120 protein-coding genes, 1 tRNA gene and 2 pseudogenes (1 of these 123 only partly in view) are annotated in these 110,760 nt (G+C 64.0%); 75 read left to right on the top strand and 48 right to left on the bottom strand.

Features of this window, described 5'->3' with window-relative positions; translation table 11 throughout:
- Together LB572_RS23935 and LB572_RS23930 are read right to left on the bottom strand one after the other, a co-directional pair.
- A protein-coding gene (locus LB572_RS23935) for an RDD family protein (protein WP_224669452.1) crosses the window boundary here: on the bottom strand, positions 1-197 show its 5' end (the start). It extends 274 nt beyond the left edge of the window; only the first 197 of its 471 coding nucleotides appear in the window; it begins with the start codon at positions 195-197; its stop codon lies off the left edge, out of view.
- Positions 198-305: 108 nt separating this feature from the next.
- Positions 306-893 carry a methyltransferase family protein gene (locus LB572_RS23930; protein WP_224669451.1) on the bottom strand — a complete coding sequence of 196 codons (588 nt, stop codon included), beginning with the start codon at positions 891-893 and terminating at the stop codon, positions 306-308.
- Positions 894-1,166: 273 nt separating this feature from the next.
- Between LB572_RS23930 and sthA the strand changes: the two genes are divergently transcribed.
- A complete protein-coding gene (gene sthA, locus LB572_RS23925; protein ID WP_140804430.1) occupies positions 1,167-2,555 on the top strand; it encodes a Si-specific NAD(P)(+) transhydrogenase in 1,389 nt (462 codons plus the stop codon).
- Positions 2,556-2,578: 23 nt separating this feature from the next.
- Here sthA and LB572_RS23920 read toward each other — a convergent pair whose 3' ends face one another.
- The 5 genes from LB572_RS23920 to tet form a co-directional block, all read right to left on the bottom strand.
- Positions 2,579-3,685: a hypothetical protein gene (locus tag LB572_RS23920; protein WP_224669450.1), complete on the bottom strand. Its 1,107-nt coding sequence runs from the start codon at positions 3,683-3,685 to the stop codon at positions 2,579-2,581.
- The gene (locus tag LB572_RS23915; protein WP_140804434.1) at positions 3,685-4,302 is read right to left on the bottom strand and encodes a 5-bromo-4-chloroindolyl phosphate hydrolysis family protein; all 618 of its coding nucleotides are present in this window, start codon (positions 4,300-4,302) and stop codon (positions 3,685-3,687) included. The genes LB572_RS23920 and LB572_RS23915 overlap by 1 nt, the downstream gene beginning before the upstream one ends.
- A gap of 8 nt (positions 4,303-4,310) precedes the next feature.
- Positions 4,311-5,882, bottom strand: coding sequence for a VWA domain-containing protein (locus LB572_RS23910; protein WP_224669449.1), 1,572 nt, complete (start codon positions 5,880-5,882; stop codon positions 4,311-4,313).
- Between the two features lie 120 nt (positions 5,883-6,002).
- Positions 6,003-7,082, bottom strand: a complete 1,080-nt coding sequence (locus tag LB572_RS23905) for a toxic anion resistance protein (protein WP_224669448.1) — start codon at positions 7,080-7,082, stop codon at positions 6,003-6,005.
- Positions 7,083-7,183: 101 nt separating this feature from the next.
- Positions 7,184-8,383 carry a Tet(A)/Tet(B)/Tet(C) family tetracycline efflux MFS transporter gene (gene tet / locus LB572_RS23900; protein WP_224669447.1) on the bottom strand — a complete coding sequence of 400 codons (1,200 nt, stop codon included), beginning with the start codon at positions 8,381-8,383 and terminating at the stop codon, positions 7,184-7,186.
- 75 nt (positions 8,384-8,458) lie between these two features.
- Here tet and LB572_RS23895 point away from each other — a divergent pair, with 75 nt between their 5' ends.
- Positions 8,459-9,091 (top strand): TetR/AcrR family transcriptional regulator C-terminal domain-containing protein, encoded by a 633-nt coding sequence (locus tag LB572_RS23895; protein ID WP_224669446.1) that lies wholly within the window; start codon positions 8,459-8,461, stop codon positions 9,089-9,091.
- Here the strand turns inward: LB572_RS23895 and LB572_RS23890 are convergent.
- Positions 9,075-9,947: an alpha/beta hydrolase gene (locus LB572_RS23890; RefSeq protein ID WP_318014060.1), complete on the bottom strand. Its 873-nt coding sequence runs from the start codon at positions 9,945-9,947 to the stop codon at positions 9,075-9,077. The genes LB572_RS23895 and LB572_RS23890 overlap by 17 nt on opposite strands.
- Here LB572_RS23890 and LB572_RS23885 point away from each other — a divergent pair.
- A complete protein-coding gene (locus tag LB572_RS23885; protein WP_224669445.1) occupies positions 9,940-11,139 on the top strand; it encodes an OpgC family protein in 1,200 nt (399 codons plus the stop codon). The genes LB572_RS23890 and LB572_RS23885 overlap by 8 nt on opposite strands.
- 54 nt (positions 11,140-11,193) lie before the next feature.
- Here the strand turns inward: LB572_RS23885 and LB572_RS23880 are convergent, their stop codons facing one another.
- Positions 11,194-12,273, bottom strand: coding sequence for a LacI family DNA-binding transcriptional regulator (locus LB572_RS23880; protein WP_224669444.1), 1,080 nt, complete (start codon positions 12,271-12,273; stop codon positions 11,194-11,196).
- Between the two features lie 174 nt (positions 12,274-12,447).
- Between LB572_RS23880 and LB572_RS23875 the strand changes: the two genes are divergently transcribed.
- Together LB572_RS23875 and LB572_RS23870 are read left to right on the top strand one after the other, a co-directional pair.
- Positions 12,448-12,591, top strand: coding sequence for a hypothetical protein (locus LB572_RS23875; protein ID WP_181167102.1), 144 nt, complete (start codon positions 12,448-12,450; stop codon positions 12,589-12,591).
- Positions 12,592-12,650: 59 nt separating this feature from the next.
- Complete coding sequence (locus LB572_RS23870) at positions 12,651-12,788, top strand: hypothetical protein (protein WP_224669443.1); 138 nt, start codon at positions 12,651-12,653, stop codon at positions 12,786-12,788.
- A 16-nt stretch (positions 12,789-12,804) separates the two neighbouring features.
- Here LB572_RS23870 and LB572_RS23865 read toward each other — a convergent pair whose 3' ends face one another.
- Both LB572_RS23865 and LB572_RS23860 read right to left on the bottom strand, forming a co-directional pair.
- A complete protein-coding gene (locus LB572_RS23865) occupies positions 12,805-13,179 on the bottom strand; it encodes a DUF423 domain-containing protein (protein ID WP_224669442.1) in 375 nt (124 codons plus the stop codon).
- 38 nt (positions 13,180-13,217) lie between these two features.
- Positions 13,218-14,474 (bottom strand): MFS transporter, encoded by a 1,257-nt coding sequence (locus LB572_RS23860; RefSeq protein WP_412033586.1) that lies wholly within the window; start codon positions 14,472-14,474, stop codon positions 13,218-13,220.
- Positions 14,475-14,580: 106 nt separating this feature from the next.
- On the opposite strand from LB572_RS23860, the gene LB572_RS23855 reads away from it, so the two are divergent.
- Together LB572_RS23855 and LB572_RS23850 are read left to right on the top strand one after the other, a co-directional pair.
- Positions 14,581-15,246: a GntR family transcriptional regulator gene (locus LB572_RS23855; protein ID WP_224669441.1), complete on the top strand. Its 666-nt coding sequence runs from the start codon at positions 14,581-14,583 to the stop codon at positions 15,244-15,246.
- Positions 15,247-15,361: 115 nt separating this feature from the next.
- Entirely contained in the window at positions 15,362-16,333 is a 972-nt protein-coding gene (locus LB572_RS23850; protein ID WP_224669440.1) for a glycosyl transferase family 90, read from the top strand.
- Between the two features lie 37 nt (positions 16,334-16,370).
- On the opposite strand, the gene LB572_RS23845 is transcribed toward LB572_RS23850, so the two are convergent.
- Positions 16,371-17,414, bottom strand: a complete 1,044-nt coding sequence (locus tag LB572_RS23845; RefSeq protein WP_140804460.1) for an aldo/keto reductase — start codon at positions 17,412-17,414, stop codon at positions 16,371-16,373.
- A 259-nt stretch (positions 17,415-17,673) separates the two neighbouring features.
- On the opposite strand from LB572_RS23845, the gene ppk2 reads away from it, so the two are divergent.
- A complete protein-coding gene (gene ppk2 / locus LB572_RS23840) occupies positions 17,674-18,594 on the top strand; it encodes a polyphosphate kinase 2 (protein WP_140804462.1) in 921 nt (306 codons plus the stop codon).
- 177 nt (positions 18,595-18,771) lie between these two features.
- Here the strand turns inward: ppk2 and LB572_RS23835 are convergent, their stop codons facing one another.
- The 3 genes from LB572_RS23835 to LB572_RS23825 form a co-directional block, all read right to left on the bottom strand.
- Complete coding sequence (locus LB572_RS23835; RefSeq protein ID WP_224669439.1) at positions 18,772-19,419, bottom strand: dihydrofolate reductase family protein; 648 nt, start codon at positions 19,417-19,419, stop codon at positions 18,772-18,774.
- Between the two features lie 152 nt (positions 19,420-19,571).
- A complete protein-coding gene (gene hemB, locus LB572_RS23830; RefSeq protein ID WP_224669438.1) occupies positions 19,572-20,603 on the bottom strand; it encodes a porphobilinogen synthase in 1,032 nt (343 codons plus the stop codon).
- Between the two features lie 215 nt (positions 20,604-20,818).
- Complete coding sequence (locus LB572_RS23825) at positions 20,819-21,640, bottom strand: DUF2066 domain-containing protein (protein WP_224669437.1); 822 nt, start codon at positions 21,638-21,640, stop codon at positions 20,819-20,821.
- A 59-nt stretch (positions 21,641-21,699) separates the two neighbouring features.
- Here LB572_RS23825 and LB572_RS23820 point away from each other — a divergent pair, with 59 nt between their 5' ends.
- The 6 genes from LB572_RS23820 (at position 21,700) to LB572_RS23795 (ending at position 26,818) form a co-directional block, all read left to right on the top strand.
- The gene (locus tag LB572_RS23820; RefSeq protein ID WP_224669469.1) at positions 21,700-22,299 is read left to right on the top strand and encodes a methyltransferase family protein; all 600 of its coding nucleotides are present in this window, start codon (positions 21,700-21,702) and stop codon (positions 22,297-22,299) included.
- Positions 22,300-22,410: 111 nt separating this feature from the next.
- On the top strand, positions 22,411-23,454 hold the full coding sequence (locus tag LB572_RS23815) for an enoyl-CoA hydratase/isomerase family protein (RefSeq protein ID WP_224669436.1): 1,044 nt from the start codon (positions 22,411-22,413) through the stop codon (positions 23,452-23,454).
- Positions 23,451-23,873, top strand: coding sequence for a DUF6163 family protein (locus LB572_RS23810; protein WP_140811088.1), 423 nt, complete (start codon positions 23,451-23,453; stop codon positions 23,871-23,873). Before LB572_RS23815 ends, LB572_RS23810 begins: the two co-directional genes overlap by 4 nt.
- Positions 23,874-24,173: 300 nt before the next feature.
- Complete coding sequence (ldtR, locus tag LB572_RS23805) at positions 24,174-24,689, top strand: transcriptional regulator LdtR (protein WP_040983294.1); 516 nt, start codon at positions 24,174-24,176, stop codon at positions 24,687-24,689.
- A 225-nt stretch (positions 24,690-24,914) separates the two neighbouring features.
- A complete protein-coding gene (locus LB572_RS23800) occupies positions 24,915-25,253 on the top strand; it encodes a hypothetical protein (RefSeq protein WP_224669435.1) in 339 nt (112 codons plus the stop codon).
- 311 nt (positions 25,254-25,564) lie between these two features.
- Complete coding sequence (locus tag LB572_RS23795) at positions 25,565-26,818, top strand: L,D-transpeptidase family protein (protein ID WP_140811108.1); 1,254 nt, start codon at positions 25,565-25,567, stop codon at positions 26,816-26,818.
- Between the two features lie 62 nt (positions 26,819-26,880).
- On the opposite strand, the gene LB572_RS34620 is transcribed toward LB572_RS23795, so the two are convergent.
- Positions 26,881-27,354 carry a helix-turn-helix transcriptional regulator gene (locus LB572_RS34620; RefSeq protein ID WP_318014059.1) on the bottom strand — a complete coding sequence of 158 codons (474 nt, stop codon included), beginning with the start codon at positions 27,352-27,354 and terminating at the stop codon, positions 26,881-26,883.
- A 967-nt stretch (positions 27,355-28,321) separates the two neighbouring features.
- Here LB572_RS34620 and LB572_RS23785 point away from each other — a divergent pair.
- The 20 genes from LB572_RS23785 to LB572_RS23685 all read left to right on the top strand — a co-directional run bounded on the left by LB572_RS23785 (position 28,322) and on the right by LB572_RS23685 (position 46,886).
- Positions 28,322-29,323 carry a LacI family DNA-binding transcriptional regulator gene (locus tag LB572_RS23785; protein ID WP_224669434.1) on the top strand — a complete coding sequence of 334 codons (1,002 nt, stop codon included), beginning with the start codon at positions 28,322-28,324 and terminating at the stop codon, positions 29,321-29,323.
- A 53-nt stretch (positions 29,324-29,376) separates the two neighbouring features.
- The gene (locus LB572_RS23780) at positions 29,377-30,366 is read left to right on the top strand and encodes a BMP family ABC transporter substrate-binding protein (RefSeq protein ID WP_224669433.1); all 990 of its coding nucleotides are present in this window, start codon (positions 29,377-29,379) and stop codon (positions 30,364-30,366) included.
- 84 nt (positions 30,367-30,450) lie between these two features.
- Positions 30,451-31,986, top strand: a complete 1,536-nt coding sequence (locus LB572_RS23775; RefSeq protein ID WP_224669432.1) for an ABC transporter ATP-binding protein — start codon at positions 30,451-30,453, stop codon at positions 31,984-31,986.
- Positions 31,983-33,014: an ABC transporter permease gene (locus tag LB572_RS23770; RefSeq protein ID WP_140807918.1), complete on the top strand. Its 1,032-nt coding sequence runs from the start codon at positions 31,983-31,985 to the stop codon at positions 33,012-33,014. Before LB572_RS23775 ends, LB572_RS23770 begins: the two co-directional genes overlap by 4 nt.
- A gap of 10 nt (positions 33,015-33,024) precedes the next feature.
- A complete protein-coding gene (locus LB572_RS23765; protein ID WP_224669431.1) occupies positions 33,025-33,942 on the top strand; it encodes an ABC transporter permease in 918 nt (305 codons plus the stop codon).
- Positions 33,939-34,877, top strand: a complete 939-nt coding sequence (locus LB572_RS23760) for a nucleoside hydrolase (protein WP_224669430.1) — start codon at positions 33,939-33,941, stop codon at positions 34,875-34,877. Before LB572_RS23765 ends, LB572_RS23760 begins: the two co-directional genes overlap by 4 nt.
- A 17-nt stretch (positions 34,878-34,894) precedes the next feature.
- Positions 34,895-35,650 (top strand): glutamine amidotransferase, encoded by a 756-nt coding sequence (locus tag LB572_RS23755; protein ID WP_224669429.1) that lies wholly within the window; start codon positions 34,895-34,897, stop codon positions 35,648-35,650.
- A 1-nt stretch (position 35,651) separates the two neighbouring features.
- Complete coding sequence (locus tag LB572_RS23750; RefSeq protein ID WP_224669428.1) at positions 35,652-36,413, top strand: alpha/beta fold hydrolase; 762 nt, start codon at positions 35,652-35,654, stop codon at positions 36,411-36,413.
- Complete coding sequence (locus LB572_RS23745; RefSeq protein ID WP_224669427.1) at positions 36,398-37,336, top strand: acetamidase/formamidase family protein; 939 nt, start codon at positions 36,398-36,400, stop codon at positions 37,334-37,336. The genes LB572_RS23750 and LB572_RS23745 overlap by 16 nt, the downstream gene beginning before the upstream one ends.
- Positions 37,337-37,440: 104 nt before the next feature.
- Positions 37,441-39,081 (top strand): Na+/H+ antiporter, encoded by a 1,641-nt coding sequence (locus LB572_RS23740; protein WP_224669426.1) that lies wholly within the window; start codon positions 37,441-37,443, stop codon positions 39,079-39,081.
- Positions 39,082-39,206: 125 nt separating this feature from the next.
- A complete protein-coding gene (glyA, locus tag LB572_RS23735) occupies positions 39,207-40,520 on the top strand; it encodes a serine hydroxymethyltransferase (protein ID WP_224669425.1) in 1,314 nt (437 codons plus the stop codon).
- A gap of 111 nt (positions 40,521-40,631) precedes the next feature.
- The gene (locus LB572_RS23730; RefSeq protein WP_412033587.1) at positions 40,632-41,222 is read left to right on the top strand and encodes a hypothetical protein; all 591 of its coding nucleotides are present in this window, start codon (positions 40,632-40,634) and stop codon (positions 41,220-41,222) included.
- Positions 41,223-41,334: 112 nt separating this feature from the next.
- Positions 41,335-41,814, top strand: a complete 480-nt coding sequence (gene nrdR / locus LB572_RS23725) for a transcriptional regulator NrdR (RefSeq protein WP_126082941.1) — start codon at positions 41,335-41,337, stop codon at positions 41,812-41,814.
- Between the two features lie 2 nt (positions 41,815-41,816).
- Positions 41,817-42,947, top strand: coding sequence for a bifunctional diaminohydroxyphosphoribosylaminopyrimidine deaminase/5-amino-6-(5-phosphoribosylamino)uracil reductase RibD (gene ribD / locus LB572_RS23720; protein ID WP_224669423.1), 1,131 nt, complete (start codon positions 41,817-41,819; stop codon positions 42,945-42,947).
- A complete protein-coding gene (locus LB572_RS23715; RefSeq protein ID WP_224669422.1) occupies positions 42,947-43,564 on the top strand; it encodes a riboflavin synthase in 618 nt (205 codons plus the stop codon). The genes ribD and LB572_RS23715 overlap by 1 nt, the downstream gene beginning before the upstream one ends.
- A 56-nt stretch (positions 43,565-43,620) precedes the next feature.
- Positions 43,621-43,914, top strand: a complete 294-nt coding sequence (locus tag LB572_RS23710) for a DUF1778 domain-containing protein (RefSeq protein ID WP_140807935.1) — start codon at positions 43,621-43,623, stop codon at positions 43,912-43,914.
- A 37-nt stretch (positions 43,915-43,951) separates the two neighbouring features.
- Positions 43,952-44,428, top strand: coding sequence for a GNAT family N-acetyltransferase (locus tag LB572_RS23705; RefSeq protein WP_412033585.1), 477 nt, complete (start codon positions 43,952-43,954; stop codon positions 44,426-44,428).
- Between the two features lie 255 nt (positions 44,429-44,683).
- Positions 44,684-45,178, top strand: a complete 495-nt coding sequence (ribH, locus tag LB572_RS23695; protein WP_140807938.1) for a 6,7-dimethyl-8-ribityllumazine synthase — start codon at positions 44,684-44,686, stop codon at positions 45,176-45,178.
- Positions 45,175-45,669: a transcription antitermination factor NusB gene (gene nusB / locus LB572_RS23690; RefSeq protein ID WP_224669420.1), complete on the top strand. Its 495-nt coding sequence runs from the start codon at positions 45,175-45,177 to the stop codon at positions 45,667-45,669. Before ribH ends, nusB begins: the two co-directional genes overlap by 4 nt.
- Entirely contained in the window at positions 45,666-46,886 is a 1,221-nt protein-coding gene (locus LB572_RS23685) for an MFS transporter (protein WP_224669419.1), read from the top strand. The genes nusB and LB572_RS23685 overlap by 4 nt, the downstream gene beginning before the upstream one ends.
- 58 nt (positions 46,887-46,944) lie before the next feature.
- Here LB572_RS23685 and LB572_RS23680 read toward each other — a convergent pair whose 3' ends face one another.
- A complete protein-coding gene (locus LB572_RS23680; RefSeq protein ID WP_140807944.1) occupies positions 46,945-47,517 on the bottom strand; it encodes an NADPH-dependent FMN reductase in 573 nt (190 codons plus the stop codon).
- 299 nt (positions 47,518-47,816) lie between these two features.
- Here LB572_RS23680 and LB572_RS23675 point away from each other — a divergent pair.
- The 5 genes and pseudogenes from LB572_RS23675 to LB572_RS23655 form a co-directional block, all read left to right on the top strand.
- Positions 47,817-48,668: pseudogene (locus LB572_RS23675) on the top strand (ABC transporter substrate-binding protein); the annotation flags it as partial.
- Positions 48,669-48,880: 212 nt separating this feature from the next.
- Positions 48,881-50,047 (top strand): ABC transporter permease, encoded by a 1,167-nt coding sequence (locus LB572_RS23670; RefSeq protein WP_224669418.1) that lies wholly within the window; start codon positions 48,881-48,883, stop codon positions 50,045-50,047.
- On the top strand, positions 50,044-50,982 hold the full coding sequence (locus tag LB572_RS23665; protein ID WP_140807950.1) for an ABC transporter ATP-binding protein: 939 nt from the start codon (positions 50,044-50,046) through the stop codon (positions 50,980-50,982). The genes LB572_RS23670 and LB572_RS23665 overlap by 4 nt, the downstream gene beginning before the upstream one ends.
- On the top strand, positions 50,979-51,728 hold the full coding sequence (locus tag LB572_RS23660; RefSeq protein WP_224669417.1) for an ABC transporter permease: 750 nt from the start codon (positions 50,979-50,981) through the stop codon (positions 51,726-51,728). Before LB572_RS23665 ends, LB572_RS23660 begins: the two co-directional genes overlap by 4 nt.
- Before the next feature lie 255 nt (positions 51,729-51,983).
- Positions 51,984-54,125: a sodium-translocating pyrophosphatase gene (locus tag LB572_RS23655; RefSeq protein ID WP_224669416.1), complete on the top strand. Its 2,142-nt coding sequence runs from the start codon at positions 51,984-51,986 to the stop codon at positions 54,123-54,125.
- Positions 54,126-54,220: 95 nt separating this feature from the next.
- On the opposite strand, the gene LB572_RS23650 is transcribed toward LB572_RS23655, so the two are convergent.
- From LB572_RS23650 to LB572_RS23640, 3 genes are all read right to left on the bottom strand, one after another.
- The gene (locus LB572_RS23650) at positions 54,221-55,210 is read right to left on the bottom strand and encodes a glycosyltransferase family 2 protein (RefSeq protein ID WP_224669415.1); all 990 of its coding nucleotides are present in this window, start codon (positions 55,208-55,210) and stop codon (positions 54,221-54,223) included.
- Between the two features lies 1 nt (position 55,211).
- Positions 55,212-55,757 (bottom strand): dTDP-4-dehydrorhamnose 3,5-epimerase family protein, encoded by a 546-nt coding sequence (locus tag LB572_RS23645; RefSeq protein ID WP_224669414.1) that lies wholly within the window; start codon positions 55,755-55,757, stop codon positions 55,212-55,214.
- 155 nt (positions 55,758-55,912) lie between these two features.
- Complete coding sequence (locus LB572_RS23640) at positions 55,913-56,437, bottom strand: outer membrane protein assembly factor BamE (RefSeq protein ID WP_140809213.1); 525 nt, start codon at positions 56,435-56,437, stop codon at positions 55,913-55,915.
- Positions 56,438-56,554: 117 nt separating this feature from the next.
- On the opposite strand from LB572_RS23640, the gene LB572_RS23635 reads away from it, so the two are divergent.
- The 7 genes from LB572_RS23635 (at position 56,555) to LB572_RS23605 (ending at position 61,331) form a co-directional block, all read left to right on the top strand.
- Positions 56,555-57,097, top strand: coding sequence for a ubiquinol-cytochrome C chaperone family protein (locus LB572_RS23635; protein WP_140809215.1), 543 nt, complete (start codon positions 56,555-56,557; stop codon positions 57,095-57,097).
- Positions 57,098-57,108: 11 nt separating this feature from the next.
- Positions 57,109-57,657, top strand: a complete 549-nt coding sequence (locus LB572_RS23630) for a YceD family protein (RefSeq protein ID WP_224669413.1) — start codon at positions 57,109-57,111, stop codon at positions 57,655-57,657.
- 129 nt (positions 57,658-57,786) lie between these two features.
- Positions 57,787-58,854: a phosphate acyltransferase PlsX gene (plsX, locus tag LB572_RS23625; protein WP_224669412.1), complete on the top strand. Its 1,068-nt coding sequence runs from the start codon at positions 57,787-57,789 to the stop codon at positions 58,852-58,854.
- Positions 58,855-58,863: 9 nt separating this feature from the next.
- Positions 58,864-59,835 carry a beta-ketoacyl-ACP synthase III gene (locus LB572_RS23620; protein ID WP_224669411.1) on the top strand — a complete coding sequence of 324 codons (972 nt, stop codon included), beginning with the start codon at positions 58,864-58,866 and terminating at the stop codon, positions 59,833-59,835.
- A 104-nt stretch (positions 59,836-59,939) separates the two neighbouring features.
- On the top strand, positions 59,940-60,263 hold the full coding sequence (locus LB572_RS23615; protein WP_023815657.1) for an integration host factor subunit alpha: 324 nt from the start codon (positions 59,940-59,942) through the stop codon (positions 60,261-60,263).
- A gap of 132 nt (positions 60,264-60,395) precedes the next feature.
- Complete coding sequence (locus LB572_RS23610; RefSeq protein WP_224669410.1) at positions 60,396-60,935, top strand: MerR family transcriptional regulator; 540 nt, start codon at positions 60,396-60,398, stop codon at positions 60,933-60,935.
- Between the two features lie 93 nt (positions 60,936-61,028).
- Positions 61,029-61,331: a glycine zipper domain-containing protein gene (locus tag LB572_RS23605; protein WP_140809223.1), complete on the top strand. Its 303-nt coding sequence runs from the start codon at positions 61,029-61,031 to the stop codon at positions 61,329-61,331.
- Between the two features lie 72 nt (positions 61,332-61,403).
- On the opposite strand, the gene LB572_RS23600 is transcribed toward LB572_RS23605, so the two are convergent.
- The 4 genes from LB572_RS23600 to LB572_RS23585 form a co-directional block, all read right to left on the bottom strand.
- On the bottom strand, positions 61,404-61,664 hold the full coding sequence (locus LB572_RS23600; RefSeq protein WP_224669409.1) for a hypothetical protein: 261 nt from the start codon (positions 61,662-61,664) through the stop codon (positions 61,404-61,406).
- Positions 61,665-61,814: 150 nt separating this feature from the next.
- Positions 61,815-62,807, bottom strand: a complete 993-nt coding sequence (locus tag LB572_RS23595) for an ATP-grasp fold amidoligase family protein (protein ID WP_224669408.1) — start codon at positions 62,805-62,807, stop codon at positions 61,815-61,817.
- A gap of 117 nt (positions 62,808-62,924) precedes the next feature.
- Entirely contained in the window at positions 62,925-63,128 is a 204-nt protein-coding gene (locus LB572_RS23590) for a hypothetical protein (RefSeq protein WP_224669407.1), read from the bottom strand.
- Positions 63,129-63,345: 217 nt separating this feature from the next.
- The gene (locus tag LB572_RS23585) at positions 63,346-63,954 is read right to left on the bottom strand and encodes a hypothetical protein (protein ID WP_140809230.1); all 609 of its coding nucleotides are present in this window, start codon (positions 63,952-63,954) and stop codon (positions 63,346-63,348) included.
- Between the two features lie 297 nt (positions 63,955-64,251).
- On the opposite strand from LB572_RS23585, the gene LB572_RS23580 reads away from it, so the two are divergent.
- From LB572_RS23580 to LB572_RS23550, 7 genes are all read left to right on the top strand, one after another.
- Positions 64,252-64,518: a helix-turn-helix domain-containing protein gene (locus tag LB572_RS23580; RefSeq protein ID WP_224669406.1), complete on the top strand. Its 267-nt coding sequence runs from the start codon at positions 64,252-64,254 to the stop codon at positions 64,516-64,518.
- A 150-nt stretch (positions 64,519-64,668) separates the two neighbouring features.
- Positions 64,669-65,127 (top strand): YbaK/EbsC family protein, encoded by a 459-nt coding sequence (locus tag LB572_RS23575; RefSeq protein ID WP_140809234.1) that lies wholly within the window; start codon positions 64,669-64,671, stop codon positions 65,125-65,127.
- A 264-nt stretch (positions 65,128-65,391) separates the two neighbouring features.
- Positions 65,392-66,720, top strand: a complete 1,329-nt coding sequence (locus LB572_RS23570; RefSeq protein WP_140809235.1) for an NAD(P)H-dependent oxidoreductase — start codon at positions 65,392-65,394, stop codon at positions 66,718-66,720.
- A 2-nt stretch (positions 66,721-66,722) separates the two neighbouring features.
- Positions 66,723-67,751, top strand: a complete 1,029-nt coding sequence (locus LB572_RS23565; RefSeq protein WP_224669405.1) for a thiamine pyrophosphate-dependent dehydrogenase E1 component subunit alpha — start codon at positions 66,723-66,725, stop codon at positions 67,749-67,751.
- Positions 67,751-68,749: an alpha-ketoacid dehydrogenase subunit beta gene (locus LB572_RS23560; RefSeq protein WP_140811512.1), complete on the top strand. Its 999-nt coding sequence runs from the start codon at positions 67,751-67,753 to the stop codon at positions 68,747-68,749. Before LB572_RS23565 ends, LB572_RS23560 begins: the two co-directional genes overlap by 1 nt.
- A gap of 3 nt (positions 68,750-68,752) precedes the next feature.
- Positions 68,753-70,120, top strand: coding sequence for a pyruvate dehydrogenase complex dihydrolipoamide acetyltransferase (locus tag LB572_RS23555; protein ID WP_224669404.1), 1,368 nt, complete (start codon positions 68,753-68,755; stop codon positions 70,118-70,120).
- 126 nt (positions 70,121-70,246) lie between these two features.
- Positions 70,247-71,422 carry a DUF930 domain-containing protein gene (locus LB572_RS23550; RefSeq protein WP_224669403.1) on the top strand — a complete coding sequence of 392 codons (1,176 nt, stop codon included), beginning with the start codon at positions 70,247-70,249 and terminating at the stop codon, positions 71,420-71,422.
- A gap of 1 nt (position 71,423) precedes the next feature.
- Here LB572_RS23550 and LB572_RS23545 read toward each other — a convergent pair whose 3' ends face one another.
- Both LB572_RS23545 and LB572_RS23540 read right to left on the bottom strand, forming a co-directional pair.
- Entirely contained in the window at positions 71,424-72,080 is a 657-nt protein-coding gene (locus tag LB572_RS23545; RefSeq protein WP_263498286.1) for an HAD family hydrolase, read from the bottom strand.
- Between the two features lie 103 nt (positions 72,081-72,183).
- Complete coding sequence (locus LB572_RS23540; RefSeq protein WP_140809492.1) at positions 72,184-72,825, bottom strand: hypothetical protein; 642 nt, start codon at positions 72,823-72,825, stop codon at positions 72,184-72,186.
- A gap of 189 nt (positions 72,826-73,014) precedes the next feature.
- On the opposite strand from LB572_RS23540, the gene LB572_RS23535 reads away from it, so the two are divergent.
- The 5 genes from LB572_RS23535 to ptsP are packed head-to-tail and all read left to right on the top strand — an operon-like array spanning position 73,015 to position 77,719.
- On the top strand, positions 73,015-73,452 hold the full coding sequence (locus LB572_RS23535) for a transcriptional regulator GutM (RefSeq protein ID WP_140809494.1): 438 nt from the start codon (positions 73,015-73,017) through the stop codon (positions 73,450-73,452).
- 52 nt (positions 73,453-73,504) lie between these two features.
- Positions 73,505-74,272: a PTS glucitol/sorbitol transporter subunit IIC gene (locus LB572_RS23530; RefSeq protein WP_127867858.1), complete on the top strand. Its 768-nt coding sequence runs from the start codon at positions 73,505-73,507 to the stop codon at positions 74,270-74,272.
- Positions 74,273-74,287: 15 nt separating this feature from the next.
- Positions 74,288-75,292: a PTS glucitol/sorbitol transporter subunit IIB gene (locus LB572_RS23525; protein WP_140809496.1), complete on the top strand. Its 1,005-nt coding sequence runs from the start codon at positions 74,288-74,290 to the stop codon at positions 75,290-75,292.
- A 27-nt stretch (positions 75,293-75,319) separates the two neighbouring features.
- Positions 75,320-75,700, top strand: coding sequence for a PTS glucitol/sorbitol transporter subunit IIA (locus tag LB572_RS23520; protein WP_140809498.1), 381 nt, complete (start codon positions 75,320-75,322; stop codon positions 75,698-75,700).
- Between the two features lie 45 nt (positions 75,701-75,745).
- Entirely contained in the window at positions 75,746-77,719 is a 1,974-nt protein-coding gene (ptsP, locus tag LB572_RS23515; protein WP_224669401.1) for a phosphoenolpyruvate--protein phosphotransferase, read from the top strand.
- Positions 77,720-77,737: 18 nt separating this feature from the next.
- Here the strand turns inward: ptsP and LB572_RS23510 are convergent, their stop codons facing one another.
- Positions 77,738-78,523, bottom strand: coding sequence for a hypothetical protein (locus LB572_RS23510; protein WP_224669400.1), 786 nt, complete (start codon positions 78,521-78,523; stop codon positions 77,738-77,740).
- A gap of 152 nt (positions 78,524-78,675) precedes the next feature.
- On the opposite strand from LB572_RS23510, the gene LB572_RS23505 reads away from it, so the two are divergent.
- Positions 78,676-79,689 (top strand): sugar-binding transcriptional regulator, encoded by a 1,014-nt coding sequence (locus tag LB572_RS23505; protein WP_140809505.1) that lies wholly within the window; start codon positions 78,676-78,678, stop codon positions 79,687-79,689.
- A gap of 64 nt (positions 79,690-79,753) precedes the next feature.
- Here LB572_RS23505 and LB572_RS23500 read toward each other — a convergent pair.
- A tRNA-Pro gene (locus LB572_RS23500) sits at positions 79,754-79,830 on the bottom strand.
- Positions 79,831-79,944: 114 nt separating this feature from the next.
- Between LB572_RS23500 and LB572_RS23495 the strand changes: the two genes are divergently transcribed.
- Positions 79,945-80,133: a hypothetical protein gene (locus LB572_RS23495; RefSeq protein WP_224669399.1), complete on the top strand. Its 189-nt coding sequence runs from the start codon at positions 79,945-79,947 to the stop codon at positions 80,131-80,133.
- Positions 80,134-80,202: 69 nt separating this feature from the next.
- On the opposite strand, the pseudogene LB572_RS34755 reads toward LB572_RS23495, so the two are convergent.
- A pseudogene (locus LB572_RS34755) lies at positions 80,203-80,508 on the bottom strand (hypothetical protein); the annotation flags it as partial.
- Positions 80,509-80,881: 373 nt separating this feature from the next.
- Between LB572_RS34755 and LB572_RS23485 the strand changes: the two are divergent.
- Complete coding sequence (locus LB572_RS23485; RefSeq protein WP_224669398.1) at positions 80,882-81,019, top strand: hypothetical protein; 138 nt, start codon at positions 80,882-80,884, stop codon at positions 81,017-81,019.
- A 130-nt stretch (positions 81,020-81,149) separates the two neighbouring features.
- Here LB572_RS23485 and LB572_RS23480 read toward each other — a convergent pair whose 3' ends face one another.
- From LB572_RS23480 to LB572_RS23470, 3 genes are all read right to left on the bottom strand, one after another.
- Positions 81,150-82,685 (bottom strand): undecaprenyl-phosphate glucose phosphotransferase, encoded by a 1,536-nt coding sequence (locus LB572_RS23480; RefSeq protein WP_140809507.1) that lies wholly within the window; start codon positions 82,683-82,685, stop codon positions 81,150-81,152.
- A gap of 99 nt (positions 82,686-82,784) precedes the next feature.
- Positions 82,785-83,912: a glycosyltransferase gene (locus tag LB572_RS23475; protein ID WP_224669397.1), complete on the bottom strand. Its 1,128-nt coding sequence runs from the start codon at positions 83,910-83,912 to the stop codon at positions 82,785-82,787.
- 10 nt (positions 83,913-83,922) lie between these two features.
- Positions 83,923-84,486, bottom strand: coding sequence for a polysaccharide biosynthesis/export family protein (locus LB572_RS23470; RefSeq protein WP_224669396.1), 564 nt, complete (start codon positions 84,484-84,486; stop codon positions 83,923-83,925).
- A 261-nt stretch (positions 84,487-84,747) separates the two neighbouring features.
- Between LB572_RS23470 and LB572_RS23465 the strand changes: the two genes are divergently transcribed.
- Entirely contained in the window at positions 84,748-86,985 is a 2,238-nt protein-coding gene (locus tag LB572_RS23465; protein WP_224669395.1) for a GumC family protein, read from the top strand.
- A gap of 297 nt (positions 86,986-87,282) precedes the next feature.
- Positions 87,283-87,717: an FKBP-type peptidyl-prolyl cis-trans isomerase gene (locus LB572_RS23460; protein WP_140809645.1), complete on the top strand. Its 435-nt coding sequence runs from the start codon at positions 87,283-87,285 to the stop codon at positions 87,715-87,717.
- A gap of 17 nt (positions 87,718-87,734) precedes the next feature.
- Here LB572_RS23460 and LB572_RS23455 read toward each other — a convergent pair whose 3' ends face one another.
- Positions 87,735-88,964, bottom strand: coding sequence for a GNAT family N-acetyltransferase (locus LB572_RS23455; RefSeq protein WP_224669394.1), 1,230 nt, complete (start codon positions 88,962-88,964; stop codon positions 87,735-87,737).
- 91 nt (positions 88,965-89,055) lie between these two features.
- Here LB572_RS23455 and LB572_RS23450 point away from each other — a divergent pair, with 91 nt between their 5' ends.
- Positions 89,056-90,114 (top strand): polysaccharide deacetylase family protein, encoded by a 1,059-nt coding sequence (locus LB572_RS23450; RefSeq protein ID WP_318014061.1) that lies wholly within the window; start codon positions 89,056-89,058, stop codon positions 90,112-90,114.
- 22 nt (positions 90,115-90,136) lie between these two features.
- Here LB572_RS23450 and LB572_RS23445 read toward each other — a convergent pair whose 3' ends face one another.
- The gene (locus tag LB572_RS23445) at positions 90,137-90,541 is read right to left on the bottom strand and encodes a hypothetical protein (RefSeq protein ID WP_140809649.1); all 405 of its coding nucleotides are present in this window, start codon (positions 90,539-90,541) and stop codon (positions 90,137-90,139) included.
- Between the two features lie 101 nt (positions 90,542-90,642).
- Positions 90,643-90,858 carry a DUF2842 domain-containing protein gene (locus tag LB572_RS23440; protein ID WP_224669392.1) on the bottom strand — a complete coding sequence of 72 codons (216 nt, stop codon included), beginning with the start codon at positions 90,856-90,858 and terminating at the stop codon, positions 90,643-90,645.
- Positions 90,859-91,011: 153 nt separating this feature from the next.
- On the opposite strand from LB572_RS23440, the gene LB572_RS23435 reads away from it, so the two are divergent.
- Positions 91,012-92,118, top strand: coding sequence for a COX15/CtaA family protein (locus tag LB572_RS23435; RefSeq protein WP_224669391.1), 1,107 nt, complete (start codon positions 91,012-91,014; stop codon positions 92,116-92,118).
- A gap of 43 nt (positions 92,119-92,161) precedes the next feature.
- On the opposite strand, the gene LB572_RS23430 is transcribed toward LB572_RS23435, so the two are convergent.
- The 4 genes from LB572_RS23430 to speB all read right to left on the bottom strand — a co-directional run bounded on the left by LB572_RS23430 (position 92,162) and on the right by speB (position 95,365).
- Entirely contained in the window at positions 92,162-92,476 is a 315-nt protein-coding gene (locus tag LB572_RS23430) for a hypothetical protein (protein WP_140809655.1), read from the bottom strand.
- Between the two features lie 85 nt (positions 92,477-92,561).
- Positions 92,562-93,395, bottom strand: a complete 834-nt coding sequence (locus LB572_RS23425; RefSeq protein ID WP_224669390.1) for an aminoglycoside phosphotransferase family protein — start codon at positions 93,393-93,395, stop codon at positions 92,562-92,564.
- Positions 93,396-93,401: 6 nt separating this feature from the next.
- Entirely contained in the window at positions 93,402-94,334 is a 933-nt protein-coding gene (gene argC, locus LB572_RS23420) for an N-acetyl-gamma-glutamyl-phosphate reductase (RefSeq protein ID WP_224669389.1), read from the bottom strand.
- Positions 94,335-94,363: 29 nt separating this feature from the next.
- Entirely contained in the window at positions 94,364-95,365 is a 1,002-nt protein-coding gene (speB, locus tag LB572_RS23415; RefSeq protein ID WP_224669388.1) for an agmatinase, read from the bottom strand.
- A gap of 124 nt (positions 95,366-95,489) precedes the next feature.
- On the opposite strand from speB, the gene LB572_RS23410 reads away from it, so the two are divergent.
- Positions 95,490-96,704 (top strand): acyltransferase family protein, encoded by a 1,215-nt coding sequence (locus LB572_RS23410; RefSeq protein ID WP_224669387.1) that lies wholly within the window; start codon positions 95,490-95,492, stop codon positions 96,702-96,704.
- Between the two features lie 95 nt (positions 96,705-96,799).
- A complete protein-coding gene (locus tag LB572_RS23405) occupies positions 96,800-97,858 on the top strand; it encodes a glycerophosphodiester phosphodiesterase family protein (RefSeq protein WP_224669386.1) in 1,059 nt (352 codons plus the stop codon).
- Between the two features lie 32 nt (positions 97,859-97,890).
- Here the strand turns inward: LB572_RS23405 and LB572_RS23400 are convergent, their stop codons facing one another.
- Positions 97,891-98,763 (bottom strand): aldo/keto reductase family oxidoreductase, encoded by an 873-nt coding sequence (locus tag LB572_RS23400; protein ID WP_224669385.1) that lies wholly within the window; start codon positions 98,761-98,763, stop codon positions 97,891-97,893.
- Between the two features lie 95 nt (positions 98,764-98,858).
- On the opposite strand from LB572_RS23400, the gene LB572_RS23395 reads away from it, so the two are divergent.
- Complete coding sequence (locus LB572_RS23395) at positions 98,859-99,767, top strand: LysR family transcriptional regulator (RefSeq protein ID WP_224669384.1); 909 nt, start codon at positions 98,859-98,861, stop codon at positions 99,765-99,767.
- A gap of 58 nt (positions 99,768-99,825) precedes the next feature.
- Here LB572_RS23395 and rpsI read toward each other — a convergent pair whose 3' ends face one another.
- From rpsI to LB572_RS23375, 4 genes are all read right to left on the bottom strand, one after another.
- On the bottom strand, positions 99,826-100,296 hold the full coding sequence (gene rpsI / locus LB572_RS23390; protein WP_140809434.1) for a 30S ribosomal protein S9: 471 nt from the start codon (positions 100,294-100,296) through the stop codon (positions 99,826-99,828).
- Positions 100,296-100,760, bottom strand: a complete 465-nt coding sequence (rplM, locus tag LB572_RS23385) for a 50S ribosomal protein L13 (protein WP_040983169.1) — start codon at positions 100,758-100,760, stop codon at positions 100,296-100,298. Before rplM ends, rpsI begins: the two co-directional genes overlap by 1 nt.
- 246 nt (positions 100,761-101,006) lie before the next feature.
- A complete protein-coding gene (locus LB572_RS23380) occupies positions 101,007-101,273 on the bottom strand; it encodes a type II toxin-antitoxin system HicB family antitoxin (RefSeq protein ID WP_140809436.1) in 267 nt (88 codons plus the stop codon).
- Between the two features lies 1 nt (position 101,274).
- A complete protein-coding gene (locus LB572_RS23375) occupies positions 101,275-101,733 on the bottom strand; it encodes a PaaI family thioesterase (RefSeq protein WP_140809438.1) in 459 nt (152 codons plus the stop codon).
- 154 nt (positions 101,734-101,887) lie between these two features.
- Between LB572_RS23375 and LB572_RS23370 the strand changes: the two genes are divergently transcribed.
- The 5 genes from LB572_RS23370 to LB572_RS23350 all read left to right on the top strand — a co-directional run bounded on the left by LB572_RS23370 (position 101,888) and on the right by LB572_RS23350 (position 105,840).
- Complete coding sequence (locus LB572_RS23370) at positions 101,888-102,709, top strand: enoyl-CoA hydratase (protein WP_140809440.1); 822 nt, start codon at positions 101,888-101,890, stop codon at positions 102,707-102,709.
- A 44-nt stretch (positions 102,710-102,753) separates the two neighbouring features.
- Positions 102,754-103,536, top strand: coding sequence for an AAA family ATPase (locus tag LB572_RS23365; RefSeq protein WP_140809441.1), 783 nt, complete (start codon positions 102,754-102,756; stop codon positions 103,534-103,536).
- Positions 103,533-104,054 (top strand): CoA-binding protein, encoded by a 522-nt coding sequence (locus LB572_RS23360; protein WP_224669383.1) that lies wholly within the window; start codon positions 103,533-103,535, stop codon positions 104,052-104,054. The genes LB572_RS23365 and LB572_RS23360 overlap by 4 nt, the downstream gene beginning before the upstream one ends.
- 159 nt (positions 104,055-104,213) lie before the next feature.
- Positions 104,214-105,494, top strand: coding sequence for an O-acetylhomoserine aminocarboxypropyltransferase (locus LB572_RS23355; protein ID WP_140809445.1), 1,281 nt, complete (start codon positions 104,214-104,216; stop codon positions 105,492-105,494).
- 1 nt (position 105,495) lies between these two features.
- The gene (locus LB572_RS23350; protein ID WP_224669382.1) at positions 105,496-105,840 is read left to right on the top strand and encodes a cupin domain-containing protein; all 345 of its coding nucleotides are present in this window, start codon (positions 105,496-105,498) and stop codon (positions 105,838-105,840) included.
- A gap of 249 nt (positions 105,841-106,089) precedes the next feature.
- On the opposite strand, the gene LB572_RS23345 is transcribed toward LB572_RS23350, so the two are convergent.
- A complete protein-coding gene (locus tag LB572_RS23345) occupies positions 106,090-107,328 on the bottom strand; it encodes a cytochrome P450 (RefSeq protein WP_224669381.1) in 1,239 nt (412 codons plus the stop codon).
- 96 nt (positions 107,329-107,424) lie between these two features.
- Positions 107,425-108,153: a hypothetical protein gene (locus LB572_RS23340; RefSeq protein ID WP_224669380.1), complete on the bottom strand. Its 729-nt coding sequence runs from the start codon at positions 108,151-108,153 to the stop codon at positions 107,425-107,427.
- Positions 108,154-108,262: 109 nt separating this feature from the next.
- On the opposite strand from LB572_RS23340, the gene LB572_RS23335 reads away from it, so the two are divergent.
- Together LB572_RS23335 and LB572_RS23330 are read left to right on the top strand one after the other, a co-directional pair.
- Positions 108,263-108,607 carry a DUF6949 family protein gene (locus LB572_RS23335; protein WP_140809460.1) on the top strand — a complete coding sequence of 115 codons (345 nt, stop codon included), beginning with the start codon at positions 108,263-108,265 and terminating at the stop codon, positions 108,605-108,607.
- A 19-nt stretch (positions 108,608-108,626) separates the two neighbouring features.
- Complete coding sequence (locus tag LB572_RS23330; RefSeq protein ID WP_224669379.1) at positions 108,627-109,154, top strand: gamma carbonic anhydrase family protein; 528 nt, start codon at positions 108,627-108,629, stop codon at positions 109,152-109,154.
- Between the two features lie 32 nt (positions 109,155-109,186).
- On the opposite strand, the gene LB572_RS23325 is transcribed toward LB572_RS23330, so the two are convergent.
- Positions 109,187-109,735 carry an ankyrin repeat domain-containing protein gene (locus tag LB572_RS23325; RefSeq protein WP_224669378.1) on the bottom strand — a complete coding sequence of 183 codons (549 nt, stop codon included), beginning with the start codon at positions 109,733-109,735 and terminating at the stop codon, positions 109,187-109,189.
- Positions 109,736-109,808: 73 nt separating this feature from the next.
- On the bottom strand, positions 109,809-110,561 hold the full coding sequence (locus tag LB572_RS23320; RefSeq protein WP_224669377.1) for an NYN domain-containing protein: 753 nt from the start codon (positions 110,559-110,561) through the stop codon (positions 109,809-109,811).
- Between the last annotated feature and the right edge of the window lie 199 nt (positions 110,562-110,760).

The following is a 110,760-nucleotide window of genomic DNA, read 5'->3' as shown; positions in this document are numbered from 1 at the left end:
GAAAACAGCGCCCAGCCGAGGCCGAAGGTCAAAAGCCCGAGAATGGCGACCAGGATGGCGAAGGGAATGGTCAGCAGCGCGACGAAGAAATAGTCGAGCAGGAAGGCAAAGATGCGCCTTGTCCGCACCCCGCGATAGGCGCGGGTGTCCTCGAACCTGGTCATGATGATCTCGCCGTCCAATACGTGTGCGCTCATATCCGTTCCTCGATCGCGGCATCCGCTTGAGGATGCCTGTCGCCCTTGTCAGATGGTGAGGGCGGTCCGGAATTCAAGGAAAGTGCCCGCCGGCGGACGGGTGCGATATCAGAAGATGCCGGGACAGAGCCTGTAGCGAACTCGCGTGAGATAGTCGCGATATTCCTCCGTCAGCGCCAGGATGCGTTCCTCGCGCAGGATGCGATGGATCTGGAACACGGTGATGATCGCGTAGACGGTGAAATTGTAGATCGAGAAACTCGACAGCAGGAAAAGGATATGTCCCGCCAGATAGCCGGCATAGATCGGGTGCCGCACGAAGCGGTAGGCGCCGCCGGTGACGACGCCGCGATTGGCAGGCAGGATGGCGAAGGAGCGGCCGAGGGACATCTTGCCCCAGATCACCAGCCACAGCGCCAGGAATTGCAGCGGCGCCGCGATATAGAGCGGGATGATGGCGGCTCCGTCCTGGAGCGACACGAAACCCGAGCCGAAACCGGCCGTCAACGAGATGAATACCGTGAAAGGGCTCCAGTCGCGGACAATCGGTCGGCGTGCCAGGAGCAGCCAGGTGAAAGTCAGGACGTCGGATATCATCAGCAGCAGGATGTTCAGCCGGCCCGGATCGATGACCAGATGGCGCGCACCGCGATAGATGAAGACCGCGGCGACCAGCAGCGCGATGAAACGGAACAAGCCCTCGCGCAGGTCGGCGAGGGCCTCGCTGCTTCGCAGTCCGGACCAAAAACCAGTCTCTGCGCCAGGCAGCGCACCACTTTTGGAAATCGCCAACTCTGTTACCCCGGTCCCCTCGGCATGACCATTGCACGCAAGCCTTGCCGTCCGGTTAAGGTCTCGCATGCTTTTGGTTGCATTACGGATTCGTCTGCCCTGGGAATGGTGTGTTGCCTGTTGAACATGACATTCTTCCCGGTCTAGCTTGCTGCGGCGCACAAAGGGGACGGGGACATGGACTACGACATGCTGGTCATCGGCAGCGGCCCTTCGGGACGCCGCGCCGCGGTGCAATCGGCCAAACTCGGCAAGTCGGTGCTGGTGGCCGACAGGGGCCGGCGCCTGGGCGGTGTCTCGGTGCATACAGGCACCATCCCGTCGAAGACGCTGCGCGAAACGGTGCTCAACCTCTCGGGCTGGCGCGAACGCGGCTTCTACGGACGCGGCTACCGGGTCAAGCAGGACATCTCGATCAGCGACCTGGTCGACCGGCTGCACAAGACGCTGGACCATGAGGTGGAGGTGCTGCAGCACCAGTTCATGCGCAACACGGTGAGAAGCGCGCGCGCCGCGGTGAAGTTCCTCACGCCCAACAAGGTCAGCCTGACCGCCGACAATGGCGACTACAGCGAGATCGGCTTTGCCAACGCGCTGATCGCCGTCGGCACCCGGCCGCACCGGCCGGCCGACGTGCCCTTCGACAAGAAGCGCGTCTTCGACAGCGACGAGATGCTGGAGCTCCACCATCTGCCGCGCACGCTGACGGTGATCGGCGCCGGCGTCATCGGCGTCGAATACGCCACCATCTTTTCCGCGCTCGACGTGCCGGTGACACTGGTCGAGCCGCGCAACACCATTCTCGATTTCATCGATCGCGAGATCGTCGACGACTTCATCCACCAGATGCGCGACCGCGGCATGACCATCCGCCTCGGCAGCACCGTGAAGGAGATCGCCTCGAAGCCCGATCATGCCGAGGTGACGCTGGCCGATGGCCGCACCATCCGCTCCGAGATGGTCCTATACGCCGCCGGCCGCACCGGCAACGTCGCCAGCCTCGGCCTCGACCTGGTCGGCATCGAGGCCGACGCCCGCGGCCGCATCAAGGTCGATCCGCACACCTTCCAGACCAGCGTGCCGAACATCTACGCTTCCGGCGATGTCATCGGCTTCCCGAGCCTTGCCTCGACCTCGATGGAACAAGGCCGGGTGGCGGCCTGCCACGCCTTCGGCGTCAATCTGCCGCCGCCGCCCGAGAGCTTTCCCTACGGCATCTACGCCGTGCCGGAGATCTCGACCGTCGGCCTGTCGGAGGAACAGGTGCGCGACAGCGGCGCCCCCTACGAGGTCGGCCTGGCGCGGTTCCGCGAGACCTCGCGCGGCCATATCATGGGTGTCTCGAGCGGCTTCCTGAAACTGTTGTTTTCGGTCGAGACGCGCCGCCTGCTTGGCGCCCATATCGTCGGCGAGGGCGCCACCGAGCTCATCCATATCGGCCAGGCGGTGATCAACCTCGGCGGCACGGTCGACTTCTTCGTCAACAACACCTTCAACTATCCGACGCTGGCGGAAGCCTACAAGATCGCCGGCCTGGACGCCTGGAACCGGATGGGGCAGGGGTGAGGGGATCCGGCCGGGCCGGCCGGTCACACTTCCAGCCGCGACAGCAGCGAAAGCATCACGTCGGCCGATGGCATCGGCAGCACCGCCTCGATTTCCGCCGGCCGCACGCCGGCCACGGCGTCGGCATCGCCCGCCACGGTGCCGAGCGGCCCGCGGAACCCATGCTTCGACCAGGCGAGTTGCTGCAGCTTCGGGCTGGCCAGCGCTTCGAGCAGCGAGTCGACCGCCGGATCGATGACGATCAGCGGATGCGCCGAATAGACGGTGGGGCGCGGATAGAGGATCTCCGGCTTGGCGCCGGCGCCGGCCTGCACGCGCTGCCAGCGGACCGGATCGGCGAGCGCCCATTCCACGAGTTGGTTTTCGTAACCCACCACCATCGGCTCGGCACCCAGGCCTCCGGCGATATACTGATCGAACAGCTTGCCAGATGAGGACGATTTCAGGCCCATGCTGCGGAAGATCGACTTGGCCTCCTCGCCATGCTGGGCGAGCAGTTCCTGCGTGGCGACGTCGCCGCTCATCAGGCTGAGCACCAGACCGGAAAACATGAAGCCGGAATTGGACCGGTTGGGATCGGTGGAGACGATGCGGGCGCGGCCATAGAGCTCGGAAATGCCGAGATCCGACCAGTTCTTGCCGGCCAGGATCGCGTCGAGCAGCGCCTTGAGATCGAGCTGGTTGTAGCCGCCCTTGGCGGCGACGGTGACCAGCCCGCTCTTCTTCAGGCCTTCGACCACCGGCCCCCATGTGTAGACGACGATCGGCGAGTTGAGCACAACCTGGTCGTTGCGGATGGAAACGCCGCTCTTGCGCGCGAGGTCGACCATGATCGACGAGGACGGCCACAGGAATTGCGGCTTCTGCGTCAGGAGCGCAGGCTCGCGCACCATTTCGACCGAGCCGGCGACGCGGGCATCGAGCTCCAGCCCGTAGCCGCCCAGTGCGCTGATCACGTCGGGATCGGCGAGGAAGGCCTGCTTCTCGCCGCCGATGAAGCCGAACAGATGCGCGCGGTTGCCGAGATAGCCGCGGAACTCCGGCCGGTCCTTGAGCGTCAGGTAGCCGCCCGTACCGGCCGCGGCGGCGGCAAGCAGTCCCAGTCCGAATGCGCGGCGAGAAAGGGCCATCAGCGACCGATATCCTCTTTCAGCGACTCCTGGATGAGTCGAAGGTCAACATCGAGCGTACCAAGCTCGGAGTCCGCCTGGCTGTCGGCATAGTGGACGAAGGCGTCCTGCAACTTGGTGATCACCGCGCCGATCGTGGCGAGCCGCTGCTGGCTCGGCGCCCGGCGGTCGGCCAGCGTCGCATAGCCTTCCGCAACCTCCGCCGCCTGCGGCACGTAATAGGTCAGGAAGCGCCGGACGGAAGCCGCGCTTGCCGGCTTCGCTTCGACCTTGGAGATGACGTCGGCGGCGATGTCGGACAGGTTTTTCACCTTGGCCTTCATATCCTTGTCGGCGATCGAGCTGGCCGCCGCCGCCAGCCGGTCCGCGGCGGGCTGCGCCTGCGCCAGCAATTCGCGCGCGAACGCCACCTGGCCGCCGCCGATCGAGCGCAGGTCGAGCCCTTCGAAAAGCTGGCGCGGCGCCAGCACGAAGATCAGCCCGGCGAACACCAGCGCCGAGATCACCGCTGAGACCAGGAAGGGGAAATGGGTGAGGGTGCTGAGACCAATCAGCAGCGCGGCCGAAACCAGCCCCGCCACGATCCAGTTCCAGTCATTGCCGAACAAGCCGCGCATGATTGGCCTTAGTTGTAGCCGCGCGCGGCGCGGAAGGCGCCAGCAAGGTCGGCGCCGCCGTCGAAGACACGCGCCGAGGTCGCCTTGGCGAGACTGTCGAGCTGGCTCTTGTCGGCATCGCCGAAGGTGATGCCGAACACCGGCACCCGCACCAGCGCCTGGCGCCATTCAGCCAAGAACGGTTCGGCGCTGCCGTCGGTGCGGCCGTCCGTCATGATCACGATGGCCGGCAGGTATTTCGAAAGGTCGGGCGTGGCCAGGATCTTCTGCAGCGCCTGTGACGCGCAGGCATACATGTCGGTGCCGCCGCCGGCGCGTTGCTGCGCCACGTCGCCCAGCAGCTGGTTCTGGCCGGCCGGATCGCCGGTCGCGTCGAAGATGTCGCGCACCGTGCTGTCGAAAGGCAGCACGAAGATATGGTCGGAGGGCGTCCACTGCACCAGCACCTCGCTCGACTTTTCCGGCGTGAACAGGAATTGGGCGGCCTGCTGCAACTGTGTTTCGCCCTCATTCTCCATCGAGCCGGAGAAATCGAAGCAGAGCGCCGTCAGCGAAGGCTTGCGCAGCGCCTGCTGGTAGAGGTCGAGCGCCTTGCGGATCACCGCCGGCTCCGGCATGCGGATCGATGTCACCAGCCTGCCGGGGTCGAAATTCCAATCGGGCTCCGCCGTCGCCTGGACCGCAGCCCCGCCGAGCGGCAGCCGCCGGCCGGTGTCGGCGATGCGCTTGCGCACGGCGTCCGATTGCAGATAGGCAAGCAGGTCGGTGAAGAATTTCTCGACGTCGGTGCCGCGGCCGTGATCGATGAAGCCGAGCGGGGAATCGCCGACCGCCACGCCATCGGCCGGATAGACCGCATAGAGCGGCTCGTCGCCCATCTGCTTCAGCTTGTCGTTGGTCTCCTTCAGCGTCGCCTCGTAATTCCACATCGCGTCATAGAGCGTGCCCTTGCGCGCGGAATCGACATAGAGATCGGCCAGCCAGCCTGACGAACCGGAGGAGCGGGCGACGCCCTGCAACAGGGCGCCGACCGTGTCGTGCACGGAGGCGTTGTTGAGGTCGCCGGGCTCGATCACCTGCTTGCCGCCGAGCGCGCTGGACAGCATCGCCAGATAGGCGCTGGCGCCGGAATTCGACTGCGTTGCCGACGTCATCAGGAATTTGAGCTTGCCGTCTTTCACCGCGGCAAGGATGTCCTTCATGTACACGTCGTTGCCGACCCAGCCCAGTTCGGCGGCCTTGGATTTGCGCACGCCGAGGATGACCGGCATCTGCGCGATAGAGGTGAGGTTGCGTACCTTGCGGCCGGTATCGAACAGGTCGACCCAAACGCTCGATGCCGGCCACACCGCATCCTGGTCGAGGCCGGCGGGCTTCTGCAGGCCGAGGCCAATATCGAGCGAGCCCTGGTAAGAGATGGAGCAGGTCGCGCCCTGCTTGGCGCAGAACTCCTGCACGATCGGTTCCAGCACCGTGTTTTCGGAACCGGAGACGATCGAGAATTTGACATGGCTCGAATTGCAGGCGGCGAGCAGCAGCGCGGCCGCCAGCACCAGTACGGACGAAAGCTTCATTCGCATCGAGGCCCCGTCAGCCTTGGAGCCGGATGGTTTCAGGTCCACTTGACCTGAAACCATCCGGCTCCAAATCAAAGAGATAGAGCATGATGTCGTCCGAAAACCGCTTCACACTTTTCGGCATCATGCTCCGGTCAGCGCTTTCTTGAGGTCGGCGGTCATCTGGTCCATCTGCTTTTCGGCATCGGCCCGCTTCTGCCGGCCTTGCTCCTGGACCTTGAGCACACCCTGCACGGTATCGATCAGATCGCGGTTGGCCTGCGCCAGCGTCTCGACATCGACGATGCCGCGCTGCGCCTGCTCTTCGATCGAGATGGCCTGGTCCTTCATCATCTTCGATGTCTGGCGGATCATCTCGTTGGTGGCGTCGGTGACCGTCTTTTGCAGCTCCAGCGCCGACTTCTGGTTGGTCAGCCCAAGCAGGATGACCATCTTCTGCTTCCAGGCAGGCACCGTCAGCGCCGAGGTCGCCTGCAGGTTCTCGATCAGCGTCTCGTCGCCCGACTGCACGATGCGGATCTGCGGCAATTGCTGGATGCCGAGCTGGCGCGCCTGCACCAGATAGAAGATGCGCTTTTCCAGCCGGTCGAGCGCCTGCACCGCGTCCTGATAGGCCTGAGCCTCCAGCGCTCCGGCTGAATCGCTTGCCTTGGCGTCGGCCGCGGCCTTGAGCTTCGGCAATTCGTTGGCGCGGTAATCGTCCACGAATTTCTTGCCGGCCTGCGCATAGGCGTCGAGGTTGAGGATGGACTCCTTCGTTTGCTCGTGGAGGTCATCGAGCACGGCGATGTCTCGGCGCAGCGTGTCCTTGTGACGATCGAGCTCCAGGCCGATGCGGTCGATCTGCCCGGCCACATCCTCGTATTTATCCTTGAAGCGCTCGAGCCGCGCCTTGAACGAGGAGAACAGGTTGCTCAGGAACCCTTCCTCCTTCAGCGAGGCGGGGTCGAGATTCCGGGCTTTCATGATGATATCGGTCAGCAGCGTGCCGGTGTCGCCGAGATCGCGGTTGCGGATCTGCGACAGAATCTTGTCGGCATAGTCGCTGACCGCTTGCTGGGCGCGGTCGCCGAAGACCGAAATCGCCGCGCGGTCGCGGATATCGATGCCGCCTTCGATCCTGGCGACTTCACCAGGATTGGCCGCGATTACCGGCAATTTCGAAGTGTCGTCGAGCAGAGTGATGCTGTTCTCGTCGGCCATTCAGACCTCCCCGTGAGTGAACAGTATCTCGATAGACAGTGTGTGACAGACATATGACAGCAGGGCGGTACGCCGCTCTGGGTTGTGAAATGCCTGACCCTTCAACTCGTGCCTGGACGAGGCACCTCTACCCGCGTTGCGGCAGGCGACCGGGCGAGCAGCGGCAGGCAGATGAGATAGAGCGCGGCACCCGCGATCCACACCAGCCCGGGAAAGAAGCTGCGTGTGCGGAAATAGAGCGTTGCGATGGCAAGCGGCCCGACCACCGAGACCAGGCTGGTCATGCTGGTAAGCACGCCCTGCAGCCGGCCCTGGTGATCGGCGCCGACCCGTGACGTGAGCAGGGATTGCAGTGCGGGGGTGCCGATGCCGCCAAGGCAGAAGAGCGGCAGCAGCGCGAAGGCCATCCAGCCCCGCCAGGCAAGCGCGACCGAGACGTAGGCCGCGCTGTCGGCGAGGATGGCGACGAGCAGCGCGCGCCTTTCGCCCCAGCGCTCGGCGATCGGGCCGGCGACGAAGCCTTGCGCTCCGGCATGGAACAGGCCGAACAGCGCCAGCGAGATGCCGACGGTGAACAGGTCCCAGCTGAATTTGTCCTGGACATAGAGCACCCAGATCGTACCGCCGACCTCGCCGACGAGGCTGAGCACGGCGAAGGCGCCGAGCAGCGGCAGCAGGGTAGGGAAAGAAAAGGCCCAGCACAGCGGCGCCAGCGGGTTGAGCGACGGCATTTCCACCGGATTGCCGGCGCGTTTCGGTTCCGGCAACAGGAAGAAGGCGAGCGCCAGGTTCAGGCCGTTGAGGGCGGCGGCGGCCAGGAACGGCGCGCGCAGCCAGACGTCGCCCAGCACGCCGCCCAAAGCCGGGCCGGCAATGAAGCCGACACCGAAGGCAGCGCTCAAATGGCCGAAGCCGCGGGCGCGGCGGTCCTCTTCGGTGATATCAGCCATCAAGGCCGAGGCAACCGCCATGCTGGCGCCGGTGATGCCGGCGATGATGCGCCCGGCGAACAGCAGTGGCAGCGACGGCGCGAAAGCCATGAAGAGGTAGTCGGCCATCGCGCCCGCCAGCGACAGAAGCAGCACCGGCCGGCGGCCATACCGGTCCGAGAGCGCGCCAAGCAGGGGCGAGAACACCACCTGCATGGCGGCATAGACGGAGAGGAAGGCGCCAAAGATCCAGCCGATGTCATCGACATGGCCGACCGAACGCAGCAGGCCAGGCAGCACCGGCATGACCAGGCCGATGCCGACGGCGTCCATCGCCATGGCCATCAGCAAAACGAGATAGGCTCTTTTCACCGCCCGCTACTTTCCATTAATTTATCGTCGATAAGGGTAGACTCCTTATCATCGATAAAGAAACGGACGCAAGAGATGAAGCTGGACAAGCGACAGATTGTCGATGCGGCGCTCGACCTGTTGAACGAGGTCGGCATCGACCAGTTGTCGACGCGCCTGCTGGCGCAGCGGCTGAAGGTTCAGCAGCCGGCGCTCTACTGGCATTTCAAGAACAAGCGCGCCTTGCTTGATGCGATGAATGAGGAAATACTCAGGCGCGGTCACAACCACCCGATGCCCGCGCCCGGCGAGAGCTGGCAGGATTTCGTGCGCAGCAATGCGCGCAGTTTCCGCGGCGCGCTGGTTGCTTTCCGCGATGGCGCACGCGTTCACGCCGGCACCGAGGCCGAGCCCGGCGAAGTCGAGCGGTTCGAAAAATTGCTGCATTTCCTGGGCGATGCCGGTCTCAGCCCGGTCATGGCGCTCGAGCTTTTGATCTCGATCGGCCGCTACACGGTGGGCTGCGTCCTCGAGGAGCAGGCGGAATACCCGGCAGGTCCCGGCCGGGGCGCCGCGCTGGACGAGGCGGCAAGCGGCCTGCCTTTGTTCAGTGAGGCGCTCGCCCGTTACCGGGCCGGTGGCCACGCGGCGCTTTTCGAGAACGGCCTCGACCTGTTGATTGCCGGCGCCGAGGCCCGTTTGGCCGGCGCGGTCAGGCCGCCGGCATAGGACCCGCCAGCCACTGCCGTATGATCGCGGCGTCCGCATCGCCGAATTCATGACCCGAGGCAACGATGCGCGCGTCGACCTCGGCGTGGCGCTGGCTGAACAGTGTCACCAGGGCGGGCGCGAAAGGGCCATAAGTCTGGTCGGCTGCGCCGGCGACGATCAGCACGCGCGTTCCCGACAAGTCGGTCATCGGCGAAATGTCGAGCACCGGCATCGCCCGCAGTAGCGCCGCCCGCCTCACAAGACCGGGATGAAGCAGCAGAAGTGTCGAAACCAAATTGGCGCCGTTCGAGTAGCCGAGAAATGTCGCACGTTGCAGGTCGAGGCCATAGCACTCCGATACTTCCACCGCGAATTCGGCATAGGCGGCGGTCTCGTCGCGGATGCTGGCCTGTTCGAAACTTGTCGGCGTGATTCGCTCGAACCAGCGGAAGCCGTCGTCCTGGGGGATGCGCCCACGCGCCGCAACCAGCGTCACGTCAGGCGCGATCTTCCTTGCAAGCGGGATGAGTGTCGTTTCGTCCACACCCGATCCGTGCAACAGAAAAACGCATTTGCCGGTCGACTTTGCGGGCGTCACCACCCGGTAGCGAAAGCCGAGATCGCTGTGCAGGATGCTGTTTTCGTCGCTATATTCAGGAGCGCTCATATCCATTTGATTCCATAAGAGATTTGTTGATTTGCCGGCTTCAAAACGGAATATTTTCGCTCTCCGCGAAAGTTGATTGAACCATGCGCATTTCAGCCCGTTTCTGCGTCGATACACTCCCCTTGGGAGGAATCGAAGCGGTGCGCCCCGGGGGTCGCATTTGCTGGCTATGAACAACCAGCTTTGAGGCCTTTTGTCGATGATCACCCCTGTCCCTAACGATCGCGACAAGCGTATCGGAGAGCGCGATACGCGTATCGACGTGCTGCGCGCGCTCGCGCTGCTCACCATTTTCGTCGACCATGTGCCGGGCACGGTCTTCGAGAACTGGACCTACAAGAATTTCGGCTTCTCCGACGCGGCCGAAGCCTTCGTGCTGCTTTCCGGCATCTCGGTGGCGCTGGCCTACGGCACGAAGTTCAAGCCGGGCGGCAGATTGCTCGCGACCCTGAAGATGTGGCGGCGCGCAGGCGTGCTCTACATCTCCCACATCGTCATCACGATGGTGGTAATCGCGCTGTTTTGCGCTGCCGCGCTGTTCGTGCACCGGCCGGAAATGCTGACGATGATCAACATCGAGCCGTTGATGAAGAACACGCCGCAGGTGCTGCTCGGCATCGTCACGCTCGGCCATCAGCTCGGCTACAACAACATCCTGCCGGTCTATGCGGCGCTGCTTCTGGCGGCGCCTGCCTTCGTGCTGTTCGTCAGCTACCGGCCGGTGCCGGCGCTGATCGTGTCCGGCCTGCTCTGGCTCGTGGCCGGCATCTGGCAGATCGCGCCGCCGAACTATCCCGAGCCCGGCTTCTGGTTCCTCAACCCGCTGTCCTGGCAGTTCCTGTTCAATATCGGCCTTGCCGCCATGCTGCATGTGAAGCGGGGCGGGCGGATCCCGGTCAATCCCTGGCTGTTGGGCGCTGCCGGCATCTATGTCGTCGGCGCGGCGATCTGGGTGCACAGCCCGCTCTGGGGGCAGATCACGTGGTTCAACCTGCCGGTGGTGATCGGCGGCTTCGACAAGACCTTCCTGTCGCTGCCAAGGCTCCTGCACATCCTGTCGGTCAGCTATCTGATCGTGGTGCTGCCGGCGGTCTCCAACTTCTTCCGCGTCCGGCCCGACAATCCGCTGGCGATCCTGGGCAAGCGCTCCCTGCCGGTGTTCATCGCCGGCACGCTGCTTGCCATGGCGGCGCAGGTTCTGAAGCTGATCAATCCGGGCGGCCTCGCCTACGACACGCTGCTGATCGCGGCCGGCATCGCCATGCAGCTCGCGCTTGCGCTCTACCTCGAATGGCTTGCTGGCCTCGGCCCCTCGTCCCGCGCCAAGCCGGCGCGCGAGGAGCCTGCGCGTGCGCCCTTCGGCGCACAGCCGCTGCCGGCGAGGGCGGGTGGTTACTGACCGCATTGCAAGGAAAAGCGCCCGGCCTATCCGTGCGGAACCATCCGAACTTGCTCAGGCTTTCGGTGCCGGACCGGTCGAGCCTCTGACGACGAACTCGACCCCCATCGTCTCGCGCCGCACCGCGCCGTCATGGTCGAGGATCATGCGCGCGGCGCGGCGGCCGATCTCGGTGATCGGCTGCGCGATCGTGGTCAGCGGCGGCGTCGACAGCGCGCCGTCCGGCACGCCGTCGAAGCCGACAATGGAGACATCGCCGGGAACGTTGAGGCCTCGTCCTATCAGCCAGTCGATGGCGATCAGGGCCATGCGATCCGACATCGCCAGGATGGCGGTCGGCCGTTCGCCTGTGGCGAAGATCGCCTCGAGGCCAGCCCTGGTGCTCTTTTCCTCGTTCTCGGTCTCATAGACCGGGATTTTCGCCGTATCGATGCCGAAGCGGGAAAGCTCCTCGAAATAGCCGGCAAGGCGATCGCGCGTTCCGGTGTAGACGGCGCTGCGGACCGCTTCCGGCGTCGCGAAGCCGGTGCGGTTGTCGGCGAAGCCGAGCGACAGGACGGCAAAGCGGCGATGGCCAAGGTCGGCGAGATGGCGGGCGGCAAGCCTTGCGCCGGCGACATTGTCGACCCCGATCGCCGATACGGTCTCGTCCTGGAAGCCGAGCTCCAGCGCAACGAAGGGCAGCCTGCGCTCGCGCGTCAGGTCGACGAGGCGCGAGCCGCCTTCGATGCAGAACAGCACGAAACCGTCGACAAGCGCGCTCTGGATGTTCCAGGCGAGCTTTTCCTGGTTGGCGGCCGAGACCAGCGCGATGCCGGCGCCGGTGGCGTCGCAGGCTTCGGAAATGCCGGCCATCATCACGCGGGCGAAGGGATCGTCGAAGAAATAGGAGAGGGGCTCCGTGGTGGCGACGCCGATGGCGTTGACCTTGCCGGCGCGCAGCAGCCGGCCTTTCGGGTCCGGTCCGGCATAGCCCATCTGCTCCGCGACAGCCTTGACCCGCTCGCGCACTTCGGCGCGCACGATCTCGGGCCGGCTGAAGACATTCGAGGCCGTGCCATGCGAGACCCCGGCGGCCTTGGCGATGTCGGCCAGCCTGATCGGTCTTGCCTGGCCTTCGAGGAGTGATGCCATCTCGTTCCTCCGAATCCGGTCACGCCACGAACATGACCGCTGAATTGCTGCCGGTCATCTAACATTTTTGTTGGATCGATTCAAATTTCGGTTGACGTCGGGCAAATGAGGTCTATGATTTGAATCGATCCAAGTTCTGCTTCGTGACGGAGCGGATTTCGACAGGAGGGTGCCATGCATCCGGTGAGTTATTTGTTCGAGGACATATACCGCAACGACTGGGGCATCGCCTCGGTCATCGTCAGCGAGAAGCGGCGCGGCAGGTCGAGTCCATGGAGGCGCGCGCCGCGCTTTCTCGTGGAGCGCAAGCGCGGCTGATCTGCAGCCTTATTTCACGCCAGCGCATTGGATCGGTTCAATTCAAAGGAGGAGCAGCCATGCATCCGATTGGCCATCTGTTTCAGGACATCTATCGCAACTATTGGGGCATCACGCGCGGAACCGAGCAACCTGAGCGGCGCTGCGTGGATGGATTGCCTGTACGCCAGCGCAAGCGGCGTTTCGGCCGAAGATAGTTCAGGCAAAGATAGATCAGGGTCGCGGGCGCCACAGCGCCGAGACAGCGATCGCCAGCCAACCGGCGATCAGAAGGGTGCCGCCGATGGGCGCCGACATCGGGAACAGCCGCGCGCCGAGAAAATCGCGGGCAAGCAGATCGCCGCAGAACAGAAGCAGCCCCGCGAGCAGGACGATGCTGGCGATCCTGAGGCAGCGGTTGCCACCGGCAAGGCCGATGGCGAGGAACACCGGCGCATGCATCAGCAGGAAGTTGGCGGCGGTGCCGGTGAAGGCGCCGCCGCGATGCGCGGCGGCAGCCGACAGCGCCACGCCGGCGGCGCCGACAAGCCCGGCTGCCAGCACGAGGAGGCGGCTCCCGCCGTCTGATGCTTGCCCGGTAAGGCTCATCCTGGATGCTCCATGCTGCGGTTGGGCGGATGCGCCGGTCAAGACTCGCCGGCCTCCAGCAGCATATGCCGTGCGCGGCGCGACTGGACAATCCAGTTGTAGACCGCGCCGAGCGCCATCAGCACCGATGTGCCCAAAAACACCGCGCGCATGCCGAAATGCCCGCCGACGAAACCACCCGACAGCGGCCCGGCGACCTGGCCGACATATTGCGCCGAGATCGCCAATCCAAGCACATTGCCGCCGATCCCATCGGGGATGTTGTGGCGGATGACGCTGGTGATGCAGGGCAGCAGCCCGCCCAGCGCCAGGCCCATCAGGAAGCGCAGGCCGATCAACTGCCAGCCATTGGTGACGAAGGCTTGCGGAATGAGCAGCAATGCCGAGACGGCAAGGGCGCCGACCACGACGTTCCACTGGCCGACACGGTCGGCCAGCTTCCCCAGCCAGGATGAGGACAGGATGGTGCCGAGCGCCGCCGCCGACATGACGACGCCCGCGACCATGGTCACCTTGCTCTGGTCCTCGACGAGCTGCTGCACATAGACGGTGATGATCGGCTCGATCGACATGGTGGCGAAAGCGAGCAGCATGCCGGTGGTCAGCATGGCGACGATCGGCCGCTTGTCGGGAATCTGCGACCAGCCGCTTTTCGGCTTCGTCGCCGAGACAGGCTTGGGCGCCGGCGGATTCTCCTTGATCAGGAAAGTCGTCGCCAGGAAGGCCAGGAAGATCACGGCGCCGGAAAGCATGAAGGTCGCGCGGATGCCGATCAGCGGCGGCAGCAAGCCGCCGAGCAGCGGGCCGACCAGCGAACCGGCGGTGATGCCCGCCGCCAGCATGCCCAGCGCCCAGCCCGAGCGCTCCTTCGGCGTCTGCATGGCGACCAGGATCGTGGAGCCCGACGAATACCCCCCGGCGAAGCCGATCAGCAGCCGAAGCAGCACCAGTTGCCACACACTTTGAACCATGCCGGTCAGCGACATGCAGATCGCCATGCCGAACGAAGCGCGCACCAGCATCAGCTTGCGGCCATAGCGGTCGCCCAGCCGTCCCCATATGGGCGCGACCAGTGCCGCCGCGAAGAAAGTCGCGCCATAGGCAATGCCCGACCACTGCACGATCGCCGCATGGCCTTCGGCGCCGAGCTGCTCGACGTAAAGCGGCAGGAACGGCAGCAGCAGCGTCATGGCGACGAGCGTGCTGAACGAGCCGGCGAAGCAGACGGCGAGGTTGCGCCGCCAATGGATGTTGAAGCCGCTCTGTCCGGATTCGTTGGGCGTCATGTCACGCATGCCAAATGCTGGGTTGTTATAGATACCAACTTGGGATACCAAGCCGGTATTCGTCATGGACCTGACACTTGCCGCTGTCAATGCGGCTTCGGAAAGCGGGACGACAATGTCGCAGATGCAAAACGTCGAAAGGCAGCTTCGCGAAATGATCCTCGGCCTGGAGATCGGCCCTGGCGAGCGGCTGACCGAGCGCTGGATCGAGAGCCGGTTCGGCGCCTCGCGCACGCCGGTGCGGGCAGCGCTGCTGCGCCTGGAAACCGAAGGGCTGATCGGCCGCGACGGCCGTGGCTGGACTGTGGCGCCGATCAACCTCGCCGAACTCGGACAGATCGCCGTCTACCGCGAGGCGGTCGAGGTCGCCGCGGTTCGCCTGACGGCGGCGCTCGAAGACCGTGGCGGCATCGAGGTGATCGCGGCGATGCTCGATTCCTGCGACGCCGAGACGCCGCGCGAGGAATGGCATCGCGTCGGCATGGATTTCCACATCGAGCTGGCGAGGCTTTCCGGCAACGAGTTTCTGCTCAGGGCCGTTCGCGACGCGATGACCAGGCTGTCGCGGGCGCGCTGGCTGGAGGTGCGCGATGAAAAGGCGCTCGGCCGCGCCTGGGCCGAACATCATGCCATCCTTGCCGCCGTCAAGGCCGGCCACGCGGACGAAGCGGCGCGCCTGCTTTCCGCTCACATCGCCGGCAGCCGCGATCGGCTTGTCAGCTCCTTGCATGACGACCGGCGCGGCTTGCGCGCACGGGGATTTGCCGTGGTCGCGGCGTAAGATGTCGTGTGGCCATTCGCATTAGCAGGCTTGCAACATGGCCGGGAGAATGCTGTAGGAGACGAGGGGGATGAAGGCAGACTACCATTGACCATCTTGCTGAATTCGCGGACGCATGGCCACACTCTCACGAACCGCCGCAAAGCTGTTCTATTACGCGCGCAATTTCGCGCGTGACCGCGCACCGCAATCCCTGTTCCGAGACCGCCTGGCCAGCCGGCTCGATCAGGCCAGGCTTTCGGGCAAGACGGTTCGCGAGCGACTGAATTACTACAACAAGCTGGAACACGCGTTCGTGCCCAGCACGGACGCTTTAGCCGTCGGCAAGCTGCCGTCCGCTTCCAGCATGTATTATTACGATCTCAAGGAATTCGCCCGCTATTTCGATCCCGGCCTGCTGATCGATTTCGAATATGGCGATGTCGTCGGCATTCCGGAGGTGCCGAGGATCGTCAAGGACCGCCCCATCGGCGACGACAACGCCAACGGCGTGCTGATGAAGCTGAACAAGTTCCGCCACTTCTACATGCCGCCCGACAAGCTGTCTTTCGCCGACAAGCGGCCGATGGTGGTCTGGCGGGGGCATCTCAACAATCCGCTTCGCACCCGCTTCGTGGAAAAGGCCGCTGACCTGCCGTTTTGCGACGCGGGTTCCCACAAGCCCGACGCGCCGGACGGATACCGCAAGCCTTTCCTGAACATCGAGCAGCAGCGACGGTATCGCTACATCGTCTCGCTCGAAGGCAATGACGTCGCGACGAACCTGAAATGGATCATGAGCTCCAATTCGCTCTGCCTGATGCCGGAGCCGACCTACGAAACCTGGTTTGCCGAAGCCCAGGTCGAGCCCAATGTCCACTATGTGCCGCTGCAGCCGGATTTCTCCGACCTGGTCGACAAGGTGGCCTATTTCGAAAAGCATCCCGCCGAGGCGGGGCGGATAACGGCCGCCGCCAACGCCTATTGCCGCAAATTCGGCAATGAACGGGACGAGCAGGCGATCTCGCTGCTCGTCCTCTATAAATATTTCGTGCTGAGCGAGCAGATAAAGCCCGATCCGGAAGTCTGGCGCTTTATCGCCGGCTGAAAAGCCGTCTGCCGTTTCTTTGAAACGGTGAAACGCCTTAAGCGTGGGAGCGGTCGAGCACCTTGTCGGCCGGCCCGAAGCGGTCCCTGGCGGTGAACTGCTGGTGCCAGTAGGGATAGAGCACCGGCGGCCGGCTGACCACGTCGAGGCGCTGCCGTTCTTCCTCGGAGAGCGACAGGCTGGCCGCGGCGAGATTGTCCTTAAGCTGCGCCTCGTTGCGGGCGCCGATCACCAGCGAGCTTACAGCCGGACGGCCGAGCAGCCAGGCAAGCGCCACCTGCGCCCCTGAGACGCCGCGTGCCTTGCCGATGTCGACCAGCACGTCGACGATGCGCCACAGGCGATCCTCGTCGCGGATAGGCGGTTCCTTCCAGCCGCCGAGCTGGCGCGCGGTCGGGCTATCGCTTGTGTATTTGCCCGAGAGCAGCCCGCCCGCCAGTGGGCTCCAGACCAGCACGCCGAGGCCCTGGTCGACCGAGATCGGCAGCAATTCGTATTCGGCCTCGCGCGCTTCCAGCGTGTAGTGGATCTGCTGGGTGACGAAGCGGGCCTGATGGCGGCTGTCGCTGACGGCAAGCGCCTTCATCACCTGCCAGCCCGACCAGTTGGAGCAGCCGATGTAGCGGATCTTGCCCTGGTTGACTAAGGTGTCGAGCGCCGCGATCGTCTCCTCGACCGGGGTGAGCCCGTCCCACTGGTGGACGAAATAGACGTCGATGACGTCGGTCTTGAGCCGCTTCAGGCTCTTTTCGCACTCACGGATCAGATGGTGGCGCGACAGGCCTTCGTCATTGGGGCCGGTGCCGATGCGCATGCGCGCCTTCGAGGCGATCAGCACGTCGTTCTTGCGCTTGCCGCCAAGCGCCTCGCCGATGATCTCTTCCGACAGGCCGTTGGAATAGACATTGGCGGTGTCGATGAGGTTGATGCCGGCGTCGATGCAGGTGTCGATGATGCGCCTGGCCTCCGCGAGGTCGGAATTGCCGACGGCGGCGAACGGACCGGCGCCGCCGAAGGTCATCGTGCCAAGCGTCAATGTCGAGACTTTCAAGCCGGATCGGCCCAGCGTGCGGTATTCCATGTCGGTCCTCGCGATTTGATTGAAGAAGCGCCGTGGCGGGCGCCGGAAGAGGCGAGGGGATTTGTAGGACAATTCGCGCCGCTTGTCGCCCCGCCATCGATACGGGTCGATCACATATCTTCCATATCGATGCCGGCTGCCGGTCGATTGCAATAAAACCGTCATTGCGGCTCTGTATCTCAGTCGGCTTAAGGAATGTCCGTCCAGAGCAGGCACGGGTTCCGAAGCGACGATGGCTGACAGGAGACGGAGCTGCGCGATGAATGAGCTGAAACCGAATTCCGGGGCGAAGGACTGGCTCGAAGCCGAGCTCGAGGACACGCTCGACGAGGACTATGAGCTTGAGATTTCCGAACCGGCGCTCTCGCTCGAGATCGCCAAGATCTACAAGAAGTCGCATCCGCCTTCCATGGAGCGCATGACCTATTTCCGCGAGCTGCTCAGGCTGCAGTCCGAGCTGATCAAGCTGCAGTCATGGGTCGCCTACCACAAGAAGAAGCTGGTGGTGGTCTTCGAGGGCCGCGATTCCGCCGGCAAGGGCGGCGTCATCAAGCGCATCACGCAGCGGCTGAACCCGCGCATCGCCCGCGTCGTGGCCTTGCCGGCGCCGACGGAGCGCGAGAAGTCGCAATGGTATTTCCAGCGCTACGTGCCGCATCTCCCGGCCGGCGGCGAGATCGTGCTGTTCGACCGCTCCTGGTACAACCGCTCAGGCGTCGAGCGGGTGATGGGTTTCGCCGGACAGGATCAGGTCGAGGAATTCTTCCATGACGTGCCGGAATTCGAGCGCATGCTGGTGCGTTCCGGCATCACTCTGGTGAAATATTGGTTCTCGATCACCGACGAGGAACAGCAGATGCGCTTCCTGATGCGCGTCCACGATCCGATGAAGCAGTGGAAGCTGTCGCCCATGGACCTGCAGTCGCGCGTGCGCTGGGAGCAGTACACCAAGGCCAAGGAAGAGACCTTCGCCCGCACCAACATCAAGGAAGCGCCCTGGTTCATCGTCGAGGGCAACGACAAGAAGCGCGCGCGGCTGAACTGCATCGACCATCTGTTGCAGCAGATGCCATATGAGGAGGTTCCGCACGAGGACATCTCGCTGCCCGACCGCGTCTTCAACCCCTCCTACGAGCGCCAGGTCCTGCCGCGCGAGCTCTACGTGCCGGAGAAGTATTGAGGCGTCTCCCTTCTCCCTTGTGGGAGAAGGTGGATCGGCGCGCAGCGCCGAGACGGACGAGGGGTGTTGGACGGAATGAGGCGGTGGCGATTTTCAGCTTGTTGCCAAGCTGGAGCACCCCTCATCCGACCGAGCTTCGCTCGGCCACCTTCTCCTACAAGGGAGAAGGAAAGGGCGCTACGCCCGCCCGATCGTCACATGCAAAGCGTTCGCCGTCGCCACTTGCTCGGTGCAGCGATAGCCGAGCTTCACCATGTCGAGGCCGGCGAAAAGATTCTCGCCCGAGCCGAGCAGCACCGGCGAGACCGCCAGATGCATCTCGTCGATCAGACGTTCCTGGAGATATTGCCGGAGAGTCGAAACGCCGCCGCCGATCCGCACATCCTTGCCGCCAGCCGCGGCCTTAGACTGTTCGAGCGCCGAGTGGATGCCGTCGGTGACAAAGTAGAAGGTGGTGCCGCCTTCCATCGTGATCGGCGCGCGTTTGTAACGGGTGAGCACGAAAGTCGGAACATGATAGGGCGGGTTGTCGCCCCACCAGCCTTTCCACTTGTCGTCCGGCCACTCGCCGCGGATCGGCCCGAACATGTTGCGGCCGAGAATGTAGGCGCCGACATTCTCGAAGCTGCGGATGGCGAAGTCGTCATCGACACCGGTCGCGCCGCCGTCCTTGCCGATCACCATCTGGTGGAATGTCCGGGTGGTGACCAACCATTTGTGCAGGCTCTCGCCGCCGACGCCAAGTGGATGTTGGAGGGTCTGATCGGGGCCTGCGCCGTAACCGTCGAGCGACAAGGTGAAAGCGTTGACACGCAGCTTGGACATGATCGTCTCCACAACCAATTGTTTTTTGCAAGCGGTTATGGACTATCTTAACCGATTGCAGATTGCAAACAGTTGTTCTCGGATCGAGTGGGTTCAGCTGCAGGCTGGTGACGTCAACTGACTATGATCGCAAAGGGCTTATCGCCAGGCGCTTAGCCCTTCAGCATCTGCGCCACCACCGGCGCAAAATAGGTCAGCACGCCGTCGCAGCCCGCCCGCTTCAGCGAGAGCAGCGATTCCAGCATCGCCTTCTCGCCGTCGATCCAGCCATTGGCGGCGGCCGCCTTGATCATCGAATATTCGCCCGACACCTGATAGGCGAAAGTCGGCATCTGCAGCTCGTCCTTCAGTCGGCGGATGATGTCGAGATAGGGCAGGCCGGGTTTGACCATCAGCATGTCGGCGCCTTCGGCGAGGTCCTGCTCGGCCTCGCGCACGGCTTCATCGGAATTGGCGTGGTCGATGTAATAGGTCTTCTTGTCGCCCTTGAGCAGGCCGGCGGTGCCGACCGCCTCGCGATAGGGGCCGTAGAAGGCCGAAGCGAACTTCGTCGCGTAGGACATGATCGCCACGTCCTGAAAACCGTTGGCGTCGAGCGCGTCGCGGATGGCGCCGATGCGGCCGTCCATCATGTCGGACGGCGCGATGATGTCGGCGCCGGCCGCCGCCTGGATCACGGCCGCCGCGGTGACTTGGCTCACCGTCTCGTCATTGACGATGATGCCGTCGCGCAGGATGCCGTCATGGCCGTGGCTGGTGAACGGGTCGAGCGCGGCATCGGTGATGATGCCGATTTCCGGCACCGCGTCCTTGATGGCGCGCGTGGCGCGGTTGATGACGTTGTCGGGGTCGAGGATGTGCGAGCCGGTCTGGTCGCGCAGCGCAAGCTCGACGTTGGGGAAGGTGGCGATCGCCGGGATGCCGAGCTTGGCCGCGCGCTCGGCCTCCTTCACCGCGAGGTCGACGCTCAGGCGATAGACGTCCGGCATGGCGGCGATCGGCTCGCGCGTGTTCTTGCCGTCGATGACGAAGATCGGCCAGATCAGGTCGTTCACCGAAAGCTGGTTTTCCTGCACCAGCCGGCGCGACCAGTCGGCCTTGCGCATGCGCCTGAGCCGCCGGCTGCCGGTGATCTCGTCGACGCTGCGCGCGCCGGCAGGTTTTGCGGGGGTGAATTTGTTCATGGCCGAAACTCTCTTTTGGGTCGGCTTTTACCACGCGTCTCCGCCGCTGACCAATGCGACACGATTGTGCCAGCTCTGGGTGCAAGTTCCTCGCCCCGCCACGCGGGGAGAGGTGTCCGCGAAGCGGACGGAGAGGGGCTTTCGTAAGCTGCTCCCCTCTCCGTCTCGGCTTCGCCGAGCCACCTCTCCCCACTGCGTGGGGCGAGGAAACGCTCTCAAGGCTGCCCGTGCCCCGACAGGATCTGCGCGGTGCCCCTGATAGCAACCCGGAACGCCTCGTCGAAGCTGACGCCGCGCACCTGCCAGCGATAGGTCCTGCCGCGATCGGCCAGCCGCCAGTCGGCGATCCAGCCGAGTTCCTTGTCGCTCCACACGATGCTGCCGGCAAGCGCCCGGACCGCTCCCGCTTTCTTCGCGAGCTTGTCGAGTCTTGTCATATCGGCCCCGGAAAGCGCCTTCTCACCGAGGCCGCCAAGTTGTCCGGCCTTGGGAAAGGTGATGCGCATCAGCAGCGGACCGGCGGCATTGGCGAAGGATTCGCGCATCGCGTTGCCCTGATCCTCATCCGCCGTAAGCATGAAATGCCGAGAACCCTGCTCGGCGGTCATGAAGACGGCGATCGGCGGGCGCTCGCCGAGCCAGGGCCTGCTGCCGAGCTGCGCCAGCAGCTTGTCGACGACGGCCGGCTTGTAGATGCAGGTCAGGTCGTGCGGCCTGTCATGCGTACCTTGCTCGTCATGGATCGGGATGCCTTCGAGCCGGTCGCGATAGCGGAAGGATTGCACGAAGTCGGCCGCCTTGTCGCGCAGCGCCAGCATTTCCGGCTTCTGCGTCAGGCGCTGGTCGCCCGAGACCTTGACCAGTACCTTGTCGAGGCAATCCTTGAAGCCAACCTGCCGGTTTACCTCGCCCGTGCCGGTGACGATCGCCTGCGCCTGGTACAGCTCCGCGGACGCCGCGGCGATGACGGGGAGAGCGATGAGGCAGGCGGCGATCATGCCGATCGCCGCAGCCGCGAGGCGGGAAAATCCGGGCATGGCTTGCCGTCCGGTTCAAGATGCCCATTTTCTAGCACCGGGCGCGTGCGGTGGCCAAGATGGATTGCCGGCTAACCGAAGGAGCAGGGCATGACCTTGATCTGGTTCACATGAGCTTCATCTGGTTCATCTACGCCGCCTGGCTGCTGCTGATTATTTATCTTACCGTTCAGGCGATTGGCGTGAAGCGCGATACCGGGCCGCATCTGCTGCAGAGCTTTGGGTTGATGTTTGCCATGATCGTCGCCTTCCTGCTGCCACGCCTGCCGCTGTTCGGCTTCGTCAATTTCGCCCCTGTGAACGCGCTGGTGAGCGGCATTGGCGCGGTGGTCGCCGTCGCCGGCATGGCGCTCCTGGTCTGGGCGCGGCAAATTCTCGGCCGCAACTGGAGCCAGACCGTCTCGGCCAAGCAGGAGCACGAGCTGGTAAGGTCCGGTCCGTACCGCGGCCTGCGCCATCCCATGTACACGGGCGGCCTGCTCGCATGCCTGGGCTCGGCGATCGTGGTGGGCGGCCCGTTCGTTTTTCTGTTCGTCCTGCTCGGGGCGATTTTCATCTGGCGGGTCGGCGCCGAGGATCGGCTTCTGGAGCGGCAATTTCCCGATGAATTCCCCGAATATGCGCGCCGCACGAACGCGCTCATCCCATTCGTCTGGTAGACTGCTCGCCGCGAAAGACGCTGCCTTATCCTTGGCACCCGACAATTGACGTTGGCCCGGTCGCCGCTTAGCACTTCTCCTCCCGCAGGCGCGGGGGAGGATTCTCTCATTATGGATTTTGGCGGAGGCGACGAGATCCGCTTCAAGCGGCTGGGCAAGGCCGGCGTGGTCACGTTGACCCGGCCCAAGGCGCTCAACGCCGTCACGCACAATATGGTCAAGGCGCTCGGCAGGGCGCTCGACGCCTGGGAGCAGGATCCGGGCATTGGCGTCGTCGTCGTCAAGGCCGAGGGCAGGGCGTTTTCCGCCGGTGGCGATATCCTGCACATCTACGAGGCCGGCCGGGCCGGCAGGCCACCCGTCGACTTCTTCGCCGACGAATACCGGCTCAACGCCCGCATCGCGCGCTTCAAGAAACCCTATGTGGCGCTGATCGACGGCATCGTCATGGGCGGCGGCGTCGGCATCTCCTTCCACGGCTCGCACCGGGTGCTGACCGAAAACGCGCAGTTCGCCATGCCGGAGGTCGGCATCGGCTTCTTCCCCGATGTCGGCGCCAGCCATTTGCTGCCGGATCTGGGCGGCTCTTTCGGCATGTATCTCGGGCTGACGGGCAATCGCATCCGCCATGGCGACGCGCTGTGGTCGGGGCTGGCCACCCACACCATCAAGGCCGAAGACCAGGCAGGCCTGCTCGACGAGCTGGCGACGAGCGGCGATGCCAATGCGGAGCTGCGCGATTTCTTCGTGCCGGCCAAACGCGAGACGGAGCGGCAGGACCTGGAAGCGATTGCTCGACACTTCTCGCAGCCTTCGCTCGCCGACATTGTCGCCAGCCTGGAGCGGGCAGCGGCCAAAGATGCTTTTGCCGCAAAGACGCTGGCGACGCTGAAGACCCGCTCGCCGACCAGCCTCAACGTCGCCTGGCGCCAGGTCAGCGCGGGATCGACGCTGTCGATGGACGAATGCATGAGGATGGAGTTCCGGATCCTGAACCGGATGCTCGCCGGCCATGATTTCTATGAAGGCATCCGCGCCGCCATCATCGAGAAGGGCTCGACGCCGAAGTGGCGCCCGGCCGGACTGGATGAGATCGGCACGGCCGATATCGATGCTTATTTCGCGCCGCTCGGGGACAAGGAACTCACCCTGTGAGCGAGGTCACCTCCAGGCGCGTGGTGCTGCAGCCCTCGACCACCGAGGTCATCTTCGCCTGGTTCCAGCGCGTCATCGCCGGCTATTGCCTGTTGTTCGGCATTCTCTACTGGATCCGCCTGATCGGCATCTATCCGGGCGAGCTGTGGCGCTTCGACCTGATGCCGGTGCACTGGCAGGTGGCGGCGGCGACGCTGGCCGTCTTCTTTCCCTTCGCCGCGGCAGGCCTGTGGATGCTGGCGTCCTGGGGGCCGGTGATCTGGTTCATCTGCGCGGTGACCGAGACGGTGATGTATGCCGGTTTCCCCGACCTGTTCGGCCACCGCATGCTGATCGTGATCTCGCATGCCTGCGTGGCCTTGCTCTACATCGTCTTTCGCGTCACCATCTGGCTGCAGAAGCGCCAGCTTCGCCAATGAGCATGATGCCGAAAAGTGTGAAGCGGTTTTCGGACGACATCATGCTCCACTCATTGAGCCGGCCGAGGACGGGCCTCCCGGGCCAATTTCCGAGCCCGGTTTCCTCCAAAATCCATTGCCTAAATCTTTAGGTTAATTGTTCTTGCTCGGGTGACCGATCGTTAAGCGTCTTCCGAAACCTCTTACCGGTAAGCTCTTGTTAGCCCTGGCGTTTAAGTCGAATTTTATGAGTATTCGATAGTGTCGCGATCAAGGTGAAAAACAAAAAATCACCAAGGCGACAAACGAGAGGCAAAGACAATGATCAATTCGCGCCCGGCGGCGAAGACCGCAAACGTATCCGACGATCGCCGCGAGGCTATCCGCTCGCTGTACATGGAATCGCTGCAGCTGGTGGAGCGTCTGCACCGCCGCCTGCTTGACGTGATCAAGGACGAGTTCGACCGCAACGGCCGCTCCGACATCAATGCCATCCAGGCGCTGCTGCTCTTCAACATCGGCAATTCGGAGCTGACCGCCGGCGAGCTGCGCTCGCGTGGCTACTATCTAGGCTCGAACGTCTCCTACAATCTGAAGAAGCTGGTCGACCTCGGCTTCATCAACCACCAGCGCTCGCGCATCGACCGCCGTTCGGTCCGCGTCTCGCTGACGCCGAAGGGCAACGAGGTGGCCGACGTCGTCGCCGGCCTCTATGAGCGCCATGTCGGCTCGATCGAGGCGGTCGGCGGCATCAACACCGACGAGTTCAAGCAGATGAACCGCGCGCTGCAGCGGCTCGACCGCTTCTGGAACGACACCATCGCTTATCGGATGTAAGCATCCGAGCCTGGAACATCGAAGCCGCGCCGAAGAAGCGCGGCCGGGGAAAGAGTATGGGACTGGTGCCGAAGCGCGCCGGTCCCAATCTTTTTTTGCGTTCCACTCGTCGGCTCAGGTCTCTGACTTGTTTGCTTTCACCATGGCGCTGCCTAATGTCATCATCTGGCGAGGGGCGCGCATAATGGGCGTGGAAAACGCTCGAAAATTGGCTGGGCTGCCACGATGCTTCTGTCGTTTTCGCCGCCGGCGTTCACCAAGGAGTGGTGGAAGGATTCCTTTGCCGCGGTGGGCAGCGCCCCATGCGACAACAATGACTCGATCGTGACATTCACCGACAAGACGGTGGACATGTGGGAAGTCGGTTGCGCACTAGACAAGATCCAGAAGATCAACCGCCTTGACGCCGTCATCCTGGACATGACTTGCACGGACGGAGAGAGCTCGAGCGAGAGGCGCGAACTGCTGCTCAAGCTGGAGGACAACAAAATCCTGCGCTATTCGCAAAATGAGGTACTGCAACGATGCTCGGAATTGAAAGGGCCGCCGGCCGAGCGGCGTTAGGCCTTCGTCAGGCGCTCGACAGCGTTGCTGCGATGCAAAAAAGCATCGCTGCCCTTTCTTTCACCTCGCCGCCATATGCAAATCGCGGGCCAAGGCCACGTTGCCGCCATAATCGCGGTGGATGCGGATTACGGGTGATGCTGCGGGCCTATGCCCTGCGCTCCTTGGAACCTGCGTGGCGGCAGCGCGTTTCTGGCAGCCGGACGATGCGGGTCATGGTTGGCGAATTGTTAAGTTTGCCACCCCTAGAGTGCGGACAAAGCCGCCCGGCAAGCGATTGAGCGAGAGCGATTAAGCAAAGAATGTCTGCCATGAGAACCAGCCGCCGTTTCTTCCTTACCGGGGCCTCCGCGCTCGCCGCTGCTTTTGCCGCCGGCCATGCCAACGCCCAGGATGTCATCGGGGACATTCTGAAATCTTCGACCCGCGGCAATTGGGACGATCAGTTCGACGCCCGCGGCACCGACACCAACAAGGTCGCCTCGACGCTGCCGATCTTCAGCCAGCAGACGGTGGCCTTCACCGAGCAGGCTGTGGCGCAGTACCAGAACATCGTCTCCCAAGGTGGCTGGGAACAGGTTCCGGCGACCAAGAAACTGCAGCTCGGCGTCGACGATCCGGATGTCGTTCCGCTGCGCAAGCGCCTGATGGTTTCCGGCGACCTGCCGCAGAGCGCCGGCATCTCGACGGCCTTCGATTCCTATGTCGACTCGGCGGTCAAGCGCTTCCAGCTCCGCCACGGCCTGCCGGCCGACGGCGCCATGGGCAAATACACCTACACGGCGATGAACGTCTCGGCGCAGATCCGGCTCGGCCAGCTGCAGACCAATCTGCAGCGCCTGAAGGAGAAGGCCGGCACGCTCGGCAGTCGCTATGTGCTGGTCGACATTCCGGGCGCGCAGGTCGAAGCGGTCGAGAACGACCGCGTCGTGCTGCGCCATACCGCGATCGTCGGCAAGATCGACCGCCAGACGCCTATTGTGAACTCGAAGATCAACGAGATCATCGTCAATCCTTACTGGAATGCGCCGGTCTCGATCGTGCGCAAGGACATCATTCCGCTGATGCGGAAGGACCCCAACTACCTCAAGGAAAGCCACATCCGGTTGTTCGCGCCGGACGGCAGCGAGGTCGATCCGATGACCGTCGACTGGTCGACGGACGATGCCGCGAAATACCGTTTCCGTCAGGATCCGGGCAGCAACAACGCGATGGCCTCGGTCAAGATCAACTTCCCGAGCCCGGACGGCGTCTACATGCACGACACGCCGCAGCAGAGCCTGTTCGGCAAGCTGATGCGCTTCGATTCCTCCGGCTGCGTGCGCGTCCAGAATGTGCGCGACCTCGTCACCTGGATCCTGCGCGACACGCCTGGATGGGACCGCCAGCATTTCGAGGCTGCGATCAAGACCGGCGAGAACACGCCGATCAACGTGGTCAACCCGGTGCCGGTGCATTTCCTCTATCTGTCGGCATGGTCGACGGCCCCGGGCGTCGTGCAGTTCCGCGACGACATCTACGGCCTCGACGGCGCCCAAGAGTTGCAGATCAGCTCCGCGCAGTAAGCATCTGATCTTAAAAGAAAAAGGCCGCTCTCGTAGCGGCTTTTTTGTTTGGGCGGCGCTCTCTAGATGAGCCGCTGGTTCACCAGCCGCGCCACCGCTTGCGCGCGGTTCACGGCGCCGAGCTTGCGCCTGGCATTGTCGACATGGAAGCGCACCGTGGCTTCGGCGATGCCGAGGATCACCGAGATTTCCCAGTCGGTCTTGCCTTCCGCGACCAGCGCCAGGCTGTCGCGCTCGCGCCGCGTCAGCCTGACCGCAGCGGTCGGCGGTGGCGAGGTCAGGCTCATCAGCCTTTCCGTCAGCGCAAGGCCCGCCATGTGGATGGCGAAACGCTCGTCCGGCGAATAGTCCCGCTTGTGGAAGCCGAGATGCAGAGAGGCGATCGCGCCGTCGCCGCCATAGGAGGTGGCGCAGAGCGCGTCGTCGATATGAGCCTCGCTCAGCGCCTCCCAATAGGCGCCGTATTGCGCATCGTCGCGCGGCGCGAAATCGCTGAAGCGGTAGCTCGTACGGCTCTCGCGGATGGCGCCGAGCAACGGGTTGCATTCGAAGCAGACATAGTCGAAGGCCGGGCTGCCCGGCCAGCCGCTCGGCGCCAGCCTGGTGATGAAGCCGCCGGCCGCCCAATGGCTGGCCGACGTCAGGATCGCCGCCGGCCCCGATAAAGCCGCGTCTGCAGATGGGAGGCGCCGAGATCTTCCATTGCCGCGAAGAAGGCCACGCTGGCATCTTCGGCTGTAGACGACGCATACGCCGCTTCGACATGCGTCATCAATCGTGACAGCATCGCTTGCCCCAATTTCAACCCACCCGGAACGCACGGTCGCACGGGCTGTTCCATGCCGCAAGGGCAGGGGGCATCGGTCTGTCAATCCGACGCTTTCGGGAGGTTGATGGACTTGCCCGCTCGCGTATCAGGAAAGACGCGGCGCCAGCCACCCGCACACTTCTGGCGGTAGGGTGCGGACCCGGCGTCTTGTTCTGCATTTGCCGCGCCGATTCCAGGGCCTTGGCGTGGCGGCCGGCTACCCGGTGCCCCTTAGCAGCCTTTGCGCTGACGCCGGGTGCCGGCCGGTTTTTTGGGAATTCCTTCGGTTGGCGCTCCAAGTCTGCGAGCCGCCGCCAGATGCGCCCCGACATTGGGGCCGCTCTCGAAGGGGAGCGGAGCTTGGGCGCGGGGCCGTCGGGGCGCATCTTCGGCATTTGGAGCGGTCCGAGGCCACCTGCAGCAAAGACAATCGCACCGCATGGGGAGGCCATTGCGGCGCCCTGACGGGGCGGCGCAACCTCAAATAGCGCCTCGCCAATATCCGAGGGGCTGCCAAGACTCACGCTGCCTGATGATCCCTGACAAGAACGACAAGCCCGTCGTCGCGGCGGCGGCCGCGGTCGGCGTCGCAATGTCGGCAGAGCCTGTTGAAAGTTAGTAAACCACTTTACGCAACCGCTTTACTAGCCAAATTTTATGAGATAGCGTTCGGTCAGTTGCTGGCTGGGGCGGACATGAGCACCATCAATGAAGTTGCGATAATGGCGAGGGTGTCGACCACGACCGTGTCGCGCTACCTCAACAATCGCATCGAGCTTCCAGCGGAGACGGCGACCCGCATCGACGCGGCCATCGTGGCGCTCGACTACCGTCCCAACATCCTCGCCAAGCGCCTCAGTCTTGGTCGCTCCGAGGCGATCGGCATGATGACGCCTGAGATCGCCAACCCGTTCTTTGCCGAACTGGCCGCAGCCGTCGAGGATGAGGCGGAAAAGCACGGCTATTCCGTGCTGATGAGCAGCACCGGCGGCAACCGGGAACGCGAGCTCGGCAGTCTCAGGCGGCTGAAGGACGGTCATGTCGACGGGCTGATCATGATGACCAATCGGCCGGACGACGGCTCTCTAGCCGCGACCCTTCATCACTACGGCCATATCGTTCTGATCGACGAGGACATTCCGGGCGTCAACGTTCCGAAGATCTTCGTCGAGAACCGCGAAGGTGCCCGCGCCGCGACGCGGCACCTCGTCGAAACCGGACACCGGCGCATCGCGCATATCGGCGGCCCGGCGAAGCTGTTCAGCGCCATCGAACGACTGGCTGGATACCGCGACGCCATGGCCGGGGCGGGGATAAGGGTCGACGACGGCGATATCCGCCAGGGCGAGTATTCGCGCGACTTCGGCCGTGCCGCCATGCTGGACATCCTGGCTGGCGACAGGCTGCCGACGGCCGTTTTCGCCGGCAGCGATTTCATTGCCATCGGCATCATGGAAGCGGTGCGCTCCAAAGGCCTCAGCGTGCCGCAGGACATCTCGCTGGTCGGTTTCGACGACATGCCGTTCGCCGACCTCCTCGCGCCGGGCCTCACCACCATCCGACAGCCGACCGCCGAACTCGGTCGCATCGGGTTCGGCACGCTCAAGGCGCTGATCGACAAGGCTTCGCCGCCCGAACTCACCCGGCTCCCGGTCGCGCTGGTCAAGCGCAACTCGGTGGCGCCGCCACGCTCCTGAGAAAGACGGTTCGAAACCAAGAAAGGGGAATGCAACAAATGACAAGATCGATCGTGAAATCAATAGCATACGCCGCGGCTCTCGGGCTTGGCCTGATGGCCGGTCCGACATTCGCCGCCGACTTCAGCGCCGTCTATGTGATGTCGGACAATCTCGGCGACATGGGCTTCAACGACAATGCCGCCACCGGCTTCGCCCGCGCCGAGAAGGAAGGCGTCAAGACGCGCCTGCTGCAGGCATCGCCGACCGACCCGCAGCTCTGGCGCCAGAACCTCGAGGCGGTGTCGAATTCGGGCGAGTGGAGCGTCATCTTCACCGGGCCGAACATGCATGACAATCTGGCCGACGTCGCGCCGCAGCATCCCGACCAGAAATATGTCTTCTTCGACGACGAGTTGAAGCAACCGAACGTTCTTTCGGTGAAATACGCGCAGAACGAGGGCTCCTACCTCGCCGGCGCCCTGGCCGCGATCGCGGCGACCGACAAGAAGGACTTCCCGCTCACCTCCGGCGATCCGAAGATCGCGGTCGTCGCCGGCATGGACCTGCCGGTCATCCAGGACTTCATCCTCGGCTTCAAGCAAGGCGCCAAGACCGTCGTCCCGGACATCGACGTGCAGGTGATCTTCATCGGCAACTTCAACGATGCGCAGAAGGCCTATGACCTGACCAAGACCGCCATCCAGAACGGCGCCAACGTCGTCTTCAACGTCGCCGGCCCGGCTGGCCTCGGTATCCTCAAGGGTGCTGCGGACTCCAAGAAATACGCCATCGGCGTCGATTCCGACCAGAGCGGCCTGCACCCCGATTATGTGATCGCCTCGATGATCAAGCAGATCGGCAACTCGATCTACGACTCGGTCAAGCAGATCCAGGACGGCAAGGCCGAGTTCGGCAAGCTCAAGGTTTACGGTCTCGCCAATGAGGGCGTCGGCCTGATCTACAACGACAAGCTGGTGCCCGCCGAAATCAAGGCCAAGGTCGACGCTGCCAAGGCCAAGGTGGTCAGCGGCGAGATCAAGGTCGACACTGCTTTCAAGTAAGCCTCCCAGGACCTTGAAACGGGACGCTGCTCCGGCAGCGTCCCGCATCCCGACCAGGAAGCCTGCTCCCAGGAAAGCCTATCGATGCGCGACCCAGACATCATTTTGAGCCTTGCAGGCATCGCCAAGTCGTTTGGCGACAAGACCGCGCTCAGCCATGTCGATCTCGATGTCCGGCGCGGCGAGGTGCATGTCATCTGCGGCGAGAACGGCGCCGGCAAATCGACGCTGATGAATATCCTTGCCGGCATTCACCAGCCGAACGCCGGCTCCATCGTGCTGAACGGCAAGACCGTGACGATCGCCGACCCTATCGCCGCGAGCCGCCTCGGCATCGGCATGGTGCACCAGCATTTCACGCTCGTGCCGTCCATGACCGTGGCGGAGAACCTGTTTCTCGGCCGCCAGCCGCGCAGGCTGGGCATCTTCTCCGACCGTCGGCAGATGATCGAGCGCGCCCGCGAGCTGATCGCGCGCTACAACTTCCATCTCGATCCGGAGGCGCCGGTGCGCACGCTTTCGGTCGGCCAGCGCCAGCGCGTCGAGATCCTGAAGGCGCTGGCGTTCGACGCCGATCTACTGATTCTCGACGAGCCGACCGCAGTGCTGACGCCGCCCGAAGTCGATGAACTGATCGGCGTGGTCGATGGGCTTCGCGCCAGGGGCCGCACCATCCTTTTCATCACCCACAAGCTGCGCGAAGTGAAGGCCGTCTCCGACCGCGTGACCGTCATTCGCCACGGCCGCAGCATTTCCACGCGCGACACCGCCGATGTCACCGAAGCCGACATCGCCCGCGACATGGTCGGCCGCGAGGTGTTCCTTGTCGGCCGCAAGGGCAACGCCCAGCGCAGCTTTGGCGCCCCGGTCCTGACGCTCGACAGCGTCAGCATGACCAATCACGCAGGCCGGCGTCTGCTTGACCGCATTTCTCTCCAGGTGCGCGCCGGCGAGGTACTGGGTATCGCCGGCGTCGACGGCAACGGCCAGACGGAGCTCGCCGAGGCGATCGCTGGGCTAATGCCGGTGCAGGCGGGTAAGATCCGCTTCGGCGATCGGGATTTGACCGACGCTGACCTAAACGAACGCCAGCAGGCTGGTCTTGGCTTCGTGCCGGAAGATCGCCTCGACCGTGGCCTGAGCGTCACGATGAGCGTCGCCGAGAACGTCGCGGCAACCAACTACAGCCGCGCCGGGCTGCTCTCCGGCGGCCTGATCAACCGACAGAAGCTCGATGGCTTCGCCGGCGAGAAGATCAAGGAGTTCGACGTGCGCGGCGCGCAGCCTGCCACCCAGGCCGGCTGGCTCTCCGGCGGCAACATGCAGAAACTGGTGATCGCCCGCGAGCTGGAGCGCGATCCGTCGCTGCTCCTGATCTGCCAGCCGACGCGCGGACTGGACATCGGCGCGTCCGAATTCGTCCATGCTCGCATCCTGCAAGCCGCCGACCGGGGCCGCGCCGTGCTTTTGATTTCTTCCGAGCTGTCGGAGATCTTCGCGCTCTCCGACAGGATCGGCGTCATGTATTCGGGGCGCATGATGCGCGTCCTCGACCGCGCCGAGGCCGACGAGGAGACCGTGGGATATCTGATGAACGGCGGATCGAAGGAGGCAGCATGATGGCGCCCGCGCTGTCCAATTTCCTGCGTGTCATTCGCGCGCCGCTCGCCGCGATCCTGCTCACGCTGGCGCTCGGCTTCCTGCTCGTCGCATCGATCACGGATGAGCCGGTCCGCGCCTATCGTGACCTTTTGCTCGCCAATTTCGATTCGCTCGGCAACTTCGCCCTGTTCCTGAACCGTGCCACGCCGCTCACGCTGATCGCGCTGGGCGTCGTCTTTTCGTTTCGCGCCGGCATCTTCAATGTCGGCGGCGAGGGCCAGCTCTACGCAGGCGCGGTCACCACCACGGTCGTCGCAATCGCCGGAGCCTCGCTGCCGGCCGTCGTGTTGATGCCGCTCGCCATCGTCGCCGGTTTTCTGGCCGGCGCGGTGATCGGCTGGATTCCGGGCGTGCTCAAGGTGCGTCTCGCCGTCGACGAGGTGGTGACGACATTGATGCTCAACATCATCATTCTCCTGATCACCTCGTGGCTCGCCAACCAGGTGATCCGCGACACCACCGCCTATGGCGCGGTAAGCTGGATGGTGCCGAGCTCGATCTGGCTGCCACCATTGCCCTTCGTTCCGCGCGCCACCAGCGGCTTCCTCGTCGCCGCTGTGCTTGCCGTCGTCTCATGGGTCGTGCTCTTCCGCACGCAGTGGGGCGCCGAGGTTCGCGCGGCCGGCACCAATCTGCGCTTTGCCGAGGCCACAGGCGTGCCGGCGGCGCGGCGGGTGATCTCGGCGATGGTCATTGCCGGCGGATTGGCCGGGCTGGCCGGAGCACTTTACGTGCTCGGCGTCGGACACCGCTTCGAGCAGAATTTCTCGCCGAGCTACGGGTTGGTCGGCTTGACCTGCGCCCTGCTTGCCCGCGTCCATCCGATCGGCTCGCTGGCGACCGCGCTCTTCTACGCCGCGATGCTGAATGGCGCCGCCTACATGCAGATTTCCACCGATGTGCCGCGCTCCCTGGTCAACCTTTTGACGGGCCTGCTCGTGCTGCTGATGACGGCGCGGCTGCGTCGCGCGGCCCAGGCGGCGTGAGGAGGCGCGGATGAACCTGACATCGCTGCTCGCCGCCGTTCTCGAACAGTCGACCCCGATCCTTCTCGCGGCGCTGGCGGCGATGATCACCTTGCGCGCCAACATCCTTAATGTCGCCGTCGAGGGCATGATGCTGGCGGCCGCCTTCGCCGCTGTCGCGGTCGGCGACTGGAGCGGCAGCGCCTGGCCTGCCTTCCTGTCGGCGCTGGTGGTCGCGGTCGTGCTTTCGCAGCTTCTGGCGCTGCTGACCTTGCGCTTCTTCGCCGACTTCATCGTGGCGGGCCTTGGCATCAACCTGCTCGCCGCCGGCGGCACGCTCTTCGTCCTCGAGCGCTACTACAACAGTCCAGGCGGGCTGAGGCCGATCGCTTTCCCCGACATCTGGCATGTGCCGGCCGGATCGCTGTCCTGGCTGCCGGTGCTCGGCCCGGCCTTCGAAGGCCAGAGCATCATCGTGCTGATCGCGCTGGTCGCGGTGCCGCTCACCTATGTCTTCCTCTACAAGACGCCGCTCGGCGCCAGCCTGCGGGCCGCGGGAGAGGACGAGCACGCCGCGCGCTCCGCCGGTATCCGCATCGCCGCCATGAAGGCGCTGTCGTTGGCGATCAGCGGTCTGCTTGCCGGGCTTGCCGGCGCGCAACTCGCCATGGACAAGCTGCATTTCTTCCTGCCGGACATGACCAGCGGCCGCGGCTTCATCGGGCTTGCCGCGACGCTGTTCGGCGGCGGCCAGCCCTGGATGACGGCGGCGGCGTCCTTCCTGTTCGGCTTCTTTGGCGCGCTGGGCGACCGCCTGCAAGTGTTCGCCATCCCCTCGCAATTCGTGCTGATGCTGCCCTATCTCGCCGCCATCATCGGCCTGACCTTCGCCCGCTGGCGCATCCTGGTGCGCAACCGGCCGGCCAGAATTCAGGACAATCTGCAATGACGAAGCCGATCATCCTCGACTGCGATCCGGGCAATGACGATGCCCTGGGCATCCTGGTCGCCGCCGGCCACAAGGCGCTCGACCTAAAGGCGGTGACGACGGGTGCCGGCCATCTCGCCGGCGACCGCACGGCCCGCAACGGCGCCATCGTCCTTGCCGTTGCTGGGCGCGACGATGTTCCGGTTTCGGCAGGCGCCATGGGGCCGCTGGTGCGCGAAAGGCTGATCGCCGGCATTCTCGACCAGACCAGCGCGCTCGACCCGGAGCGGCCGGATCTCGAAGCGGTCACCGTCGATCCGAGCCATTCCAGCGACCTTATCGCCGAGCTTGTCCTTTCAGGCGCCGCCAGCACCGTGGTCACCACTGGCCCGCTGACCAATCTGGCCCTGGCGTTGCGGCGCAATCCCGGCCTGGCCGAGAAGATCGAGCGTGTTGTCTCGCTCGGCGGTGCCTGGGGGCTCGGCAACAAGACCGCGGCGGCGGAGTGGAATGTGCTCTGCGATCCGGAGGCGGCCGCCATCGTGTTCGGGGCCGGCATTCCCTTGACGCTTCTCCCGATCGACGTGGGACCGCAGGCGGTCATCACCGATGGACTGATTGCGGACGCCGAGGCGATCGGCGGCAAGGTCGGGCTCTTCGCCGCGGAGCTCCTGCGCTCGCTGAACACGACATTCCGCCGGGGCGTGTTCGGGCCTGCCGCCATGCCGCTCAACGATCCCGTGGCATCGCTCGTCGCGGCCGAGCCTTCCCTGGCGAGGACGGTTCCGGCTCGGGTCGAGGTCGAGCTCGCCGGCAAGTTTACCTATGGCCGTACGGTCATCGATTTTGCCGGCCGCTCCGGGCCGCCGAACGCCGAAATCGCCGTCGAGCTTGACGGGGCGGGTATTCACGCCGCCTTCATCGCCGCGCTGAAGCGGCTGGCCAGCCGATCTTAGAGAACAGGAGAGGAAATATGACAAAGAGCCGTCGCGTCCTGATCGCGGGCGAATCCTGGACCGTTCATTCGATCCATCAGAAGGGCTTCGATTCCTTTACGACGACCGAGTACGCCGAAGGCGTGCGCTGGCTGCGCGACGCCCTCGAAGGCGGCGGCTGGGACGTTGTCTACCAGCCGGCCCATGTCGCGGCGCGCGACTTCCCCTTCAGTGCCGGCGAACTGGCAAAATTCGACTGCGTCGTGCTGAGCGACATCGGCGCCAACACCTTGTTGCTCCACCCCGACACCTTCGTGCGCTCGAAGACGCTGCCCAATCGCCTCGAAGCGATACGCGATTATGTCCTGGGCGGCGGCGGGCTGGTGATGATCGGCGGCTATATGACCTTCCAGGGCATCGACGCCAAGGCGCGCTACCGCGACACCGAAGTCGCCGAGGTGCTGGGCGTGGAAATGGAAGCGGGCGATGATCGTGCCGAGCGGCCGCAAGGCGTGAAACCGCGTGTGGCTGCGGCAAATCATGCGATCGTCGGCGGACTGGAGGCGGAATGGCCGGCTCTGCTCGGTTACAACCGCTTTTCCGCCAGGCAGAAGGCGACGGTGGTCGCGACCGTCGGCAACGATCCCCTGATCGTCGCGGCTGAATTCGGCAAGGGTCGGTCGGTCGCCTTCGCGTCCGATTGCGGGCCGCATTGGGCGCCGCCGGCCTTTGTCGATTGGCCGGGCTACGCGACGCTCTGGCGGCAGATCGTCGGCTGGGCGGCGGGAGCCTGACATGGTGGCGCTCAATATCATGCGCTGGGGCGACCGCGGCGCGCCGAAGACGATGGTGGCGCTGCACGGCATCACCGCCAATGCGGGCGCCATGACAGAGCCGGCGCGGGTGCTTGCCGAACGCGGCTGGCAGGTGATTGCTCCCGATATGCGCGGCCACGGCGAAAGCGCGCGCGGCAATGGCGATTTCTCCTTCGACAGCCTGCTCTCCGATTGTGTCGAGAACCTGCCTGCCGGGCCGGATGTGCTGCTTGGCCATTCCTTCGGCGGCACGCTGGCGCAGCTTGGCGTGTTGCGCGGCCTGTTCCGGCCGAAGTCGATGCTTCTGGAAGACCCGGTCTCGCATTTCGCCGACAAGGCGACGCCGAAGGGCATGCTGGATTGGGACGAGGCAAATCTGCCCCACGACATCGAGGGGCTGCTGAAACTCAATCCCGGCTGGTCGCGGCGGGACGCCGCCTGGAAAGTCGTGTCGCTCGAGCAGATATCCTTCGATGACGCACGCTCAGCCTTCGCCGGCAATGCGCCCTGGGATCTGCGGGATGATGCGGCGCGCCTGGCCCGCATGCTGCCGACGGTTTGGGTCCTTCCGGAAATGAGCCGGTTCGTTCCACCCGACGACACCGCGCGCCTGCGCGCAGAGGTCGGGGAGCGCTCTGTCGTCGTGGTGCCCAATGTCGGCCATAGCATCCATCGCGACGCCACGCAGGCGTTTGTCGACATCGTCGAGAAACTGGGAGCCGGCACTTGGTTCGACCGCTGAACGACGGGCACGATTTCGTCTTCCAACTGGGAGGGCATGCGCCACGGCTTTCCGTCAGGCCCGGGGAGCAGTTCACGGTGTTCACCGAGGACTGCTTTTCCGGCAAGTTGACGAGCGTCGACGGCAAGCCGCGCGAGGTCGCGCCTTATCCGAAAGTCAACCCGCTGGTCGGTCCGATCGCCGTCGAGGGCATCAAGGCTGGCGATATCATGGCAATCCATCTGCATCGCCTGGAGCCCGCCCGAGATTGGGGCGTGGCGACGATATCGCCGAATTTCGGCTTCTTGTCGGGAACCCGAGCCTCGCCCAACTTGCAGGCGGAGCAGGAAGAGCGGGTGTGGATCTGGCGCCTCTCGCCGGATCGAACGCAATTGACCACCCAGACCTCCTCCGGCCGCACGCTTTCCGCTAGCTACCGGCCGTTTCACGGCACGCTGGGTATCGCGCCCGCGTATGGCGAAGTCCGCCTCGGCGTTGTTCCCGGCGACTTCGGCGGCAATTTCGACATCCCGGACCTGACGGAAGGCGCGACGCTTTACCTGCGGGCCAATGTCGATGGCGGGCACATCTATATCGGTGACGGCCATTATGCGCAGGGCGATGGCGAAATCGCCGGCACCGCGGTCGAAGGCGCCTTCTTCACCACCCTGTCCGTCGAGAAAGCCGGGTCGGATGAAGGCTTTGACTGGCCGCGCCTGGAGACTGAAAGTCATATCGGTGTCATCGGCTGCGCGCGACCGCTGGACGATGCCGCCCGCATCGCGGTCGCCGGGCTGGTGCGCTGGGTGGCGCACCGGACAAGCTTGGACACGATGGACGCGCACCAACTGGTCAGCCAGACCTGCAGCCTGCGCATCGGCAATGTCGTGAACCCGGCCTTCACGGTGCTTTGTTCCGTGCCCAAAGCGGTTCTCTCGCTTTAGCAGAACGGCGACGTGTCCGCGGTTGGTGCGGCCGCGTGCTATCCGGCCGGCTGGACGCGACGCCGTCAATTGCCCATGGTCGGCCGAATAGCTGGAATCGCGCCATGGACGTCGCCGTCTTCATCCTCGTCGTGCTCGCCTTCGTGACCGTTTCTGGCGCGTTGGTGCGGCTGGTGCGCGTGCCGCTGCCGGTGCTGCAGATCGCCATCGGCGTCGCGCTTGCCTGGCCCGCGCGAGGCGTTCACATCGAAGTGGATCCCGAGCTGTTCCTGCTGGTGTTCATTCCGCCGCTGCTGTTCGGTGACGCCTTTTCGGCGCCAAAGCGTGAGCTGATGGCGCTCCGCGGTCCGATCCTCGACCTCGCCATCGGGCTGGTTTTTTTCACCATCGTCGGTTTCGGTTACGCCTTGCACTGGCTGGTGCCGAGCATCCCGCTGGTGGTCGCCTTCGCTCTGGCCGCCGTGCTGTCGCCGACCGACGCGGTCGCGGTGTCCTCGATCGTCGACCGCAATGTCGTGCCGGCACGGCTGATGCACATATTGGAAGGCGAGTCGCTGCTCAACGACGCCTCCGGTCTGGTGATGTTCCGCTTCACGGTCGCGGCGGCGCTGACCGGCAGTTTCTCGTTTGCCGCGGCATCCTTGAGTTTCCTCTTGGCGGTGGCCATCGGCATCCTGGCCGGCGTCGCGGCTCTGTTCATCGCCGCGAAGTCGTTGCAGATCCTTGGTCGCATCACCAGCACACCGGCAGAAGCGCAGGTGCTGGTCATGGTCCTGCTGCCCTTCGTCGCCTATCTGATTGCCGAGCATTTCGGCGCCTCGGGCATTCTGGCAGCGGTCACGGCCGGCCTTCTGACCGGCTACTCCGGCATCGTCCGCCACATGGCGGTCTCGGCGCGTATCCAGACGATTTCGCTCTGGTCGATGCTGATCTTCATGTTCAACGGCTCGCTGTTCATCCTGCTTGGCCTGCAGTTGCCCGACATCATCCGCAAGGTGCCGCCGGAGCTGACGACCCGGCACTGGCTGTTCGAGCCGGCGCTGACCGTGCTTTTGCTCACGCTCTGCCTGATTGCCCTGCGCTATGTCTGGATCTGGGTCGGCGACATGGGTGCCGTGCTCGCCGCGCGGCTAGGTAAGCGCAAGGCCGAACCCTTTGGTTTTCGCGTCAGGCTCGCCGGCTCGATCGCCGGCGTGCGCGGCGCCGTCACGCTGGCCGGCATCCTGTCCCTGCCGCTCACCTTGCAGGACGGCTCGCCGTTCCCGGCCCGCGACCTCGTGATCTTCCTCGCCGCCGGCGTCATCATCTGCTCGCTGGCGATCGCCAGTCTTGCCCTGCCGACGGTCGCGCGCGGTCTCGTCGAGCCGGGCGAGCATCCAGGTGCCGCCGAAGAGCGCCGGGCCCGGGTCGGCGCCGCCAATGCGGCCATCGCCAGGATCGAAGGCCTGGCCAGCGACGGCAATGAAGGAGAGGCGGCGGAGATGAAGCTCGCCATCGCCGAGAGCGTCGCGTCCATCTACCGGCGCCGCATCTCGCTCTCCGATGGCGCCGACGAAGCGCGCGCCGAGGCTCGCGAATCCGGGCGGATCGAGCTCGGATTCAGGCTTGCCGGCATCGAGGCCGAGCGCGCCGAGCTGCAGGCCATGCTCCGCCGTGGCGACATCAACGACCACACGGCGCGCAAGCTGTTCACCGAGATCACCTTCTCCGAGGCGATCCTCAAGGGCCGCGAACCGCGGGATTAGCAGCCCGAGGCCCGCCTTGGCGCAAACCGGCCAGCAAATTTCGCGCCGCAAACGTGGCGGGCGCAAAACAACTGTGTTAATGCGCGGCGACCTCGCAGACCTCCGGCCCCAAGGGAAAGCAAGCCATGTCAAATGTCGCGGCATCCTCCAGCAAATTCGAATCCTTTTTCGAGACCACGCTTGCCGACGCCGATCCGGAAATCTTCGGCGCCATCCGCAACGAGCTCGGTCGCCAGCGCCATGAGATCGAGCTGATCGCATCGGAAAATATCGTGTCGCGCGCCGTGCTCGAAGCGCAGGGCTCGATCATGACCAACAAATACGCCGAGGGCTATCCGGGCAAGCGCTACTATGGCGGCTGCCAGTTCGTCGACGTGGCCGAGGAACTGGCCATCGAACGCGCCAAGAAGCTGTTCGGCTGCAATTTCGCCAACGTCCAGCCGAACTCGGGCAGCCAGATGAACCAGGCGGTGTTCCTGGCGCTGCTGCAGCCCGGCGACACTTTCATGGGCCTCGATTTGAATTCGGGCGGCCATCTCACCCATGGCTCGCCCGTCAATATGAGCGGTAAGTGGTTCAAGGTCGTCTCCTACGGCGTGCGCAAGGAAGACCACCTGCTCGACATGGACGCGATCGAGAAGACCGCGCATGAGACCAAGCCGAAGCTGATCCTGGCCGGCGGCACCGCCTATTCGCGTATCTGGGACTGGAAGCGTTTCCGCGAGATCGCCGATGCGGTCGGCGCCTATCTTATGGTCGATATGGCGCATATCGCGGGCCTCGTCGCCGGCGGCGTGCATCCGTCGCCGCTGCCCCATGCCCATGTCGTGACCACGACGACCCACAAGTCGCTGCGCGGTCCGCGTGGCGGCATGATCCTGTGCAACGACGAGGACATCGCCAAGAAGATGAATTCGGCGGTGTTCCCGGGCCTGCAGGGCGGTCCGCTGATGCATGTCATCGCCGCCAAGGCGGTGGCGCTCAGCGAAGCGCTGAAGCCGAGCTTCAAGGCTTACGCCGAAAGCATTGTCGCCAACGCCAAGGCGCTGGCCTCCAGCCTGCAGGAGACTGGCCTCGACATCGTCTCGGGCGGCACCGACAACCATCTTATGTTAGTCGACCTGCGTCCGAAGAACGCCACCGGCAAGCGCGCTGAGGCGGCTCTCGGCCGTGCCAACATCACCTGCAACAAGAACGGCATCCCGTTCGATCCGGAAAAGCCGTTCGTGACGTCGGGCGTGCGTCTCGGCACGCCGGCCGGCACCACGCGCGGTTTCGGCCAGGCTGAATTCCGCGAGATCGGCAAGCTGATCGCCGAGGTGCTGGACGGTCTGAAGGTGGCGAATTCCGACGAAGGCAATGCGGCGGTCGAGGCCGCGGTGAAGGCCAAGGTCACGGCGCTGACCGACCGCTTCCCGCTCTACCCCTATCTCGGCTGATCGACGGTAGGTTGCCCTCCTTCGGTTGACCGCGCGACATACGTCATCTTTTATCCTCGCGCTTCGCGCCGCTCCCTGGTCGGGCGGCGCGGCTTACCGGAGACTTTGATGATGCGCACTTTCCGTCTTGCCACCCTGGCCCTGTCCGGCTCGCTGGCCGTTTTCGCCCTGTCCGGCGCGGTCGCGCAGGAGCAGACGCAATCTGCTTCCGACATGCCGGCCACCAATACCTTCGGCAAGTGGACCACCATCATCGATACGCTCGACACGGGGCAGGACGCGCACAAGACCTGTGCCGCCTCGACCGCCTTCGTCGACGGCAACGGCAACGCCGGCTCGCTGACGCTGTCGATCTCGACCGGCGATGCGCTGCCGCCGGATGCGTACCCGGCCATCATGTTCATTATCGACAACAAAACCCTGCCGACTGGCAACAAGATCGCCGCCACCTTCGGCGACCCCGGCGTGAAGGTCTCCGCGACGGTGAGCTCCAACGCCGCCGCCGGCGGTCGTCCCAGTTGGATGGTCGACAACCAGGCCAAGACCAGCCTCGCCCTGCTGCGCGCCATGCGCAAGGTCACCTCGCTCGATGTTACCTTCGGCAAACAGAAGGTCACCAGCATCCCGATGGACGGCTTCACCAAGGCCTATCGCAACCTCGGCACGTCCTGCGGGTTTTCGACCAAGGACGTTGCGCCCTGAGGCTGCCGGCCGGTCGGGCAGGGCGCTGGCAATCTTGCTCGCGCCTCGCTATCTCTGGGGCATAAAAGGCTCTAAGCCTGTCGCCCACAGAATCGCGAACCCAAGGCTCTCTATGCGCTGCCCCTATTGCCAGTCCGAAGATACGCAGGTGAAGGATTCGCGTCCCGCCGAGGATGGCGCCGCGATCCGCAGGCGGCGGGTGTGCCCCGATTGCGGCGGCCGGTTCACGACCTTCGAGCGCGTCCAGCTGCGCGACCTCGTCGTCGTAAAGAAGTCCGGACGCAAGGTGCCGTTCGATCGTGACAAGCTGCTGCGCTCAGTCGAGATCGCCGTGCGCAAGCGCAATGTCGACCCCGAACGCATCGACCGCGCCGTGACCGGCATCGTGCGCCAGCTCGAAAGCTCGGGTGAGACCGAAATTGCTTCGGGCGAGGTCGGCCGGCTGGTCATGGAGGCGCTGAAATCGCTGGATGACGTCGCCTATGTCCGCTTCGCCTCGGTCTATCGCAATTTCCGCGAGGCCAGGGATTTTCACGAGCTGCTGGGCGAATTGAAGGGCGACGAGGAAAAGACCGAAGAGGACGCCGGCTGATCATGGCGGGACAGCGACTGGACGACGCCGTGCAGGCGGCCCTTGACCGCCGTTTCATGGCCGCGGCCATCAGGCTGTCGCGCCGCAATGCCGGCCGCACCTCGACCAACCCTTCCGTAGGCACCGTCATCGTGCGCGACGACGGCGCCGGACCGATGATCGTCGGCACCGGCGTGACGGCCGTGGGTGGCCGCCCGCATGCCGAGACCGAGGCGCTGGCCGAGGCCGGCGAACTCGCGCGTGGCGCCACCGCCTATGTCACGCTGGAGCCTTGCGCCCATCATGGCCGCACGCCGCCCTGCGCCAATGCGCTGGTCAATGCCGGCATAGCGCGGGTGGTGGGTGCTGCGAGCGATCCCGATCCGCGCGTCTCCGGCAAGGGCTACGCCATCCTGCGCGCCGCCGGCGTCGAGGTGGTGGAGAAGGTGCTGGCCGCCGAAGCTGCCGAGCAGATGGCCGGCTATCTGACTCGTTCTCTGAAAAAACGCCCGGAAGTAACTCTGAAGCTTGCGCTTTCGAGCGACGGCAAGATCGGCCGCAAAGGCGCAGGCCAGGTCGCCATCACCGGCGAGATCGCGCGGCGCGATGTCTATCTGATGCGCGCCGAGTCCGACGCCATCCTGATCGGCATCGGCACCGCGCTGGAGGACGACCCGGCGTTGACCGTGCGCCTGCCGGGATTGGAGAACCGCTCGCCGGCGCGCATCATCCTCGATCGGCAGATCCGGTTGCCGGAGGCGTCGAAGCTGGTGTCCGGCGTCGACCGCGTGCCGCTCTACGTCGCCGCTTGCCTGGAGGCCGATCCGCATCGGCGCTCGGCGCTGGAACGCGCTGGCGTACGCTTCATCGGCACCGAAACCCATGATGGCGTCGTCGCTTTGCCCGAATTGCTGGAAGACCTTGCCGCGCTCGGCATGGCAAGCGTTTTGGTCGAAGGCGGCGCCCAGGTGGCCAAGGCCTTCCTCGATGAAGATCTTGTCGACCGCATTGTCCTCTTCCAAGGCCCGGACGCCATCGGTGAGGACGGTATTGCATCGCCCATCGACGCCGACCATATCCCGGCTGGATTTCGCAAATCGCGTGACATGCGTTTCGGCGAGGACAGTTATGCCGAATGGGTGAGGAACCTTTAATGTTTACCGGAATTGTCACCGACGTTGGCACGGTAGCCGCTGCGAAGCCGCTCGCCGAGGGCATCGGCCTGCGCATCGACACCGCCTATGATCCTGACACCATCGCGATTGGCGCTTCGATTTCCTGTGGTGGCGTCTGCCTCACCGTGACCGCGCTTCCCGAGCAAGGCTCGAACGCGCGCTGGTTCGAGGTCGAGGCCTGGGAGGAAGCGCTGAGGCTGACCACCGCCTCGAGCTGGAAACCCGGTACCCGTATCAACCTCGAACGGGCGCTGAAGATCGGCGACGAGCTCGGCGGCCACATCGTCTCCGGCCATGTCGACGGCATGGCCGAGATTATCGAGCGCAAGGAGGAGGGCGATGCCGTGCGTTTCACCCTCGAAGCGCCACGGCATCAGGCCAAGTTCATCGCGCCGAAAGGTTCGGTCGCGCTCGACGGCACCTCGCTCACCGTCAACAAGGTCGAAGGCACCCGCTTCGACGTGCTGCTCATCCATCACTCGCTGACTGTCACCACTTGGGGCGAGCGCCACGCGGGCGACCGCGTGAACCTCGAGATCGACACCATGGCCCGCTACGCGGCGCGCCTGGCCGAGGCGGCGAAAGAGGGGCTTTGAGGCCTCAGCCTTGAAATTGCCGGCCATTGGCCGTACATTGCCGCAGGAGAGCGACAATGACGGCACACCCACCACGCGGCCGCGTTCGTGGCGAGCGTTTGGAAACACGCGTCACGGCCGACCAGAAGAGCCTTATCGAGCATGCTGCGGCGCTACAGGGCCGCACCGTGACGGATTTTGTGCTGACCAGCCTCCAGGAAGCTGCCCGCCGTGCAATCGAGGAGCACGAGCGCCTGGAGCTGTCTATCCGCGACAGCCGGGCCTTCGTGGACGCTCTCGTCAATCCAAAACCAGTGAACGATCGCTTGCGCGATACGGTACGTCGGTATCGACAAGCCACTGGCATCTGAAGTGGCAGGCTCGACTGAAGCCCCTCTGCGAGTTGAGGTGCTCGGTCCGCTGCATGACAGAAACTCATTCGAAAGCGGCGCAGAACCGCTCGATCGATATCTTCGACTGCAAGCTGGGCAAGATGCCCGCAAGAATATTGCGGCGCCCTTCGTGCTAGTCACGCCGAATGGAGCTATCGCCGGTTACTACACGCTCTCATCCACTGCGGTGAATGTCGGCGAATGGCCTGCCGAGACAGTCCGCAACTTGCCGCGCTATCCACTCATTCCGGCGACGCTGCTTGGACGCTTGGCCCTCGATCGACGGCACCAGGGCAAGGGTTACGGCCGATACCTTCTGGCCGATGCATTGCACCGGTCTCTCCGTAGTGAGATCGCCTCGTTCGCGGTCATTGTCGACGCGAAGGACGAGAACGCGCGGCGCTTCTATGAACGCGAGAGTTTCTTGCCATTTCCGGATCAACCGATGAAGCTGTTTCGACCAATGGCCGATATCGCGGGATTGTTCAGATGAAAAAGGGGACTCCAACGGAGAGTGATAATTCCGAGATCAAGGAACGGCTGACACGCGAAGCAATGGCCGATGTGGATGCAGGCCGTGTGGTAGACCACCGAGCCGTTCTTGCCTGGGCTGAAAGCCTGGGTACCGGCTGTCCGCTTCCGCCGCCTCGGATAAAGATGCGATAGACCAAGCGGCACCCAGACCAATCTTCCGCTTGCGATCAACCCGGCTTCGGCCTAAGTCACCGGCAACCCCCCGGAGACTTTTATGGCTGGAACATCCCAACACGGCAAAGCGTTCATTCGCCCGAAGGCGAAGGCGCATCTGCTCATTGTCGAAGCGCGTTTTCACGATGATCTCGCCGACGCCCTGCTCGAAGGCGCCACCAGCGCGCTCGACGAGGCTGGCGCCACCTATGACGTCGTCACGGTTCCCGGCTCGCTCGAGATACCGGCGGTCATCACCTTCGCGCTCGACGGCGCCGCCGAAGGCGGCACGCATTACGACGGCTTCGTCGCGCTCGGCACTGTCGTCCGCGGCGACACCTATCATTTCGACATTGTCGCCAATGAATCGAGCCGCGCACTTATGGACCTTTCGGTGCAGGAGGCGATCGCGATCGGAAATGGTATCCTGACCACGGAGAACGACGCGCAGGCTTGGGCGCGCGCGCGCAAGACGGAAGGCGACAAGGGCGGCTTCGCCGCGCGCGCGGCGCTGACCATGATCGCGCTCAAGGAGAAACTCGGAGCCCAATCGTGACCGAACCCGCCTCGACCGGTGCGGTGCGCCACGCCAACAAGCGCGGTGCCGCCCGTCTTGCCGCCGTCCAGGCGCTCTACCAGATGGATGTGTCCGGCAGTGGCGTCTTCGAGATCACGGCCGAATACGAAACCTTCCGCCTCGGCAAGGAAGTCGACGGCGCGCTCTACCGCGAGGCCGACGCGCAATGGTTCCGCGCCATCCTGACCGGCGTCGTCGAGAACCAGAAGACCATCGACCCCGTCATCCGCCAGGCGCTGACCGAGGACTGGCCGCTGTCGCGGCTGGATTCGACGCTGCGCGCCATCCTGCGCGCCGGCGTCTATGAATTGATGAAGCGCGAGGACGTGCCGGTGGCCGTCATCGTCTCCGAATATGTCGACATCGCCAAGGCGTTCTACGAGGAAGACGAACCGAAGCTGGTCAACGCCGTTCTTGATCGTGTCTCGCGCCGGGTTCGCGGCGAGCGGCGTGGCAAGGACGCTTCGTGACGACCGCAACGGCCGCGGTCGCCGAGGCCGGCAGCGAAGGGCGTCGCACCGCGGTGCTGCTTGCCGCCGCGCAGGCGATCGTCGGTTCGGCCGCGCCGATCGCCATTTCGCTTGGCGCGCTTGCCGGGCAATACCTGCTCGGTCCCGACAAGTCGCTGGCGACGGCGCCGGTCACCGGCTTCAACATCGGTGTTGCGCTGGGCGCCTTGCCGGCCGCCGCCATCATCCGCCGGCTCGGCCATCGCGGCGGCTTCATGACCGGCACCGTGGTCACCGCGCTCGGCGGCCTGATCGCGACCATCGCGCTCTTCCGGGGGAGCTTCTGGCTGTTCGCCTTCGGCCTCGGCGTCATCGGTGTCGGCGGCGCCTTCGTCCAGCAGTTCCGCTTCGCTGCCGCCGACAACGCGCCGCCCGAGTTCAAGGCGCGCGCCATCTCCTTCGTGCTGGCGGGCGGCATCGTCACGGCCATCCTCGGGCCTCAGATCGTCATCTACACCCGCGAATTGCTGGCCCCGGTGATGTTTGCCGGATCCTTCGTCTCGATCCTCCCGCTCGCGGCGGCCGGCGCGCTCATCCTGTCATTCCTGCGTGTTTCCTCGCGCGCAAGCACCGTGACTGAAACCGATGCAAGCGATGCCCGGCCGCTGGCTGAAATCGTCACCCAGCCACGTTTCGTCGCGGCGCTTTTCTGCACCGTCGGCAGCTACGCGCTGATGAGCTTCGTCATGACCGGCGCGCCGCTCGCCATGGTCGGCTGCGGCCTGTCGGAAGACAATGCGACGCTCGGCATCTCCTGGCACGTCATGGCGATGTTCGGGCCGAGCTTCTTCACCGGTGCGCTGATCCATCGCTTCGGCGCCGAACGCATCGTCGCCACTGGCCTTGTCCTGCTGATCGGCTGCGGCGCCGTCGCGCTTTCCGGACTGGCGCTGTGGCAGTTCTGGACGGCGCTGATCCTGCTCGGGCTCGGCTGGAATTTCGGTTTCATCGGCGCCACGGCGATGGTCGCCGCCAGCTACCGGCCTTCGGAGAAGAGCAAGGTCCAGGGTTTCCACGATTTTGTCCTGTTCGGCTCCGTCGCCTTCGCCTCGCTGATGTCGGGCGCGATCTACAATGCCTGGGGTTGGACCATGCTGAACTGGATCGTCTTCCCGGTCGTCCTGCTTTGCTTTGTGGCGCTCGGCACGTTGAAGTTGGTGGGCGCTCCCAAATTTTGAAGAAGGCGTCCGACCAGTTCTCCCGGCCACTTGAACAATCTGCCTGAGGCGGCCAGCGTCAGGCATCCGGCGGGAGCACCTGCAGGACCCGCGCGATGAACATGTGGAACTCGTCCATATAGTTGCGCAGGAATGTCTCCGTTGACTCCACCGTCACCTCCCCATCGTCGGTGATCAATCCCGGAGTGAACTGAATGTAGGCTTCGGGCGAGTTCATCTGGGGTGCGTTGCAGAAGCTGAGCACGCTGCGCAGGCTCTGCTGAGCGACCGCGGTCGCGATCGCGCCGGGCGACGTTCCGATGACAGCGGTCGGTTTGCGGGCAAAAGAGTTCTTGCCGTATGGGCGACTGGCCCAGTCGATCGCATTCTTCAGACCGCCGGGGATCGATCGGTTGTACTCCGGCGTGACGAAAAGCACCGCCTGGACGGACGCGATGGCTTTCTTGAACTTCAAGGCGACCGGCGGAAAATCGGCATCATAGTCGTAGCTGTAAAGCGGCAGGTCCTTGAAGGAGATTTCCATCATTTCAAGCTCGGGCGGCGCCAGTCTGACGAGGGCCTTCGCAAGCTTGCGGTTGATGGAGCCCTTGGCAAGGCTGCCGATGAGGTAGCCGACTTTATGCTTGGCCATGACACACTCCTGTTGTGGCCGCCGACCCGCCTTTCCTAATATTCCTCAGAACAGGGCAGACCGCCAGCCGGCCTTAGGTCGGCATTGCGCTGCGCCGGATGGAGCAGGGCCCAAGCCCGGGCCGAACAAAATTATTGCGCCTGTCCCCCTAGTTATGAAACCGTATGCCCCGACTGGCCGTTAAAGCCATGCTCATATGCGGCCACCGATCGATCGGTTCATAGCAAGGGATTTTCACAATGTTTTCAATGAGAAAGATCGCTTTCGCGGCGATGGCGCTCGGCATCGCGACGGCATCGGCGAATGCCCAGGTGGTGGTGTCTTCCAAGATCGACACGGAAGGCGGCGTGCTGGGCAACATCATCCAGCTCGTGCTCAACGCCAACAACATCAAGACCACCGACCGTATCCAGCTCGGCGCGACGCCCGTGGTGCGCAAGGCGATCACCGCCGGGGAGATCGACATCTATCCCGAATACACCGGCAATGCCGCTTTCTTCTTCCAGAAGGCCGACGATCCGGTCTGGAAGGATGCCGCCAAGGCCTACGAAACCGCCAAGAAGCTCGACTACGCCGCCAACAAGATCGTCTGGCTGTCGCCATCGCCGGCCAACAACACCTGGGCGATCGCGCTGCGCAAGGAGGTGGCCGACGAGAACAAGCTCGTCACCCTGACGGATTTCGGCAAATACGTCGCGGGCGGCGGCAAGGTTGTGCTTGCGGCTTCCGCCGAGTTCGTCAATTCGGCGGCAGCACTTCCGGCCTTCCAGACGACCTATGGCTTCAAGCTGAAGCCCGACCAGCTGATCACTCTTTCCGGGGGCGACACCGCCGCGACCATCGCCGCTGCCGCCAACCAGACCAACGGTGCCAACGCCGCCATGGTCTACGGCACCGACGGCGGCATCCAGCCCTCCGGCCTCGTCGTGCTCGAGGACGACAAGGGCGTGCAGCCCGTCTATCAACCCGCGCCGATCATCCGCGAAGAGGTCCTGAAGCAGCATCCCGAGATCGAAGCGCTGCTGAAGCCGGTCTTCGCCAAGCTCGATCTCGTCACGCTGCAGGAGCTCAACGGCCGTGTGCAGCTGGGCGGCGAGCCCGCGAAGGGCGTGGCGGAGGATTTCCTCAAGAAGAACGGCTTCCTGAAGTAACAACCCAGCCTGAAAAGCGCGAAGCCGGTGCCAGGTACCCCCCTCTGTCCTGCCGGACATCTCCCCATCAAGGGGAGAGATTGGCAACTGCTGCCTCTCGCTTCCTTCTCGACCCAGGGGGATTGGCGAAAGCGCTCGCGACATCTGATCTCCCCCCTTGAGGGGGAGATGGCCGGCAGGCCAGAGGGGGGCGCTTCGCGCAAACGCTCTTCATGACCCTGCGTTTCGACAAGCTCGGCGTGGTCATCGCCGCGATCGTCGCCTACGCCGCTTTCCTGGCCCCCTTTGCCACGTTCCGCGCCAACCGGATCGTACCCGGGCAGGCGCGTTCGATCCTCGAGTCGTTGCCGCCCACGCTTGGCATGCTGTTGCTGGCGATAGCGATCGCGGCCGCAATCGTCGCCTTGCTCAGGACGCCGCTCGCCTTAAGACTGGCGGCCAGCGTCGTCGCGCTTGTCGCGCTTACGATCCTGATCGGCGTTGCAGGCGGTTTCCTGACACCCGCCGGCAACACCTTCGCCCGCGTCGCGCCGGCTTCCGGTTTCTGGCTGCTGATCTTTGCCTTCACCTTGCTGCTGGCCGATGTGCTGACCAGGCTGAACCTGTCGCCCTGGGCGCGGGTCGGTGTGCTTGTGCTGGCCGCTTTGGCAATCGCCGCGCTGCTTGTCTCCGGCAACTGGGACAGTCTGTCCATACTCAAGGAATATGCCAGCCGCGCCGACAGCTTCTGGGCCGAAGCTTCCAAGCACGTCACGCTGGCGCTTGGCTCGCTGGCCGGCGCGGTCATAGTCGGCATACCGCTTGGCATCCTTTGTCATCGCGTCGAGAAACTGCGGGCGGGGGTGCTGAATGTGCTCAACATCATCCAGACCATCCCGTCGATCGCGCTCTTCGGCCTGCTGATCGCGCCGCTCGGCTGGGTCGCCCTGCATGTGCCAGGCGCCGCCGCAATCGGTATCAGGGGCATCGGCATCGCGCCCGCCTTTGTGGCGCTCTTCCTCTATTCGCTGCTGCCGGTGGTGGCCAACACGGTGGTTGGGCTGGCTGGTGTACCCCGCGCGGCCAACGACGCCGCGCGCGGCATGGGCATGACCGATCGCCAGCGCCTGTTCGACGTCGAGTTCCCGCTCGCCTTTCCGGTGATCCTGACCGGCATCCGCATCGTGCTGGTGCAGAATATCGGCCTTGCCACCATTGCCGCGCTGATCGGCGGCGGCGGCTTCGGCGTGTTCGTCTTCCAGGGTGTCGGCCAGACGGCGATGGATCTGGTGCTGCTCGGCGCGCTGCCCACCGTGGCGCTGGCCTTTGCGGCGGCCATCATCCTCGATGCGGTGATCGAGATGACCGCCACCAAGCGCAGGGTAGTTGAAACGGCATGATCGAGATCGAAGGCATCACCAAGCGCTATGACGCAACGACGGTGGTCGACAATGTTTCGATGGTCATCGAACCGCGAACCATCGCGACCATTGTCGGCACGTCGGGATCCGGCAAGACGACGCTGCTCAGGATGATCAACCGGCTGGTCGAGCCGACCTCCGGCATCATCAAGCTCGACGGTGCCGACAACCGCTCGGTGCCCGGCTATCAGCTGCGCCGCAGCATCGGCTATGCCATCCAGGGCCACGGCCTGTTTCCGCATCGCACGGTGGCGCAAAACATCGCCACCGTGCCGCTGTTGCTCGGTTGGGACAGGGATCGCATCAAGGCCCGTGTCGACGAGCTGATGACGCTCTACCAGCTCGACCCGCAGGCCTACGGCCCGCGCTACCCGCATGAGCTTTCCGGCGGCCAGCAGCAGCGCGTCGGCGTCGCCCGCGCCTTGGCCGCCGAGCCCAACGTGCTTTTGATGGATGAGCCGTTCGGCGCGCTCGACCCGATCATCCGCACCAAGGCGCAGGAGGATCTGCTGGCGATCCAGAAGCGTTTCGGCACCACCATCATCCTCGTCACCCACGACATGGAAGAGGCGGTGCATCTGGGCGACAAGATCGCCGTCATGGATGCTGGCAAGCTGGTGCAATACGCCAAGCCGGCTGAGATCCTGGCGAGACCCGCAAGCGATTTCGTCGAGACATTGGTCGGCGCCAGCGAAAGGCCGTTCCGGCTGCTGTCGCTCGGGCCTGTGCGCGATGCCGTGGAGCCGGGCGGCGCCGAAGGCGAGGCGATCCCCGGCGAAGCCACGCAGCGCGACGCGCTGGCCGAACTGCTGTGGTCGGGCCGCCCCGCGCTGCCGGTGAAGGGCACGGACGGCAAGCTCATTGGCCGCGTCACCGTCGAAGGTTTGGTGAAGCGTGCGGCGAGGCCGCAATGAAAGCCTGGCTGCCCGCGCTGCTGAGGCTGGCCGTCCTGGCACTGCTGGTGACCTTCATCACCAGCCCCAACTGGTTCGAGCCGCTGCTGAAGCCGCTGACCGAGAATGGCGCGCCGGCGATCTACAACCAGGGCAGTCTGCTGACACTGACCTTGCAGCATCTATCGACCGTTCTGATCGCGACGGTCGCGGCGACGATCGTGGCGGTGGCGCTGGCAATCCTGGTTACCAGGCCGGCCGGGGCCGAGTTCCTGCCCTTGTCGCGCAGCCTGGTCAATATCGGCCAGACTTTTCCGCCGGTCGCGGTGCTGGCGCTTGCCGTGCCGGCCGTCGGCTTCGGAGAGAAGCCGACGCTGATCGCGCTCTTCCTTTACGGCCTGCTGCCGATCTTCGAGAACGCGCTGACGGCGCTCACCACGCTGCCCCGCAACGTGATGGAAGCGGCGCGCGGCGCCGGCATGACCGGCTGGCAAAGACTGACGAAGGTGGAGTTGCCACTCAGCGCCCCCGTGATCCTCGGCGGCATCCGGCTCTCGGTGGTCATCGGCCTTGCCACCGCGACCATCGGTTCAACGGTTGCCGCCAAGACGCTTGGCGAGGTGATCATCGCCGGCCTGATCTCGAACAACCTTGCCTTCGTGCTGCAGGGCGGCCTGATCGTCGCCGCGCTCGCTGTGCTGATCTATGACGGCCTTTCGGCGATCGAGCGTTACGCGGCGCGGCGCATGGGGCAGGGCGCGGAATAACGCTAGGTCTGTGGATTGGGCGAAGGTGCCCTGGCGTCATTTCAATCGATCTAATTCCGAGCCCGCGCTGGCATAACAATTCCTGCCCTCTTCTTTTGGGCGAAAGCCGGGCAAAAACCGAACAATATCTTGACGTTCCAAGCCCTGTTTCGCATACACCCCACCCAAGGGTTGGATTCCGTCAGCGGCATGCATCCCCGTTCCAACGGCCCAGGGAGGGGTTCTTTTGGGCCAACAATCGAGGAAAATCCGGCAATGACCATCATTACCGCCGTCATCGCCTGCGGCTTGCTGTCAGTTCTGTACGCCATCTGGGCGACACGTTCGGTCCTTGCGTCCGATCAGGGCAATCAGCGCATGCAGGAAATCTCCGCCGCCATCCGCGAAGGCGCCCAAGCCTATCTGGCGCGCCAGTACACGACAATCGCCGTCGTCGGCATCGTCGTGCTGCTGCTTGCCTGGTGGCTGCTTTCCATCACAGCCGCGATCGGCTTTCTGATCGGCGCCGTGCTCTCTGGCGCCGCCGGCTTCATCGGCATGCATGTCTCGGTGCGCGCCAACGTCCGCACTGCGCAGGCTGCCTCCAACAGCCTTGCCGCCGGCCTCGACATCGCCTTCAAGTCGGGCGCCATCACCGGCATGCTGGTGGCGGGCCTGGCGCTGCTCGGCGTCTCGATCTACTACCTCATCCTGACCGGCCCGATGGGCCTGCAGCCGAACGACCGTATCGTCATCGACTCGCTGGTTTCGCTCGGCTTCGGCGCTTCGCTGATCTCGATCTTCGCCCGTCTCGGCGGCGGCATCTTCACCAAAGGTGCGGACGTCGGCGGCGACCTCGTCGGCAAGGTCGAGGCCGGCATTCCGGAAGACGATCCGCGCAACCCGGCCACCATCGCCGACAATGTCGGCGACAATGTCGGCGACTGCGCCGGCATGGCCGCGGACCTGTTCGAAACCTATGCGGTAACTGTCGTCGCCACCATGGTTCTGGCCGCCATCTTCTTCGGCGGCACGGCCGCGCTGGGTGCGTCGATGCTCTATCCGCTCGCCATCTGCGGCGCCTGCATCCTGACCTCGATCGTCGGCACCTTCTTCGTCAAGCTTGGTTCCAACGGCTCGATCATGGGCGCTCTCTACAAGGGCCTGATCGTCACCGGCCTGCTGTCGGTCGTCGGGCTCGGCGTCGCCACCTCGGCCACGGTCGGCTGGGGCGAGATCGGCACCGTCGCGGGCATCGCCATCACCGGCAAGAACCTGTTCATCTGTGGCCTGATCGGCCTCCTGGTGACCGGCCTGATCGTGGTGATCACCGAATACTACACCGGCACCAATAAGCGCCCGGTGAACTCGATCGCCCAGGCGTCGGTGACCGGCCATGGCACTAACGTCATCCAGGGCCTCGCTGTGTCGCTGGAATCGACGGCGCTGCCGGCCATCGTCATCGTCGGCGGCATCATCGCCACCTACCAGCTCGGCGGCCTCTTCGGCACGGCAATCGCCGTCACCACCATGCTCGGCCTCGCCGGCATGATCGTGGCCCTCGACGCCTTTGGCCCGGTCACCGACAATGCCGGCGGCATTGCCGAAATGGCTGGCCTGCCCAAGGAAGTGCGCCATTCCACCGACGCGCTCGACGCGGTCGGCAACACCACCAAGGCCGTAACCAAGGGCTATGCCATCGGCTCGGCCGGCCTTGGCGCACTGGTGTTGTTCGCGGCCTATTCGAACGACCTGAAGTTCTTTGCCGCCAACGGCGACAAATATCATTACTTCCAGGGCATGGGCGAAGTCTCCTTCGACCTCTCCAATCCCTATGTCGTCGCCGGCCTGATCTTCGGCGGCCTGATCCCTTACCTGTTCGGCGGCATCGCGATGACCGCCGTCGGTCGCGCCGCCGGCTCGATCGTCGAGGAAGTGCGCAAGCAGTTCCGCGAGGACAAGGGCATCATGGCCGGCACCTCCAAGCCGAACTATGCGCGCGCCGTCGACATCTTGACCAGGGCGGCGATCCGGGAAATGATCATCCCGTCGCTGCTGCCGGTGCTGGCGCCGCTCGTCGTCTATTTCGGCGTGCTGCTGATCTCGGGCTCCAAGGCCTCGGCCTTCGCGGCGCTCGGCGCCTCGCTGCTCGGCGTCATCGTCAACGGCCTTTTCGTCGCCATCTCGATGACCTCCGGCGGCGGTGCCTGGGACAACGCCAAGAAGTCGTTCGAGGACGGTTTTACCGACAAGGACGGCGTCAAGCACCTGAAGGGCTCCGAGGCGCACAAGGCCTCGGTCACCGGCGACACCGTCGGCGATCCCTACAAGGACACCGCCGGCCCGGCCGTCAACCCGGCGATCAAGATCACCAACATCGTCGCGCTGCTTCTGCTCGCCGTGCTCGCGCACGGCTGATTGCAGCTCCGACTCCAAGGCAAAGCCCGCGGGATCGCTCCTGCGGGCTTTTGTTTTCTGGCATCACATCACGCACTCCGCGGCCCTGGGGGCACTCAGTTGTCTTCAGGCCCTTCGCTGCCGTGGCGATAGCGGGTTAGCAACGCGTCGGCGTCTGGTTCTCGCTCGGGCATTGGCGGCAAGCCACGTGTCTGGCGCAGCATGGCAATGAACGCGCCGCGGCGATATTGGCGGCGGAAGGAACGCGCTCGCGGATGCATGCCGAGGGCAGCCAGCAGCCTGCGTTTGAGGTAGCGGGAGCGCTTGAGAGGAGCAGGCTCCTCGGCGTTGCCGAGAAGCCGGACGCGCAACGCGTCCGGCGCATTCATCGCGTCCATCAGGTCTTCCTGCTCCCGCGCCGTGTCTCGCGCATAGCTGCCTTCGCGCTTGCCCGAATGCAGCATGAGCACCGTCAGATGGGGCATTGTCGCGATCACAGCACCTTTGCGCCAGGCACGGAACAGCCAGTCCTGGGAACTCTCGCAAACGCACTGGCTGGCCGGGCGCCACGGTCCAAGCCTTGGCAGCGACGTCCGCCGGATCATTTGCGCAGAGCCGAATCCGACTGTGATGACTGGGTCATAAAAGCCGTCCCGCCCCATCCCGAGGATCATATGCCTGGAACCTTTGCTCGCGGACGACTCGATGACCGCACCTCGGGCGATCACCACATCAGCGCCGGTGGCGTCGATCCAGCCGCACATGGACGCCAGATGGTCGGGAAACCAGAGATCGTCATGGTTCAAGATAGCAACGAAGCGACCGCGGGCTCGGGCAAAGCCGATATTGTTAGGCCCCGATTGCTCGCCGAAATTCACCGGAAGGTCGAGATAGGAGATGCGGGTGTCGCCGAAAGCGGCGACCGTGGTCGCGGTGTCCGGCCGACACGCGTCGCCAATGACTATGGCTTCCCAGTCCTGGAGAGTCTGACCGATGAGGCTCTTCAGTGCTTGATGCAGCACCGCCGGACGATTGTGCGTCGCTATCACGACCGAGACCAGCGGTTCGATCGGTCTGATTGGCGCGCCTTGCTCGGCCGGCTCCATGCTACACCAGCTTATAGGGGATCTGCTCGGTGTCCGGGGGCAGGCGCCAATGGTCCGGCGCGTCATAGGCGTAAGCCTTGTCGACGAGGTTGAGCACCAAAGCAGTCTCCGGTCCGAGCGCGACCACACCGTGCCAGACGCCGGGCGGAATGGTGACGATTGCCGGTCGCAAGGCGCCGACGATCTTGTGCCAGACCGTGCCGGAACTGGGCGAGGCCTTGCGCCCGTCGAAAAGCGATATTCGCACGCTGCCGACGCAGCAGAACAAACGGTCCAACGTCACCGCATGTGCGTGCCAACCCGTCACCGCGCCTGGATACATCGTGCGTTGAAACACTTGCCCGACGGGGGATTGATCGAGAGCCCACTCCCCGCGAAAGACCTCGGTCAGGTAGCCGTTGGACGTCGCGACGGGTCTGATTTCCTTGATGCGGACGCCCTCGATTGCCGGAGGGTCGATTGCAAGCCAGTCGGGCGTTACGGTTGCTTGGTCGGGTGTGCCCCTGGCCATCCAGCCGTCAGGCCCTGCACGCTGATCGCCGGACATTTCAAGCCCTCCCAACCCGGCCGGCTTGATAAGGGTTCGCCCTGGGGATGACAAGCTGGGTTATCCCGTGCATGGAACAAAAACCCGTGAGAGCGATCGCACAGGTTTTGTTGCCGGGAAGGGAGAGGCCGCCGAAAACGGCGGTGCCGGAAGCCTCAGGGCGTACCGCCGCTGCCGCCGCCTGGAATGCCGGGCGCCAGCTTGCTCGCGCCGCTGATGATCTGGCTGAGGAAGTTCTGGTCCTTGCCGCCGGTCGGCGTCGTCCTCGAGATGAAGTCGAAGATCTTGCCGTCCTTGAGGCCGTAATTGGCGATCTGGGTAACGCGGCCGTCGGCGCCGAAATAGACCGCCAGCACGTGCTGGTCGATGATGCGGGGGTTGTCGAAAGCGACGTAGCGCTTGCGCGTCTGCGAGATGTAGTAGAAGGCCTCGTTGTCGAAGGTCGCCGTCGTCGACGGCGTGCCCAGCGCCAAAAGCACCTGCTCGCGGCTCGACCCGACCGGCACCGAATCGATCGCCTGCTGGTCGATGACGTAGCCTTTGGTCAGCGTCTCGCTGGGATGGAGATCGCCGAACATCTTGGACGAATTGCAGGCGGAAAGCGCTGACACCACTACCAGCAGCGAAGCCACGCCCACTGGGGCGGGCGCAAAGAACGACTTGAATTTCAGCGCACCCAACAACAATTCTCCATCACATCCCCGCAACTTGCGCTGGGCCGCAAAACCGGTAAACCAGCTTGCATGCCGATGCAACAAGGCCAAATCAAACAACAGGTCCCCGGGAGACCGCCCTCAATGTTCCAGCGCCTTTTTGGCCGCGAACGCAATGCCAACCGCGCTATCACCGACGCGCTCTACGCACAAATCGTGGCGGCGGCGCGGCAAACGGTGTTTTATTCCGACTGGAATGTGCCGGATACGCCGCTCGGCCGCTTCGAGATGCTGTCGCTGCACATGTATCTTGTCCAGCACCGGCTGCGTGGCGAGCAAGGTGTGGCCGTCGAGGTCGCGCAAGTGCTGATCGACGAGTTCTTCCTCGACGTCGAGCATTCGCTGCGCGAACTCGGCATCAGCGATGTCGGCGTGCCCAAACGCATGAAGAAGCTGGCAAAGATGTTTTATGGCCGTACCGCCGCTTATGACGACGCGCTCAACGAAGACGATCGGGTGGCGCTTGCGGCGGCGCTCGCCCGCAACGTCAGGCCGGACTCCGGCGCCTGGCCGCAGGCTCCGCTGCTGGCGGACTATGTCTGCGAAGCCTCGCAGAAGCTTGCCGCGCAGCCGACCGAATCGATCGTCGCCGGCACCGCCGCGTTCCCGGCCGCCGGGGCCGTGTGAAGGAGGCTGTGATGAAAGACGCCGAATTGCGCAGCCCGGTTTCCTTTGTCGCCAATGTCGCGCGGCTGCCGCAAAAGGGTTTGCCCATCGTGGTCGAGGCCGATGAGCGCCAGCGTGAGGCTCTTGCGGCCGAATACGAACTGCTTTCGGTCGAAAGCTATCGCGCCGAACTGCTTGTGGCTTCCTGGAAGCGCAATGGCATCAAGGTCACCGGACGCATCGAGGCCGACATCACGCAAGCCTGCATCGTCACCCTGGATCCAGTCGCCGCGCATATTGACGAGCCCGTCGAGGCGCTGTTCCTGCCCGAGCAGTCGAAGCTTGGGCGCGAAGGCTTCGAAGGCGGCGGCGAGATCGTCCTCGACGCCGATGGACCGGATAGTCCCGAGACATTTTCCGGCGACACCATCGATGTCGGCGCGCTGGCCGAACAGTTTTTCGGCCTGGCGATCGACCCCTATCCGCGCAAGCCGGGAGCCTCGATCGACGCCGCTGGCGAGGATCGGCCCGAGGAAAGCGAATTCCAGAAAAAACTGCGTTCGCTGCTTGGAAAATCCTGAGAGTGGTCCGGATTTTGGAAAAGTCGGTTGTGCGCAAGCGCAAAACCGCTATTTTCGCCGAACCTTCGCGAGCCCCTTACCCTGGCAGGCATCCGCCGCAAGCCAGGCAAACCGTGAGAAAAGCACTACGTGATCAGGATTTCCATCGATGCCATGGGCGGCGATCACGGACCGAGCGTGGTCATCCCGGCGCTGATGACGGTCGCCATCCGCCGCCCTGACATCCGCTTCGTCATCTATGGCCGCGAGGACGTGGTGCGTCCCGAGCTCGCCAAGTTCCCGAAACTCGCCGAGGTGAGCGAGTTCGTCCATTGCGAAATCGCCGTGCGCATGGACGACAAGCCGAGCCAGGCGCTTCGTCATGGCCGCTGGAAGTCGTCCATGTGGAAGGCCGTCGAAGCGGTCAAGAACGGCGGCGCGCAGGCCTGCATCTCGGCCGGCAACACCGGCGCGCTGATGGCGATGTCGAAATTCTGCCTGCGCACCATGGCCACCATCGAGCGCCCGGCGATCGCGGCGCTCTGGCCGACGACGCGCGGCGAAAGCGTGGTGCTCGATGTCGGCGCCACCATCGGCGCGGATGCGCATCAGCTTATCGATTTCGCCATTCTGGGCACCGGCATGGCGCGCTCGGTGTTTGGCATCGAGCGGCCGAGCGTCGGCCTGCTCAATGTCGGCGTCGAGGAGATCAAGGGTCAGGAAGAGGTCAAGGAAGCCGGCCGCATGCTGCGCGAGGCCAACATGACCTCGATGAATTATCGCGGCTTCGTCGAGGGCGACGATATCGGCAAGGGCACGGTCGACGTGGTGGTCACCGAGGGCTTTGCCGGCAATATCGCGCTCAAGACCGCCGAGGGCACCGCAAGGCAGATCGCCGGCTATCTGCGCGCCGCCATGAGCCGCACGCTCATGGCCAAGATCGGCTATGTCTTCGCCAAGGGCGCCTTCGACAGGCTGCGCGAGAAGATGGATGTCGGTCGTTCCAATGGCGGCATCTTCTTGGGCTTGAACGGCATCGTGGTGAAGAGCCATGGCGGCGCCGATTCGGATGGCTTCGCGGCCGCCATCGAGCTCGGCTACGACATGGTGCGCAACAATCTGCTTGACCGGATCGAGGCCGACCTCGATCTGTTCCATGCGCGCAACCCGACCGCGCAGGCAAACAGGAAATCCGGCGTCGCCGACGCCGAGGAATAGGAAAGAGCCTTGATCAGATCAGTCGTGCGCGGCAACGGTGCCGCGCTGCCCCGCCGCATCATGAAGAATGCCGACTTCGAAGGCATGGTCGAGACCTCCGACGAGTGGATCGTCCAGCGCACCGGCATTCGCCAGCGCCACGTCGCCGCCGACGACGAAACGACGGCCTCGCTCGGCGAGGCGGCCGCGCGTGCCGCGCTGGGCAGCGCCGGCATAACGCCCGCCGATATCGACCTCATCATCCTGGCGACCTCGACGCCCAACAACACGTTCCCGGCGACCGCCGTCGAAATCCAGAACCGGCTCGGCATGCATCACGGTTTTGCCTTCGACATGCAGGCCGTGTGCTCGGGCTTCGTCTATGCCGTCGCCACCGCCGACCTTTATATCCGTGGCGGCCTCGCCAAGCGCGTCCTGGTGATCGGGTCGGAAACATTCTCGCGCATCCTCGACTGGAGCGACCGTTCGACCTGCGTGCTTTTCGGCGACGGCGCCGGCGCGCTGGTTCTCGAAGCGGAAGACGGAGCCGGTGTGATTACCGACCGCGGCGTGCTGGCGGCCAGCCTGCGCTCCGACGGCGCGCACAAGGACAAGCTTTTCGTCGATGGCGGCCCTTCGACCACGGGAACCGTCGGCCATCTCAGGATGGAAGGCCGCGAGGTGTTCAAGCATGCCGTCGGCATGATCACCGATGTCATCGAGGCGACCTTCGGCGAGGCCGGCATTACGGCGCAGGACCTCGACTGGTTCGTGCCGCATCAGGCCAATAAACGGATTATTGACGCTTCCGCCAAGAAGCTCGGGATTGCCGAGCAGAAAGTGGTGGTCACCGTCGATTTACACGGTAACACCTCGGCTGCCTCGGTGCCGCTCGCTTTGTCGGTGGCGGTCGCCGACGGCCGCATCAAGAAGGGCGACCTTGTGCTTCTCGAGGCGATGGGTGGGGGTTTCACCTGGGGCGCGGTGTTGCTCCGCTGGTAAGTGCCGAACTCGCCGGTTCGGTTCTTGACCTTGCCGGATCAATTACTTAGGCTCTGCCTTTACCTGTATCGATTTACGTTTTTGCTCGCGGATGGGACGGTCGCATGGGGGGAAAGACACTTACGCGTGCCGACCTTGCTGAAGCCGTTTATCGGAAGGTTGGCTTGTCGCGAACGGAATCGGCGGAGCTCGTCGAGGCTGTCCTGGACGAAATCTGCGAAGCCATCGTTCGCGGCGAGACGGTGAAGCTGTCGTCATTCGCCACCTTCCATGTCCGTTCCAAGAACGAGCGCATCGGCCGCAATCCCAAGACCGGTGAGGAAGTGCCGATCCTGCCGCGCCGTGTGATGACGTTCAAATCGTCGAACGTTCTCAAGAGCCGTATTCTGCGTTCGCATCAGAACAGCAAGGGCAAGGGCGGCAAGTAATTTGCTGGCGAATGCGGTTGAAAACAGCCGGTCGTTTTGACGCTGGGCTTGAATATCGTTTCATAAATCGCTGAAATAAGGCACGATTCGGCATCATGAACCGGATCGCGGTCCAGTGTGGAGGATTGGCCCATGGACAAGAGCCCGGATGCTTTCCGCACCATCAGCGAAGTCGCGGAAGATCTCGATCTGCCGCAGCATGTGCTGCGTTTCTGGGAGACGCGCTTCACCCAGATCAAGCCGATGAAGCGTGGCGGCGGCAGGCGCTATTACCGGCCGCAGGACGTCGAGCTCATCAAGGGCATCAGGCATATGCTCTATGATCAGGGCTATACGATCAAAGGCGTGCAGAAGCTGTTGCGGGAGAACGGCAACCATTTTCTGGTCGCCATCGGCAATGGCGACATGGCCGCCGTGGAGGCGATCGCCCAGCGCCGCCAGGCCGAGCAGGTGCCGCTGACCGCAGCCGCGCAGCCGCGCAGCGACGAGGATGCGCTGGTCGGCCAGCCGAAGGTGAAACCCAGCCGCCGTTTCTTCGGCCTCGGCAAGAACGACGAGGAAGGTCCGGTTCAACCCGATTCTTCGAAATTGTCGCGTGACAACCGCGCGTTGCTGCAGGAGGCACTGTTCGACCTCTTGGAATGCAAGCGCCTGCTCGACCAGGTTCGTTGAACGGTCATCGTTCCGCTTGGTGCCGCGCGGCCGGCCCGCCGGAACTGGCTCGTCGTCCGTGCGTTAGGCTTCTCGAAGAGAAGGACAACAAGCATGGCATCGTTTTCGACCCTCTCCGACCTTGATATCGACAAGCAGGTCGCGGCGCTTTCGCGACAGTTGCACGATCTCAAGAAGGTTCTGGCCAGGCGCGGTGACGCCTATTACGAGGATGGCCGCGAGGCGGCGTCCGACTATTATTCGCAACTTGCCGATCGCCTGCACGAGGCGTTGCCGGCAATAAGGCGCAGGGGTAGGGCGCTCGAGCGTACGGCGCGCGACCATCCGGCGACGACCGTCGCCGTCGGGTTGGTCGTGGTCGGACTGCTTGCTGGCCTTCTTATCGGCCGGCGCTGATCTATCGAGAGGATACAAACAGAAATGGCGGCCGTTCTCGACGGCCGCCATTTCCGTGCCACTCGGCTCGCGTTACTTCGCGAGCTTGATCTGGCTCTTGGGGTCGACCTGAGCGGTAGCCGGGCGGCACTTGCCGTACACGGTGCCGGACGAATCGGTGCCGTCGACATATTTGCCTTTGCAGTTGAGCTGCAGCACCACGCACGCGCCGTGGCCCTTGCAGACAGCGCCGTCATTGCTGGGCAGGATGCCGGCCGAAGCCGGAGCCGAGACGGAGCCGAAAGCCGAGACGACGAGAGCCGCGGCGAGGGTGATACGCTTGAAGTTGGTCATTTGAGTATTTCCTTCCATTGGTTGTTGGGATCGCCGTCCTGGCGTCCCGTTGGGTTGAGGAGCACCTTCGCGGTGCCCATGGCCGCTTAGTGCCGGCCCCAATGGAAAGGTTCATATGCCGCGCGATTTTTTTCGTTTGACCGGCGATGTTTATGTTCGGCCATGAAATTTATCGGAGCCTCGCATCGCGCATCTGGCACGCAGCGCCTCGGCATAGAGCCGGTTCACTCCGCGATGCGGTCGTTTGAGATAGGCCGAGTCTTCAAGCCGCCAGAACCGTTCGAGCCGCGTGGCGATGACAGGGTTGGTCCATGTGCCATAGCCGGCAGCGGAATAGATGCAGATCTCGCCGGCATAGAGACCCTTGTCGGTGACCAGGAAATCGACCCTGGCATGATCGAGGTCTCCCGCGATATTTGGCGCCAACGCTATCGTCTGCCGGACAAGGTCGAGCAAGGCGGGACCGACCGGCAGGGATTGGTCTTCGCGCGGATAATCCGGATCGCGTCCGGATAACGGATGGCCCTCGCCGTCGAACAGATGCGAGCGCCCGGCGAGCTTGTCCTCGGCCCAGACATGGCTGATATCGCCGCTGCAGACATGGACCTTGATGTCGGTGGCGATCGATACGCTCGCGAGCGTCAGCCTCTCCTCGATGAAGACAGCGGGTTCTATCGGCCAGTAGGCCCATTCGCCATTGCGCCGCCCATAATTTTTCCCGAGCCATCGCCTTGCCTTGCGCACGATCTCGGACCAGGCGGGCCGACCGGCGGAAACGAAAATGTTCATCGCGCAGCCGTGGCTCGCCTTGACGACGACGTTGCCGGCCAGCAAGCCGGCGGGGATGTCTTCGGGATTCCGCCCGGCCCACAGCGTTTCCGCCACCGGCAGTTCGGGGCAGGCGGCGCGGATATAGGCCTTCGCCGCCAGCTTGTCGGTCAGCATCACGAACCGTGGATTGCGGTCGACGATCTTTCGCCACAACATCAACTCGTTGTAGCGCGTCGGGGCGGCGGGATTTGGCAGATAGCCGAGCTTCATCACGAAGCGGGCAATGAGAGCCGGATGGCGAAGCGTCAGGACGGCACGGGCGACCGCCAGCACCAGGCGGTGTCTGGCCCGCAGATCAACACAGGCCCACATCACGCATATTCCGGAATGCGATTCGACATCACCGGATAATCAAGCAGAAAATTCCGATGGGAAGACCGGTCCGCTCTAGCGGCGAAGGCCTGCCTTCCCATCGGCTGAAGGGAAGGATCAGGCCTTCTTCGGAGCCATCTTCTTGTGGTGGTGATGATGATGGTGGTGATGGTGATGGTGACGGTGATGATGCGTGCGGTGATGACGATGATGGTGATGCTTCTTCATCGGAGCCGCATCGGCGCTGGTGGCGCCGAGGATCGGCATGGTGAACGCCAGGGCCAGAGCCAGCCCGAGCGCGGAGAGGAGGGACTTCTTCATGACTTCGTTTCCTTTTTACGCGGGCGTTCCGAGATACACCGGAGCAAATCGGTGACCCAAGCCTCGCGATAGGGACTATCCTCCTGGTTTTTTTCGACAATTTTTCCCAAATGTAGATTTTTGTTTCTGGATTGTTTCTGAGAGCCCTCTAGCGCCGCGTGCCCCCGCCCTGAGGGACGACGTCGCGCGATCCTTGGAAGGATCCGGCCGCCTTGCCTCACATGGGCGGCGCGAAGCCGTGATTCCCGACCACGACCCGGTTGGCGAGGAGCTTGCCATCACCGCCCCGCTCGGCGTTGACGAACACTGCGATGCCCGGCTTGAGATCGGCCGACGTGGCGCTGGCGAACGTCACGATAGGTGTCGTCTGCGGAATCGCGATCTGCTTCTTCTGGCCGTTGTCATAGGTGAGCGTGACCGTGCGGCCTTCGATCTCGGTGACGTCGGCGACGGTGCCGTTGGTCATGCGGCTGTTGGGCTGCAGATCCCAGTCGCGATCGCCTTCGCCCGTACCCTTCAGCGCGGCCGGGAAGATCACGACTTCCAGCGCGCCACTGCCGCCGTCGGCCTTGGATATCGAGGCGATGCCGAGAAAATCGCCCTGCTTGATATCGGCCGCCGATGCCTTGGCGACGCCCGAAATCTTCCAGCCGTCGGCAAGCGTGATCGCATCGGTCTTGCCGTCGCGGTCCTTCACCGTAAGCATCGATCCGGCAACGCTGACGACAGTGCCTCGAATGCGTGCGGCATCCGCCGCCCACGCTTGCGTCGCGCCGATGACACTTGAGATTGCGCCAAGCACAATTGCGAATGATTTCAAATTCATGGCATTAGATCCTTCCGAGAATTGCCCGGCGCCGTCCGTCGGCCGCCGGTGACGGCTAGCTAACGAATCTCGGCATCGAAAATGCCGGCGAATCCGGTCACGGACCTTCAAAAGAACTTGATTGAGCGCCGCGCGACCTTACATGTACGAAGCCCGAGGCATTCGGCCAAAACGCCGCTCACGATGGTGTGACGCCGCATCGGTGCTCTTGGCAAATCATTTGTTAACGAGCATTCTCCCGCCCGTCTCAGGCAACGCCACTTTTCATCCGACCTGTTTCATCTTTAAGGAGTTGCCATGCCCAACACCGCACGTAACGCTGTTTCCAACGATATCATTGCCGCGCCCGGCCTCAATCCATTGAAAGCCGCTCGCGAAACGAGGGGATACACGATCGAGGAACTTTCTTTGACCTGCGGCCTGGCCGTGGGCGAGATCGTCGACATCGAGGACGGCAAGGACGCCGACCCCGCCAAGCTCCGGCGCATCGCTTCCGCGCTGCAAGTGCCGGAAGAGGAATTGATCAGGGTGCCGGTTGAAGAGAATCGGCCCACGCAGCAATAGAGACGCTGGAAGCGTCCACCCAGGAGCCCGCCGAGGTTTTGCCCGGCGGGCTTTTTAGTGCCTGCGAAGCGGAGGCGCTGGCTCTTGCCAATAATGGTCGCGTCATGCGATTCGCCACCGCTGCTGTTGGACAGACCTGACGAGGGTATTATGAGCTTGGAATCGGTTCGCGCCTTCTTTGCCGAGCACGCGCCGGACGTGGAGGTCATCGTCACCGAGGCAAGCTCGGCCACCGTCGCTTTGGCCGCCGAAGCCCATGGCGTCACGCCGGCACAGATCGCCAAAACGATCTGCTTGCGGGTCGGCGACGAGACAATGCTGGTCGTGACCAGTGGCATCGCAAGGCTCGACAACCGCAAATTCAAGGACAGGATGGGCGGCAAGCCGCGCATGCTGGGCGGCGAAGAGGTGCTGGCAGTCACCAGCCATCCGCCGGGCGGCGTCTGCCCGTTCGGCCTGCCGGCGCCGCTGCCCGTCTATTGCGATCTGTCGCTCAAGGCCTTCGACGAGGTCGTTCCCGCGGCCGGTGCCACCAATGCCGCGGTGCGCATCACACCGCAGCGCATGACCGATCTGGTCGGCGCCGTATGGGTCGACGTTTGCCAATAACAATTGCCGCCTAGATATCTTCTGATGGTTCGTTGCGGGCCGTAGCTCGGCTTTGGCTGGCACTCGGCCTCGCTCCGGTCGCAGCCGCTTGCTTCCATTGGTCTGGTACAGGTGCGCGCCGCCCGCGCCTTTCGCCGTTGCGCCTCGACCAATTCGAAAAGCGTCGACTATTGGCCAAATTATGGACATTAGTCTTGACAGAAATACATATGTTCAATACCCGTCAAGCAACCGAACAGCATGCGATTGGGAGGAATACACGGTATGGCATCCAACATTTCGTTGACGGGCCTTGCCCGCGATCTCGAGGAGCGGGCCAAGTCCGGCAAGCCCATCCGCATCGGCCTAATCGGCTCCGGCGAAATGGGCACCGACATCGTCACCCGCGTCGCCCATATGTCCGGCATCGAGATCGGCGCCATTTCGGAACTCAACCTGCCGGCGGCGAGCAAGGCCGTCGATATCGCGTTCCAGGAAACCGGACACGCGCGGGAAGTGTCGACCGCCTCGGCGATGACCTCGGCCATGGAGGCGGGCAAGATCGCCGTCACCAACGATTCCAGCCTTGTCATCGGCAATGACCTGATCGACGTGGTCATCGATGCGACCGGCGTTCCGGCCGTCGGCGCCGAGATCGGCCTGCGCGCCATGGAGCACGGCAAGCATCTGGTGATGATGAATGTCGAAGCCGACGTCACCATCGGCGCCTATCTCAAGGCAGAAGCTGACCGCCTCGGCGTCACCTATTCGCTGGGCGCCGGCGACGAGCCGTCTTCCTGCATGGAGCTGATCGAATTCGTCTCCGCCATGGGCCATCCGATCGTTGCCGCGGGCAAGGGCAAGAACAACCCGCTCAACATCGACGCCACGCCTCCGGACTACGAGGAGGAGGCGAAGCGCCGGCATATGAATGTGCGCATGCTGGTCGAATTCGTCGACGGTTCGAAGACCATGGTCGAAATGGCGGCGATCGCCAACGCGACCGGGCTGGTTCCCGACAAGCCTGGCATGCACGGCCCGGCGGCGACGCTCGGAGAACTGTCGAAGGTGTTGGTGCCGCAGAAGGACGGCGGCGTGCTGTCGAAGGTCGGCGTCGTCGACTATTCGATCGGCAAGGGTGTCGCGCCCGGCGTTTTCGTCGTCGCCGACATGTCGCATCCGCGCATTTCGGAGCGCATGGAAGACCTGAAGATGGGCAAGGGCCCGTACTTCACCTTCCATCGTCCCTATCACCTGACCTCGCTGGAAGTGCCGCTGACCTGCGCCCGTGTCGTGCTTTACGGCAAGGCCGACATGGTGCCGCTGGCCAAGCCGGTGGCCGAAGTGTGCGCCGTCGCCAAGAAGGATCTGAAGCCCGGCGACAAGCTCGATGCCATCGGCGAGTATTGCTATCGCGCCTGGATCATGACGGCCCCGGAAGCCCATGCGGCGCGCGCCATCCCTTGCGGCCTGCTGCAGGGCGGCTCCGTCACCCAGCCCATCAAGAAGGGCGAGCTCATCACCTATGCCAACGCGGCGCCCGCGCCGGGCTCGAAGATCGCCGAGCTGCGCGCCCGCCAGGACAAGATCGTGTACGGCGCTGTGGAGGCGTGATCATGGCTGGAGCCAGCAAAGCCGTCGTGGATAGCCGGGCCAACCTGCCTTTCGTCTATCGCCAGTACAGCCCGGAGCAACTGAGAGCGGTGCTTCACAAGATGTATCTCATCCGCCGCTTCGAAGAGGGCGCGGAAGAGTGCTACACGCGCGGCCTGATCCACGGCACCATGCACCTGTCGATCGGCCAGGAAGCCAGCGCCATGGGCATCTGCATGCCGCTCGCCGAGGATGACCAGATCACCTCGACGCATCGCGGCCATGGCCATTGCATCGCCAAGGGCGCCGAGGTCAGCCGCATGTTCGCCGAGTTCTTCGGCAAGACCACGGGTTACTGCAAGGGTCGCGGCGGCTCCATGCATATCGCCGATGTCGCCAAGGGCAATCTCGGCGCCAACGGCATCGTCGCCGGCGGCATTCCGATCGCGGTGGGCGCAGCGCTCTCGTCCAAGATGATGAAGACCGGCAAGGTCGTGGTCTCCTTCTTCGGCGACGGCGCCAACAATGAAGGCGCCTTCCACGAGGCGCTGAACATGGCGGCGATCTGGAAGCTGCCGGTGATCTTCGTGTGCGAGAACAACGGCTACGGCATGTCGACTTCGACGGCGCGCTCGACCGCGGTGAAGAACATCGCCGAGCGGGCAGCCGCCTATTCGATGCCCGGCGTCATCGTCAACGGCAATATCTTCTCCGAGGTGGCCGAGGCGTCCTTCAAGGCGGTGGAGCGGGCGCGCGCGGGCGAGGGGCCGACGCTGATCGAGTCCAAGACGTATCGCCACCGCGGCCATTCCAAGAGCGACCGCAACCGCTACCGCACCAAGGAAGAGATCGAGGATTGGATGGCGAACCGCGATCCGATCACGCTGTTCGAGACCGAGCTGCGCGATTTCGGTTTCATCGACGACCAGGGCATCCAGGCGATCCGCGACGCGGTCGCCAAGGAGATCGCCGACGGCATCGAGTTCGCCAAGGTGAGCCCGGCGCCCGAGATCGCCACCCTTCAGAACTATGTCTACACGGAGCATGCGTGATGGACGCCGCGCTGCGTGAACTGAGCTACGCCCAGGCGATCCAGGAAGCCATGGCCATCGCCATGGACATGGACGAACGCGTCTTCCTGATGGGCGAGGATATCGGCGTCTATGGCGGCGCCTTCCAGGTGACCGGCGATCTGGTCGAGCGCTACGGCACCGACCGGGTGATCGACACGCCGATTTCGGAACTGGGCGGCGCCGGCGTCGCCGTGGGCGCGGCCGTCACCGGCATGCGGCCGATCTTCGAATTCCAGTTCTCGGATTTCGCCACGCTCGGCATGGAGCAGATCGTCAACCAGGCGGCCAAGATGCGCTTCATGCTTGGCGGCGAGGTCTCGGTGCCGGTTGTGATGCGGTTCCCAGCCGGCTCCGGCACGGGCGCCGCCGCGCAGCACAGTCAGAGCTTGGAGGCCTGGCTTGGGCATGTGCCTGGGCTGAAGGTGATTCAGCCCGCGACGCCGCACGATGCCAAGGGCATGCTGCTTGCCGCGGTCGCCGATCCGGACCCGGTCATGATCTTCGAGCACAAGCTGCTCTACAAGATGAAGGGCCACGTGCCGGAAGGCCACTACACCGTTCCGATCGGCAAGGCCGAGATCCGGCGCGAAGGCCGCGACCTCACAATCGTCGCCACGTCGATCATGGTGCAGAAGGCGCTCGACGCCGCTACGGCGCTGGAAGGCGAGGGCATCGACATCGAGGTGGTCGATCTGCGCACGATTCGTCCGATCGACAGGCAGACCGTCATCGACAGCGTGAAGAAGACCTCGCGCCTGCTCTGCGTCTACGAAGCGGTGAAGACGCTCGGCATCGGCGCGGAAGTGAGCGCGCTCGTCGCCGAAAGCGAGGCGTTCGACTATCTCGACGCGCCGATCGTGCGCCTCGGCGGCGCCGAGACGCCGATCCCCTACAATCCGGATCTGGAAAAGGCGACGGTGCCGCAGGTTCCCGACATCATCACTGCTGCCCGCGACCTCGTGAAAGGGGTCCGCTGAGCGATGCCGACCGAAGTCATTCTTCCCAAGGTCGACATGGATATGGCGACCGGCCAGATCTCGCGCTGGTTCGCCGAGGAAGGCGCTCGCGTCAAGAAGGGCGACGTGCTCTTCGAGATCGAGACCGACAAGGCCGCGATGGAGATCGATGCGCCGGCCAGCGGCACGCTGCGCAACGTCACCGGCAAGGAACGCGTCGACATTCCCGTCGGCGAGCCTGTAGCGTGGATCTATGCCGACGATGAGGTCTATGCGGCTGAGGCGGCGCAGAACAAGGCTCCAATCTCCCCCCAAGTGGGGGAGATGTCGGCAAAGCCGACAGAGGGGGGCGCTGTCCCGCCAACGTCTCGTTCCGTCGCGCCCCTCTCTGCCCTGCCGGGCATCTCCCCCACAGGGGGGGAGATCAGCCAATCGCCGACCGTCGGGCGTGCGACGCCGCTTGCGCGCCGCTTGGCCCGTGAGGCGGGCCTGGCGATCGCCGGCATACAGGGTAGCGGTCCGCGCGGTCGCGTTGTGCGTGCCGACGTCGAGGCTGCTGTCGCTTCCGGCGGCGCCAAGGCCGCGCCGACGGCGAAGGCGCCTGCGGGCGCCCCGTCCGCTCCGGCCCCTGCGCCCAAGCCGATGTCGGACGACCAGGTGCTGAAGCTGTTCGCCGAAGGCTCCTACGAGCTCGTGCCGCACGACAACATGCGCAAGACCATCGCGCGCCGCCTGGTCGAGGCCAAGTCCACCATCCCGCATTTCTATCTGACGCTGGATTGCGAGCTCGATGCGCTCTTGGCGCTGCGCACGCAGTTGAATGCCGCAGCCCCGATGAGGAAGACCGATAAGGGCGAGGCCCCGGCCTACAAGCTCTCGGTCAACGACATGGTGATCAAGGCGATGGCCATGGCGCTGATGGCGGTGCCGGACGCCAACGCCTCCTGGACGGACAGCGCCATGGTCAAGCACAAGCATGCCGATGTCGGGGTTGCGGTGTCGATCCCCGGCGGCCTGATCACGCCGATCATCCGGCATGCGGATGAAAAGACGCTGTCGGTCATCTCCAACGAGATGAAGGACCTGGCCAGCCGCGCCAGGAGCCGCAAGCTGAAGCCCGAGGAGTATCAGGGCGGCACGACGGCGGTGTCTAACCTCGGCATGTTCGGCATCAAGGACTTTGCCGCCGTCATCAACCCGCCGCATGCGACGATCCTGGCGGTCGGCGCCGGCGAGGAGCGGGCGGTGGTGAAGAAGGGCGAGATCAAGATAGCGACGGTGATGTCGGTGACGCTCTCGACCGACCATCGCGCGGTCGATGGCGCGCTTGGCGCGGAGCTGCTCGGCGCCTTCAAGCGCATGATCGAGAACCCGATGGGCATGCTGGTGTAAGCCAATCCCTGCAAGGCCTTGATCCGACGCCACGGGCCGTCCGATCACCGACTTGTCAGGCCGGCAGCACGCACGAATTCCGGCAAGCGCTTGAAGCCGCCGTCATTTCGTTCCACATCGGGCGCAATGAACGGCAAGATGCGGGAATGGTTTCGGAATTGGCGGTGGGCCTTGGCCGCATCGCTATTCCTGCATGCCCTGATTGCAGCGTTCCTATTCTTTGGCCTGCCGAGACCCGAGCAACAGCCGGATCAGCAGGAACAGCCGGTCAACGTCGCGATCGTGCCGCCGCCGGAACAGCCAAAGCCGAAACCCGCTCCAAAGCCACCGGAGCCGAAACCTGAACAAAAGGTCGAAAAGCCGCCTGAGCAGCCCGTGCAAAAGCCTCCGCCTCCGCAGCCGCCGAAACCGCAGGACATCCCGGTTCTGAAGCGCGTTTTCCAGTATGGCGAGAAGGATACCGGCCCGGAGAAATCAGCCGACGGAGGCAGCGCTCCATCCAATGCGCCGTCGCCAGCCCAGAATGAGCCCGCGAAGCCGCCGGTCGCGCCGAAGCCCGCGCCCAGCCAGCCCGCTTCGCCTGCAACGCCCGAGCAGCAGGCGGATTCCAGCAAGGCTCAAGAGAAGCCGGCAACCGCGACGCCGGACGAACAACCCGCGCAAAGCGAGGAGAAGCAGGCCACTGAAGATGCCGACAAGCAGCAGCCCGACAAACAGGAGACGCCGCCGCAAACCACCGAACAGCAATCGGCCGTGCCGTTAAAGCCATTGACGTCCGAGTCCGGCGACAAGCCCGCGCCGCCATCATCAGCGGAAAAGGCAAAGCCTAAACCTTCCAAGGCGATGAAGTTCAAATCCGCAAGAGCTTTGAGAGCGCCAAGCGTGAACCCGGGAAGGTCGAACTCTGCCGACAGCGAGGTCGCGGGATCGCCGATCTATTCCGGCCTGCCGGGCGTCAGAAAGCTCTACTCGCCGGGTGCGACCGGCAATGCGCTGGCCACGAGCTCGATGGAGAACGTGCCGCGCGATCAGCGCGTCGCCAATCTGTGCGCCAACGTCCTGAACCAGGAATTGCAAAGTGCTGACTATTCGCCGAAATGGCTGCCGACCATTCCCCTGAAGCAGGGCAATGTTCTCAACCCCACGCAAGCCGCCTTCAGCACGACAACCCAATGGTTCGATCTGAGCTTCCGCTGCGAGGTCGACGCCGATGCGACGAGGGTCCTGTCCTTCAACTTCCGCGTGGGGGGATTGGTGCCGCCCGGTGAGTGGACCCGGCGGCGCTTCCCAAGCCTCCGCTAGCTTAAGCCGGCACGCCCAGTCTGGCCAACTCTCGGCCGACCTCATGCCAGTCGGCGCAGACGAAATCGGCGCCGGCAGCCTTCAGCCGCGCGCCGTGCTCGGGATAAGTGTGCCCGCCGCCGATATAGCCCATCGCAATCATGCCGGCCGCGACAGCGCCCTGGATGCCGAAGGGCGAATCCTCGATGACAACGCAGTCGCTTGGCTTTGCGCCCATCTTTTCGGCGGCGTAGAGGAAGATATCGGGCGCCGGCTTGCCGTTCTTCACCATTGAGGAGGAAAAGATCGCCTCGCCGAAGAAGCGCGCAAGCCCCGTCACCGCCAGGCTGTGGTTGATGCGTTCGACCGAAGATGACGAGGCGACGCAGCGGTCGCCGGCAAGCGCGCCGAGGAATGGCGCGATCCCCGGCGTCGGCTTCAACTCCTCGGAAAAGAGCAGCTTGGTCTCGGCCCAGATATCGCCGTCGGCGGCGGGTGGAAACTGATGGCCGGTCAGTTCCTTGATTTTGACGATGATGTCGGACTGCTTCATGCCGATGCATTGGGCGATGATGCCGCCATGGACGCCGGGCATGCCGTGCTTCTCGTAGACGCGCTCATAGGCCTTCGCGGCCAGCGGCTCGCTGTCGACGAGAACGCCGTCGCAGTCGAAAATCATCAGTCTGGATTGCGCCACGCGTTTCTCCCGGCCTCACAATGTGCACATCGCTATCGATAAAAAGTCAGATGTTCAATAGTAAGGCGGCGACGTCCCCAACGCATCAAAGCTGGCGCAGCGCCTCGCTGACCGGCGTGGATCCGAGCGCGCGCTGCATGGCCTGGCGCGACTGCGCGCGGTCGGGGGTGATCCAGTTGGGCTCGGCGCCGAGGAAGCGGTCGAGGAAGGCCACGGCATAGGCCGGCATCTCTGTGGTGTTCTCGCGATAGGACCACCAAGTGCGCAGGTCGTCGGCGCATTTGTCGATGCTTGGCGCCGTGCCGAACTCCTGCTCGTGCACGGCCAGGATCGCCGACACGCAGTAGTTGGTATAAAGGAAACCTTCCGGCCAGAAGCGCACGATTTCCGCCGTGCCGGCATTGGCCTCTGTCTCGATCATTTCGGTGAGGCCGGAAATCTCGCGCGCCGGCGCCTGCCGGATCAGCTCGCGCAGCACCAGCCCGGCGGCGAAGACGATGAAGTCCGCGCGGTCTATCGCCGCGAATCGCTTCTGCGCTTCCATGACTTCGATCCAGTCGAGGAAGGCGCGCGTCAGCTTGGCCTCGTCGATCTCGAAGCGCACGCCGAAGGTTTCCGACACCACCTTCGCGCTGCTGCGGAAAGTAGCGCGAAACCAGCGCAACTGCCGCAGCCGGTGGCGAAGGTCCGGCATAAGCGCCAGTTCGTGCCTGAAGGGCAGATCCATGTCTCATTTCCCGTTTGACCACAGGCTAGCACAGGCCCCGCCGATGCCGAAACCGGCCAGCCGCCTGTGGAGCGTTATGGCGGCTAATATAATACATGTTGACATTCGAGGAAACAAATGTTCTCACTTTCGGGTCATCTCGCCTCCGTCCAATATGAGCCGGAGAAAGAGACTCGGGAGGAAACCGAAATGGCGATCTGGCAGTGGGCGCTGCTTCTGCTTTTTGTTGTCTGGGCGCTGCAATCGTTGGGCGTCTGGCTGCAGATGCGGCATTATTCGGACGTCTTCAAAGGTGTCACCAACCAGTACAAGGACGGCTTCGTCGGCGCCGGCAATTTCCGCGGCCGCCTCGCCAAGGGCACCATCGCGCTCGTCGTCGTGACGCCGGATCTCATCGTGCGCCGCATGATGGTCATGAGCGGCCGCTCGGTGCTGACCAAGTTCAAGCGACATGAAGAATTCGAGGGCGTCCCCCTCGATCGACTCCGGTCCAACCCTGCGATCATGGGGGAGGGGGAACCCGGTGTGGCCGAGGCCGTGAAACGGGCGATCGAGCAGATCGACCGCGCGCGGTCGGAGCCGGGGAAGAAGCCGGGCCTGTCCGGCTTGAACGTAGCAAGGGCTTAAACGACACCGGCGGCCGGCTGGGAATGACCGGCAGGGGTCATAAGGAGGAGAAATGTCTGTAATTTCGTTATTGGCGCAGCATGCCGACCTGGCGGTGCACAACCTGCATGTCGCAGGCACCATGGTCTCGGACGCTGCCTGGCACGGCAAGCTCGGCGTCGAGCATGCCACCGATCATCTTGTTGTCCTGGCGCAGGCGACGACCGACAATGCGCCGGTCACCGCCGATCAGCTGAAGGAACAGCTGAAGAACGTGCAGCAGGAAGAGCAGCTCGGCTGGCTGACCGCGATCGGCAAATACTTCATCGGCATCTTCCAGAAGGGCGGCGAAGTGTTCGCCGGCTTCGTCACCGGCATCATCCCGACTCTGGTGGTGCTGATGACCGCCTTCTACGCCGTCACCGAACTGGTCGGCGAAGAGCGCGTCCACGGCCTGGCGCGCGGCGCCGGCCGCATCGCGCTGACCCGCTATACCGTGCTGCCGGTCCTGTCGGTGTTCTTCCTCACCAACCCGATGGCCTACACCTTCGGCTCCTTCCTGGAAGAAAAGCACAAGCCTGCCTTCTACGACGCTGCGGTGTCCTACGTGCATCCGCCGCTCGGCCTCTTCCCGCACATCAACCCCGGTGAATATTTCGTCTGGGGTGGCATGCTGGTCGCGCTACTCGACCTCGAGAAGCGGGGCGTCATCGCCAACGGCTATCACGTCAAGGTGGCGATCTGGTACGCCATCGTCGGCCTCGTCGTCATCCTACTGAAGGGCATGCTGACCGAGCGCATCACCGCCATCATGGCACGCCGCCAGGGCGTCGAGCTCTAAGGGCGGGAGGACACCATGGCCAAGACATACAAGGCAGTAAAGATCTCGAGGGGGTCCACCGGTTGGGGTGGCCCGCTGGTCATCGAGCCGACCGAACAGCGCAGCAAGGTCGTGTCAGTAACCGGCGGCGGCATTCATCCGGTGGCGCAGCTCATCGCCGACATGACCGGCGCCGAGGCGGTGGACGGCTTCAAGGCGCCGCCGATCGAAAGCGAGATGGCGGTCGTCGTCGTCGATTGCGGCGGCACCGCGCGCTGCGGCGTCTATCCGCGCAAGCGTATCCCGACCGTCAACCTGACGCCAGTCGGCCAGGCGGGTCCGCTCGCCCAGTTCATCACGGAAGACATCTACGTTTCGGGCGTGAAGCCGGCCAACGTCGTAATGGCGGACGGATCCGAGGCGGTCACCACTGCGGGGGGAGCAGCATCGATGAGTTCAAGCAGCACCAATACAGCCAGGGCGGCGGAGCCGCTGCCGAGCGAAGGCGGGCTTATCGGCCTGATCAGCTCGATCGGCCGCGTCATGGGCCGTGTCGTCGGCATCTTCTTCAATTCCGGCCGCCGCACCATCGACCAGGTCGTCCGCAACGTGCTGCCCTTCATGGCCTTCGTGACCATGCTGATCGGCCTGATCCTCTATACCGGCATCGGCGACGTGCTGGCGCAGCCGATGGGACCGCTGGCCAACAACATCGTCGGCCTGCTGGTCATCTCGGCCATCTGCGGCCTGCCGTTCCTGTCGCCCATCCTGGGGCCAGGCGCGGTCATCGCCCAGGTCATCGGCGTCGCCATCATCGGCCCGCAGATCGCCAACGGCACCATCTCGCCCGCAATGGCTCTGCCGGCGCTGTTTGCCTACAACACCCAGGTGGGCTGCGACTTCGTTCCCGTCGGTCTGGCGCTCGGTGAGGCCAAGCCGAAGACGATCGAAATCGGCGTGCCGGCGGTGCTCATCAGCCGCCAGATCATGGGCCCGGTCTCCGTGCTGATCGCATGGGTCGTCTCCCTGATCGTTTTCTAAGACATCAACAATATCGAGGTTCGCCATATGTCGGTTCTTCTCAAGACACGGGTCACGGCAATAGGACCCGAAGTGGCGGACCTCGCCGAGGGCGGCGTGGTCATCCTGTTCGCGGATGGCTCACCTCCCGAACTGGCCGAGGTTTCCGTGCTTCATCTGGCAGAGCAGGGACCCAGTGACGACGCTCCGAAAAAAGGCGCGTCGATCACGCTCGGACCGGTTTCGGCGACGATAACGGCCGTCGGCGAAACGGCCTGGAGCAAGGTCCGCGAAATGGGCCATGTCGTCATCTCCTTCAACGGCGCGACCGAAGCCGAAAGGCCCGGCGAGTTGTGCGCGTCGGAGATCGACACCGGAGCGCTGGTGACGGCGCTGACGCCGGGCGCTGTCATCACCATCGCCGCCTGATAGGATTTGCCGTCAACGGACGGCGCCATAAGCTAGAGTATTGCCATGGAACGCTCGACCATCGTCAGAGTGCACGAAGGTTTGCACGCCCGTCCCGCCACGCGGTTCGTCAAGCTCGCCAAGGGTTTCGAATCCGATGTCGAGCTGGTCAAGGACGGCAAGGCGGTCAGCGCCAAGAGCTCGGTCAAGCTGATGCTGCTGGCGGTGAAAGAGAACCAGGAAGTCACCGTGCGCGCCAGCGGCGCCGACGCCATCGAAGCGATCGAGGCGCTGATCGGCTATCTGGAGAACCCGCGCGCCGGCCTCGACGACGAAGCGGGTGAGGGTGGCTCGGAAGCAGCCGCACCTGCCCCGCAAGCGACGCCGACGGCTGCCGCGTCTGCGGATGGAACACCGAAACTCCAGGGCGTCGCCGCCAGCGAGGGCGTGGCCATAGGGCCGGCCTTTGCCCATTTCCCGGCCGAGATCGAGGGACCAGGCAGGCGCCTGCTGGCCGATGAGATCGACGGCGAGCTCGAGCGCTTCCGCGGCGCTGTTGCCAGCGTCCAGGCGCGCATGGACCGCACGCTTGCCAAGGACAATCTCTCGGCCGGCGACCGTGGTATCGTCGCGGCGCTGCGCGACATCGCCGCCGACGACAGCCTGACCGGTGAGGTCGAAAAACTGATCAAGGAAGGCGACGACGCGGTGTCGGCGGTCATTGCGGCCGCGGCCGCTGTCGCCGCCGATTTCAGCGCGGTCGACGACCATTATCTCAATGCCCGGGCCGACGACGTCCATGCCGTCGGCCGGCAGATCTGCCTGGTGCTCCTTGGCCAGGACGAGGTCAGCCTGGAGACGATACCGCAGGGTGCGATCCTGATCGCCGACGACATCGGCGCCTGGGACCTGGCGCGCGCGCCGCTGAAGCGCATCGGCGGCGTGGTCTGCGGCCATGGCGGCGCCACCTCGCATATCGCCATCATCGCCCGCTCGCACGGCATCCCGGCGGTGCTGGGCCTCGGCGACAAGGTCAACGCGTTGCGTACCGCCAGTCAGGTGGCGATCGACGGCAATGCCGGGCATGTGATCGTCGATCCGGACGAGGCCACGCGGGCTGACTTCTCCCGCCGCGTTGAAGCAGCGGCGCAGGAGCGCGCGGGCCTCAAGATATTCAAGGGCGTGACGCCGATCCGCGCCGACGGCACGGTGATCGAGGTCGCGGCCAATATCGGCTCGCTCGAGGAGATCGAAGCGGCCCAGGAAGTCGGCGCCATGGGCGTCGGGCTGTTCCGCACCGAGTTGCTCTTCATGCGCCACATGCACCTGCCGTCGGAAGACATGCAGGCCGAGACCTACAGCGCCCTGGCCAAGGCGTTTGCGCCGCATTCCGTCATCGTGCGCACGCTCGACATCGGCGGCGACAAGCCGATCGCCGGCATCGAATTCCCGGACGAGGAAAATCCCTTCCTCGGCTGGCGCGGCATCCGCATGTGCCTCGACCGCCCCGACATCTTCAAGCGTCAGTTGCGGGCGCTGCTGCGCGCCGCAGTCCACGGCAACATCAAGGTGATGCTGCCGATGATCTCGGAGATCGCGGAGGTCACGCGCACCCGCGCGCTTGTCGAGGAATGCGCGGCTGAGCTGAAGGCCGAAGGCGTGCCGCACGCGGGCTTCGACCTCGGCGTGATGATCGAGACGCCGGCCGCCGTGCTGATTGCGCCGGCGCTGGCAAAGGAAGTGGCGTTCTTCTCGATCGGCACCAACGACCTCACCCAGTACATCATGGCCGCCGACCGCCTCAATCCGACGGTGGCCAAGCTCAATGATGTCACCAATCCAGCGGTGATGTCGGCGATCGAGCTGACGGCCAGGGCGGGTGTCGCCGCCGGCATCATGGTCGGCATGTGCGGCGAGGCCGCTGGCCGTCCGGACCTTATCCCGACTTTTATCAAGATGGGCCTGACCGAGCTCAGCATGAGCCCGGCCTCGATCCAGCGTGCCAAGAAGACGATCGCCGCCATGGCGGCCGAAAAATAACCGATGTCGAACGGCCGGTTACGTCAGATGCGCGAGCAGGGTGGCGAGAACCGGTGTCAGTTCCTTGGCCGCATTGGCCTGGCCGCAAGCCTGCCGGATGCGATCCGCCCGCACTTCGGCCGCCAGCACCGCGATCTCGAGAATGTCGGGCTCGGGCGTGCCGCCGTCCGCCTTGGTCGCCAGTCCGCAGGCAAGCATCACGGGCGCAAGGCACCGGATGTCGAGACACCGGTCGCCGGCGATCGCCGGGCCTGTGCCGATCTCGCCAGGCTGGACCGGACGATGGTTGAGGCATTCGACGAGGAGAGCCGCGCAAGCCGCGGCGATCTGGTCCGTGGACGCCGCGTCCGCCGTCGCGGCAGCCAGAAGATCCGCGTGGCGCTTGCGCATCGCGGCGTGCACGGCGGAAAAACTCGCCTCGTGAACGCGCGGATTATCGATGCCGTAGCCAGCGAGAACCGCGCGGGTCAGATAATACATGTCACGCCTGAACTGGCGTTCGCCGCCGATCTGCCGGTCTTCATCGCCTTGCGGGAAATAGGCTCGCAGGCTTTTGACCGTCGTGCCGTCGACCTTGAGCGGCCGGGAATGCGGAACGAAGGATTCGGCGATCGTCAGCGCCTCGTCGACGGCGCTCGCGGCATGGCCAAGCAGGCTGCGGCCCGGAAAGGGCGGCAAATTACCCGCGATATCGTGCTGGCTATCGCCGGCGCTGTCGTGACGGCTCTGGCGGATGGTGTCGCGCAGTTCCCGAAGGCGGTCCTTCAGGTTGGCGCGGACATCTTCGGAGATTTGTCGCAGCATCGCCAATCGCCTCGAAATGCGGAAGCCGGTCAGGGCTTGGGGCACCAGTCGCCCTCTCTAGATTGTTCGCCTCGATTGGTAGATCAATAGACGATATTTAACCAGCATGCAGAATCGGCGAGGCAGCATCATCGCCGGGCTTGGAGGGGAAATTGGGCAGGCGGCGGCAGGGCGAATCCGAAAACGGCAGGGCGGCGGCCGAGGCATCCGAGCAGGTCGTTAGCGAAAGCCGGACCGACCGCCTCAGGATCCGCGCCGCCTGGATGTATTTCGTCGAGCAGATGACGCAGAACGAGATTGCCGACGTGCTCGGCGTCGGCCGCGTCACCATCGTGCGCATGCTGGCGGAGGCGAGGGCGCGCAACGAGGTGAAGATCACCATCGAGAGCGAGCTTCTGGAGATCGTGCGGCTGGAGCGGGTGCTGGAGAAGACCTTTGGGCTGCAGCAGGCGCTGGTCGCGCCGCTCACCGACCCCACCGCCGATCCGATCCCGGCAATCGCCGCCAAGACTGGCATGTTCCTGTCGGACGCGATGAAATCCGGCATGCGGGTCGGCGTCGGCTGGGGCGTCACGCTGTTCCATACCTTGCCGTTCATCAGCGCCAAATCGCTGGCTGATTTCAGCGTGATCTCGCTGCTTGGCGGCGTCGGCGTCGCGCGTCGGGTCAACCCCGCCGAATTCGCCTGGCGCTTTGCCCAGATCTTCCAGGGTGACGGCTATCTGATGCCGACGCCGGCCGTCGTCGACAGCGTCGAGACCAAGATCGCGCTGGTCGAGCGTTGCGGTCTGCAGGAGATCTTCGAGATGGCCGACGCGCTCGATGCCGTGCTGCTCAGCGTCGGCGGCATCGCTTCGGCCACCACCTTCTCGCGCGGCGGCTTCCTCAAGGAAGCGGACCGCGAGGCTTTGCTGGCGCGCGGCGCCGTCGGCGACCTTCTGTTCCATTTCTACGATCGCAATGGCGATCTGGTCGACCATCCCGTCAACAGCCACGTGATGTCGGTGGATGTCGATCGCCTGCGCAAGGCGCCGATCCGCATCCTCACCTCCGGCGGTGCGGAGAAGACAGAGGCGCTGCTCGGCGCCATGAACCTGATCGCGCCGACCATCCTGATCACCGACGAGGAAAGCGCGCGGCGCATGTTGGCGGCGCATGCGGATTAGGCTGCAGGCATAAACCCGCCTGGCACACTCGTGCCGTCTTCGTGGGGGATTTCAAGGATTTAAATGGTCGGAGTGGCCGGATTCGAACCGACGACCCCTTGACCCCCAGTCAAGTGCGCTACCGGGCTGCGCTACACTCCGGACCGGGTGGCGATGTATCGTGATAAGGCGGTGCGGGTCAACCGAATTCGGTGCCTGTCGCGCAGGCGAAATTGCAAGCAGGTATGCAGGCGCTCCCAGCCGCAATTCCCGCTGGTGCCGGTATTCCAGCGCGATCGCGCCCCAGACCAGGCCGAGCAGCAGGTAGAGATGGCGCCAGTGGTCGATGTCGATGAAGGTGCCGAGCCCGACATTGCCGAGATAGGCGACATAGGCGCAGAGCAGATAAGGCTGCCATGGCCGGTCGCGCAACAGGATGCGGAAGCCGGCGCCTATCGTCCATAGCGTCAGCGTCAGGAATGAGATGAAGCCCAGCCAGCCGTAATCCATCAGCGCCTTCAGCCAGATGTCGTGCGTGTCCTCGCCGTAGATCGTGCCGAAGACCAGCGGGCCGATGCCGAGCGGATGCTCCATCGCCAGCTGGAAGCCGATCGTGTAGCGGGCGAAGCGGCCGAGCCGCGCCGAATCGTAGCTCTGCTCGAGCTGCGCGCGCTGGGTGAACATGTCCGACACGCCGGGCAGTTGCAGGATGATCAGAAAAGCGATGACCAGCAGCGCCACGGCCGCGATCGTCATCACCACCACCCGCAGCCGGAACTTGCCGCTGGTGCTCTGCAGGAACAGGCACGCGGTAAGCAGCACCGCCGACACCGCGAACATGCCCCACGCGCCGCGCGAGAAGGAGAAAAAGATGCCGGCGGTGATGATGAGCAGCGGCACGGCCAGAAGCGGCATGCGCGACACCGGGCCGGTCAACAGCAGATAGAGTAGATAGGTGCCGGGCAGCACCAGGAACGGCCCGAACACGTTCGGGTCCTGGAAGGCGCCGGCCGCGCGATCGTATTTGGTGAACATTTCCGCGCCGGGAAAGACATGGAAATAGCCGGCAATGCCGAGCAGCGACGTCGCCACCGCCGACACGACATAGGCGTTGAAGATCAGCCGGTAGAGGCTGGGCTGGACCGAGGTCACCGAGGCGAAGAACACCGCGCTGAAGGCCAGGAACAGCGAGACGGCGAGATAGAGCGGCGTGTTGGCGAGATCCGCCATCTGCGTCATGGCGATCATGCCGCCGATGTTCATCGCCACCAAGAGCACCAGCAGGGGCACGATCGCGCGCGAGATTCGAAGGCCGAACAGCGCCCAGACGGCGATCAGCCCGGCCATGTAGATTTCGTAAGGCGCGGGCTCGCTGATGACGAAGCCGGAGAGCAGGATGCCGATGCCGATCGCCGCCGACGCGATCAGCGAAATCAGCTTCGCGTTGACCGCTTGCGGCTGCAACGGATAGGCGATGGCGCTCAATACGCGTTTTCCGTGTTGAGCAGGCGAATCGGCGTCAGGAACAGGATGCGCAGGTCGAACAGCATCGACCAGTTCTCGATGTAGTAGAGATCGTATTCGGTGCGCATGCGGATCTTTTCGTTGGTGTCCATCTCGCCGCGCCAGCCGTTGATCTGCGCCCAGCCGGTGACGCCGGGCTTGACCTTGTGGCGGGCGAAGTAGCCGTCGACCACCTCGTTGTAGAGCAGATTGTGCGACTGCGCGGCGATGGCATGCGGGCGCGGCCCGACCAGCGACAGCGAGCCGAACAGCGAGTTGAAGAACTGCGGCAGCTCGTCGATCGAGGTCTTGCGGATGAAGCGCCCGACGCGGGTGACGCGCGGATCGTTCTTGGTCACCGTCTGCTTGGCGGTCGGGTCGGACCGGTCGGTATACATCGAGCGGAACTTGTAGACCTCGATGATCTCGTTGTTGAAGCCATGCCGCTTCTGCTTGAACAGCACCGGTCCCTTGCTGTCGAGCTTGATGGCGATCGCGGTGGCGAGCATCACCGGCGAAAAGAGGATGATGCCGACAAGCGAGAAGACGATGTCGAAGGCACGCTTGGCGACCGAATCCCAGTCATTGATCGGCTTGTCGAAGATGTCGAGCATCGGCACCGAGCCGATATAGGAGTAGGCGCGGGGCCTAAACTGCAGCGCGTTCGAATGTGCCGACAGCCGGATGTCGACAGGCAGCACCCAGAGTTTCTTCAGAAGCTGCAAGACGCGCGATTCGGCGGTCAGCGGCAGCGACACGATGAGCATGTCGATGCGCGCGATGCGGGCGAATTCGATGAGCTCGGAAATCGTGCCGAGCTTTGGATAGCCGGCGACGATCGGCGGCGAGCGCTTGTCGTTGCGGTCGTCGAATATGCCGCAGATGCGGATGTCGTTATAGGGCTGCTTCTCGACAGAGCGGATCAGCTGTTCGGCCGCCTTGCCGCCGCCGACGATGAGCGCACGGCGCTCCATGCGGCCGTCGCGCGCCCAGCGCCGGATCAGCGTCGACATCACCAGCCTAAGGCCGAAGATCAGCAAGAAACCGGCTGCGAACCAGGTGCCGAACAAAAGGCGCGAATAGTCTTCCGAGGCCTTGATGGCAAAGGCGGTGAGCGCCATCAGCGCGAAGCTGCCGGCCCAGACGAGCAGCAGCCGGCCGAAATTGGCGAGCGGACGCATCAGCGCCGCGATCTGGTAGCAGTCGGTCACGTCGAGCAGCACCACGGCCAGGAACGACGTCGCCGCGATCGCCAGCGGATACTGCCACGCCAGATAGGTGAAGAAGCCGACATAGTGGAAATAGACGGCGAGCCCCGACAGGAACAGCAGCGCGAACTCGACCATGCGCAGCACGCCGCTGACCATGATCGGCGACATGGTATCGCGCCGGTATTGCGAGGCGACCTGGCGCGCCACATCGTTGATGCCGCCAGGCTTTTCGCCGTCGGCGGGAGCGTCGTAGTTGCGCACCGCATCCATGGAAAAGCGGTGCGCGGGGTCGATCTCATTCATGGGAACAGTCCGCGAGCTTCGCGCAACTGCATAGCAAAAGAGAGCTAAGAAAGCCTTGAAACAACCGGTGGTTTTGAAGCAGTCGTGTCGGCCGCTTGTCTACTTGTTCAGCGCGGCGAAATAGGCCTTCTCGATCTCCGCCGCCATCACATCGGCTCCGAACCGGGCTTTGAGCTCGTCCGTCTGCGGCATCGCCTTCCGGTACGCCTCGCGGTCGTCCAGCACCGTGCCCATCTTTGCCGCGAGCTGGGAGGGATCCGGCCGGATCAGGGCAGGGGAGTTTTCGCCGAAGATTTCCGGAATGCCGCCGACCGCGGTCGCGATCATCGGCATGCCGGCGGCCAGGGCCTCGAGTACGATATAGGGCATCGCTTCCGCGCGGGAGGGCACGACGATCAGCTCGGCCAGCGCGAAAGCGTCCCGTGCCGGCATGGGCGGCAGGAAACGGACATGGCTCTTGAGGCCGAGCCGCTCGACCTGCGCGTGGTAGCGCGGCAGGTCGTCGCCATCGCCGACCATCACCGCGCTCAGCGGACGGCCCAGCTCGCCGCCGGCCAAAGCCAGCGCGTCGATGAAGATATCCGGGCCTTTCAGGTCGCGCATCATGCCGATGTACAAGAAATCGGCGGCATTCGCCGCCGCCACCGGTTCGAATTCGGCGGCGCGCAGGCCGTTATAGACGAGCGTGTTGGGTATGGGCGGCTCGCCGACCTTGCGGCGATAGGTGTTGCGCTCGTAGTCGGAAACGAACAACAGGCAGTCGGTGAAGCGCGCCATGAAGCGCTCCAGGCCGAAGAACAGTTTTCCCGTCGCCGTCGTTTCGTCATAGTGGAGGGAGCCGCCATGCGGCGAATAGAGGCGGGCAACGCGAAACCTTGATACCCGCAACAGTGAGCCGAACAGCCGGGCATAGGCGCCACCCTTGGCGCCGTGCCCGTGCAGCACGTCCGGCCGCAATTCCTGGATGATTCGATAGGTGCGCCAGGCCGAGGCGAGATCGCCCGGCCCGACATGGCGCTGCATCGGCGTGCGATGGATGCCGAGCGCCAGACTGTCCTTCATCGCGTCGAACAAGCGCTCTTCATAGTCGCCGCCGGTGGTCGAGTCGCAAACGATTCCCACCGCATGGCCGGCGGCGACCTGCGCCTCGGTCAGGTCGCGCACATGCCGGAAGATTCCTCCGACAGGTGAGCGAAAGCAGTGGACGATCCTGAGATTCACCGCCACGACGGGTTTTTCAGAACAGGCGTTCGCGGACGTAGACGGTGTCGCCGGGCAGGAGCGGATCGGATGTCAGCACCCGTCCGGTCATCACTTTGCCGTTGATGTCGCGGGTGATGTCGACGCTGCCCTGATTGGCGCGCGGCGTGAAGCCGCCAGCAATGGCGACCGCCTTTTGCACCGTGAGTCCCGGCACGTAGGAATACTGGCCGGCAGCGCCCACTTCGCCCATGACGAAGATCGGCCGGTAGCGGTCGATTTCGACCGAAACGTCGGGGTCGCGCAGATAGCCTTGGCGCAGCTTGTCGGCGAGCTCCTTTTCCAACTGCTGCGCGGTGTGGCCGCGCGCCGGCACCGCGCCGACCAGGGGGAAGGAGAGATAGCCGGATTGGTCGACGCTGTAGGTGTTGGTCAACCCGTCCTGCTCGAACACCGTGACACGGACGCGGTCGCCCGCGCCGAGCCGGTAAGGTTGGTCGAGCACCTCGTGGAAGGCGGCGGGCGTCGGGCGATAGCTCGAACAGCCGGTCAGCAGCGACAGGGCAAGCAAAGCGCGAAAGAGGGAAGCAGTGCTTTTCATGACCGGCCAGGAACCTTCATCGCTCTTGCCGCAAGCCGCGGCCAACCCCAGGAAAGTGCGACCGTTATCATCCTGTTAGGGTTAATGGGCGGTAAAGGAGTGCGGTCCGGGAGGGCGCGGATCGGCAAAAAGCCCAATTGTTCTATTGCTTTTGCTCGATGTTCTTTGAGGGTTGTCTAATAAGCATGCATTTCGATCTTAACGGGTGGGTTACCATAGTTGTTTACGGTCCGTCTCGACTCAAAGTTCGGAGCAGGATGCATGTCCGTTCAGTCCGCGGCCGCAGATGTCGATGTCGACCTAAGACAGCTTTTCGCCAGTTTGGCGAGGAACTGGCTGCGCATTGTTCTTGTCACGCTCATGGTCGCCGCGCTGGCCTTTGCTTTGGCCTGGCTCGCAACGCCTTACTATAAGGCGACGGCCAAGCTGGAGATCGGCTCGCGCGAATCGGAATACACCCGGCCGCCGGGCACCAACGACGACGACAAGCCGATTTTCGATGAGCAGGGCGTAGCGACTCAGGTCCAGATCATTTCCTCGCCCGATATCCTCAAGCAGGTGGCGACCAAGCTCAAGCTGGACAAGCTGCCGGAGTTCGACGAAGCGTTGAAGATGTCGGCGCTCGGGCGCATGCTCGTTCTTGTCGGTTTGAAAAGCGATCCCTTCGATATCCCGCCGGAAGAGCGCGTGCTGAATGCCATGCACGACAAGCTCAACGTCTATGCGGTTGAAAAGACGCGCGCGATCGCCATTGAGTTCGCCTCGAAGGATCCCAAGCTTGCCGCTGATATCGCGAACGGTATTGCCGAGGCCTATATCGCCTCGAAGGGTGACGCCAAGCTCGAATCGAACGCCGCCGCCACCGATTTCCTGGCGCCGGAAATCGCCGACCTGCAGAATCGGGTGAAGGACGCGGAGGCCAAGGTCGCGGCCTTCCGCGCCCAGTCCGACCTTTTGATGGGCGGCAACAACGCGGTGCTTCCGACTCAGCAGCTCGCCGAACTGTCGAGCGAATTGTCGCGCGTGCGGGCCGGCCGCGCCGCCGCTGAAGCGAGCGCCGAAAGCGTGCGCCGGGCGCTGCAGAATGGCGGTTCGCTGGACAGCGTGCCGGAGGTCCTGTCCTCCGAGCTGATCCAGCGCCTGCGCGAGCGCCAGGTGGAGCTCAGGGCCAACATTGCCGATCTTTCGACGACCCTGCTGGACAACCATCCGCGCATCCGGGCGCTGAAATCGCAGCTTGCCGACCTCGACGGCCAGATTCGCAATGAGGCGCAAAAGATCATTCGAGGCCTGTCGTCCCAGGCTCAGACGGCCAGGGCACGCGAGGATCAGCTGGCCGCGGACGTCAACACGCTGAAAGCCGCCTCGGCACGCGCCGGCGAGCAGCAGGTGCAGCTGGACGCATTGCAGCGCGACGCGAATGTTCAGCGCCAACAGCTTGAATCCTATATGGCAAGTTATAATGCGGTGGCCTCGCGCAAGGATCGCAGATACTCGCCCGTCGCGGCGAGCCTGATTGCAAGCGCCCAGGTTCCGTCCCAGCCTTATTTCCCGAAGATCGGGCCGATCACCGGAGCGGCCGCAGCCGCTTCGCTGCTGCTGATGGCGATCGGAACGCTGCTTGGCGAACTGTTCTCGGGCCGCGCCATGCGTCCGGCCGCCGGCGCTCGCTTTGCCGATATCGAGCAGGTGGCGATGCCTGCGGCCAGGGAGGAGCCGATGGTCGCTGAGGAACATGATGAAGGTCGGGCTTTTGCGCCTTACGAGGAAGCTGGGGCAGGACATTCGATCGCGGAAGCCGAACTCCCGAGACCGGCCGAGCGCGAGCCGGTGGTGGTTCATGCCAGCGCGGTGGAAGCTTCCGGATCGAGCGAATCGGCGCCCGAACCAAGGCAATCCAGGCTCGGCGAGATCGATGTCGACAAGGCTGCGGAGAAGCTGATCGCCTCAGGTGCCGCGCGCGCGATCTTCGTGTCGCCGGAGGGCGACGAGGCGGCGGCGTCCGCCGTTCTCGTGGCGCGCGAAGTATCGGACGCCGGCCTGCGCGTATTGCTGCTCGATCTCACCGCGTCAGGCGCGGCGTCGCGGCCGATGCTGGACACGAGCCTCTTCCCCGGCATCACCAATCTGCTTGCGTCCGAAGCGCAGTTCAGCGACGTCATCCATCCCGATCTCTATTCGGATGCGCATGTCATCCCGGTCGGCACCGCCGACGCTGTCCGCGCCATGCGCGCCGCCGACCGGCTGCCGATCATCATGCAGTCGCTCACCACGGCCTATGATCTCGTCGTGGTCGAATGCGGCCCGGCCGACGCGCAAGGCATTGGCCGACTGGTCGGAGACGGCACCGAAGTCTTCCTGTCGATGCTGGAGGCCGACGATCAGGTGACGCAGGCCGCGGTCAAGCTGATCGAGAACGGCTATCCGACCCTGACGCTGGTCTCGCCGGTTGGTCACGAGCCGGGAAATCCGTTGCCTGGACGTCGCTCGGCGGCATAAAGCTGCAGGCCAATAGGGCTGTTCTGCAGGGCTGTTCTGCACCATCGCAACGCTTGCCAACGCCCCGAGATACTCGGAGCAGACCGCGCTGTATCGAGCACGGTTTGGTCGATGCCGGGCATGACAATCCTCAGGCGTACAGGACCGGCCAGGACATTTTCGGCGGCTCCGGCACTTTACATCGTCGGCAAGGCACCTAGTTCTGATGTTTCGCGCTCCGCACCTTCGTGCGTGGATGATCGAGAGCGGGACCCTGAGCCCTAGGCCGGTCCCCCAAACTCCCAAAGGATGGCTGTTATGACACAGGCCAAGAATGGCGACACCGTACGCATCAACTACACTGGGCGTCTGGTCGACGGCACCCAATTTGATTCTTCCGGCAACGAACCGCTGCAGTTCACACTGGGTGAAGGGCAGGTAATTCCTGGTCTCGAAACCCATGTCGAGGGCATGGAAGTCGGCACGAAATGCACTGTCACCGTTCCTTCCGACGCCGCCTATGGCCCCCATCGCCCCGAAGCGGTCGTAACCATCGACCGTGCTGCCGTGCCGGCAAACATCGACGTCGATGTTGGCACTCGATTGCAGGCTCGCACCCGCGAGGGACGTCCCATGCAAGTAACGGTCATCGGCGTGGACGACGCCAGCGTCAAGCTCGACGGCAATCATCCGTTGGCCGGAAAAGACCTGGTGTTCGACGTTGAATTGGTCGAGATCGTTCAGGCGGCGTAGTTAGCGGCTGGCCAGGCTTAGCCGTCGTCCTCGGCGGGAGCGGGCGCAGCCTGACCCGCCGCCTTGCGGCGCAGCATCTTGGTCAGCTTCCAGACCGTCGGGTTGTTCTTGATGAAGGCCTTGCTCCGCGCGCCCTGCCGCATCGCCGTCGCCAATGCGCGGCCCTTCAGCGTCAGCGGCGCGAGCACCTCGAAATGCTGGATCTCGATATCGCACCAGAGCCGTTTGTAAGGCTCGTCGCCGACCGAGAAGTCGTAGGCACTGAAGCCGAGTTCGCAGGCCTCCTGGATGTTGTCGAAGAACAGGAAGTCGCCGGGGCTGGTGAAGGCGAGATCGTCCTCGGCAATGGCGCCGAACTCGCAGATCAGCCGCTTGCCCGAGCGGCTGGAGCCGGTCACCGCGCGCAGTTTTCCAGCCACGTCCAGGCCATGCAGCAAAAACGATGGCTTCTCTTCGGTGAGCGCATCGGTAAACAGCGCCCGGAAGAAGGCGCGTACGCCCGCATCGCCAAAGACATTGGCGATGCCCATCTTGGCGAAGCGTACTTCCTTCATCTCGAGGAACGCATCGAGCAGCCTGTCGACCTCTTCGGGGGTGCGGGCCTCGATGCGTTGGAAAGTGCCGACAACCTCGAATTTGCGCGTCTGCGAACGATGCTTCTTGCGCTTGCGCTTGCCGCTCGCGCGCGACAGCAGCGCGTCGAAGCCGCCGTCGAGATCGACCGCGAGCGCAAGGTTCGGACTTGGGAAACCGGGTAGCGCGGCGAGCGGGTTGGCGATGCCGTCGAGGTCTGGCAACAGCCGTTCCAGCGAGATCAGATCGATGTCCGGCCGCGCTTTGGCGATCGCCTGGAACATCGACCGGATCGCGGGGCCGTCGATGGCAGGCTGGAAGCGCGGGTCAACCGCCGCGAAATTGCCATTGGCGTGACGCCCGCCGGTGAAAAGGGCAACCTTGAACGGGCCACGGCGTATGACTTCCAGCGCCAGCGAAAGCGCTGGATGGCCGTCGCAGTCAAGCGTCGCGATGACCATGTCGGCGCCGGTCGCGGCAGCCCAGTTGCTCACCCAGGATGCGCTTTGTGCCGGCGCATACAGCGCCGAAGCGCAAAGTTGTGCGTAGTCGGCAAGGCCGGCAGCGCCGCTGGCGGTCGCAATCCACCGGCCCTGATCGGCTCGCATGGGGCGCGCGGAAATCTCGTTGACCGCGATCTGGTTGCCGTCAAATGACGCTGTGGCGTCAACCATCCCTCAATCCTTAAGACGTATTGGTTCCGACTTGGGGGTTCGCATAGGCGCAATTCGTGCTTGGATGAGCCTAGGCGCAAAAGGTGAAGGAATGATCGACGGGGGCGAGGCAATCCGCAAACTGGCGTTGAACCTTGCCCGCTACACCGGTCTCGCGCCCTTGGCGCGGCCGTTTGTCGGCGGCATCGGCGCTATCCTGATGCTGCACCGGGTCACCGCGACACCCGAGAAGCCGAACGGGGTCAATCGGCATCTGAACATCGCCCCCGCCTTCCTCGACAGGTTGATCGCAGACATGAAGGGGCGGGGTTATGCCTTTGTTTCCCTTGATGAAGCGATCGAGCGCATCAAGACGGGTGGGAAAGGCGGCCAGTTCGCCACAATCACCGCTGACGACGCCTATCGCGATAACATGACCGAGGCGCTTCCGATCCTGGAAAAGCACGGCGCGCCGATCACTATCTACGTCGCCCCCAGCCTGATCGACGGCGCCGTCGAACTCTGGTGGGACGTGATCGAGGACATCGTCGACACCAGTTCGCGCCTGACGCTGACAATGGCGGGCAAGCCGACGGTGATCGATTGCTCGACACCAGGCAGAAAGATCCAGGCCGTCGCGCGGCTGAACGCCTGGCTGACCTTGGAAGTCTCCGAGGAAGAGCAGGGCGCCGCGCTGCGCGAACTGGCGCGTTCGAATGGGTTCAAGCCGAGCTCGGGCCGCTCATGCACCTTGATGAATTGGGATGAGCTCCGAGCCATGGCCGCGCATCCGCTGGTGACCATCGGCGCGCACACTGTCAACCATCGCAACTTGAAGCGGCTGTCCGAAGCCGATGCGCGCCATGAGATCGGCGACGTTCGCCGCATCCTCGCGGAAAGGCTCGGCGAGGAGCCGCGCCATTTGGCTTATCCTTATGGCTATGCCAGCGCCGTCGGCTGCCGCGAGGTGGGCTTTGCCCGCGACGCAGGCTATGCCTCGGCAGTGACCACAAGGCATGGCGTGCTGCGCGCTGAGCATGCCGGCTTCCTGCACGCGCTGCCGCGCATCTCCGTCAATGGCCGCTACCAGAGCGTGGCGCATATCCGCACGATGCTGTCCGGTATCACCACGCCGCTCGCCAACGCGGGCAAGATGGTCGTTACCATCTAGGCCTGCCTCGCCTGCGCCTTGATCAGCACTTGTGGAAATAACGGTAGGTGTCCGGCGCGCTCATCCATTTGAGCTGCGTTTCAAGCCCGCCATGCGCCTTGATCCAGCTTCTGATGTCGGATGCATAGGCGTTCCACAAAATGGCGGTCATGTCGGGCCGGTGCGCCAGATGGAAGCCGAAGCTCGCGGCCGGCGTCACGCAGATGCGGCTGCGCGCAATATAGCCGAGCAGCACGGTGCAGGCCGACTGGCACTTGCCGACGATGCGTACGTCGACGCCGCGTGCCGCAAGCCCCTTCCAGCGCTGGCTGTAGGCGGCGACGCTGCCGCCATGTGCGTCCGAGACATCGATGGTTTCCGCGGTCGCGATCGAAGCGGCGAGCGAGCAGATCAGAACGATCAGCCCCGCCAACATGGTTCTCAGCATGCCAAGCCTCCCTGCCGAGCCTATGAGCGAGGCAAGGTAGGCGCGCACCCGATCACGTCTGAATCACATTCGCGTTTGCGATTGCTTGGCGCCAGCGAGGGTCAGCCCTTCGGGCGCGGCTCGATGAGCAGCCATTTGATGATGCCCATGGCCGGCAGGACCCAGAGAAAGCCGCTGAGCACGAAGAACAGGAGATGCGCCGTGGGCCCGTATTCGGCGAGCCTGGTGACCGCGACGGCCGACGCGATCAGCGCGTAGATGATGACCAGAGCCACCAGCAATATGGTTCCGATCAGCTTTTTCAGGCGAATAGGCATGTCGCGGTCTCGTTGATCAGTCTCGCTTAGGCTCAATGAGGTGCGCGCGCAACCGTCGCGGCTTGGCGCGACGGCGTGCCGCGCTGTCCAGCCTTGCCAGTTGAGCGGCCTTGGTCCACCAATCCCGCGAATTCAACCGCCGGAAAAACGCCCATGGCTGCCATCACCGCCACGGCCCCCTATGCCGCTCGACACCGCAACCTGCAGAACCGCGCCTTGGTGCGCGGCTGGCTTTACGTTGTGCTGCTGGTGCTGTTCGCGCTGGTGCTGGTCGGTGGTTCCACCCGTCTCACCGGCTCGGGGCTGTCGATCACTGAGTGGCAGCCGATTCATGGCGTCATCCCGCCGCTCAACGACGCCGAATGGCAGGAAGAGTTCCGGCGCTACCAGCAGATCCCGCAATATACCGAGATCAACAAGGGCATGGGCGTCGAGGACTTCAAGTCGATCTTCTGGTGGGAGTGGGCGCACCGGCTGCTCGCCCGAAGCGTCGGCGTCGTCTTTGCCTTGCCGCTGCTGTTCTTCTGGGCGACACGCCGCATCGAACGCGGACTTGGGCTGAAGCTCGTCGGCATATTGGCGCTCGGCGGGCTGCAAGGCGCCATCGGCTGGTGGATGGTGGCTTCGGGCCTGGTTGAGCGCGTCTCGGTCAGCCAGTACCGGCTGGCGACGCATCTGACGCTTGCCGCGCTGATCTTCACCGCCACCATGGTGGTCGCGCGAGGTCTCGCGCCGCATTCCGAGCCCGCCGCCGACCGGTCGACGCAGCGGCTCGCCGGCTTCATCGTCCTGCTGGCGCTGATCCAGATCTATCTCGGCGGGCTGGTCGCCGGGCTGCACGCGGGCCTTTCCTACAACACATGGCCGCTGATGGACGGAAAGGTGATCCCGTCCGACCTGCTTCTCCTGAAGCCTGCCTGGCTGAACTTCTTCGAAAATCCGAAGACGGTGCAGTTCGTGCATCGCATAGGCGCCTATACGGTCTTTGTCGTGGCGCTCTGGCATATGATTGCGACGTGGCGGCGCCAGCCCGGCACCACCCATGCCCGCCGGGCCACGCTTCTGTTCGCGCTGGTGGTCGTCCAGGCCTCGGTCGGCATCGGCACGCTCTTGATGCAGGTGCCGCTGCACATGGCGTTGACGCATCAGGCGCTCGCGCTTGTGTTGCTTGGCTTTGCCGCCGCGCATTGGCGCGGCACCAAGGGCGCTTATCCGCTGCCGACCGAGATAAACGTCAGGGCAATTCCAGGAAAAATGTGAAGCGGTTTTCCGTCCGGAACTGCGTCAAGAAAAGAGCTGACGGTCACATCGAGAACAAATGCGACTGGGTCGTCGGTTCGTTGTCGAATTCCGCCTGGCGCGCCGCGGCCGTGGACGTCGTCGACTGGTTCTGGTCGGCCTTTTTCGCGTCGGCGGCCTTGAGCGCATCGAGTTTGGCCTGGAGGGCCGCGGCCTGCTGCTGCAGCCTCGCCGCGTCGGCTTCATCCTGAGCTGCCTTAGCCTGATCTTGCAGGGCCTGGATCTGCTTTTCGAGCGCGGCCTCCTGCGCCGCGTCGTCGGACGATGTGGACGAGGAATATTGCACCGACTGGACGGAGCTCGAGATTGCGCTGACCATGGAAAATCCCTTGCGGAAGGCTGGATTCCATCAGTAGCCGATTATGGTGAATCCACCGTTACCGCCGCAGCCTTCGCCTGAACGATCAGAACCTTGCCCGCACCATGCGGATTGCCTCGGCGACGGCCAGCTCACGGTTTTCGTCGACCGCGTTCTTGTCCTCGCGATGCCATGCGGCCGACAGGCAGCCATAGGCGATCGCGTGGTCGAGGATGGCGCGCGGCGACTGCCCGAGCGTTTTGCCGAACACGTCAGCCATATGGGAGATCCGGTTCGGGTCGAGGCAGAGATCGTCGCGGTCGAGCGGATTGTAGAACATGTTCGCCGCGTCGAAGCCGGGATCGCCGATGACACCCTTCGGGTCGATCGCCAGCCAGCCGCGCGGCCCGAACAGGATGTTGTCGTGGTGCAGGTCGCCATGCAGCGGGCGCATAGCATGCGGGTCGGCGAGCAGCCGTTCGGCGATCGCCGCCGCCTCGACGTAGAGCGTGCCGCGGCCGGCATCGCTGTCCGTTTTGGCAGCGCGAAAAAGGCTGACGAATCGCTCCCTTAGCGGCTGCAGGTCGGCCGGAGGCGTATACTCGGACGGCAAGAACAGCCGCGCCATCACCTCGGCCGCGATGGTAGTGGCCGCATCGTCGCCATGCGCAGCGAGATGTTCGGAAAGCAGCCTGTCGCCGGCATATTCGAGCAGCATGCGATTGCCGTCGCGACCGAGCAGCCGAACGGCGCCTTCGCCGCGCCGCCAGGCGAGGTAGTGCTCGCCGCGCAACTCGTCCGCGACATCGTCGAAGGGTTTCAGATCCTTGACGATTGCCGGCGAACCATCTTCGCGCGTTACCTTCCAGATCCGGCTGGAAAACGTCTCGGCAATGAGCTCGGGAGCGCTGACCTTCCAGCGCTCAGGGAATGCCTGCATGACCGCTCAGTGCTTGATGCCGAGCGTCAGGTCGAGGTTCTGCACCGCGGCCCCCGACGCGCCCTTGCCGAGATTGTCGTAGACGGCCATCAGCAGTGCCTGCGCCCTCTCGTCATTGGCGAACACGTAGACCTTCATCCGGTTGGTGCCGTTATAGACCTCCGGGTCGATCTCCGGCATGCGCTCCATATGCGTGTAGGGCGCGACCTCGACCACGCCGCCCTTGATCGACGCATAATGGTCGGCGATCGCCGCATGAAGTTCGGCGCCCGTCGGTATGCGGTCGAGACCGCCGAGCTGCAGCGGCACCACTGTGATCATGCCTTGCGCGAAATTGCCCACAGCCGGCTGCATGATCGGGTCGTGCGACAACTTCGCATAGGTGCGCAGCTCCGGAACATGCTTGTGCTGCAGCGTCAGCCCGTAGGGCAGGAACTCGGGCGCGTCCTCGCCCTTGCCGACATAGTCCTCGATCATCGGCCGGCCGCCACCGGAATAACCGGAGATGCCGTTGACGGTGACCGGGAAGTCGGCGGGCAGCAGGCCGGCCGCAACCAGCGGCCGCAGCGTCGCGATCGGCCCCTGCGGCCAGCAGCCCGGATTGGCGATGCGCGTCGCGCCGGCAATCTTCCTCGCCTGGTCCTTGTCCATCTCGGCAAAGCCGTATTCCCAGCCCAGGGCGACGCGAAACGCCGTCGAGGCGTCGATCACCTTGGTCGTGTCGTTTTCGATCAGCGAAACGCTTTCCTTGGCGGCGGCGTCCGGCAGGCAAAGGATCGCAACGTCGGCCGCGTTGAGGAATTCGGCGCGGGCGGCGGCCTCCTTGCGGCGTTCTGTCGGGATCGAGATGATCTCGAGGTCGCCGCGGTCGGCCAGCAACGCCCTGATCTGCAGGCCCGTCGTGCCGTGTTCGCCGTCAATGAAGATTTTCGGTTTCATCGCTTGCCAAATTCCCTGCGATTCCAATGTCATATGCCGTGGGCGTGATTTACTGCCGCGTGATTGCCGTTGTTCAACTCTTCCGCTCGTGCCTTTCGCTCCGCCAGCAGGCCGAGATAGTGCATGGCGATGATCGATCCGGCGATCGCCGTTATATCGGCATGATCATAGGCCGGCGCAACCTCGACGACGTCGGCGCCGACGATGTCGATCTGGCCGAGCTGGCGCAGCGTCGACAGCATCTTGGCCGAGGAGGGGCCGCCGGCCACCGGCGTGCCGGTGCCGGGAGCAAAGGCCGGGTCGAGGCAGTCGATGTCGAAGGTGAGGTAGGTCTTCTTGCCGCCGGTGCGTTCGACGATCGCGTAGGCGATGTCGGAGGCGCGCATTTCCTCGACCTCATGGCCGTAGAGGATTTTTATGCCGAACGTGTCGGGCGCGTGCGTGCGGATACCGATCTGGATCGAGCGGTCGGGGTCGATGATGCCTTCGTTCACCGCGCGGGCGACGAAGGAGCCATGGTCGATGCGCTTGCCATCATCCGGCCAGGTGTCCTGATGCGCGTCGAACTGCACGAGCGCCAGCGGGCCGTGGATCGCGGCATGCGCCTTGAGCAGGGGCCAGGTGACGAAATGGTCGCCGCCGAGCGTCAAAAGGAACGCGCCTGATTTCAGGATCTTGGCCGCCTCGCGCTCGATCGTGCCGGGCGTCTTCTGGTGGTTGCCGCTGTCGAGCAGACAATCGCCGTAGTCGACCACCGAAAGATGCTCGAAGAGGTCGCGTGAGAACGGGTATTGCGGATCGTTGTCGAGGATCGCCGAGGCACGGCGGATCGCCTGCGGCCCGAACCGGGCGCCCGGCCGGTTGGTGACGGCGGCGTCGAAGGGAATGCCCCACACGACAGCGTCCGCGCCCTTCACGTCCTTCGTGTATTTGCGCCGCATGAACGACAGCGCGCCGGCATAGGTCGGCTCGAACGACGCGCCCGTCTTGGAGCGGGCGGTGAAGGCGTTGTCGATGTTCTGGTTCGCCATTACGGGTCCTCGGTTCTCATCGGGCAGCCACCACTACAGAACCGGCACGCAACATGCCAGTCACAGCTTGCCGAAACGAGGCGGCGCTCGGCGAGTGCCACGGCAATACAGGATCTGTATCATTATGGCTGAGACGGCTCTGCTCAACCTTGCACCCGCACCCGCGGCGACCCGCGTCGGCACGATGGCCGGCGAGCGCTTCCTGGTGCTGGATTCCTGGCGCGGCATCTGCGCGCTGCTGGTGGCGCTGTTCCACTTCCCGACCACCTCGATCGTCTCGCAAAGCGCCTTTGTCGGCGGCTCCTATCTGTTCGTCGATTTCTTCTTCGTGCTCTCCGGTTTCGTCATTGCCAGCGCCTATGGCAGCCGGCTGAGCGAGCAGGATGATCTCACACGGTTCGCCGTGGTGCGTTTCGGCCGCATCTATCCGCTGCATCTCCTGATGCTTGCCGCTTTCGCCGGCTTCGAGGCGCTGCGGCTCGTCCTGCCGGCATTGCATGGGACGGGTCCCGCGCCCTTCACCGCGGGTTTCGACCTGAAGAGCCTGGTCACCAACCTCTTCCTTTTGCAGGGCATGGGCGTGGAGGATCATCTGAGCTGGAACGCGCCGAGCTGGAGCATTTCGGCCGAGTTCTTCACCTATCTGCTGTTTGCCGCCGTCGTCTTCGCCGCTGGCCAGCGCGCCTGGATATGGTTCGCCGCCGCCGCCGTGACGGCGCCGCTTTTCCTGCTCGCGGTCTCGACGCGTCATATGGACGTGTCCTTCGATTTCGGCTTCATCCGTTGCCTTTACGGCTTCTCGCTCGGCGCTTTGCTTGCCTGGTTTCAGCACGATTCCATTGCAGAGGCGCGACAGGCGCCCACCAGCGGGGCGGGGCGCCTTGCTTGGACCCTGGCTGAACTTGCGATGATCGCTGGGATCGCGCTGTTCGTCTCCATTGCCGGCACCAACGATATCGGCATCGCCGCGCCGGTCGTCTTCGCTCTGGCGCTTTATCTTTTTGCCCATGAAGGCGGGTGGGTCAGCGTGGCTCTGCGCAGCCGGCCCATGCTGCTGCTCGGTTCGCTCTCTTATTCGATCTACATGGTCCACATCTTCGTCCAGGCCCGCATGATCAATGTCGGCGGCCTGATCGAACGCAAGCTCGGGCTCGGCATTGTCGGCGATCTGATGCTGCGCGGCGACCACGCGACCGGCTTCGGCGCCGGCTCTCCCTGGATCGGTTTTGCGGCTCTGATCGCCATGCTGATCGCGGTCGTCGTCGCGTCCTGGTTCACCTGGCGCTTCGTCGAAATGCCGGCGCTGGCCTGGTTCCGGCGCCTTTCCAAGCGGATTTGACGGGCTTTGACGCGAAACAGCTAGCCGGCTTCGTTCACCTGCCTGTCATGGGCATCGCCTAACCGGGTTCCGACGCGGAACGGAGCGATTCCCCGATGCGAACACTCTGGCTGAGCCTTCTTCTGTCCGCCGCTTTTGGCGCTGTCTCCGGCCAAAGTTTAGCCGGCGAGACACGAGCGAGCCAAATCCTCGACCGTTTCGAACATGCCAACCAGTGGCGCGACCACGTGATGATCGCCGCGCACCGCGCCGGCAGCATGCAGGCCGGCAAGACGCTCTACGCCGAGAATTCGCTGGCCGCGGTCGAGGGTTCGATCGCGATCGGCGCCGAGATCGTCGAGGTCGACGTCCGGCGCGCGAAAGACGGGGCGCTCGTCATCATGCATGACAGCTGGCTCGACCGCACGACCACCTGCAAGGGCGAGGTTGTCAAATACACGCTTGCCGAGCTGAAGAAATGCCGGCTGGTCATCGAGGGCACCGGCGCCGTTACCAGCGAGACGGTGTCGACGCTGCGCGAGATGCTGCTTACGACCAGGGACAGGATCCTGATCAACCTCGACAACAAGCTGGAAGTGACCGACCTGCCGGGCATGATCGCGGAGGCGCGCGATCTCGGCATGGCCGATCAGGTGATCGTCAAGGAGAACCTGTGGAGCCGGCAGCGCATCGATGCCGCGAGCGCCGCGCTTGCCAAGGCCGGCGGCGGCTTCCAGTTCATGCCGATCCTCGCCGACGACGCCGTGCATGACGCCCTTTTCGCTGGCGAGGTCGACAAGGCATTCGCGCCGCGCGCCATCGAATTGATCAACTGGCGCAACGGCGCCGAGACGCTGACCTCGACCGGCGGTCCGCTGTTCAGCAACCACATGCGGGCGGAAGCGGCGCGGGGCGACTGGCATCTCTGGGCCGACACCTATGCCATCGTCAACAAGCCGGGCGGCTTCCTCGCCGGCGGCCGCGGCGACGAATTAGCCGTTGCCGCCAGCCTGCCGCGCGAGGCCTGGGGTTTTTGGATCGACCGCGGTGCCACCATCATCCAGACCGACGAGCCGAAAGCCGCGATCGAGTGGCTGACGGCCAATGGCTATCGCGTGCCTTATACGAGCGACGGCAAAGCTGCTGAGCCGGCGCATACAGCGAGTATAAACTAGCAGGCGTCAGCGCTGGAACTGCCAATCGCGCCTCACGCCGCTTTCGCCACGCCATCCAGCTCCCGCAGCACATCCGACGACAGCTTCAACTCCGCCGCCGCAAGGTTCTCCCGCAGATGCCCGACCGATGACGTGCCCGGGATCAAGAGGATATTGGGCGAGCGCTGCAGCAGCCACGCCAGCGCCACCTGCATCGACGTTGCGCCGAGCCGTTCCGCGACCCCTGAGAGCGTCGAGGACTGCAACGGGTTGAAGCCGCCCAGCGGGAAGAACGGCACGTAGGCGATGCCGTCTCGCGCCAGCTCATCGATCAGCGCGTCATCGCCCCGGTGCGCCAGATTGTACTGGTTCTGCACGCAGACGATCTTGCAGATCTTGCGGCCTTCCGCGATCTGCGCGCGGGTGACGTTGCTCAAGCCGACATGGCGCACCAGGCCTCTGCGCTGAAGCTCGGCAAGCTTGGTGACTTGCGGCTCGATGGAGCCCTCCGCTGGACCGTGCACCCCGAACATGATGCGCAGATTGACGACGTCCATCACCTCGAGGCCAAGGTTACGAAGATTATCGTGCACGGCCTGTTCGAGCTCATCGGCTGTGAAAGCCGGCAGCCAGGAGGCGTCTTCGCCACGACGGGCGCCGATCTTGGTGACGATGGTGAGGTCGTCGGGGTAGGGCGCCAGTGCCTCGCGGATCAGCTTGTTGGTGACGTGCGGACCGTAATAGTCGCTGGTATCGATGTGGTTGACCCCGTTCGCCACCGCTTCGCGTAGCACGGCGACCGCCGCGTCATGGTCTTTCGGCGGGCCGAACACGCCTTTGCCCGCAAGCTGCATGGCGCCATAGCCGAGGCGGTTGACCGAGCGGTCGCCGAGTTTGTAGGTGCCGGATTTGTCTACGCTGGACATCGTGGTTCTCCTTCGCTGTCGGCGACGGAGATAGGGCATGGCCGCTGTCCCGATAATCGGCTATATTCGGCACAGCTTGTACGAGATTTAGGACAATGGCGACTGATCTCAACGATCTCCAGGCGTTCATGGCCGTGGCGCGGGCCGGCGGGTTTCGCGAAGGAGCCCGTGCGACGGCGGGCAGCGCGTCCGCACTCAGCGAAGCCATCCGCCGTCTGGAAACCCAACTCGGTGTGCGGCTGTTCAACCGCACCACGCGTAGCGTCGCCTTGACCGAGGCTGGCGCCGGCCTGCTGGCGCGGCTCGGTCCGGCGCTTGGCGAGGTCGAGGCAGCGCTCGATGTGGTAAACGGCTTTCGCGACCGGCCCGCCGGAACGTTGCGGCTCAACGTGCCGATAAGCGCCTCCCGGCTGGTGCTGCCAAGAATCGTTCCGGGATTTCTGGCGGCCTATCCCGCCATTCGCCTGGAGGTGATTGCCGAGGAGAACTTTGTCGATCTGCTGGTGGCTGGCTGCGATGCGGGCATCCGCTATGACGAGCGGCTGGAGCAGGACATGATCGCCGTGCCGATCGGGCCGCGCACGCAGCGCTTCACCACCTCCGCCGCGCCGGCCTATCTTGACCGGCACGGTCGGCCGCAGCATCCCCGCGACCTGCTTGGCCATGCCTGCGTGCGCGGCCGCTTCCCGAGCGGGGTCATGACACCCTGGGAGTTCGAGCGGGATGGTGAGGTGGTGCGGGTCGATACCACGGGACCATTGCTCGTCAGCATTGGTGGAGGTGTCGATCTCGCCATCGATGCGGCGATCGCCGGCGTCGGCATTCTGTGGCTCTTCGAGGACTGGGTGCGTCCGCATTTCGAGAGCGGCGTGCTGGAACCTGTGCTGGAGCCGTGGTGGCAGCAATTTTCCGGGCCGTTTCTCTATTATCCCGGGCGCCGCCTAGTGCCGGCGCCACTGCGCGCCTTCATCGACTACATCAAAACGCCGGCCGGGCACTGGTAATGAAAACAAAAAAGGCCGCCCGGAGGCGGCCTTTCGAAATGCTTGGACTTCGTAACGCTTAGCGCTTCGAGAACTGGAAGCTGCGGCGGGCCTTCGCCTTGCCGTACTTCTTGCGCTCGACCACGCGGCTGTCGCGGGTGAGGAAGCCGCCCTTCTTGAGCACCGAGCGCAGGCCCGGCTCATAGTAGGTCAGCGCCTTGGAGATGCCGTGACGCACAGCACCCGCCTGGCCGGAGAGGCCGCCGCCGATGACGGTGGCGACGATGTCGTACTGGCCGGCGCGGTTGGCCGCGACGATCGGCTGGTTGAGGATCATCTGCAGCACCGGACGCGCGAAATAGGTCGCGAATTCCTTGTCGTTGACGGTGATCTTGCCGGAGCCCGGCTTCACCCAGACGCGCGCGATGGCGTTCTTGCGCTTGCCGGTGGCGTAGGCGCGGCCCGACTTGTCGAGCTTCTGGATATGCACGGGCGCGGCCGGCTGCGCGGCGACGGTGCCGAGTTCTGCGAGCGAGGAAAGCTCAGCCATTATGAAGCCCTCTTGTTCTTGGAGTTCAGCTTGGCCACGTCGAGCGTGACGGGCTGCTGGGCGGTGTGCGGATGCTCGGCGCCTGCATAGACGCGGAGATTCTTCATCTGGCGGCGGCCAAGCGGGCCGCGCGGGATCATGCGCTCGACGGCCTTCTCGACGACACGCTCGGGGAAACGGCCCTCGAGCAGCTGGCGCGCGGTGCGCTCCTTGATGCCGCCGGGGTGGCCGGTGTGCCAGTAATAGACCTTGTCGGTGTACTTCTTGCCGGTGAACACCACCTTGTCGGCATTGATGACGATGACATTGTCGCCATCATCGACATGCGGGGTGAAGGTGGGCTTGTGCTTGCCGCGCAGATGGTTGGCGATGACAGTGGCCAGACGACCGACGACGAGACCTTCGGCGTCGATCAGCACCCACTTCTTCACCACATCCGCAGGCTTCTGCGAAAAGGTAGCCATGGTTTTGCTCTCACGTTGACCTTTTCTGACAGTGCCAGAAAAAGGCGTTTCTTGTTGCTTGGATTGACGGAAGGCCGGAGCCGACCCGCCAATAACAAAAACGGCGGCCTTTGCGGGCCGCTGCTTCGGGAGGGCTTATAGGCGAGGGCGCTTAGCGCGTCAAGGCAGCGGAAAATGCGTATAGAGAACAAAATGTAGAAAAAACAATAGGTTGGTTGAATGGTATTATTTTACCACAAGGTCGCCTCACGTAAGCCGCCGGACTAGGGGCACCGAAACCAGATAGGCCCCACGGGACAGCACGGCACGGATTTCGGGAATAGAGATCATTGCCTCATGGCTGGACGGCTCGGCAACTGGCATATCCTCGGCCCAGATCTGCAGAGCCTCGACTGCGTTTGGAACGATATCCTTTTCCTCGTCCGCAGCCGAAAAGCAGCCGGGAATGTCCGGGAATTGAACACCGAACGCGCTATCTCCGGTCTTTTCAACAAGCGCGAAGTAGCTCTTCATTTCAACCTCTTGAGTCCCGCTTCCTTGGGATCGAATAAGTGCCCGTGGCGTGCGCTACCGTGTGGCGGTCCGGGCCTGCGACGATGTCGATGTCGAACACCATCAGGCTCTTGCCGAGCTTCAGGATGCGGCAATGGCCGTCGATCGGACCGGCTTCGGCCTTGCGCATGAAGTTGATGTCGAGGTTGACCGTCACCGATAGCGCGTCCGGGCCGGCGTGGCTGAGCACGCAGACATAGCCACCGATGTCGGCCAGCGTGAACAGCGACGGACCCGAGACCGTGCCGCCCGGGCGCAGATGCCGCTCGTCGGCGTTGAGCCGCACCGTGCAGCCGCCGGGAAACACGTCGATCGCCTCATAGGAGGTGAAATTGTCGTTGAGCTGCGGATAGACGCTCGCCATCAGCGCATTGACTTCCGCCGCATTGAGCATCGGCTTCAGATCGCTTTGGGCAGGCATGGGCGGCGTCCTATATGAGATGGCAAGCTCCGGGCGATTGTGCCTGGACCAAACGGTGCGACGGAGAAAACACGCCTCGCGGCTGTTCTTCAACCGGCAGCGTGGTAGTTCTATTGCTCCATGCACCTGCGAGCGCTGACCCGAAAGGTTGGAAATGGCCGAAGTCGTCGCCATCAAGCCCGCCGTCGCCGACGGCCCCGTTCTTGTAAGTCAGGACAAGGGCGTCTTGCGCCTCACGCTCGCCAGCCCGCCGGCCAATGCGCTGTCGCTGGCGACGATGGCGGCGCTGCAAGCCGAGTTCGATCGCGTCAAGGCCGACAAATCCGTGCGCGTCATTATCCTGGCGGCATCGGGAAAAGTGTTCTGTGCCGGCCACGACCTCAAGGAAATGACGGCGCATCGCGCCGAGCCGGATCGCGGCAAGGCCTTCTTCCAACAGACCTTCGCGGCCTGCGCAAGCCTGATGCAGACCATCGTGCGCCATCCCAAGCCGGTGATCGCCGAGGTCGACGGCCTGGCGACCGCGGCCGGCCTGCAACTGGTCGCCAGTTGCGACCTCGCCATCGCTTCGCACGAGGCGAGCTTCTGCACGCCCGGCGTCAATATCGGCCTGTTCTGCTCGACGCCGATGGTGGCGCTGTCGCGCAACGTCTCGCGCAAGCAGGCGATGGAAATGCTGCTCACCGGCGAGACGATCGACGCCGCGACCGCAAAGGAATTCGGCCTGATCAATCGTATCGTGCCGCGCGAATATCTGAATCAGGTTGTCAACAAATACGCGCAAACCATTGCTTCAAAATCCTCTTTGGTCGTCAAGACCGGCAAGGAAGCGTTCTATGCCCAGGCCGAAATGGGGCTCGCGGACGCCTATGCCTATACCGGCCGGGTGATGGTGGAGAACATGCTGGCGCGCGACGCCGAAGAAGGGATCGGCGCCTTCATCGGCAAGCGCAAGCCCGAATGGACCGACGAGTAACCGGTTTGAATGAAGACGCGCCATCCCATCCTTGAAGGTTCGACGTGGCCGCCCGCAGGCAACTGACGCGGCTGAAAGCGCCTTATCTCAAGCGCATCCTGCTTGAGCCGTCGCGCGTGTCCGACTGGGAAAAATATCCCTGGAACCTGCCGCTCTTCGGTGAGCGCGCATTCGAGTTCGAATTCGCTTCGGCCATCACCATCATCGTCGGCGAAAACGGCACCGGTAAATCGACCCTGCTCGAAGCCATCGGCGCGCTGGCCGGCTATGACGAGGCGGGCGGCGGCAAGGGTTATCGTCCGGTAGATCATTCCATCGCCATCGACAAAAGCGGTGCGTCACTCGCCGGGACATTTCGCGCGCATTGGCTGCCAAAGGTCACCGCCGGCTGGTTCTTCCGCGCCGAGTCCTTTTACTCGGTCGCCCGCTATCTGGATAAGGCGGCGGTTGAAGATCCGTTCGGACCGCCGCCCCCCGATTTCCTGTCCTGGTCGCATGGCGAGGGCTTCATCCGCTTCTTCGAGGAGCGTTGCCGCAGGCAGGGCATCTATATTCTCGACGAGCCCGAAAGCGCGCTGTCGCCGACGCGCCAGATCGAACTGCTCAAGCTGCTCCGGCGCATGGAGCAGTCGGGCACCGCGCAGGTCATCATGGCGACGCACTCGCCACTGCTGATGGCCTGTCCGAATGCGCGGCTCTTCCGCATCAGCCGCTTCGGCCTCGACCTGATCGATTTTCAGGACACCGATCATTTTCGCATGATGCGCGACTTCTGCAGCGATCCGGCTGCCTTTCTCGCCGAAGCACTGTATGAGGACGAGCCATGAATCACGATACCTATGACAACGCCTATATCGCCGGCATCCTCAATTCGGTGAAGACGATCGCTATGGTCGGTGCATCGCCCAACGATGTGCGGCCGAGCTATTTCGTGCTGAAATATCTTTTGGCTAAGGGCTTTTCGGTGCTGCCGATCAATCCCGGCCATGCCGGCAAACAGATCCTCGGGCAGACGGTCTATGCCAGCCTGGCCGATCTGCCGCAGCCGGTCGACATGGTCGACATTTTTCGTGCCTCCTCGGCAGTGCCGGGCATCGTCGACCAGGTGCTCAAGCTCGATCCGTTGCCCAAGGTCGTCTGGATGCAGCTCAGCGTGCGCCATGACGAGGCTGCTGCGCGGGCCGAGGTCGCCGGCATCAAGGTGGTGATGAACCGCTGCCCGAAGATCGAATATGGCAAGCTGTCCGGCGAGATCGGCTGGACCGGCGTCAACTCCGGCGTTCTGTCGTCGAAAAAACCCTTGATGCGCCAGGGGTTTCAGAGCTTCGGCGTGCGGCAGAAATAAGCGGATCGCGGCTCGCGCAAAATTATTCCGGGAAGAAATGCATTTTCCCGGGCGTTCGTCGCAGATCGCGCCCCGAAAGGTATTTTCTTCTTTGCATTCCCACTCGGGCTTCGCCAAGAATGCCCGGCGATTTTCGAAAGATTTGAGAGGGAGGTTTCGATGACCCGTACGCCCGGTTTCAACACTCTAGCGGTCCATGCCGGCGCCAAGCCAGATCCGGCAACCGGCGCCCGCGCCACGCCGATCTACCAGACCACCTCCTTCGTCTTCGACGATGCCGACCATGCCGCCTCGCTGTTCGGGCTGAAGGCCTTCGGCAACATCTACACCCGCATCATGAATCCGACGCAGGCGGTGCTGGAGGAGCGCCTTGCCGCGCTGGAAGGAGGCACCGCGGCACTCGCCGTCGCCTCCGGCCATGCCGCTCAGGTGCTGGTCTTTCACAATCTGATGCAGCCTGGCGACAACTTCATCGCCGCCAACAAGCTCTATGGCGGCTCGATCAACCAGTTCGGCCATGCCTTCAAGAACTTCGGCTGGGAAGTTCGCTGGGCCGAAGCGAATGATCCGGCGACCTTCGAAAGCCAGATCGACGACAAGACCAAGGCGATCTTCATCGAAAGTCTTGCCAACCCCGGCGGTATCTTCGTCGATATCGAGAAGATCGGCGACATCGCTCGCAGGCACGGCCTGCCGCTAATCGTCGACAACACGCTGGCCTCGCCCTACCTAGTGCGGCCGATCGAGCACGGCGCCGATATCGTCGTGCATTCGCTGACCAAGTTCATCGGCGGCCACGGCAATTCGATCGGCGGCGGCATCATCGACGGCGGCACCTTCGACTGGTCGAAATCCGGCAAGTATCCGATGCTGTCGGAGCCGCGTCCTGAATATGGCGGTCTCGTCCTGCATGAGACCTTCGGCAATTTCGCCTTCGCGATTGCCGCGCGCGTGCTTGGCCTGCGCGACATCGGCGCCGCGATTTCGCCCTTCAACGCCTTCCTGCTTTTGACCGGCCTGGAAACGCTGCCCCTGCGCATGCAGCGCCACTGCGACAATGCGGCGAGCGTTGCCGGCTGGCTCTCAAACCATCCCAAGGTTGCCTGGGTGAACTATCCCGGACTGCCGAGCGACAAGAACAATGCGCTGCAGAAGAAATACTCGCCGCAGGGCGCCGGAGCCGTCTTCACCTTCGGCCTCAAGGGCGGCTATGCGGCCGGCGTCAAGTTCGTCGAGGGGCTGGAACTGTTCTCGCACCTGGCCAATGTCGGCGACACCAAGTCGCTGGTCATCCATCCGGCCTCGACCACGCACCGCCAGCTTTCCGACGAACAGAAGGTCAAGGCCGGCGCCGGGCCTGACACCGTGCGCCTTTCGGTCGGCATCGAGGATGTCAACGACATCGTCGCCGATCTCGAGCAGGCGCTCGGCAAGGTCTGATATGTCGGCCTTTCTAGCGGTCAATGTCGACGCCGTCGAACCGGAGGCCGGCGCGCCGGCCCCGGATCGGGTGGTTTCGGGCGATCCGAAATTCCGCACCTGGAATGTCGAGGAGCGCGACGGCAGCCTCTATGCCGGTATCTGGGAAGCGACGCCGGGCAAATGGCGCATCGTCTATGACGAATGGGAGTTCTGCCACATCCTGTCCGGCGTCTCGGTCATTGCCGAGGATGGCGGCGAGTCGCGCACGGTGCGTGCAGGCGACAGTTTCGTGCTGAGGCCTGGGTTCAATGGCACATGGGAAGTGTTCGAGACGACGCGCAAGGAATATGTGATCAAGCTTTGAATGCGCTCCTATTGGCGGAGGCTACGCTGGAGGCCGGAGCGCCCGTCGCTTCGTCATTCCATGGCGGAGCAAGGAGCGAAGCGACGCGCGCGGACGATAGAAATCCATGCCGCAACGTTAAGGCTGCTACCACGGCGAAGAATTCTGCTCCGCTGCATCCCTCGGCCAAAGTCACGGAATGGATCCCTGTGTCTGCGCTCCGCTTCGCGTCGCTACGCCCATGGATGACGGCGTTCGGAAGGCCTCAGCTCAAAAGGCCACAGCCACCTTCTCCAGCCCATGGAAATGGTAAGTGTCGCGGAAGCGCGGCTTCTCGGCTACCCTCAATTTCGGCAGCCGGTCGAACAGCGTCTTCAGTGACACCTGGAGCTCCAGCCTGGCCAGCGGCGCGCCGATGCAGAAATGGATGCCGGCGCCGAAGGAGACGTTCTTCTGGTCGGTGCGGGCAGGATTGAAGGTATCGGGTTCGGCAAAAGCCAGAGGATCGTGATTGGCCATGCCGAGCAGCAGCGCTACCATCTCGCCGGGCTTGACCAGGATGCCCGGCGAAACCTCGATTTCCTCATAGGCATAGCGCAGGAACATATGCAGCGGCGCATCGAAGCGCAGGCATTCCTCGACCGCCGCGGCATTCGTCTCGGGTGTGGCAAAGAAGCGGCGGGGATCGCCGCCTTGCGCGAGGATCGCGCGCACCGCATTGCCGGTTTGGTGAACGGTCGCCTCGTGACCGGCATTGAGAAGCAGGATGGCCGAGGACACCAGCTCGTCCTCGGAAAGCTTCTGGCCGTTGTCCTGGGCCTCGATCAGCAGCGACAGCAGGTCGTCGCCCGGATTCTTACGCCGTTCGGCGACGTAGCCGCGCAGGAACGAGGAAAAGTCGCGCGCGGCACGGTTGGCCGTGTCCTCGATTTCGCGCGTGCGGCCATGCATGTACATGGCGACCATCCGATGCGACCAGTCGAGCAGTTGCGGCCCCATCGCGACCGGAACGCCGAGCATTTCGGCGATGATGGTGATCGGCAAGGGCGAGGCGTAGGCGGACAGAAGGTCGGCGCCGTTTGGCTTGAAGCGGTCGATCAACTCATTGGCCAAGGCCTCGACGCGTGGCCTGAGCCGCTCGACCTGGCGTGAGACGAAGGCGCGGTTGACCAGCGTTCTGAGCCGCGTATGCACCGGCGGCTCGAGCTCCAGCATGGAATTGGCCTCGATCGCGTCGAAGGCCATGAGATGCGAGCGGTCGTCGCCTACGCCGCGACTGTCAGGAATCCCGGCCGGGTTCTGCCGGCCGAAACGGCGGTCGCGCAGCAGCCGGTTGACGTCGTCGAAGCCGCCAAAGCACCAGAAGCCATAGTCTTCCCAGAAGAAGGCGCTCGAAGCACCATGCATGAAGGCATACGCCTCATAAGGGTTTTGAACGAAGGCCGGCTCGTGCGGGTCGAGACGCAGGCGACGGCTGGCGGGGTCGAAGGCGAGGTAGGCTGGCTTCATGGGTTGACCATTAGCGCGCCTTGTCAGTCCGATGCCAGTTGGTATTTCTGGCTGCCAACTCGAAGCCGATAGCGCAGCAAGCAGAAATCGTAACCGTCAGTGGCCTGTCTTCAGGATGCTCGCCACTTTGGCGGCAATAGCCGCGTCCAGCGCCGGCCAGTTCGCCAGCAGTTCGCGGGGAAAACGGTAGGTCAGGCTGAGATCGTCGCCAACCTGGATGTCGCGCTCGCAGGGCGCCAGCGATTCCTCCGCGCTCGGACCGCTCAGGCAGCGGGCGACGAACGGATCCTTGCCGGGACGTTCAGCGACGGCCAGCACCTCGTTCAGGTAGCCTGATTTTTCGCTGAAGGCGTAAACCGTCGTGCCGCCCGCGCCGGGCGTGCCCGGCTTTTCGATCAGAGCGCTGTAGATCGGCGCGAAGCGGCCGCTCATGTCGCGCGACATCATCCTCGGCTCGAACGACAGGAAGATGATCTTCCTGGTGGTCGCGTGGTTGAAGTCGTCGCGCGCGGCCGTGCTGTAACCGTCCATCTCGGGATAACGCAGATAGAGGTCGAGCCGCGAGGCGATGCCGTCGCGCCTCGCCTGGTCGAAGCGGATGAAGTTTGCCGGCACGCTGATCAGATTGTTGCCCATGACGATCTGGCGCACCGTCGCATCATCCGTATAGCCGGCCATGGCGATGGACCGTCCAAGCCATTTGCCGCCGACGCTGATCGCCACCGAAAGCAGCGCCAGCGCCGCGAAGATGTAGAAGACCCGCTTCATCAAGGTCGAATCGACGACCTGGAATTCAGCGCTCTCGGCCACGGTTGCCTGTCTCATTCCTCTTCCCCGATCCGCCCATCTGTCCTTCGGCGGCACAGCCTGCGCGGCATGGCTCTTGCAGCGCGTTGGCACGACTGTGCGTATTCATGGTAAACGGTTGGTAAACATGGATCCCGTTGTGCTTGTTCTTTACGCGTTTGCGGTTGGTGTCACGGCCTGCGGACTGGCCGGATCTGCCATGGAACTTTTGTCCGGCCGGCGCCTCGCCTTTGCCGAACCCTATGTTTCGCCCGTCCATATCCTGCGTTCACTGGCGGCGACGGCTTGCGCCGGGCCGTTCATGCTCACCAACGAGGCTTTGGCCGCCCGCCGAGAAGGCCGCATCGGCACGATGGCGCTGTTGTCCTGCGGTTGCACGGCCATCGCCTGGGCCTTGGCCCTCGGCGTCGTGCTCATTGCCATTGCATCCTGGGCAACCGCCAACCTAGGGTCTCTCGAATTCGCTGGTTGAGACGAATCGGAGACGAAAAATGCCGATCTATGCGATCGATGGGAAGGCGCCTGAATTCGAGGACGCCGATACGAACTGGATCGCGCCGGACGCGACGCTGATCGGCAACATCACGATTGGTCGTAATGTCGGCTTCTGGTTCGGCGTCGTCATCCGTGGCGATGGCGAGCTCATTGCGATCGGCGCCGACACCAATGTGCAGGAACATACGATCATGCACACCGATCCGGGCTTTCCGCTGACCATCGGCAAAGGCTGCACGATCGGCCACAGGGCGCTGCTGCATGGCTGCACGATCGGCGACAACAGCCTGATCGGCATGGGCGCCATCGTGCTGAACGGCGCCAGGATCGGCAACAACTCGCTGGTCGGCGCCGGCGCCCTGGTGACGGAAAACAAGGTTTTTCCGGACAATTCGCTGATCGTCGGCTCGCCCGCCAAGGTCATTCGCACGCTGGACGAGGTGGCGATCGAGCGGCTGCGCGTCTCGGCCGCCCACTATGTCGCCAATGCCAAACGCTTCAAGGCCCAGCTGAAAGCAGTATGACGGCGGCGGGCTGGCAGCTCGGCGCGACTTCATCAGCGGCGGCCGTTCATAGCCTCACGCAGCAGGAAAGCGCCGGCTTCGAAGCCGGCCTCTTCCGCGCCTTCCAAAGCCGTTTCGTAGTCGTCGATGCGGGTCCTCAGCAAAGGGTCCTCGCCTGACAGGAGCAGCAGCTGGATCGCCTCGGCGTCGCGCCGGGACACCGCGTAGTGCAGCGGCGTCCAATCGTTCACACCGCGCATATCCGGGCCGGCGGCATGTTCGAGCAGGATACGCACGACCTCCAGCCGGTCCGGTCGTTCCGTCGACAACGCCGCGATGATCGAGGGAAAACCGGCAGGATCTTCATAATTCGGGTTGGAGCCGGCATCGAGCAAGGCAGTGATGAATGCGGCCGGGCTCCAGTAGATCGCATATTCCAGCGGATGCCCAAGGCCGAGCTCGAACGGCATCCGCTCGTCGAACCAGCGCGCCGAGCCGCCGAGCGCCTTGCCAAGTCCGTCGAAGTCACCCGCCTTGAAGGCCTCGTCTATGGCCTTGAAAAGCCGATGGCGCTCGCAGCGATCGTCAGGGATTTCCAGCATTGCCCGTAACCCAGAAGCTCCATAGTGCATCTGTCAATCGGCCTTGGGAAGATGAACAAAATAGTTTCAGAGCTTATACCGCTTTGCTTGCTGAGCCTTTCGAGCGTTTGGGCTTCAGCCGTATTCGCATAGCGCCACTCTTCGATGTCTCGATTTCGAATTCCTCCGTCTTCCTCACGAGATCACTGAGTTTGCCGAAGCCATAGGTGCGAGGGTCAAAATCGGAGAACAAGTTTGACAGCTGCTTGCCGAAGGTCCCGAGGAGAACCCATCCATCCTCGCTCTCCATTTGGCCGATGACTTTCTTGAGCATCGGCGTAGCCGCGTTTAGCGCATGAAGCGGCCTTGCGGTTACGGCTGTATCTTGAGGGCTAACCGCGCCGGGAAGAAGATTTTCAGTGTAAACGAAGCGGCGGCACGCTTGCCGAAAACTCTCCGGTGTTTTCTGCTCTCCGAAGCCGAAAACATCGACGCCTTGTTCGCGGATTCGTGCTGCAAGCCTCGTAAAATCGCTGTCGGACGAAACCAAGCAGAAGCCGTCAAAGCGGCCGCTGTGCAGTAGGTCCATGGCATCGATCACCAGAGTGATATCGGACGCGTTCTTCCCCGTGGTGTAGGCGAATTGCTGCTGCGGGATGATGGCATACTTCGAAAGAACGTCTGCCCAACCCCTCGATCTCGCGTTTGAGAAGTCGCCGTAAATACGGCGGACGCTGGCTTCGCCCATTTTTGCGATCTCTTCAAACAAGCCGTCGGCGATTTTCGCCGAGGCGTTGTCGGCATCGATAAGGACGGCGAGGCGTGGGGATTTAGGCTCGGTCACCATGCAGTGCTCTCGGTTGCTTCCACCTGCAATTGTTCCTGTTGGGCTGACGCGTTCGCGGCAGCCAGAAGGTAGCAACCAGTGAGCGTGGCGTCGAATCCCATGGCCCCGAAATAGCGGAGCCGGCCCCGGGGACAGGGGCCGGCTCCTAAAACCCGGGGGGTGGGGGCCGGGGGGGTGGGGGCGCGGCCGGGCGTTGCCC

The organism is Mesorhizobium sp. BH1-1-5, assembly GCF_020165615.1.
In the GTDB taxonomy this organism is placed as follows: Bacteria; Pseudomonadota; Alphaproteobacteria; order Rhizobiales; family Rhizobiaceae; genus Mesorhizobium.
Note: the sequence above shows the minus strand (reverse complement) of the source record. Positions and strands in the feature narration are given on the sequence as shown.

Coding starts and splice junctions, on each gene's coding strand:
- sthA (WP_140804430.1), top strand. CDS start 1,167: ATGGACTACGACATGCTGGTCATCGGCAGCGGCCCTTCGGGACGCCGC.
- LB572_RS23920 (WP_224669450.1), bottom strand. CDS start 3,685: ATGGCCCTTTCTCGCCGCGCATTCGGACTGGGACTGCTTGCCGCCGCC.
- LB572_RS23915 (WP_140804434.1), bottom strand. CDS start 4,302: ATGCGCGGCTTGTTCGGCAATGACTGGAACTGGATCGTGGCGGGGCTG.
- LB572_RS23910 (WP_224669449.1), bottom strand. CDS start 5,882: ATGCGAATGAAGCTTTCGTCCGTACTGGTGCTGGCGGCCGCGCTGCTG.
- LB572_RS23905 (WP_224669448.1), bottom strand. CDS start 7,082: ATGGCCGACGAGAACAGCATCACTCTGCTCGACGACACTTCGAAATTG.
- LB572_RS23895 (WP_224669446.1), top strand. CDS start 8,459: ATGAAGCTGGACAAGCGACAGATTGTCGATGCGGCGCTCGACCTGTTG.
- LB572_RS23885 (WP_224669445.1), top strand. CDS start 9,940: ATGATCACCCCTGTCCCTAACGATCGCGACAAGCGTATCGGAGAGCGC.
- LB572_RS23880 (WP_224669444.1), bottom strand. CDS start 12,273: ATGGCATCACTCCTCGAAGGCCAGGCAAGACCGATCAGGCTGGCCGAC.
- LB572_RS23875 (WP_181167102.1), top strand. CDS start 12,448: ATGCATCCGGTGAGTTATTTGTTCGAGGACATATACCGCAACGACTGG.
- LB572_RS23870 (WP_224669443.1), top strand. CDS start 12,651: ATGCATCCGATTGGCCATCTGTTTCAGGACATCTATCGCAACTATTGG.
- LB572_RS23865 (WP_224669442.1), bottom strand. CDS start 13,179: ATGAGCCTTACCGGGCAAGCATCAGACGGCGGGAGCCGCCTCCTCGTG.
- LB572_RS23860 (WP_412033586.1), bottom strand. CDS start 14,474: ATGCGTGACATGACGCCCAACGAATCCGGACAGAGCGGCTTCAACATC.
- LB572_RS23855 (WP_224669441.1), top strand. CDS start 14,581: ATGTCGCAGATGCAAAACGTCGAAAGGCAGCTTCGCGAAATGATCCTC.
- LB572_RS23850 (WP_224669440.1), top strand. CDS start 15,362: ATGGCCACACTCTCACGAACCGCCGCAAAGCTGTTCTATTACGCGCGC.
- LB572_RS23845 (WP_140804460.1), bottom strand. CDS start 17,414: ATGGAATACCGCACGCTGGGCCGATCCGGCTTGAAAGTCTCGACATTG.
- ppk2 (WP_140804462.1), top strand. CDS start 17,674: ATGAATGAGCTGAAACCGAATTCCGGGGCGAAGGACTGGCTCGAAGCC.
- LB572_RS23835 (WP_224669439.1), bottom strand. CDS start 19,419: ATGTCCAAGCTGCGTGTCAACGCTTTCACCTTGTCGCTCGACGGTTAC.
- hemB (WP_224669438.1), bottom strand. CDS start 20,603: ATGAACAAATTCACCCCCGCAAAACCTGCCGGCGCGCGCAGCGTCGAC.
- LB572_RS23825 (WP_224669437.1), bottom strand. CDS start 21,640: ATGCCCGGATTTTCCCGCCTCGCGGCTGCGGCGATCGGCATGATCGCC.
- LB572_RS23820 (WP_224669469.1), top strand. CDS start 21,700: ATGGATTGCCGGCTAACCGAAGGAGCAGGGCATGACCTTGATCTGGTT.
- LB572_RS23815 (WP_224669436.1), top strand. CDS start 22,411: ATGGATTTTGGCGGAGGCGACGAGATCCGCTTCAAGCGGCTGGGCAAG.
- ldtR (WP_040983294.1), top strand. CDS start 24,174: ATGATCAATTCGCGCCCGGCGGCGAAGACCGCAAACGTATCCGACGAT.
- LB572_RS23800 (WP_224669435.1), top strand. CDS start 24,915: ATGCTTCTGTCGTTTTCGCCGCCGGCGTTCACCAAGGAGTGGTGGAAG.
- LB572_RS23795 (WP_140811108.1), top strand. CDS start 25,565: ATGAGAACCAGCCGCCGTTTCTTCCTTACCGGGGCCTCCGCGCTCGCC.
- LB572_RS23785 (WP_224669434.1), top strand. CDS start 28,322: ATGAGCACCATCAATGAAGTTGCGATAATGGCGAGGGTGTCGACCACG.
- LB572_RS23775 (WP_224669432.1), top strand. CDS start 30,451: ATGCGCGACCCAGACATCATTTTGAGCCTTGCAGGCATCGCCAAGTCG.
- LB572_RS23770 (WP_140807918.1), top strand. CDS start 31,983: ATGATGGCGCCCGCGCTGTCCAATTTCCTGCGTGTCATTCGCGCGCCG.
- LB572_RS23765 (WP_224669431.1), top strand. CDS start 33,025: ATGAACCTGACATCGCTGCTCGCCGCCGTTCTCGAACAGTCGACCCCG.
- LB572_RS23760 (WP_224669430.1), top strand. CDS start 33,939: ATGACGAAGCCGATCATCCTCGACTGCGATCCGGGCAATGACGATGCC.
- LB572_RS23755 (WP_224669429.1), top strand. CDS start 34,895: ATGACAAAGAGCCGTCGCGTCCTGATCGCGGGCGAATCCTGGACCGTT.
- LB572_RS23750 (WP_224669428.1), top strand. CDS start 35,652: ATGGTGGCGCTCAATATCATGCGCTGGGGCGACCGCGGCGCGCCGAAG.
- LB572_RS23740 (WP_224669426.1), top strand. CDS start 37,441: ATGGACGTCGCCGTCTTCATCCTCGTCGTGCTCGCCTTCGTGACCGTT.
- glyA (WP_224669425.1), top strand. CDS start 39,207: ATGTCAAATGTCGCGGCATCCTCCAGCAAATTCGAATCCTTTTTCGAG.
- LB572_RS23730 (WP_412033587.1), top strand. CDS start 40,632: ATGCGCACTTTCCGTCTTGCCACCCTGGCCCTGTCCGGCTCGCTGGCC.
- nrdR (WP_126082941.1), top strand. CDS start 41,335: ATGCGCTGCCCCTATTGCCAGTCCGAAGATACGCAGGTGAAGGATTCG.
- ribD (WP_224669423.1), top strand. CDS start 41,817: ATGGCGGGACAGCGACTGGACGACGCCGTGCAGGCGGCCCTTGACCGC.
- LB572_RS23715 (WP_224669422.1), top strand. CDS start 42,947: ATGTTTACCGGAATTGTCACCGACGTTGGCACGGTAGCCGCTGCGAAG.
- LB572_RS23710 (WP_140807935.1), top strand. CDS start 43,621: ATGACGGCACACCCACCACGCGGCCGCGTTCGTGGCGAGCGTTTGGAA.
- ribH (WP_140807938.1), top strand. CDS start 44,684: ATGGCTGGAACATCCCAACACGGCAAAGCGTTCATTCGCCCGAAGGCG.
- LB572_RS23680 (WP_140807944.1), bottom strand. CDS start 47,517: ATGGCCAAGCATAAAGTCGGCTACCTCATCGGCAGCCTTGCCAAGGGC.
- LB572_RS23670 (WP_224669418.1), top strand. CDS start 48,881: ATGACCCTGCGTTTCGACAAGCTCGGCGTGGTCATCGCCGCGATCGTC.
- LB572_RS23665 (WP_140807950.1), top strand. CDS start 50,044: ATGATCGAGATCGAAGGCATCACCAAGCGCTATGACGCAACGACGGTG.
- LB572_RS23660 (WP_224669417.1), top strand. CDS start 50,979: ATGAAAGCCTGGCTGCCCGCGCTGCTGAGGCTGGCCGTCCTGGCACTG.
- LB572_RS23655 (WP_224669416.1), top strand. CDS start 51,984: ATGACCATCATTACCGCCGTCATCGCCTGCGGCTTGCTGTCAGTTCTG.
- LB572_RS23650 (WP_224669415.1), bottom strand. CDS start 55,210: ATGGAGCCGGCCGAGCAAGGCGCGCCAATCAGACCGATCGAACCGCTG.
- LB572_RS23645 (WP_224669414.1), bottom strand. CDS start 55,757: ATGTCCGGCGATCAGCGTGCAGGGCCTGACGGCTGGATGGCCAGGGGC.
- LB572_RS23635 (WP_140809215.1), top strand. CDS start 56,555: ATGTTCCAGCGCCTTTTTGGCCGCGAACGCAATGCCAACCGCGCTATC.
- LB572_RS23630 (WP_224669413.1), top strand. CDS start 57,109: ATGAAAGACGCCGAATTGCGCAGCCCGGTTTCCTTTGTCGCCAATGTC.
- LB572_RS23615 (WP_023815657.1), top strand. CDS start 59,940: ATGGGGGGAAAGACACTTACGCGTGCCGACCTTGCTGAAGCCGTTTAT.
- LB572_RS23610 (WP_224669410.1), top strand. CDS start 60,396: ATGGACAAGAGCCCGGATGCTTTCCGCACCATCAGCGAAGTCGCGGAA.
- LB572_RS23605 (WP_140809223.1), top strand. CDS start 61,029: ATGGCATCGTTTTCGACCCTCTCCGACCTTGATATCGACAAGCAGGTC.
- LB572_RS23600 (WP_224669409.1), bottom strand. CDS start 61,664: ATGACCAACTTCAAGCGTATCACCCTCGCCGCGGCTCTCGTCGTCTCG.
- LB572_RS23595 (WP_224669408.1), bottom strand. CDS start 62,807: ATGTGGGCCTGTGTTGATCTGCGGGCCAGACACCGCCTGGTGCTGGCG.
- LB572_RS23590 (WP_224669407.1), bottom strand. CDS start 63,128: ATGAAGAAGTCCCTCCTCTCCGCGCTCGGGCTGGCTCTGGCCCTGGCG.
- LB572_RS23585 (WP_140809230.1), bottom strand. CDS start 63,954: ATGAATTTGAAATCATTCGCAATTGTGCTTGGCGCAATCTCAAGTGTC.
- LB572_RS23580 (WP_224669406.1), top strand. CDS start 64,252: ATGCCCAACACCGCACGTAACGCTGTTTCCAACGATATCATTGCCGCG.
- LB572_RS23575 (WP_140809234.1), top strand. CDS start 64,669: ATGAGCTTGGAATCGGTTCGCGCCTTCTTTGCCGAGCACGCGCCGGAC.
- LB572_RS23570 (WP_140809235.1), top strand. CDS start 65,392: ATGGCATCCAACATTTCGTTGACGGGCCTTGCCCGCGATCTCGAGGAG.
- LB572_RS23565 (WP_224669405.1), top strand. CDS start 66,723: ATGGCTGGAGCCAGCAAAGCCGTCGTGGATAGCCGGGCCAACCTGCCT.
- LB572_RS23560 (WP_140811512.1), top strand. CDS start 67,751: ATGGACGCCGCGCTGCGTGAACTGAGCTACGCCCAGGCGATCCAGGAA.
- LB572_RS23555 (WP_224669404.1), top strand. CDS start 68,753: ATGCCGACCGAAGTCATTCTTCCCAAGGTCGACATGGATATGGCGACC.
- LB572_RS23550 (WP_224669403.1), top strand. CDS start 70,247: ATGAACGGCAAGATGCGGGAATGGTTTCGGAATTGGCGGTGGGCCTTG.
- LB572_RS23545 (WP_263498286.1), bottom strand. CDS start 72,080: ATGATTTTCGACTGCGACGGCGTTCTCGTCGACAGCGAGCCGCTGGCC.
- LB572_RS23540 (WP_140809492.1), bottom strand. CDS start 72,825: ATGGATCTGCCCTTCAGGCACGAACTGGCGCTTATGCCGGACCTTCGC.
- LB572_RS23535 (WP_140809494.1), top strand. CDS start 73,015: ATGGCGATCTGGCAGTGGGCGCTGCTTCTGCTTTTTGTTGTCTGGGCG.
- LB572_RS23530 (WP_127867858.1), top strand. CDS start 73,505: ATGTCTGTAATTTCGTTATTGGCGCAGCATGCCGACCTGGCGGTGCAC.
- LB572_RS23525 (WP_140809496.1), top strand. CDS start 74,288: ATGGCCAAGACATACAAGGCAGTAAAGATCTCGAGGGGGTCCACCGGT.
- LB572_RS23520 (WP_140809498.1), top strand. CDS start 75,320: ATGTCGGTTCTTCTCAAGACACGGGTCACGGCAATAGGACCCGAAGTG.
- ptsP (WP_224669401.1), top strand. CDS start 75,746: ATGGAACGCTCGACCATCGTCAGAGTGCACGAAGGTTTGCACGCCCGT.
- LB572_RS23510 (WP_224669400.1), bottom strand. CDS start 78,523: ATGCTGCGACAAATCTCCGAAGATGTCCGCGCCAACCTGAAGGACCGC.
- LB572_RS23480 (WP_140809507.1), bottom strand. CDS start 82,685: ATGAATGAGATCGACCCCGCGCACCGCTTTTCCATGGATGCGGTGCGC.
- LB572_RS23470 (WP_224669396.1), bottom strand. CDS start 84,486: ATGAAAAGCACTGCTTCCCTCTTTCGCGCTTTGCTTGCCCTGTCGCTG.
- LB572_RS23465 (WP_224669395.1), top strand. CDS start 84,748: ATGTCCGTTCAGTCCGCGGCCGCAGATGTCGATGTCGACCTAAGACAG.
- LB572_RS23460 (WP_140809645.1), top strand. CDS start 87,283: ATGACACAGGCCAAGAATGGCGACACCGTACGCATCAACTACACTGGG.
- LB572_RS23455 (WP_224669394.1), bottom strand. CDS start 88,964: ATGGTTGACGCCACAGCGTCATTTGACGGCAACCAGATCGCGGTCAAC.
- LB572_RS23450 (WP_318014061.1), top strand. CDS start 89,056: ATGATCGACGGGGGCGAGGCAATCCGCAAACTGGCGTTGAACCTTGCC.
- LB572_RS23445 (WP_140809649.1), bottom strand. CDS start 90,541: ATGCTGAGAACCATGTTGGCGGGGCTGATCGTTCTGATCTGCTCGCTC.
- LB572_RS23440 (WP_224669392.1), bottom strand. CDS start 90,858: ATGCCTATTCGCCTGAAAAAGCTGATCGGAACCATATTGCTGGTGGCT.
- LB572_RS23435 (WP_224669391.1), top strand. CDS start 91,012: ATGGCTGCCATCACCGCCACGGCCCCCTATGCCGCTCGACACCGCAAC.
- LB572_RS23430 (WP_140809655.1), bottom strand. CDS start 92,476: ATGGTCAGCGCAATCTCGAGCTCCGTCCAGTCGGTGCAATATTCCTCG.
- LB572_RS23425 (WP_224669390.1), bottom strand. CDS start 93,395: ATGCAGGCATTCCCTGAGCGCTGGAAGGTCAGCGCTCCCGAGCTCATT.
- argC (WP_224669389.1), bottom strand. CDS start 94,334: ATGAAACCGAAAATCTTCATTGACGGCGAACACGGCACGACGGGCCTG.
- speB (WP_224669388.1), bottom strand. CDS start 95,365: ATGGCGAACCAGAACATCGACAACGCCTTCACCGCCCGCTCCAAGACG.
- LB572_RS23410 (WP_224669387.1), top strand. CDS start 95,490: ATGGCTGAGACGGCTCTGCTCAACCTTGCACCCGCACCCGCGGCGACC.
- LB572_RS23405 (WP_224669386.1), top strand. CDS start 96,800: ATGCGAACACTCTGGCTGAGCCTTCTTCTGTCCGCCGCTTTTGGCGCT.
- LB572_RS23400 (WP_224669385.1), bottom strand. CDS start 98,763: ATGTCCAGCGTAGACAAATCCGGCACCTACAAACTCGGCGACCGCTCG.
- LB572_RS23395 (WP_224669384.1), top strand. CDS start 98,859: ATGGCGACTGATCTCAACGATCTCCAGGCGTTCATGGCCGTGGCGCGG.
- rpsI (WP_140809434.1), bottom strand. CDS start 100,296: ATGGCTGAGCTTTCCTCGCTCGCAGAACTCGGCACCGTCGCCGCGCAG.
- rplM (WP_040983169.1), bottom strand. CDS start 100,760: ATGGCTACCTTTTCGCAGAAGCCTGCGGATGTGGTGAAGAAGTGGGTG.
- LB572_RS23380 (WP_140809436.1), bottom strand. CDS start 101,273: ATGAAGAGCTACTTCGCGCTTGTTGAAAAGACCGGAGATAGCGCGTTC.
- LB572_RS23375 (WP_140809438.1), bottom strand. CDS start 101,733: ATGCCTGCCCAAAGCGATCTGAAGCCGATGCTCAATGCGGCGGAAGTC.
- LB572_RS23370 (WP_140809440.1), top strand. CDS start 101,888: ATGGCCGAAGTCGTCGCCATCAAGCCCGCCGTCGCCGACGGCCCCGTT.
- LB572_RS23360 (WP_224669383.1), top strand. CDS start 103,533: ATGAATCACGATACCTATGACAACGCCTATATCGCCGGCATCCTCAAT.
- LB572_RS23355 (WP_140809445.1), top strand. CDS start 104,214: ATGACCCGTACGCCCGGTTTCAACACTCTAGCGGTCCATGCCGGCGCC.
- LB572_RS23350 (WP_224669382.1), top strand. CDS start 105,496: ATGTCGGCCTTTCTAGCGGTCAATGTCGACGCCGTCGAACCGGAGGCC.
- LB572_RS23345 (WP_224669381.1), bottom strand. CDS start 107,328: ATGAAGCCAGCCTACCTCGCCTTCGACCCCGCCAGCCGTCGCCTGCGT.
- LB572_RS23340 (WP_224669380.1), bottom strand. CDS start 108,153: ATGAGACAGGCAACCGTGGCCGAGAGCGCTGAATTCCAGGTCGTCGAT.
- LB572_RS23335 (WP_140809460.1), top strand. CDS start 108,263: ATGGATCCCGTTGTGCTTGTTCTTTACGCGTTTGCGGTTGGTGTCACG.
- LB572_RS23330 (WP_224669379.1), top strand. CDS start 108,627: ATGCCGATCTATGCGATCGATGGGAAGGCGCCTGAATTCGAGGACGCC.
- LB572_RS23325 (WP_224669378.1), bottom strand. CDS start 109,735: ATGCTGGAAATCCCTGACGATCGCTGCGAGCGCCATCGGCTTTTCAAG.
- LB572_RS23320 (WP_224669377.1), bottom strand. CDS start 110,561: ATGGTGACCGAGCCTAAATCCCCACGCCTCGCCGTCCTTATCGATGCC.